Raw genomic sequence first — 111,266 nt, forward strand, 5'->3', positions numbered from 1 at the left:
GCCCAGGCGCATCAGCTCGTTCACGTGCATGAAGCGGTTCTCGAAGATCGTCTCGTCGATCGTCGCCACGCCTTCGGCGATGCAGTCCATGGCCATGAACTGGGCCTGCATGTCCGTGGGGAAACCGGGGTGCGGCGCAGTGGTGATGTCGACCGCGCGCGGGCGGCGGCCACGCATGTCGGCGGTGATGCGATCGCCGTCGATGGCGATGTCGGCGCCGGCGGCCGCGAGGCGCTCCAGCACAGCGTCCATGGTGTCCGGGCGCGCATGGGTGACCGTGACCCGGCCACCGGTGATGGCCGCGGCCACCAGGAACGTGCCCGCCTCGATGCGGTCGGCGACCACGTCATGGCGCGCGCCGTGCAGCCGGTCGACGCCGCGCACGACGATGCGCGAATCGCCCGCGCCCTCGATGTCGGCGCCCATCGCCGTCAGGCAGTCGGCAAGGTCGACGATTTCCGGCTCGCGCGCGGCGTTGTCGATCACCGTGGTGCCCTGCGCGAGGGTGGCGGCCATCAGCAGGTTCTCGGTCGCGCCCACGCTCACCGTGTCGAAAACCACGTGCCCGCCCTGCAGGCGGCCGGCACGGGCGTTGATGAAGCCGTGCTCGACCGTGATCCGCGCCCCCAGCGCTTCCAGCGCGCGGATGTGCAGGTCGACCGGGCGCGAGCCGATGGCGCAGCCGCCCGGCAGCGCGACCTCTGCGGCGCCGTGGCGGGCGACCAGCGGTCCCAGCACCAGCACCGAGGCGCGCATGGTGCGCACCAGTTCGTAGGGCGCGACGTGGCTGTCGACGCTGCGCGGGTCGACCACCATGTGGCTGCCGTCGGCGTCGTGGCTGACGCCGGCGCCAAGGCCATCGAGCACGCGCGCGGTGGTAACCACGTCGTGCAGGTGCGGGACGTTGCCGATCTCCACCGGCTCGTCGGCCAGCAGCGTGGCGCACAGGATGGGCAGCACGGCGTTCTTGGCACCGGACACGCGGACCTCGCCCTCCAGGGGCACCCCGCCTTCGACAACGATCTTCTGCATCAGGCCGGCCGCTGCTCGTCCGGCGTCACGGTGCGCAGCGCCAGGGCATGGATTTCGTTGCCCATCAGCGCGCCCAGGGTGGCGTAGACCATGCGGTGGCGCGCCAGCGGGAGGCGGCCGGCGAAGTCCGGATGCACCACCAGCGCCTCGAAGTGCACGCCGTCATCGCCGCGCACCTCGACCTCCGCGCCGGGCAGGCCCTGTTCGATGAGATTGCGGATGGTGTCTGCGTTCAAGGCGTCGTTCCGGTCATGAAGGGCATGTAAGCGGGCTGCCGCCACCGCCGCGGCGGGCCGCAGGCCGGGGGACAAATCCGCGTAAGATGAACGGCTTAGCATAGCGAATAAGGGCCCGGCCCGGAATGTCCGCCAACAGCACACAGCCCGGGAACGCCGCGGCCGCGACCGATTTCGCCGCCAGCGGCCGGCGCGTGTTCGACATCGAGGCCCGCGGCCTCGCGGCCGTCGCTGCGCGCATCGACGGCGACTTCTCGCGCGCCTGCGGCCTGCTCCTGGCTTGCCGCGGCCGCGTGGTCTGCACCGGCATGGGCAAGTCCGGCCACGTGGCGCGCAAGATCGCCGCCACCCTCGCCTCCACCGGCACCCCGGCGTTCTACGTGCATCCCGGCGAGGCCGGGCACGGCGACCTTGGCATGGTGACCGACGCCGACGTCGTGCTGGCGCTGTCGTATTCGGGCGAATCCGACGAGCTCCTGCAGCTCCTGCCGGTGCTCAAGCGCCAGGGCAACGCCCTGCTGGCGATGACCGGCCGCACAGGCTCCACGCTCGCCCGCGCGGCGGCCGTGCACCTCGACGTCAGCGTGCCCGAGGAGGCCTGCCCGCTGCACCTGGCGCCGACCTCCAGCACCACCGCCTCACTGGCGATGGGCGATGCGCTCGCGGTGGCCCTGCTCGAGGCGCGCGGCTTCACCGCCGACGACTTCGCCCGCTCGCACCCCGCCGGCGCGCTGGGGCGCCGCCTGCTGCTGCACATCGCCGACGTCATGCACAGCGGCGACGCCGTGCCCCGCGTGTCCGCCGAAGCGACCGTGAGCGAAGCGCTGGCCGAGATCAGCCGCAAGATGCTGGGCATGACCGCCGTCGTCGATGGCGACGGCCACCTGCTAGGCCTGTACACCGACGGCGACCTGCGCCGCAGCCTGGATGCAGGCATCGACGTGCGCACCACGCCAATCGCGGACGTGATGACCCGCGACCCGCGAACCATCGGCGCCGACGCGCTTGCCGTTGAAGCCGCGCAGCTGATGGAGGCCCACAAGATCGGCGGGCTGGTGGTGGTGGACGGCGATGGCCGCGCGGTCGGCGCGCTGAACATTCACGACCTGTTGCGCGCACGCGTGGTGTGATCGCGCGTCCATGTCGACCTCGCCTCCCGCCTCCCCCTCCCCCGGGCTGCTCGCGCGCGCCGCGCGCATCCGGCTGGTCTGTTTCGACGTCGACGGCACCCTGACCGACGGCCGCCTGTACATCGCCAGCGATGGCACCGAGACCAAGGCTTTCCATGTCCATGACGGCCTGGGCATCTCGCTGCTGCGCCGCGCCGGCATCGCGGTCGCGTTCGTCACCGCGCGCACCAGCCCGGCCGCGGAAATCCGCGCCCGCGACCTCGGCGTCGAGGCCCACACCGGCATCAAGGACAAGCAGGCCTGCGTGGACGGCCTGCGCGCGCGCCTGAGGCTGGCGGCCGACGAGGTCGCGTTCATGGGCGACGACCTGACCGACCTCGCCGTGCTTTCCGGCGCCGGCCTGGCCGCGGCGCCGGCCGACGCCCATCCCGCGATCCTCGGCAGCGTGCATTGGCAGGCCTCGGCCCGCGGTGGCCGCGGCGCGGCGCGCGAGTTCTGCGACCTGCTGCTGTCGGCGCGCGGCGAACGCAGCGGTGCCGACGCCGGGACGGCGCGGCAGTGAGCTGGCGCGCCGCGATGATCGCCGTGCTGCTGGCGGCCGCGATCGCCAGTGGCTGGTCGGCCTGGAAGCAGCGCGCAGAGGTCGCAGGCGCCACCGCCACCAGCGACCGCTCGGATTACGTACTCGAGGATTTCCAGCTGGTCTCGCTCGACAGCGGCGGCCAGGAAGCCTTCACCCTGCGCGCTCCGCACCTGCACCGCGACCCCGTCGACGGGACCATGTCGCTGCGCGAACCCCTGTTCCTGCTCCCCGAAGAGGAAGACGGGCTGTACTGGGACCTGCGCGCGGCCACCGGCTGGATCAGCGCCGACAGCGAGGAAATGCGCCTGCGCGGCGACGTGGTCGTGGTCTCCGACCCGGCCGGCGCGCGCGGCATGCGCATGGAAACCGGTGCCCTGGACGTGTTCCCCGAGCAGCGCGTGGCCCGCAGCGACGACGCCGTGACCATCACCCAGCCCGGCACTACAATGCGCGGCACCGGCATGGAAGCCGATCTGGCCGAAAAGCGCTTCCGACTCACCTCCAAGGTCCAGACCCGCTATGTCCCCACGCGCCGCTAGCCTCACCATGCTCCTCGCCCTGGCCGCGGCCCTGGCCGCCGCGCCGGCGTGGGCGAAATCCAGCGACCGCAACCAGCCGATGGACCTGGCCTCCAACAGCCAGGACTGCTCGCTGGCCGACGACGGCAGCCCCTGCGTTTTCACCGGCAACGTACGCATCGTGCAGGGCACGCTCGACGTGCAGGCCGCCAAGGCCGACGTCCGCCGCGGCGACGGCGACATCCAGCGCGTCGTCCTGACCGGCTCGCCCGTGCGCCTGCGGCAGGACCTGGACGACGGCGGCTCGATCGACGCCACCGCGAGCAACGTCGACTACAACCTGCAGACCGAGACCGTGGTCTTCACCGGCAACGTCGAGATCAACCAGCCCGGCCGCGGCACCATGGCCGGCGGCCGCATTGTCTACAACATGAGCACCGGGCGGGTGCAGGGCGGCGGCCAGGACGGGCAGCAGATCCGCACCCGCATCCTGCCCAAGGGTGCCAAGGCCAGCCAGGGCGGCGGCTGATGCTGGTCGCCGAAGGGCTTCGCAAGAGCTACCGCCAGCGCGAGGTGGTGCGCGAGTTCGGGCTCACGCTCGACGCCGGCGAAGTCGTCGGCCTGCTCGGTCCCAACGGCGCCGGCAAGACCACCTGCTTCTACATGATCGTCGGCCTGGTGCCGGCCGACGCCGGGCGCATCGTGCTCGACGGCCGCGACATCACCGGCGAGCCGATGCACCGCCGCGCGCGCCTGGGCGTGGGCTACCTGCCGCAGGAACCCTCGGTGTTCCGCAAGCTCAGCGTGGCCGACAACATCATGCTGGTACTCGAGCTGCGCGAGGACCTGGACCGCAAGGGCCGCGAGGCCGAGCTCGCCTCGCTGATGGACGAACTGCAGGTCACCCACGTGGCCGGCCAGCACGGCGCCAGCCTGTCCGGCGGCGAGCGCCGCCGCGTCGAGATCGCCCGCGCGCTGGCCGCGCGCCCGCGCCTGATCCTGCTTGACGAACCCTTCGCCGGCGTCGACCCGATTTCGGTCGGCGAGATCCAGCGCATCGTCCGCCACCTCAAGAACCGTGGCATCGGCGTGCTGATCACCGACCACAACGTGCGCGAGACCTTGGGCATTTGCGACCGCGCGTATATCCTCAACGATGGCGGCGTGCTCGCGCAGGGGGCTCCGGACGCGCTGCTGGCCGATCCGGACGTGCGCCGGGTCTACCTCGGGGAGTCCTTCCGCCTGTGAGCGGGGGGCGCGTCCCCGCCTGATCGGGAACGCCGTGAAGCCTCGCCTGCAGACATCGCTGGGACAACACCTGGTACTGACGCCGCAGCTGCGTCAGGCGCTGCACCTGTTGCAACTCCCGATCCCCGAACTCGAAGCCGAGATCACCGCGGCGGTCGAGAGCAACCCGCTGCTGGAGTGGGACGAATCCTCGCAGTTGTCCGCATCCGGCGAAGACGGCTCCGGCGGCGACGATCAGCGAACCGAGGCCGACGCCGACGGCATCGCGTCCGACCACGACTGGGACGACCAGCGCGACGTTGCATGGGCCGACGGCGGCGGCGGGCGTGGCGGTGGCGACGGAGACCCCGACGGCGACGCCTCCGAGCGCATCGCCCAGTCCGAAACCCTGCGCGACCACCTGTCCTGGCAGCTCAACCTGAGCCACGTGTCGCCCCGCGAACTCGCCATCGGCGAGGTCCTGGTCGACGCCATCGACGACGATGGCTACCTGCGCGAACCACTGTCGGCGATCGCCGCTGCGTTGCCGCCGGGCCTGCAGTGCAGCGAAGCCGAGATCGCAGCCGTGCTGCGCAGCGTGCAGCGGCTGGACCCGACCGGCGTGGGCGCGCGCGACCTTGGCGAGTGCCTGCTGCTGCAGCTGGACGCACTGCCGGCCGACACCCCCGGGCACGCCGTGGCGCGGCGCGCCGTATCCACGCTGATCGAACGGATCGCCCGGCTTGGCGCATCCGGGCTTGCCGACGCCCTGGGCTGCAGCGAGGGCGAGGCCACCACGGCGCTGCAGCTGATCCGCAGCCTGGATCCCCGGCCCGGCTCCAGCATCGGCGGCATGCCGCACGACACCTACGTGGTGCCGGACTGCAGCATCACCCGCGACAACGGACTCTGGAAGGTGTCGCTGGCCGGTGGCCGCCACGCCAGCCTGACCATCCACCGCGGCTACGAACTGATGCTGCAGCACGCCGCGGGCGCCGATGCCGGCTACCTGCGCGGACGGCTGCAGGAAGCGCGCTGGCTGCTCAAGAACCTCGCCGCCCGCGGCGAGACCCTGCTCAAGGTGGTGCACTGCCTGGTGCGCGAACAGTCCGGCTTCCTCGAGTTCGGCGCCCAGGCACTGCGTCCGCTGACCCTGCGCGAAGTCGCTGCGCAGATCGGCATGCACGAGTCCACGGTGTCGCGCGCGGTCGCGCGCAAGCACGTGCACACGCCGCGCGGCACCATCCCGCTGCGCGCGTTCTTCGCTTCCGGCATCGACACCGGCGGCGGTGGCGAAGCGTCCAGCACCGCGATCCAGGACATGATCCGGCGGCTGGTGGACGCGGAGGACCCGCGCAAGCCGCTGTCCGATGCGCGCCTGGCCGAACGCCTCAAGGACAGCGGCGTACCCGTCGCAAGACGCACCGTGGCCAAGTACCGCGAAGCGCTGAACATTCCTTCCTCGCACGAGCGCGTGCGGATCGCCTGAACGCCCCGTGGATGCTTCACGCCTCCGGGGGGCTGGGTTAACCTGTCCGTGACACCCACTGCGCCGCGATGCGCGATGCTGTGGCTCCCACCGAGAAGGAGGTTGCGATGCTCATCGAGACCCACGGCCAGCAGATGGACGTCACCCCCGCGCTGCGCGACTACGTCGAAACCAAGCTTGGCCGGCTGTCGCGGCTGTACGACCCGCCGCTCCAGGTCCGCACCCAGCTCAGCATCGACAAGCCGGACCACCGTGCCGAAGCCACCGTCAGCGTGGCCGGCAAGACGCTCCACGCCGACGCCCGCGCAGCCGACATGTACGCGGCCATCGACCTGCTCGCCGACAAGCTCGACCGCATGCTGGTCAAGGAAAAGAAGAAGATGATCGACCACCATCGTCGCGGCGGGAATCCGGTGCGCGACGGCGAGTTCGGCTGAGCCGGCACAAGGCCCGGGGGATGCCATACACCGACATGCTCTCCGCCAGCCGCATCGTGCAGGTGGTGGCGCCCGGCAACCGTGACCAGGTCCTGGATGTCGCCGCCCGCCTGCTGGGCGGCGGTTCCCTGGAATGGACGCAGGCCATCGCCACCGGCCTGCGCGGGCGCGAAGCCGTGGGCAGCACCGGGATCGGCCACGGCGTGGCCATCCCGCACTGCAGGAACGAAGCCTGCAGCGAACCGCTTGCGGCCTTCCTGCGGCTGGCCACGCCGGTGGACTTCAGCGCCCGCGATGGCGAACCGGTGGACCTGGTCTTCGCCATGGCCGTGCCAGGCGACCGCACCCAGCAGCACCTCGACACGCTGTCGGAACTGGCCGGCAGGTTCGCCGATCCCGGCTTCCGCCAGGCCGTGCGCCATGCGCGCGACATCACCGCGCTGCGCGCGCTGCTGCTGCGGTCGGACGGCCCGGTGGCGGCACGCTCGGCATGAAGGCCGCGATCACCGCGCAGGCGCTGTTCGACCAGCTGCGCGACCGGCTTGAACTCAAATGGCTCGCGGGCCGCTCCGGCGCCTCGCGCCAGCTTGAATCGGTCGACACGGTGTCGCGCCGGCCGTCGCTGGCCGGTTACCTCAACATCATCTATCCGAACAAGGTGCAGATCCTCGGCAGCGAGGAGCTTTCCTGGCTCGACGGGCTGGAACCCCGCCAGCGCTGGGAGACGCTCGAGAAGATCCTCCAGTTCGGACCGCTGGCGCTGGTGGTCAACAAGGGCCAGCCCTGCCCCGAAGACCTGGTGGAGATGGCCGGGGAATCGGGCATCGCGCTGTGGTCGTCGCAGCGCCGCGGCCACGAGCTGTACAACGTGCTGCAGTACCACCTTGCCGGCGCCCTGGCCCCCAGGGTCACGCTGCACGGGGTGTTCATGGAGATCTATTCCATCGGCGTCCTGGTCACCGGCGAGTCGGGGACCGGGAAAAGCGAGCTTGCGCTGGAGCTTGTGACCCGCGGCCACCGCCTGGTCGCCGACGATGCGCCGGAGTTCGCGCAGATCGCCCCCGACGTCCTCGACGGCACCTGTCCCGAGCTGCTGCAGGACCTGCTGGAACTGCGCGGCCTGGGCGTGCTCAACATCCGCGAGATGTTCGGCGATACCGCGGTGAAGCGGAACAAATACCTGCGCCTGATCGTCCACCTCGCGCGTCCCGAGGACACCCGGGAAGCGCGCGACCCCAGCGGCATGGTGCGCCTGACCGGCGACCTGGGCGCGCGCCGCGTGCTGGACCTGGACGTGCCCATGATCACCTTGCCGGTGATGCCGGGCCGCAACCTCGCGGTACTGACCGAAGCCGCCACCCGCGTGCACGTGCTGCGCGCCAAGGGCGTGGACCCGGCCACGGCCTTCCTGGCCCGCCATTCCCACTTCCTCGAACGGGGCCATCCATGAGCACCGCCAGCACTTCGCTGATCATCGTCAGCGGCATGTCGGGCAGCGGCAAGACCGTTGCCCTCAACACGCTGGAGGACCTCGACTTCTACTGCGTCGACAACCTGCCGGCCGAACTGCTGCCCGACTTCGTGCGCAGCGCCACCCACCCCGAGCGCGCCTCGCAGAAGCTCGCGGTGGGGGTCGACGTGCGCAGCCGCGGCGACCTGGCCAACATCCCCGAGTGGCTCTCCGCGGTCGGCGCGATGGGCTTCGACCCCAAGCTGGTGTTCTTCGACACCGTCAACGACGTCCTGCTGAAACGCTACGCCGACACCCGTCGCCGGCACCCGCTGACCCGCCTCGGCCTGGCCCTGTCCGACGCCATCGCGCTGGAGCGCCAGGTACTGCGGCCACTGGTCTCGCTGGCCGACGTCACCATCGACACCAGCGAACTGAACGTGCACCAGCTGCGCCGCCGCGTCCTGACCGAGCTCGGGCTGAGCATGGATTCCTCGCTGTCGCTGCTGTTCGAATCCTTCGCCTACCGCCGCGGCGTGCCGCCGGACGCGGACTTCGTGTTCGACGCGCGCGCCCTGCCCAACCCGCACTGGGATGCCCGCCTGCGGCCGCTGTCGGGGCGCGACGGCCCGGTGCGCGAGTTCTTCGCATCGCAGCCGGAGGTGGTCGAATACCTGCAGCACGTGAACGGCTTCCTCGACACCTGGTTGCCGCGCATGCATTCGTCCACGCGCAGCTACGTCACCGTGGCCTTCGGCTGCACCGGCGGCAGGCACCGCTCGGTCTTCCTGGCAGAAGCCGCGGCGGAACACGCACGCGAGCAGGGCTGGAAGGAAGTCGCCACGCACCACCGCGGCCTGGATTGATCGCCGGAGGGCGCTTGCGCGCACCCGGTCCGGCACGCGCAAGCGCCGCGTCCCGAACGCGGCGCTTCCGGATGGTGATGCGGCTCTGCTAGCGTGTGCGGATGGCCGCCGGCATCCTCCTCGTCACCCACCTCGGCATCGGCACCGCACTCAGGTCGGTGGCGGGCCGGCTGCTGGGCACCCTGCCGCTGGCGGTAGAAGTCTTCGAGATGTCCTACGACGCCGACCCGGACGCGATGCTGGCCGCCGCCAGCGCGGCCCTGCGGCGCGCCGACAGCGGCGACGGCGTGCTGCTGCTGACCGACCTGTACGGCGCCACGCCCGCCAACATGGCCGCGCGCCTGGCACACCTGGGCACCCCCGTGCGCCGCGTGTCGGCGCTGAGCCTGCCGATGCTGCTGCGGGTGCTGAACTATCCCGAACTCGGGCTCGACCAGCTGCCCGCCGTGGCGGCGGCGGGTGCGCGCAATGGAGTGGTACACGATGACGCCTGAGGCGAGGCAGCCATGATCGAACGAGAACTCACGGTGTCCAACCGGCTGGGGTTGCACGCACGCGCCACCGCGCGGCTGGTCCAGCTGCTGTCCAGCTACGATGTCAACGCGACGCTCAACGCCAAGGGCCGCGAGGTCAACGCGAAGAGCATCATGGGGGTGATGCTGCTCGCCGCCGGCACCGGCACCGCGGTCACGCTGCGCGTGGAAGGCCCGGACGAAGCGGAGGCGGCCGAGGCGGTGTGCGGGCTGTTCGAGCGGCGATTCGACGAGGACAGCTGATGCGCCAGCTGCTGCCCGGCCACGGCGCATCGCGGGGCAACGCCCTGGGCCGCGCCCGGGTGCGGCAGCCGCACGCGCTGGAAGTCGCCGAGGAGCGCATCACCCGCGCCGCCGCAGCGGGCGAGGTGGCGCGCCTGCATGAAGCCATCGACATGGTGCGGAACGAGCTCCGCGACCTGCGTTCGCGCCTGCACGGCGCGCTCGCCAAGGAAGTGGGCGAGTTCCTCGACCTGCACGCCCTGCTGCTCGACGACCCCGAGCTGCTGCAGGGCCTGGACGACCTCATCACCCGTGACCTGTACGGCGCCGACTACGCGCTGCGCATGCAGCGCAACCGACTGGCCGCGGTGTTCGAGGGCATGGACGATCCGTACTTCCGCAGCCGCATCGAGGACATCGACCACGTCATCGGCCGCATCCACGCGGCACTGCACCGCCACGACGTGCAGCCGACCGGCGTGGCCGGCGAGATCCTGGTGTCGGATGCCCTGGCGCCGTCCGAAGTCGCGCGGCTGCACGCGCGCGGCGTGATCGGCATCGTGACCGCGGGCGGCAGCATGCTGTCGCACAGCGCCATCCTGGCGCGCAGCCTGCACATCCCGCTGGTGGTCGGCGCGCCGCAGGCGCTGGCCCAGGTCAACGACGGCGACGTGCTGATGATCGACGGCGCGACGGGGCTCGTGATCGTCGACCCCGGCGCCGACGACCTGCTCGCCCACCGCGAGCGCCTGCGGGAAGGCAAGAGAGAACGCCGCCAGCTGCACCGCCTGCGCCGCGAGCCCTCACGCACCCTGGACGGCGTCGACATCCGCCTGTACGCGAACGCCGAGACCCGCGAGGACGTGGCCGAGGCGCACGCCCTGGGCGCGGCGGGGATCGGCCTCTACCGCACCGAGTACCTGTTCCTGCAGCGCAGCGAGCTGCCATCCGAGGACGAGCAGTTCGTCGCTTACCGCGACCTGGTCCTCGGCATGACCGGGCGCATCGCGACCATCCGCACGCTCGACGTCGGCGCCGACAAGGCCGACGACAGCGGCCTGGTCCTGCCCGGCGAACCCAACCCCGCGCTCGGCGTGCGCGGCGTGCGGCTGGCGCTGCGCCGGCGCGAGGTGTTCACCAGCCAGCTGCGCGCGATCCTGCGCGCGTCAGGCTACGGCCCGCTGCGGATCCTGCTGCCGATGGTGGCGCGGCGCGAAGAGCTGGTCGCCGCGCGCCGCCTGGTGCGCCAGGTCGGGGCGCGCCTGCGTCGCGAGGGGCACGCGGTGGCCGACAACATCCCGCTGGGCGCGATGATCGAGGTGCCGGCGGCCGCAATCGCCCTGCCGGCGCTGATCGACATGATCGATTTCATTTCGATCGGGACCAACGACCTGGTGCAGTACCTGCTCGCCGCCGACCGCGGCAACGACGCACTGCACGAACTGCACAGTCCGCTGCATCCGGCGGTGGTGCAGCTGCTGCAGCAGGTGCTGGCCACCGCGCGCGCGCACGGCCGGCCGGCGGCGATCTGCGGCGAGATGGCCGGCGACCCGCTGTTCACTCCGCTGCTGCTGGCACTGGGACTGGAGGAGTTCAGCCTGCATCCGTCGACGCTCCTGGAAGTGCGCCGCGAAATCCGCGGGCTCGACCTTGCCACGCTGCGCCAGCGCGCGCCCGCGCTGCTGCGCGCACGCGACCAGGCCGGCATCGCGCGCTGGCTGGCGGCGACGGTGGCCACGCCGTGACGCCCGGCAACGCCTTCACGGAGATCGTCGCGCCCGGCGTCGGCGCACAGGCAGTGGCGATCCGGGAACGCTTCCTCACGGCCGCACCCTTCCGCCACTGCGTGATCGAAGGCTTCTTCGCGCCTGAGTTCGTCGATGCGCTGCTCGCGCAGTTCCCGGCCTTCGAGCGCGGCAACGCGGTCAACGAGGACGGGGTCGTCAGCGGCAAGTCGACCGTCGAGCGGATCCGCGGACTGGGCGAGGCCTACGCCCGGCTGGACGCCTGCATCCAGTCGCCCGCGTTCCTCGACCTGGTCGGGCGCCTGACCGGCATCGACGACCTGCTCTATGACCCCGGCTATTTCGGCGGCGGCACCCATGAGAACCGCGACGGCCAGAGCCTCGACAACCACATCGACTTCAACCACCACCCCGCCACCGGCTGGCACCGGCGCCTCAACCTGATCGTGTACCTCAACCCGGACTGGCACGACGACTGGGGCGGTGCGCTCGAGCTCCATCGCGATCCGCACGACCCGGCGGCCGACGAGGTGGTGTCGCTCGCGCCGGCGTACAACCGCTGCGTGATCTTCGAAACCACCGAGCACAGCTGGCACGGTTTCCCGCCGATCCGCCTGCCGCCGGAACGCGCCGGACTGACGCGGCGCTCGATCGCGCTGTACTTCTATACGCGCGAACGCCCCGCGGACGAGGTCGCGTCGTCGCACTCCACCGTGTATGTCGATCGCCCGCTGCCTGCCCATGTCACAGCGGGGCGCGTTCTGACCGGGCGCGACGTCGAAGAGCTGCGCGAGCTGCTCGCCCGTCGCGACGCGCACAACCGTCGCCTGTACGCCGACATGCGTGCCCTGCAGGCGGAGCTCGACCGCAGCTTTGCGGGCCGGCTGTTTGCCGCCGCCCGGCGGGTGCGCGCGCGCTTCCGGCGCTGAGCGTGACGCGGGTGGCAACGGGGTGGGCAGCGCGATCGGCGCGGGCGATAATGCAGGCATGAACGCCTGACCCTGTCGCGCATCACCGTCGCGCGACGCGCCCCCTCGGAAGCATTCCATGGCCGAAGCCGTCCGCCACGACAAGACCGCGCGCCAGCTGCGCCTGCTGTCCGATGCACTCGACAGCGGCCGGCTGGGCCCGGTGCGGCGGCTGGTCAACACGCTGGCCCCGGCCGAGATCGGCAACCTGCTCGAGTCCCTCCCGCCCGACCGCCGCATGGTGGTCTGGGGCCTGGTCGATGCAGAGGACGACGGCGAGGTCCTGGTCCACGTCGGCGACGAGGTGCGCGAAAGCCTGCTCGCGGACATGGATCCCGACGAGATCGTGGCCGCCGTCGAGGACCTCGACATCGACGACCTCGCCGACCTGGTCGAGGATCTTCCGGACACGGTGATCGACGAAGTCCTGAAGTCGATGGACCGCGAAAACCGCGAGCGCCTGGAGCAGGCCCTGTCCTACGCCGAGGACACCGCCGGCCGCCTGATGAACCCGGACGTGGTCACGGTACGCGCCGACACCACGGTCGACGTGGTGCTGCGCTTCCTGCGCCTGCGCGGCGAACTGCCCGAGCACACCGACCACCTGTACGTGGTCAACCGCCGCCACCAGCTGCTGGGCTGGGTGGCCCTGCAGGACCTGGTGACCCGTGACCCGGGCAGTCCGATCAACAAGCTGATCGACGACGCGCTGACCGCGATCCACGTCGGCGAGTCCGCGGAGTCGGTCGCGCGCCAGTTCTCCGACCACGACTGGGTGTCCGCGCCCGTGGTCGACGAGGGCAACGTGCTGCTCGGCCGCATCACCATCGACGACGTGGTCGATATCATCCGCGAGCAGGCCGAACACCAGGCGCTGGGCGCCGCCGGCCTCGACGAGGACGAGGACCTGTTCTCGCCGGTGAAGCGCGCGGTGCGCGGACGCATCGTCTGGCTGGGCGTGAACCTGGCCACGGCCTTCCTTGCGGCGGGGGTGATCGGGCGCTTCGAGGCGACCATCGAGCAGATCGTGGCGCTGGCGGTGCTGATGCCGATCGTCGCCGGCATCGGCGGCAACGCCGGCATGCAGGTACTGACGCTGATGGTGCGCGGCCTCGCGCTGGGCCAGGTGGGCGCGAGCAACGCCAGCGTGCTGCTGTGGAAGGAGCTGCGGGTTGCGCTGATCAACGGCCTGCTGATCGGCGGCTTCGTCGGACTGGTGGCCTTTGCCTGGTTCCAGGACTGGATGCTGGGCCTGGTGATCACCGCGGCACTGGTGATCAACTTCGCCTCGGCCGCGTTGGCCGGGGTCCTGGTGCCGCTGGCGATGAAGCGCGCCGACGTCGACCCCGCGGTGGCCGGCGGCGTGGTGGTCACCGCGGTGACCGACGTGGTGGGCTTCTTCAGCTTCCTGGGACTCGCGACGGTCATCCTCCTCCGCTGATTGCAGCAGGAAGCCCACCCATGGGAGCGGACATGGCCGCTCCCACAGGCTTCCAGAGCCGCTCGGGCTTGCCGCCGGCTCAGGCGAGCAACGCTTCCAGGACCGCCATGCGTACGGCCACGCCGTTCGCCACCTGGCGCAGCACCATCGACTGCGGGCCGTCGGCCACGTCGTCGCTGATCTCGACGCCGCGGTTCATCGGGCCGGGGTGCAGCACCACGGCATCCGGCGCAGCGCGGCGCAGACGCGCGGCCGTCAGGCCGTAGTCGCGGTGGTAGGCCTCGAGCGAGGGCACCAGGCCCTCCTCCATGCGCTCGCGCTGCAGGCGCAGCATGAACACCGCATCCACGCCCTCGAGCGCGGCGTCGAGGTCGCTGCCGACGCTGCAGCCGGCCAGGGTCGCGTCGTCGGGCAGCAGGTTCGCCGGCCCGCAGGCGCGGATCTCGCCGATGCCAAGCGCGCGCAGCGCGTGCAGTTCGGAACGCGCGACGCGCGAATGCCGGATGTCGCCCACCACCGCGACCTTCAGCCGCGCGAAGTCCGCGCCCTTCGCCTGGCGCAGGCTCAACACGTCGAGCAGGCCCTGCGTGGGATGCGCGCTGCGGCCGTCGCCGGCGTTGACCAGGGCCGTGCCCGGCTGCGCCGAGGCCGCGAGCATCGCCACCGCGCCGTCCTCGCGATGCCGGACGATGAAGCCGCGCACGCCCATGGCCTCGATGTTGCGCAGGGTGTCCAGGGCCGTCTCGCCCTTGCTGGTCGACGAGGTGGAGGCGTCGAAGGCCAGGGTGTCCGCGCCCAGGCGCTGCGCAGCGCGCTGGAACGATAGCCGCGTGCGGGTGGAGGGTTCGAAGAACAGCGTGCACACCGCGGTGCCGGCCAGGGCCGTGCGCGGATCGGCGCCACCCCCGTGCTCGACGAAGGCCTGGGCGCGGTCGAGCAGCGCCACCAGCGTCGCGCGCGGCATGCCCTCGAGAGTCAGCAGGTGTCGCAGGCGGCCGTCGCCGGTGGCTTGCAGGGTCATGCGGATGCGTCCGGTCCGGCGGCGTCGGGATCGACCACGACCGCATCGCCGGGCGCGGCCAGCCAGCGCTCGACGATGACCGCGGCGGCCACCGCGTCCAGCGCGGCGGCGTCGCGGCGGCGGCGGCGACCCTCGGCGCGGTCCACGGCGAAGCGCTGCGCGGCCTCGATCGAACTCGATCGCTCGTCGACCATCACCACCGGGATCGAATAGCGGCGCGCCAGTTCGTGCGCGAACGCGCGCGCGCGCAGCCGGATCGGCTGGTCGCCGCCGTCAAGGGTCATCGGATCGCCGACCACGCAGCCGTCGGGGCGCCATTCCTTCTGCAGCTTGTCGATCGCGGCCCAGTCGACCTTGTCCGCATGCACGTCGACCACTTCCAGCGCACGCGCGCCGTGCCCGAAGGCGCTGCCCACGGCCACGCCGATGCGGCGCGCGCCGACGTCGAAGCCAAGCACCGTGCCGTCGTGGCGGATGCTGGCCATCAGGCGTGCCCGGCGTAATCGGGCATGTGCGCCAGGTCGACGCCGATGCGGCCCGCCGCGGCCTGCCAGCGCGCTTCCAGCGGCAGCGCAAACAGAAGTTCATCATCCGACGGCACGGTCAGCCAGCTGTTATCGGCCAGCTCCGCATCGAGCTGCCCCGGGCTCCAGCCGGCGCAGCCAAGCGCCACCACGACCTTGCGCGGACCATCGCCCCGCGCCATCGCCTCGAGCACGTCGCGCGAGGTAGTAACGCGCAGCCCTTCGGCCACGGTGAGGCTGGAATCCCAGCCGCGATCGCCATCGTGGATCACGAAGCCACGCTCCGGGTGCACCGGGCCGCCGGCCAGCACCGGGGTCGCGCACAGCGCCTCGTCGGCGCAGGCGATGCCCATCTGCGAGAAGATCTCGCCGAGCGTGTAATCCGAGCGTCGGTTGACCACCACGCCCATGGCCCCGCCGGCATCGTGTTGGCACAGCAGCGACACCGTGCGCGCGAAGTTGCCGTCGGCCAGCGAGGGCAGCGCGACCAGGAGCTGGTTGGCGAGTGGAGTGGGCGTCACGGACATGGCGCCATTCTATCCAGTGCCGGCGCGGCGCGCCCGGTGCCCGCTACCATGGCGCCATCGCCACCGCCGCCGGAACCGCCATGTCCGTAGACGCTCCCCTGCCGCGCAACGAGCGCGCCTTCATCGTATTGCTGGCGGTGCTCCAGGGCGGCCTGATGTACTTGGCGCAGACGGGGCACGACGCGGGCTGGTGGCCGTTTGCGGAGCTGGGCGGACGGGTCTGCTGGTACACCCTGGTGCTGGCCGTGCCGACGATGATGGCGCTGAGCGTGGTGCGCCTGCGCGACGCCCGCTTCTGGCAGCACGCGGTCGCGGTGGCCGTGGTGGTCGCCGGGCTGGCCGCCTGGGCGTCGTGGAATGCCACCGGCGGGCCCGGGATCAGCGCCGGCAGCGTGCTGGGGCCATTCGGTGCTTCGGTGGCGATCGGCCTGTTCGTCGCCCTGCCCTGGCTGCAGTGCCGGCTGGCCCACGGCCATTGGCGCGCACCCTACCCCTGCCTGTTCGAGCATGCCTGGCAGAACGCGCTGACGCTGGCGCTGGCTGCCCTGTTCACCGGCATCTGCTGGCTGGTGCTGTGGCTCTGGGGCGCGCTGTTCGCGCTGGTGAAGATCGACTTCTTCCGCGAACTGTTCCGCGAGGACGCCTTCATCTACCTTGCGACCGGCGCCATGGCCGGCCTGGGCGTGCTGATAGGCCGCACCCAGCACCGCGCGGTGCAGGTGGCGCGGCAGATCCTGTTCGCGATCTTCACCGGCCTGCTGCCGCTGCTGGCCTTCATCGCCGTGCTGTTCGTGGCCAGCCTGCCGTTCACCGGACTTGCCCCGCTGTGGGAGATGCGTTCGGCGGCGTCCACGCTGGTCGCCGTGGTCGCCCTGCTGGTGGCGTTCACCAACTCGGTGCTGCAGGACGGCCAGGGCGAACGGCCCTATCCCGGCTGGCTGCGACGCCTGGTCGATACCGGCCTGGCAGTGCTGCCGGTATACGCGCTGCTGGCGCTGTATGCGCTGTGGCTGCGCATCCACCAGCACGGCTGGACTGCGGACCGCGTGTGGGCGGTGCTGCTGGCGCTGATCGTGGCCGGCTACGCGTCAGGTTACGCTTGGGCCGTGCTGCGCCGTGGCGACGGCTGGCTGGCCAGGATCCGGCCGGTGAACCGGGCGATGTCGCTGGTGGTGGTGGCACTGGCCGTGCTTGCCAACACGCCGCTCCTGGATGCGCAGCGGATCGCCGTGGGCAGCCAGATGCAGCGCCTCGCCGACGGCCGGACCGGTGCCGATGACTTCGACCTGGACTGGCTGCGCCACGACAGCGGGCGTCGCGGCTACGAGGCCACCCTCTCCCTGCGCCACCACCACGCATGGGCGGGCGATTCCGAGCGGCTCGCCGAACTCGAACGCGTGCTCGCGCGGACCAGCCGCTGGGGCACGCCGCGCGGTGAAGAGGCCGGGCGTCCCGCGCGCGACGCCGCGCGGCTGCGCGCGCAGGTGCGGTTGGCCGAGGGCGCCGACGCGCCCGATGCCGACTGGTGGGACGCGCTGGCCAACGGGCGACCGGGCGGTGGCGAGTGCGTGGGCCCGGCCGACGATTGCATCCTGCTGACGCCGGACCTGGATGGCGACGGCATCGCCGATCCGCTGCTGTGCACGCTCGGGGATGGCTATGGCGCGCGCTGCGCGCTGTTCGCGCGCGATGACGCGGGTGGCTGGACCGTCGCCGCCAATCTGCAGATGTGGCCGCAAGGGGCATCGGAACAGGCCTGGCGCCGCGCCCTGCGCCGCGACCTCCTGGCCGGTCGCGTGCAGGCGGCACCGCGACGCTGGCCGGACCTGCGCATCGGCAACGACCCGCCGCGGCAGCTCGACGCGGTCGAGGCGTCCACCGACCGCTGACGAGGCGTTTCAGCCGAGGCCGAACTGCACCTCGTCGGGCGTCGGCACGCGGACCGCGAGCACCTCGACCTCGGCGCGGACGCGGCGCCCGGCCAGCGGATGGTTGCCATCGACGGTCAGGGTCTCGGCGTCCACCGCCGTCACCACCACGTCCAGCGGACCCTTCGCGGTGGTGGTCTCCAGCCGGTCGCCGACCTTGGGCTCCGAAGGCGCGCGCCACATCGCGCGCGGCAGCGTCTGCACCAGCGCCTCGTGGCGCGGGCCGAAGCCGTCTTCCGGAGCCACCACCAGGTCGAAGCGATCACCGGCCTTGCGGCCTTCCAGCGCTTGCTCCAGGCCCCGGGCGATGCCGCCGGCCCCATGCATGTAGGTCAGCGGCTCGTGGCCACGCGTGCTGGTGATCCGTTCGCCGCTGTCGGCGTCGGTAAGCGTGAAGTGCACGGTGGCGATGCGGCGGTCGGCAATATCCATCGTCGGTGCTGTCCTCATGGGGTATCGCCGCATCGTCGCCAGCGCGGCGCCGCCGCGCAAGCCCGGGCATGCAGCGGCGTGACGGGCGGCGCCGACATGATGCGAGGCGGTGCAGGTTCGAGGCGCAAAAAACCCCGCATCGCGGCGGGGTCTTCCTGTCCGGAGCGACCCGCCCCGCAGGGCGGGGCAGGTTCGCCTGCATCAGCCCGCGATGGCTTCCTGGTAGCGGCGCTCGACCTCGTTCCAGTCGACCACGTTATAGAACGCGCCGATGTAGTCCGGGCGGCGGTTCTGGTACTTCAGGTAGTACGCATGCTCCCAGACGTCCAGGCCCAGGATCGGGGTGTTGCCCGAACCGATGCCCTTCATGAGCGGGTTGTCCTGGTTGGCGCTGCTCTCGACCGTCAGCTTGCCGGCCTTGTCGGTCGACAGCCACGCCCAGCCGCTGCCGAAGCGGGTCAGCGCGGCCTTGGTGAAGGCTTCCTTGAACGCGTCGAAGCCGCCGAGGTCGCTGTCGATGCGCTTGGCCACGTCACCGGTCGGATTGCCGCCGCCCTTGGGCGACATCACCGTCCAGAACAGCGAATGGTTGGCATGGCCACCGGCGTTGTTGCGCAGCGGGCCGCGCTTGTCCTCGGGCAGCGCGTCGAGGTTGGCGATGATCTCCTCGGCGCTCTTGTCGGCCCACTCCGTGCCCTCGAGCGCGGCGTTGGCGTTGTTGATGTAGGTCTGGTGGTGCTTGGTGTGATGGATTTCCATCGTCTGCGCATCGATGTGGGGCTCGAGCGCGTCATAGGCGTAGGGAAGCTTGGGCAGGGTGAAAGCCATCGGAATCTCCAAGGATGAATGGGAGGCCGGCCATTGTGGCGGCTGCAAGGTAAAAAGTACGCAAAGAAAAGGGCGCCGTCGCCGGCGCCCTTCCTGTAAGCGACGAAATGCTGCGTATCAGTTGGCTTCGGCCACCTCGACGCCGTCCAGCCCCTGCGACAGCGTGCGCGCATCGCCGCCCTGGGCGAGCTTGATGCGCAGGCGCACTTCGTTGGCGGAGTCGGCGTAGCGCAGTGCGTCCTCGTAGGAAATCTCGCCGGCCTGGTAGAGCTCGAACAGGCTCTGGTCGAAGGTCTTCATGCCGAGGTTGGTCGACTCCTTCATGACCTCCTTCAGCTTGTGGATCTCGCCATCGCGGATGTAGTCCTGCACCAGCGGCGTGCCGAGCAGGATCTCCATCGCCACGCGGCGCCCCTTGCCGTCCGGCGTCGGCAGCAGCTGCTGCGCGACCACGCCCTTGAGGTTCAGCGACAGGTCCATCAACAGCTGGCCGCGACGATCCTCGGGGAAGAAGTTGATGATGCGGTCCATCGCCTGGTTGGCGTTGTTGGCATGCAGGGTGCACAGCACCAGGTGGCCGGTCTCGGCGAAGGCGATGGCGTGGTCCATGCCCTCGCGGGTACGCACCTCGCCGATCATGATCACGTCCGGCGCCTGGCGCAGGGTGTTCTTGAGCGCGTTCTCCCAGTTGTCGGTGTCGATGCCGACCTCGCGCTGGGTGATGATGCAGCCCTGGTGCTTGTGCACGAACTCGATCGGGTCCTCGATGGTGATGATGTGCCCGGTGGAGTTCTGGTTGCGGTAGCCGATCATCGACGCGAGCGAGGTCGATTTACCGGTGCCCGTGGCGCCGACGAAGATGATCAGGCCGCGCTTGGTCATCGCCAGGGTCTTGATGATCGGCGGGAGGTTCAGCTCCTCGATCGACGGGATCCGGGTTTCGATCCGGCGCAGCACCATGCCCACCTGGTTGCGCTGGTAGAAGCACGACACGCGGAAGCGGCCGACGCCGGACACGCCGATGGCGAAGTTGCACTCGTGGGTGCGTTCGAACTCCTCGCGCTGCGGCGGCGTCATCACGTTCAGCACCAGGTCGCGCGCCTGCTGCGGCGTCAGCGCGTTCTGGGTGATCGGCGAGATCTTGCCATGGACCTTCATCGACGGCGGCATGCCGGCGGTGATGAACAGGTCCGAGGCCTTCTGGTGGGCCATCAGCTTGAGGTAGGAGGTGAAGTCGATGGCGCTCATGTGATGCTCCGGTTACTCGAACAGCCGCTTGTCCTTGGCATAGTCCCGCGCCTGCTGGCGGGTGACCATGGCGCGCTTGACCAGGTCCTGCAGGTGCTGGTCGAGCGTCATCATGCCGTGCTGCTGGCCGGTCTGGATCGACGAATACATCTGCGCGACCTTGTCCTCGCGGATCAGGTTCCTGATCGCCGGGATGCCGACCATGATTTCCCAGGCCGCGGTGCGCCCGCCGCCGACCTTCTTCAGGAGCGCCTGCGAGATCACCGCGCGCAGGGACTCCGACAGCATCGAGCGCACCATCGGCTTCTCGCCGGCGGGGAACACGTCGATGATGCGGTCGATGGTCTTGGCGGCCGACGAGGTATGCAGGGTGCCGAACACCAGGTGGCCGGTCTCCGCGGCGGTCAGCGCCAGGCGGATGGTTTCCAGGTCGCGCAGCTCGCCCACCAGGATGTAGTCGGGGTCCTCGCGCAGCGCCGAGCGCAGCGCCTCGTTGAAACCGTGAGTGTCGCGATGCACTTCGCGCTGGTTGATGAGGCACTTCTGCGCGGTGTGCACGAACTCGATCGGATCCTCGATGGTGAGGATGTGCCCGTATTCGGTCTTGTTGACATGGTCGACCATCGCCGCGAGCGTGGTCGACTTGCCGGAACCGGTCGGGCCGGTGACCAGGATCAGGCCCTGTGGCTGGTCGATCAGCTCCTTGAAGATCCGCGGCGTGCCGAGGTCCTCGAGCGTCAGCACCTCGGACGGAATGGTGCGGAACACCGCGCCGGCGCCGCGATTCTGGTTGAAGGCGTTGACGCGGAAGCGCGCCAGGCCGGCGATCTCGAACGAGAAGTCGACCTCGAGGAATTCCTCGTAGTCGCGGCGCTGCTTGTCCGACATGATGTCGTAGACCAGCGCGTGGACCTGCTTGTGGTCGAGCGCCGGGATGTTGATCCGGCGGACGTCGCCGTCGACGCGGATCATCGGCGGCAGGCCTGCCGACAGGTGCAGGTCCGAGGCCTTGTTCTTGACCGAGAACGCCAGAAGTTCGGCGATATCCATGCATGCTCCCCAGCGGCAGTGCACAAGTTGATTGCGGGACGCCCCACCGCGTCGCGGCTGGCGCCAGAGTACTCCCCGGGGGCAGTATAGCCCCGTATCCGCGTCACAGAACCAGCGGTGCTGGAGGAGCAGGCAGATGCCGGACGGACCCCTTGCGCGCGTCCTTGAAGCAATGGATGGCGCCTCGAAACAGAACGCCATCCGCGGCGCCACGCGGCCGCGCCTGGTCGCGGTGGGCAAAACCCGCGAGGCCGGCGAGATCGCGGCCTTGGCCGCGGAGTGGGCGGCCCTGCGCCCCGGTGCGGCGCTCGCGTTCGGCGAGAACTACGTCCAGGAGGCGTCGGCCAAGGTCGCGGCCCTCGACGGCGCCGGGATCGAATGGCACCTGATCGGGCACCTGCAGTCGAACAAGGCGGAACAGGCGGCGGAACTGTTCGACTGGGTGCAGTCGGTCGACCGCCCGAAACTGGTGGCGGCGCTGGCCGCGGCCCGCGATCCACGGCGGCCTCCGTTGAAGGTGCTCATCCAGGTCAACATCGATGGCGAAGCCGGCAAGCACGGTTGCACCCCTGCCGACGTGCCGGAGCTCGCCCGCGCCATTGCCGCGCAGTCCGCGCTCGCACTGCGCGGACTGATGGCGATCCCCGAGCCGCATCCCGACCCGGGGCACCGCCGCGCCGGCTTCGCGGCCATGCGCGCGCTGCACGATGAACTGCTGGCCGCGCATCCCGGCGCCGACACCCTGTCGATGGGCATGAGCGGGGACTTCGAACTCGCGATCGCCGAAGGCGCGACCATGGTCCGCATCGGTACCGCGCTGTTCGGACCGCGCGCGCCGGCCTGAGCCGCGCCACGCCCGTCCGGGTGCGGCGGTCGCGACAGCGACGGCGCTCGGCGACAATGGCCGGCCCCGTTGCTGAAGGAGCCACGCCATGACCGATCCACGGACCGACGTTCGATCCACCACGCCGCGGGCCACCGCGTTCATCGGCGGCGGCAACATGGCGCGCAGCCTGATCGGCGGCATGGTGTCCCGCGGCGCGGATCCGCTTGGCATCCACGTGGCCGAACCGGTCGACGCGCTGCGCGATGCGCTGGCCCGCGACTACGGCGTGCAGGTCCACGCCGACGCGGCCGATGCCGTGGCCGCCGCCGACGCCTGGGTGTTCGCGGTCAAGCCGCAGGTGATGCGCGAGGTGTGTAAAAGCCTGGCGGGCCAGGCCCGCGCCTCGCACCCGCTCGCGATCTCGATCGCCGCCGGCATTACCGCGGGCCAGCTCGCGTCCTGGCTCGGTGGCGATGCCGCCGTGGTCCGCGCCATGCCCAACACCCCTGCCCTGCTCGGCGCGGGCGTCACCGGCCTGCACGCCAATGCCGCGGTGGATGCCGCCGGCCGCGACCGCGCCCAGGCACTGTTGGCGACCACCGGCAAGACGGTGTGGATCGAGGACGAGGCGCTGATGGACGCCGTCACCGCGGTTTCCGGCAGCGGTCCGGCCTATGTGTTCCTGCTGGCCGAAGCGATGGAGGACGCGGCGCGCGCACAGGGCCTGCCGGCGGAGGCCGCGCGCATCCTGGTGCAGGAGACCCTGCTCGGCGCCGCCCGCATGCTGACCGGTTCGGACGACGCGCCGGCGGAGCTGCGCCGCCGCGTCACCTCGCCCGGCGGCACCACACAGGCTGCGATCGAGACCTTCGAGGCCGGCGGCCTGCGCACGCTGGTCGCCGCGGCGATCGGGGCCGCCGCCACCCGCGGCCGCGAACTCTCGGCCGCCAACGGCTGAAGCCTCGGCTCAGCGCTGGTTGATGCCGTAGCGGCCCGGCCCAAGCAGCGCGATGGCGATGGCCGTGCCCAGGAACATGCCCTGGAGTTCCAGCGCCCAGCCGCCGCTGGAATTCAGCCGGCCAAGTTCGCCCATGTGCGCCAGCGCGATCGCGAACAGCATGTTGATCGCGACCAGCACGGCGCCGATGCGGGCATGGAAGCCGGCCAGCAGCATCAACGGCGCCAGCACCTCGCCCACCAGCACGCCATAGGCAAGGAAGCCGGGCAGGCCCTGCGCCACCACCATGCCCTCGATGCCGGACATGCCCCCGCGCAGCTTGGTGATGCCGTGCAGCAGTATCAACACGCCGAGGGTGACGCGCAGCAGCAGCCGCGCGATGTCGTGCATAGCAGCCTGGTTCATGGGCGGGTCCGGTTGTCTGGGATCGCGGATCATGGCAGAGACGCGCAGGGCGTGCCCCTGTCAAGGGTGCTCCTGTCAAGCGTGCTCTTGGCGGGCACGCTCCTGCTGTCGCTCCGCCCAGCCGTGCACGATGCCGGCCAGCGCCGCCAGGCCATCGGTCAGCGCCGCAGGGCCGGGCTGCAGGATGAGCGGCGATTTCACTTCGTGCAGTTCGCCATCGCGGACCGCCGGGATCGCGTCCCAGCCCGGCCGCGCCGCGACCCTGTCGGGGCGGAACTTCTTGCCGCACCAGGAGCCGACGATGATGTCCGGCGCGCGGCGCACCACCTCGCCGGCATCGGCCAGGATGCGCTGCTTCGCCAGCGGCTCCGCGGCCAGCTCGGGGAACACATCGTCGCCACCCGCGATGCGCATCAGCTCGGCCACCCAGCGGATGCCGGTGATCGGCGGGTCGTCCCACTCTTCGAAATACATGCGCGGGCGCTGCGACAGCGTTGCCGCCCGGGCCTCGACGGCCTCGACGCCGCGCTGCAGGGCATCGGCATAGTCGTTGGCGCGCCCGGGCACCCCGACCAGCGCCCCCAGCCGGCGGACGTAGTCGACGATGCCGTCCACGCTGCGGTGGTTGCTGATCCAGACCTCGACGCCGCGGCGCACGAGTTCGGCGGCGATGTCGGCCTGGATGTCGGAAAAGCCGATCGCGAGGTCGGGCGCGAGCGCCATGATCGCGTCGATCTTCGCGCTGGTGAAGGCGCTGACCTTCGGCTTCTCCCTGCGCGCCCGCGGCGGGCGCACCGTGAAGCCGCTGATGCCGACGATCCGGTCCTGTTCGCCCAGCGCATAGAGCGTTTCGGTGGGCTCCTCGGTGAGGCAGACGATGCGCCGGGGGCCACGCATGGCCGTGGCGGCGGGCCTCACGGATACAGCATCCGCTTGCTGCAGTCGCCGGCCAGGTCGCGCTCGTACAGCCAGCGCTCGTGCCACCGGTACTCGGCGGCGTACCAGAATTCGATGCGTTCGGGGTCCACGCGCAGGCCCGTCCAGCGCGGCGGCCGCGGAACGTCGCGGTCTTCGAACTCCCGCTCGCAGTCCGCCAGGCGGCGATCGAACTCCTCGCGCGACTCCAGGGGCTCCGACTGCAGCGATGCCCAGGCGCCAAGCTGGCTGCCCCGCGGCCGACTGGCGAAATAGGCGTCGGCCTCGGACTCGTCGACGATCGCCACGCCACCCTCGATGCGCACCTGCACCCCCAGGCGCACGCGCGGCCAATGGAACAGCAGCGCCGCGCGCGGATTGGATTTCAGCTCGCGGCCCTTGCGGCCATCGAGGTGCGTGTAGAACACGAAGCCGCGCGCGTCGTGCGCCTTCAGCAGCACGGTGCGCAGGGATGGGCGGCCGTCGGCGGTCGCGGTCGCGAGCTGCATGGCGGTGCGATCGGGTTCGCCGGCGGCCAGCGCTTCGTCAAAGAGCGCGTCGAATGTGTGCAGGGCTTCGGCGTAAAGGTCGGTCATCAGCTGGGGGCTCCGCGGTTCTGCTGGCGTCGGGCGTGCGCGGGACGCGTGCGCACCTGCGCTATCGTGCCCGGATGGCGACGCCGATGCACAAGCCCGCTGCGGGATTCGGCCCCGGCGTCGTTTCCGCGGCGCTCGACGACGCGCTGCGGTCGGGCGCCCGCGTCTACGGCATCAGCGGGCTGCAGGGCAGCGGCAAATCGACCTTCGCGGCGCAGGTGGCCGCCGAAGCCCGGGGCCGCGGGCTGCGCTGCGCGGTGCTGTCCATCGACGATGTCTACCTCGGCCACGCGGACCGGCAGCGCATGGCGCGCGAAGTGCATCCGCTGCTGGCCACGCGCGGCCCCCCGGGCACGCACGAGGTCGGCCTGGCGATCGAGCTGCTGGACGCACTGCGCGCGGGACGCGACGTGGCGCTCCCCCGCTTCGACAAGCGCTCCGACAACCGCCTCGCGCGCGACCGGTGGCCGACGGCGCGGGCGGTGGACCTGGTCGTGTTCGAGGGCTGGTTCCTGGGCACGCCTGCCGAAGCGGACGCGGCCCTGGCCGCGCCGCTCAACGCCCTGGAGCGCGAGGAAGACGCCGACGGCCGCTGGCGGCGCTGGTGCAACGACGCGTTGGCGCGCGACTACCCTGCACTCTGGCGGCGCATCGATCGCCTGCTCCTGCTGCAGGCGCCGTCGTTCGAGGTGGTACCGGAATGGCGGTGGCAGGCGGAGAAGGCGCTGCACGCCGCGCATCCCGCCGGCGGCGGAATGGACCGCGCAGGCGTCGAGCGCTTCGTCCAGCATTACGAACGGACCAGCCGCCAGGCCCTGCGCACCCTGCCCGGCATCGCCGGACGCGTCATCGCGCTGGACGCACGGCGGCAGCCGGCCGCGGCGGCCTCCGGGCTCAGTCGACCACGAAGCTGATGCGCAGGTTCACCCGCCACTCGGTGATGTTGCCACCGCCATCGGTGACGACCTTGGTTTCGCTGATCCAGGCGCCCTTGATGCCTTTCACCGACTCCGCGCACTTTGCCAGCCCCTTGCGCACGGCGTCCTCGACGCTGGTGGGCGAGGACGAATTGATCTCGATGACCTTGGCGACCGACATGGTGTTCTCCTTTCGCAGTGGCCACCGGACTGGTGGCGGACACCATCCTCGGGGCGCGGCCGTTAAGGCCATGCCTTCGCCTGCGGCCGGCTGCTAGCATCGTCACACCCCGGACGCCTCCACGCCAACGCCCATGAATCCCGCCCGCCACCTCGTGCTCGTCGGCCCCATGGGCGCCGGCAAGACCTCGGTCGGGCGCTGCCTGGCGCGGCATTTCGAGCTCGCCTTCGTCGACAGCGACCAGGAAATCGAACGGCGCACCGGCGCCAGCGTCGCGACGATCTTCGAATGCGAAGGCGAAGCCGGCTTCCGCGCGCGCGAGCGCGACGTACTTGCCGTCCTGCTGGCCGGGCCGGATGCGGTGATCTCCACCGGCGGCGGCGCGGTGCTCGATGCAGGGAACCGGCGCAACCTGGCGGGGGGCGGCTTCGTGGTGCACCTGCATGCGGACGTGCCCGCGCAGCTGCAGCGCCTCGTCCGCGACCGCAGCCGGCCGCTGCTGGCGCGCGGCGATCGCGCGTCGATCCTGGCGCGCCTGGCCGCCGGGCGCGATCCGCTGTATGCGGAGGTGGCGGATCTCGTCTTCGAGCCCGCCCCGGCCCCGGCCGCCGACGCCGCGCAGCGGCTGGCGGCCCTGCTGGAGTCCACCTGGCGACGCGGCACGATGGCCGCGTCGTCGCAGGCCACGCCGGAGCCGGCCGCGTGAGTGCCAGCCAACGCATCGCCGTGGGCGGGCCGGCGCCCTACGCCATCACCATCGGTCCCGGCCTGCTGGAGGACGGCGCGGCCCTGGCGGCGCCGCTGCGCGGACGCCAGGTGCTGGTGGCCAGCGACAGCCACGTCGGCCCGCTATACGCGCGCCAGGTCTGCGACGCCCTGCGGGCGGCACGCCCGGATGCGCGCGTGGACGTCTTCCTGCTTCCCGCCGGCGAGGCCAGCAAGACGCTGGACGGTTTCAGCGCAGCCATCGATGCCCTGGCGGCCCTTGGCGCCACCCGCGACGCCTGCGTCTATGCCCTCGGCGGCGGCGTGGTCGGCGACCTGGCCGGGTTTGCCGCGGCCTGCTGGATGCGCGGCATCGACTGCGTGCAGCTGCCGACCAGCCTGCTGGCGATGGTGGATTCGTCGGTGGGCGGCAAGACCGCGGTCGACCTTGCCGCGGGCAAGAACCTCGTCGGCGCCTTCCATCCGCCGCGCGCCGTGTTCGCCGACACCGGCGTGCTGCGCACCCTGCCCGACCGCGAGCTGCGCGCCGGACTGGCGGAAGTGGTCAAGTACGGCGCCATCGTCGATGAGGGCTTCCTGCACTGGCTGTGCGCCCACGCCGGCGCGCTGCTGGAGCGCGAAGACGCCGCGCTGGCGACGGCCATCGCGCGCAGCTGCGCGCACAAGGCGGCGATCGTCGAACGCGACCCGTTCGAGCACGGCGAGCGCGCGCTGCTGAATTTCGGACACACCTTCGCCCATGCGATCGAGGCCGAACAGGCTTACGACGGCCTCAACCACGGCGAGGCCGTGGCCGTGGGCATGGTGCTGGCGGCGCGGCTGTCGGCCGGGCTGGGACTCGCGGCCGCGGCCGATGCCGATGCGCTGTGCGGCGTGCTCGAGCGCTTCGGGCTGCCGGTGGCGCTTCCCCGCGGCCTGGACCCGGCCGCGCTGGTGGCGCGCATGCGCCTGGACAAGAAGGCCCAGTCCGACGGCCTGCGCTTCGTGCTCTGGGACGGGCCGGGCCGGGCCCGGCTGGTGGCCGGCGTTCCCGAGGCGCGGGTGCTGGACGTGCTCCGGGCGGGCTGAACAGTCGCCCCGGGCACGCGATTGCCAGGGCCCGGCCAGCGTCCGCAACCCCGCGCCCCGGCTACAATCTCCGGATGCGCCTGCTCCTCCAACAGCGACCCGGCGGCCCCGAGGCCCCGCGTTTCGTGCAGCTCATGCTCCAGCCCGACCTCCTGGGTGGCTGGATGCTGGTGCGCGAAAGCGGGCAGATCGGTGGCCGCAGCACGGTGCGCCGCGAGCAGTTCCTCGACCAGGCCAGCGCGACACACGCGCTGGAACAGGCGCGCGACCAGCAGCTCAAGCGTGGGTTCCAGGTCACGTTCGCGCAGGGCGCGGACGTTCCCCGCCCCTAGAGCAGCCCCGCGCGCCGGCACTACAGGATCCCGACGTGACCCAAGCATTGAAGAACGACCGCTTCCTCCGCGCACTGCGCCGCGAGCCCGTGGACCACACGCCCGTCTGGCTGATGCGCCAGGCCGGCCGCTACCTGCCCGAATACCGTGCCAGCCGCGCCAAGGCCGGCAGCTTCCTGGCCATGGCCAAGAACCCCGAGCTCGCCTGCGAAGTCACGCTGCAGCCGCTGGAGCGTTTCGAACTCGACGCCGCGATCCTGTTCTCCGACATCCTCACCATCCCCGATGCGATGGGCCTGGGCCTGTACTTCGTCGACGGCGAAGGCCCGAAGTTCGAGCGGCCGGTGCGCGACGCGGCTTCCATCGCCAAGCTCGGCGTGCCGGACATGGAAAGCGAGCTCGGCTACGTCATGGACGCGGTGCGCGTGATCCGCCGCGAGCTCGACGGCCGCGTGCCGCTGATCGGCTTCTCGGGCAGCCCGTGGACCCTGGCCTGCTACATGGTCGAAGGCGGCGGCAGCAAGGATTTCGCGCGCATCAAGGCCATGGCACACACCGACCCTAAGGCGCTGCATGCCCTGCTCGAGGTCAACACCCGGGCGGTGATCGCCTACCTCGCCGCGCAGCGCGCCGCCGGCGCCCAGGCGCTGCAGGTGTTCGACACCTGGGGTGGCGTGCTGTCGCCGGCGATGTACCGCGAATTCTCGCTGCCCTACCTCAACCGCATCGCGCGCGAGCTGGAGCGTGGCGAAGGCGCGGACCGCACGCCGCTGATCATGTTCGGCAAGGGCAACGCCGCCTATCTCGGCGAGCTGGCCGACTCGGGCGCGGAAGGCCTCGGCGTCGACTGGCTGATCGAGCTTGGCGACGCCGCGCGCGCCACCGGCGGCAAGGTCGCGCTACAGGGCAACCTCGACCCGACCACGCTGTACGGGACGCCGGACGCCATCCGCCGCGAAGTGCGCCGCGCACTCGACAGCTACCGCGACGGCAACGGCGGCTCGCGCGAGGGCCACGTGTTCAACCTCGGCCATGGCATGTCGCCGGGCATGGACCCGGAGCACGTGCGCGTGCTCGTGGACGAGGTGCACGCGCACAGCCGGCGCTGATCAGTTTTCGTTGTTGACCAGCACCGTGCTGGTGATCCCGATTCCCGGCAGCAGGTTGCACGAGACGCTGACCGCATCACCCGGCAGCACGAATGCGCCCGCGACGAAGTCGCCGGGCTCGAAGTCCAGGGCGGTGCTGCCGTCCTGGTCGCGTGGCACCCGGATCGACTTCGTAGCGTAGAGGGCATCACTGCCGTTCGCCCCGGCGTCGGAGTTGACGCCGGTGCAGGAGACGGTGCGCGCGGACGACGTGTTCTGCAGGTACACGGTGAATCCAGTGACGCGGCTGCCGCCGCTGTTGTTGCCGGGGTTGTTGAAGGAACAGGTCACGAAGGCGTTGGTGCCGCCCTCGTTCTGCAACGCCAGCGGGCGCTTGCGGATCCGGGTCTCGAAGGCGGGCAGCGCGCCCTGGCAGATAGCGGTGGCCTGGGCAACGACCCGGGTGGCCTCGGCCGGCAGGGGAGCGAACGCTGCCGCGGCGGCGAGCGCCGCTGCGATCACGCAGTGGACGCCGGGCGTGGCTCGATCAGACATGGGAACTCCTGCGGCTGCTTGGATGGAACGCCGACGATAGCGCGCCACGGCCCCCGCGTCCGTGGCGCAAGTCACCCCGGCGCGGAAGGCCCGGACTCCGGAACCGCCGCATGGCCGGCCGCGTGCGGGCGACGCAGCGCATCCACGGCGCCGGCCAGCATCGCGCCGGTCACCGGCTTGCGCAGGAAGCCGTCGAAGCCGGCCTCGCGCGCCAGCGGCTCGGCCTCGGCATCGGCGCGCGCGGTGACCGCCAGCAGCGGCGCGACGAACCCGCGCGCCCGCAGCTGGCCGGCCAGCGCCAGCCCGGTGATCCCGGGCAGGTCGAGGTCCAGCAGCGCCATGTCGAACGACGTGCGCGCCACTTCGCCGAGTGCCGCCAGTCCGTGCGGCACCTGCACGACCTCGTGCCCCTGGGCTCGCAGGAGCCCGGCGATCACGCGCGCCACCGTCGGATCGTCCTCCACCAGCAGCAGCGACAGCGGTACCTGCGCGTTCCGCGGGCCGGGAGATGCGGCATCGGCGGTCGGCCCGGCCGGCGGCGCCGCACCCGGAAGCGGCAGGTCCACGGTGAAGTCCGTGCCCTGCCCCGGCGTGCTGTCGAGTTCGATGCGCCCCTTCATGGCCACCGCCAGTTCCTGGCAGATCGCCAGGCCCAGGCCGCTGCCGCCATAGCGCGCGGCGGTACGCGCGCCCTCGGCCTGTTCGAAGCGGCGGAACAGGTGCACCTGCTGTTCTTCGTTGAGCCCGGGGCCGGTGTCCGACACCACCAGGCGCACGCCACCGGTGGCGATGGGCGCGGCCTGCAGCGAGACGCTGCCGGCTTCGGTGAACTTCACCGCGTTGCCCAGCAGGTTGAGCAGGATCTGGCGCACGCGCCCGGCGTCGCCGAGCAGCCAGCGCGGCGTGTCCGCATCGACGTGGCAGCGGAATCGGAGCCCGCGCTGCCGGGCCATCGGCTCGACCAGGCCGCCGACCTCCTCCAGCAGGGTCACGAGATCGAACGGCTGGACGATGAGCTCCAGCTTCCCGGATTCGATCCGCGCAAGGTCCAGGGCATCGTTGACCAGTCGCATGAGGTGCTCGCCGGCGCGGCGGATGGCGTCGGCATAGCTGCGCTGGCGCGTGTCCAGTGACGTTCCCAGCAGCAGTTCGCTCATGCCCAGCACGCCGGTCATCGGCGTGCGCACCTCGTGGCCCAGGGTGGCCAGGAAGCGCGTCTTGGCCTGTGACGCGTGCTCGGCGAGTTCGCGCTTCTGCTCGTTGAGCTGCCAGGCGTGCCGCCGCTTCAGGCGATGCCGGTAGCCATGCACGACCCACAGCAGCAGCAGCGCGCCCAGGGTCGCGAACGCCACCACCGCCCAGGGGGCCTGCCACCATGGCGGTTCCACGCGCAGCTGCAGGTCCTGCACGGGCGTCCACTGCTGGTCCGCGGTGCGCGCCTGGACGCTGAGCCGGTAGCTGCCCGGCGCCAGCCGCGCGAAAATGCGCTCGCCGCTGGCGCCGGTTTCGACCCAGCCGGGGTCGTAGCCGTCGAGGCGGAAGCGGTAGCGGTGGGCATGGGCATCGGTGAACGACAGCAGGCGCGCGACCACCCGCAGGTCGCGGTCGTCGTGGCGCAGCGACATCGCGGCCTGCGGCGGCATGACGATGCGCTCGTCGCCGCGCCTCAGGTCCACCGATTCGATCGCAAGCGTCGGCGTGCGCTGGCTCCACTGCACCAGGCCCGGCTGGAACAGCAGCAGGCCGTCGGCGGTGCCGGCGGCGACATAGCCCCGGGTCGATGCCACCACCGGGTATTCGCTGAATTCGTGGCTGGGCAATCCGTCGTGCACACCATAGACGCGCAGGCGGCCACTCTCCGGATCGATGCGCACCAGGCCACGCACGGTGGTCAGCCAGACCACGCCCGCCTCGTCCACCACCGCGCCGCCGGGGGCGACCATCGGCAGGCCCTCGGCGGCACCGAAGCCGCGCAGCCGGGCCAGTGCGCCACCGTCCCAGGCATAGGCGCCGAGCTCGCCGTAGCCGGCCAGCCAGGCCACGCCGTCGCCATCAAAGGCGATGCTGTAGAGCGCCGCCTCCGGCGCGCCCGGCACGCGCTCGAACCGCGCCGCGCCGTCGTTCCAGGCCAGCAGGCCGTCGGTGGTGGCCAGCCAAACCCCGCCGTCCGGCGCGCGCACCATGTGCTCGACCAGGGTCGATGCGGCCAGGCCGCGGCCCTCGCCGCGATGGATGGTGTCCAGCACCGTCCCGTCCGCGTCGCGCACCTGGATGCTCTGGTGGCTCGCCAGCCACAGGCTGCCGTCGCGCTGTTCGACGAACTGCGCGATGCGCCCCGGGGGCGCCGCATCCGGGCTGCCGTCGGCATGCCAGCGGCGCACGTTCCCGGTGTCCGGGTCGAAGTGCACCAGCTGGTCCTGGCAGCCGAGCCAGACCCCGCCATCTGCGGCCTCCATCACTCCGGTGATGAACAGCGCGCCGCAGGCCTCGACCAGCCGGTGTTCGATCACGCCGGTTTCGGGCGAGAGGTGGTCGAGCGCGCCGCCGCTGCCGGCCAGCCACAGTCCGTTGCCCGCACCCGGTGACGCGGGCGCGGCGCTGTAGACGAAGGCGTTGGCCGGCGAGGACGGATCGCCCATGCGCCGCTGCAGCACGCTGAAGTTCCGCCAGTTGGCCGGCAGGTGCCACAGGCCCGAGTCGGAGCTGGCGAACCACAGGCCGCCTTCACGATCCTCGTACGCGCTCGACCAGGCCGGGCGCACCATGCCACGGCTGGTGGTGCTGTACAGCGGCACGTTCCGGACCTGCCCCTCGTGGACCCAGGCCAGGCCGCTGCGGGTGTCGAGCCAACGTGCGCCCTGTGCATCCTGGATGAGCATGTTGAGCGCCGGCTCGCCGAGCATCGGGTCGATCCACGGCAGCTGCTGCAGGCGGCCGTCGGCGTGGCGCACCATGCCACCGCCATGGATGCCCATCCACAGGCTGCCGGCATCGTCCATGGTCATGCCGTCGACCATCCGCGTGCCGAGCAGTTCCGACGGCAGACGGTCGAAGCCACTCCCGTTCCAGCGCGCGACGCCGCCCTTGGTGCCGACCCACAGGCTGCCGTCGCCGCGGTCCACGACCAGGTGCGAGACCCCGTCGGACGGCAGGCTCGAAGCGTCGCCGGGATCGTGGTGGTAGCGCCGCAGCACGCCGTCCGCCGACAGCCGGTGCAGGCCGCCGGCCGAGGTGCCGAACCAGATGTCGCCATCGGGCGTGCCGTTGATCGACCAGATGTCGTTGCTGGCCATCTCCGGCTGCGTGTCGCGGTCGTACCAGGTGAACCGTTCGCGCTCGACATCGAGCATGGCCAGGCCCGACGATGCCGTGCCGATCCACACCCTGTCCCGGGCATCGACGTGCACCGACCACACGAAGTTGTCGCGCAGCCCGTCGCCGACTCGCCAGATGCGGAAACCGACGCCGTCGTAGCGCGCCAGGCCATCGCGGGTCGCGATCCAGAGGTAGCCCTGCCGGTCCTCGGCGAGCGCATTGACGCGGTTGGACGGCAGCCCGTCGATCACGCTGACCTGCCGCGGCAGCGGCAGCTGCGGCACGCTGGCGCCCGCCGCGCCGGCCAGCAGCCAAAGCAGGCACAGCCACCAGCCCGTTCCCCAAGCCCGCATCGAACTCCCCATGTCCACGGCGCCCATGGCACCGATCGACCCCGGGGGCATCCTCGCAATGCCCGCGCGCCGGCGCAAGTTTCACCACGCGGCCGAGCTGCCTAGAATCGGGCCACCGGCCATGCGGCCAACTCCCCGGTGATCCCATGCGTGCCAGCCGACAGCGACCCGGCCTGCGATCGGCTGCACTGGCCGCGCTCTGCGCGCTCGCAGCCGCGTGCGCCCAGGCCCCGCCTCGCGATGTGCCGCCGGCCGCCACGCAGGCGCCCGCCGGCCAGCCTCACGGCGCCGGCCAGGCTGGGCGGCCCGCGGCGCCGCCACCCCATCCCGAAGCCATTTCCTACGCGCTGGACCCGGTGCATACGCGGATCGCGATCGCGATCGACCACGCCGGGTTTTCCAGGGCCATCGCCACGGTGTCGGGGACCACCGGCACCCTGCAGCTGGCGCCGGGCTCCTGGGAGGGCGCGCGGGTGGATGTGGAAATCCCGCTCGACCGGCTGGATTTCGGCGACGCCGCGTGGAACCGCGCGGTAGCCGCGCGTGGACTGCTCGATACCGGACAGCACCCGGTCGCGACCTTCCACTCCACCCGCGTCGAACCGGTGGACGCCGGGCGCGCCCGAATCCACGGCCTGCTCACGCTGCGCGGGAACACCCGCGAGGTGGTGCTGGACGCCGTCCGCAACGCGGAGCGCCGCTACCCGCTGCCGCCCTTCCGCCGCGCCGTCGGGTTCTCGGCCACGGCCACGCTCAGCCGCGCGGACTTCGGCAGCACCGCCTGGGATTCGATGGTCGGCGACGCGGTCGAGGTGCGGATCGAGCTCGAAGCCAGCCGCTGAGCCGCGTGCCTCAGCGGCGCAGGAATTCCCCGAGCGTCGCCGGATCGAACGGCCAGTCCAGTTCGCGGCCGTCGGCGTCGTCGCGGAATACCGGCACCCGGTCGCCATAGGCGGCTTCCAGGCCGTCGTCGCCGTCGATGAACACGCTTTCGAACGCCGGCGCCCGCGCCGCGGCCAGCACCTCCAGGGCCAGGTCGCAGAGGTGGCAATCGTCGCGCTGGAACAGGATCAGGGGCATCTCGCAGGCCTCGCTCGCGGGTACGCCGGCGCACGGGCCCGCGCGCGGCGACGGCTATCATAGGCAATACATCCAGCCCCTTCGGGACGCCATGGCCGTCAGCACGTTCGACCTCTACAAGATCGGCATCGGGCCGAGCTCCTCGCACACCGTCGGCCCCATGCGTGCCGCGGCACGCTTCGTCGAGCACTGGCTCGACGAGCCCGGCCGCCTGCAGGACGTCGCCCGCATCCGCGCGGAGGTGTTCGGTTCGCTCGCCCTGACCGGCCGTGGCCACGGCACCGACAAGGCCGTGCTGATGGGCCTGGAGGGCCAGCACCCGAACACCATCGATCCCGACATCATCCCCGCCGCGCTCGACCGCATCCGCGGTGAAAAGCGTGTCCTGCTGCTGGGCCGCCACGCGGTGGACTTCAACGAGAAGCGCGACCTGGTGATGAACAAGCGCCAGAAGCTGCCGCACCACACCAACGGCATGCGCTTCACCGCCTACGACGCCAACGACGAGGTGATCGCCACCCGCGACTACTACTCCGTCGGCGGCGGCTTCGTGGTCAACCAGGACGAGGCCGCCGAAGATCGCATCGTCGCCGACACCACGCCGGTGCCGTACCCGTTCAACAGCGGCCGCGAGCTGCTGGCGCAGTGCGCGGAACACGGGCTCTCCATCGCCCGGCTGATGATGGCCAACGAGCGCTCCTGGCGCAGCGAGGACGAGGTCCGCGCCGGCCTGCGCGAGATCCACGACGCCATGCAGGCCTGCATCCAGCGCGGCATCGCCAACGGCGGCACCCTGCCCGGTGGCCTGCGCGTGTCGCGCCGCGCGCCGGCACTGTACGCCGAACTGTCCGAGCGACCGGAGGCCGGCATGCGCGACCCGCTGACCACGCTCGACTGGGTGAACCTGTATGCGCTGGCGGTCAACGAGGAGAACGCCGCCGGCGGCCGGGTGGTCACCGCGCCCACCAACGGTGCGGCCGGCATCCTTCCCGCGGTGATGCGCTATTACGAGCGCTTTTGCCAGGGCGCCAGCGAGCAGGGCGTGTTCGACTACCTGCTCACCGCCGCCGCGGTCGGCATCCTCTACAAGGAAAACGCATCGATCTCCGGCGCGGAGGTCGGCTGCCAGGGCGAAGTGGGCGTGGCCTGCTCGATGGCGGCTGCAGGCCTGACCGCCGCGCTCGGCGGCACGCCCAGCCAGATCGAGAACGCCGCGGAGATCGGCATGGAGCACAACCTGGGGCTCACCTGCGATCCGATCGGCGGCCTGGTGCAGATCCCCTGCATCGAGCGCAACGCGATGGGCGCGGTGAAGGCGATCAACGCTTCACGCATGGCGCTGCGCGGCGACGGCAAGCACAAGGTGACGCTGGACGAGGTCATCAAGACCATGCGCGACACCGGCCGCGACATGCAGGACAAATACAAGGAAACCTCGCGCGGCGGCCTCGCGGTCAACGTCATCGAGTGCTGAGCGCGCGCGCCGCGCCCGAGCGCCCGGACGCCCGGCTCTCGCTGCGCACGATGCCCAGCACGTCATCCAGCAGCGCCGCGGCCGTCACGCCGGCACCGGCTCCCGGGCCGCGGATCAGCAGCGGCTGTGTGGCATAGCGGCAGCTGCTGATCGCCACCAGGTTGTCGGTTCCGTTGCCCGTGCACAGCGGGTGCGATGCCGGCAGCGACCGCAGGCCCACTTCCGCACCGCCCGCATCGAAGCGCCCTGTGAAGCACAGCTTCCGGCCGCTGCGCTGCGCGTCCAGCAGGTGACGGCGCAGCGGCGCGTCGAGCCTGGCGAAAAGGCGTTCGGCGTCGCCAGCACCGGCCGCGGCCAGCGTGTCGTCGAGCAGGGACTCCACCCGCACATGATGCGCCTCCAGCGGCAGCCCGGCGGCACGCGCGAGGATCAGCAGCTTGCGGCGCACGTCCTGTCCGGAGAGGTCCACGCGGGGATCGGGTTCGCACAGGCCCCGTCCGCGCGCGTCACGCAGCAGCGCCGAGAACGGGCGCGTTCCGTCGTAGCCGCCGAACAGCCAGGCCAGCGTGCCCGACAGCACGCCTTCCACCGCGTGGATGCGGTCGCCGCCGGCCCGCAGGCCCGTGATCGCATGCAACAGCGGCAGGCCCGCCCCGACAGTGGCGCTGTTGCCATAGCGCGCGCCGCCGCCGGCCTGCGCAGCCGCGATGGCCTCCGCGCGCGCCAGGTCCGCGCCCCTGCCAAGCTTGTTGGCGGTGACCACGTTGATCCCCCGCGCCAGCCACTCGCCGTGCCTTGCCGCCACGCGGTCACTCGCCGTGGCGTCCACCAGCACGTCGCCGCGTCGCAGGCCGTCGCACCCGGCCACGGGTGAGCGCTCCGCCGGGGTCCCTGGCGCGGCGCGGAGGCCGGCCAGTGCGTCCAGCGGCCGCCCACCGCCTCCGCGCATGGCACGCGAGTTCGCCAGCCAGGCGAACGCGGGGACGTCCACGCCCTCGCCACGCAACCGCTCGCAGCGCGCGACAAAGGCGCCACCCACCGTGCCCGTGCCGAGCAGCGCCAGCCTGGGCGCCGGCGGCGCGGTGGCCGCGGCCCGCACGCCCCTGCCCGCGGAGGCATTTGCGGCCACGGCGTTCATGCGTCCACCCGCTGGCGCGCAATCGCGTCCAACAGCGCGCCGACGCGCCCCAGCGCGGCCTCGAGGTCGGCAAGCAGGTCGGCCTCCGACTCTATGCCCACCGAAAGCCGCAGCAGTCCGTCGCCGATGCCGGCCCGCGCGCGGGCCGCAGGTGCCATGGCGGCATGGGTCATCGTGGCCGCGTGCGCGACCAGGCTTTCGACCCCACCCAGCGACTCCGCGAGCGTGAAGCATCGCAACCCGTCCACGAACGCGCGCACCGACTCCCCACCGCCCTGCAGTTCGACGCTCAGCATCGCGCCGAACCCCTTCTGCTGCCGGGCCGCGACCGCGTGTCCGGGATGCGAGGCAAGGCCCGGCCAGTACACCTGCTCCACCAGCGGGTGCGTCGCAAGACGGTGCACGATCGCCCTGGCATTCTCCTGGTGCACGCGCATTCGCGCGTCCAGCGTGCGCAGCCCGCGCAGGGTGAGGAAACTGTCGAATGGCGCACCGGTGATGCCCAGCGCGTTCGCCCACCAGGCGAAGCGTTCGTGCAGCTCCGGCGTGGCCGCCACCAGCGCGCCGCCGACAACATCGCTGTGGCCGTTGATGAACTTGGTCGTCGAATGCAGCACGGCGTCCGCGCCGAAGGCGATCGGCTGCTGCAGCGCCGGAGACAGGAAGGTGTTGTCGACCGCGACCAGGGCGCCCGCGCGGTGCGCGGCCTCGGCCACGAAGCGCAGGTCGGTGACGCGCAGCAGCGGATTGGACGGCGTTTCGACCAGCACCAGCTTCGGCTTCGCCGCCAGCGCATCGGCCAACGCGCGCGGGTCCGTCAGGTCCGCGGTGACCAGCTCGAAGTGGCCCTTGCGCGCGAGCGCATCGAACAGCCGCCAGCTGCCGCCATAGGCGTCATGGGGCACGACCAGCCGGTCGCCCGGCTCGAGCAGCGCGTGCAGCAGCAGCGTGATCGCGGCCATGCCGCTGGAGGTCACCACGCCGCCGGCGCCGCCCTCGAGATCCGCCAGCGCCGCGCCCAGCAGGTCGCGGGTGGGGTTGCCGCTCCGGGTGTAGTCGTACTCGCGCTTGCCGCCGATGCCTTCGAAGCTGAAGTTCGACGACAACACCAGGGGCGGCACCACGGCGCCGAAGGCCGGGTCGCGGTCGATGCCCGCGCGCACCGCGCGGGTGGCATCGCCCTGGCACGGGCGGGGGCCATGCCCGCTCATGCCGGCACCTCCGCGGACAGCGCGCGGCGCAGGATCGCATCGATGCGGCCGTCGTCCTTGAGGAAGGCGTCGTGGCCGTGCGGCGAACGCAGTACGCGCAGGCTGGCCGGCCCGCCCAGGCCCTCCACCAGCGCCACCGCGTCGGAGAGTGGCACCAGCGGATCACCCTCGACCGCGACCACGGTCGCCGGGGCGCGAACGTCACCGGGCCACACCCGATGCAGGTCGAGTGACTCCGACAGCCGCTGCCACGCCAGTACGGGTGTCCGGGCCACGAAGCGCACCCCGGCGGCATCCAGGTACTCCTCCGAGGCCACCCGGACGCGTCCATTCACCACCTCCGCCGGCGCGTCGAAGCGCTCCGCGAAACCGTCGCCGCTGCGGTAGCCGAGCATCGCGAACTGCCGGGCCAGGGCCAGCCCCTGTCCCTCCGCGCACTGCAGTCCGCCCAGCGCCACCGCCTTGCGCTGCAGCGCACGCCAGGCAGCGGCCCATGGGTGCGCCCGGTGCGCGCCGCTGATCGCCACCACGCGCTCCAGCCGTGCGCGATGGCGCGCCGCGAACTGCAGCCCGACCGCAGCGCCGTAGGAGTAGCCCACGAAGGCATGCAGCCGACGGATGCCGAGAGCATCCAGCAGCACCGCCGCCGCGTCGGCCTGGTCGCCGGTGTCGATCACCGCATCAAGCCCGCCGTCTGCGCCGACGTGGTCGAAGGCGAGCAGGCGCAGCCGTGACGGGTCCAGCGCGCGGTCGCGGCCAACCGCCGCCTCGGCCCAGCCCCGCTGCGGGAATGTAACGCTGGCAGCGAGGTGGCGATCAGCCGAAATGCCGCCGGACACCAGCACGACCGGCGCGCCCTCCGGACCAAGCAGCTCCCAGGCGAGGCGCAGGCGGCGGGCACCGGCGTGGCGCATCGGCAGCACCACGTCGACCGCGCCGCGCAGGGCGGGCTGTCGCGTGGTGGTGGTGCCCTCTGTGGACGCCGGCGCCTGGTGGCGGCGGACGGGGAACGCTTCGGCAAGCGTGGGGGCGGGGGCGGCGCGGTCTTCGAGGCTCATGGCGATATCCGTGTGTGGACAAGGCCATCGATGCCGCGGGGCATGCCGGACGATAGGTATCGCCGCAGCCGCGGCGATATGCGACGGCCACCCCTTTACGGGCGGTCCGCAGCCATCTTCCGGTGGACGCACAGGTCCCCGCAGGACTTGGCACAGCGGACGGGGCTTGCGCCCCATCCAGTTGCCCCGGCGTCGTCGGGCCTGTCCCTCGGCCGGTCTCGATGGATGGCCCGCAGCCTGCCAGCGCCCGGGCGCCATGTCAATCGCTTCATGCGGATGAAGCGATACGTTACCCGGGAATCGCCGCATGCATGTTTCGCACCGCATAATCACGCCATGTCGAGAACTATCGTTGCGAGCGCACTCGCCCTCCTCCTTGCCGCCTGCGCCAGCACGCCCCACCCGTCGACCCACGCGGCACCTCCCCCGCCACCCGCCTCCACCCTGGTCACGGAAGCGTGGATCTCGCCCGATGTCCCTGGGGAAGAACTGGACTCCGTAGTCGTTTGGGTTTCTGCGGAGGACGACACCTGGCTGTTGGCCACGGGCAAGTCCACGCATCGCCTGACGGTGTTCAACGGCGATTCCGGCGAGCCGCTGCGGACCGTCGGGGCGCCCGGCAAGACGCCCGGCGCGTTCAACCGTCCCAATGGCCTCGCGGTGTTCGGCGACATCCTGTTCGTGGTCGAGCGCGACAACCATCGCGTGCAGCTGCTGTCGCTGCCGGACTTCGCGCCGGTCGCCAGCTTCGGCCACGACGAACTGCGCAGCCCTTATGGCATCTGGCTGCACGAGAGCGCGCCGCGGGAGCTCGAGGCCTTCGTCACCGACAGTTTCATGTACGGCGAGCGCCATGACGTGGTGCCGCCGGCCGAGGAACTGTCGCAGCGCGTACGCCGCTACCGCCTGCGCTTCGACGACCAGGGCCATCTGGATGCCGCCCATCTCGGATCCTTCGGCGAGACCGCGGGCCCGGCGCGCCTGAACATGGTCGAGTCAATCGCCGGCGACCCGGCGCATGACCGCCTGCTGGTCGCCGAAGAAGACCAGACCAGCCCGTCAAACATCCACGTCTACGACTTTGCCGGCCGCTGGAGCGGGCGCAGCCTGCCGGAAGGCACGTTCACCGGCGAAGCCGAGGGCGTGGTGCTCTGGGCCTGCAGCGCCACGGGCGGCTACTGGCTGGCGGTGGACCAGCAGGCGCCGCTGACGCGCTTCCACCTCTTCGATCGCGAGAGCCTGGAACCGGTGGGCAGCTTCCACGGCGGGGCCACCGCGCGCACCGACGGCATCGCCCTGCACGCCGCGGCCACGTCGCGGTTCGCGGGAGGCGCGCTGTATGCGGTGCACGACGATCGCGCGGTGACCGCGTTCGACCTGGCCGACATCGTCGAAGCGCTGGACCTGGACCGCGCCTGCCTGCACTGACCCGATGCGCAAGCCCTTCATCGTTGCGCTGCTGCTGGCGGGATGCATCGCACTGCCCGCCGGCCGGGGCGTGACCGCCGCGGCGCAGGCCACCGGGCCCGTGGACACCGGGCAGCCCGCTCCCGCGCCGCTCGCTCGACTGGACGTGGTGGACCGCGGCCACGGCCCCGAGGCCTGGGCGGAGAACCTGCTTTCCGGCCCCGTCGAGGTCAGGCTGCGCGCGCGCGGCCAGGTGCCCGCGGCGCGCCCCGCGCTGCCCGCGCGCGCCACCGTGCCGGCGCGCGGGCGCGTGCTGGTGTCGCGCATGGACCGGGCCGACGCCCTGCTCCTGCTGGACGTGGTGCCCGGCCACCCGGGCGCCCGCCCGGGCGACGTCGAATACGCATGGCCACTGGCCACGCACGTGCTCGACATCGGCCAGGGCTGGGGCGGCGCCTTCAGCCACCGCGACGACGAGAACCGCCATGCGGTCGACTTCGCCGTCCCCGAGGGCACGCCGGTGCTGGCCGCGCGCGACGGCCTGGTGATGCAGGTCGACGTGCGCTTCCGCAACGGTGGCCTGGACTCGGCCGCCGACGTCGACCGCGCGAACTTCATCCGCATCCTGCACGCGGACGGCACCATGGCCGTCTACGCCCACCTCGCCCCGGGTGGTGCGCAGGTCCGCGAAGGCGAACGCGTGCGCCGCGGCCAGCGCATCGGGAGCTCCGGCAGCACCGGCTATAGCGGCGGCCCCCACCTGCACTTCGCCATCCAGGCAAACCGCGGCATGCGCCTGGTCTCCCTGCCCTTCAGGATGTTCGGCCCGGCCGGGATCCTCCGCTTCAGTGAGGCTGCGGCGGGGGTGGAGTGAGAGCGGAGCGCTTTTTTGCCACGGATTGGGGCGGATGGACGCAGACAGGACAGATGCTTTTCAGCCACGGACCTACGCCGCCCCCGTATAATTACGCGCTTCCCGCCCACTCCCGGCGCCAGCACGGCGCGTACCGCCATGCCTGACGTTTCCGCCGAAGCCGCCCGCCGCCGCACGTTCGCGATCATCTCGCACCCCGACGCCGGCAAGACCACGCTGACCGAGAAGCTGCTGCTGTTCGGTGGCGCGATCCAGATGGCGGGCAGCGTGAAGGGCCGCAAGGCCGCGCGCCATGCCACGTCCGACTGGATGAAGCTCGAGCAGGAGCGCGGCATCTCGGTGACCAGCTCGGTGATGCAGTTTCCCTATGAGGGCCGCATCGTCAACCTGCTGGACACCCCCGGCCACGCCGACTTCGGCGAGGACACCTACCGCGTGCTGACCGCGGTGGATTCGGCGCTGATGGTGATCGACGTCGCCAAGGGCGTGGAGGAGCGCACCATCAAGCTGATGGAGGTGTGCCGAATGCGCGACACGCCGATCATGACCTTCATCAACAAGCTCGACCGCGAAGGCCGCGAGCCGATCGAGCTGCTGGACGAGGTCGAGAGCGTGCTCGGCATCCAGTGCGCGCCGGTGACCTGGCCGATCGGCATGGGCAAGCGGCTGAAGGGCGTGGTCCATCTGCTGACCGGCGAGGTCCATCTGTACGAGCAGGGCCGCAACTTCACCCGCCAGGACTCGACGATCTTCCCGTCGCTGGACGACCCGCGCGTGGAGGCGCGCATCGGCGCGGACATGCTGCGCGACGTACGCGACGAACTGGAACTGGTGCAGGGCGCAAGCCACGGCTTCGATTCCGCGGAATACCTGGCGGGGCGCCAGACGCCGGTGTTCTTCGGCTCGGCGGTGAACAATTTCGGCGTGCAGCCGCTGCTCGACTTCTTCGTGCGCCAAGCGCCCTCGCCGCAGCCGCGCGCGACCACCGGGCGCGACGTCGCGCCGGGTGAACCGAAGCTCAGCGGCTTCGTGTTCAAGATCCAGGCCAACATGGATCCGCAACACCGCGACCGCGTTGCCTTCATGCGCGTGTGCTCGGGCCGCTTCGAGGCAGGGATGAAGGCCTTCCACGTGCGCACGGGCAAGGACATGAAGCTGGCCAACGCGCTGACCTTCATGGCCAGCGACCGCGAGATCGCGGTCGAGGCGTATCCGGGCGACGTGATCGGCATCCACAACCACGGCACGATCTCGATCGGCGACACCTTCACCGAGGGCGAGCAGTTCTCGTTCACCGGCATCCCCAACTTCGCGCCCGAGCTGTTCCGCCGCGCGCGCCTGCGCGATCCGCTCAAGCTCAAGCAGCTGCAGAAGGGCCTGGCACAGCTGTCGGAGGAAGGCGCCACCCAGTTCTTCCGGCCGCTGATGTCCAACGACCTGATCCTGGGCGCGATCGGCGTGCTGCAGTTCGAGGTCGCCGCCTACCGGCTCAAAGCCGAGTACGGCGTGGACGCGATCTTCGAACCGGTCGGCGTCACGACCACCCGCTGGGTGCGCTGCGCCAGCGAGCGCAAGCTGGAGGAATTCCGCGAGAAGAACGCGACCAACCTCGGCATCGACGCCGCCGACCAGCTGGTCTACCTCGCCCCCACCCGCGTCAACCTCCAGCTCGCCGTCGAACGCTGGCCCGACGTCGAATTCCTGGCCACGCGCGAGCAGGCCCACACGTAGGCCGCTGGCTGGCGCAGGGGCGTGACTTGAAGCGCGTTTTCGCTTCTACCGCATCCTTACCACCGCAACGCATGGCATGATCGGTCCCGCTCCTCCCCCCGGGATTCCATCGTGTCCACCATGAGCATGCGCGAAAGGCGCGAGGAACTTGCCAGTGCGCTGACCCACGGCCTGGGCGCGACCGCCGCGCTGGCAGGGGGCGCGGTGTTGATCACCCTGGCCGCGCTGTACGGCAACGGCTGGCAGCTTGGCGCGGCGATCGTGTTCGGGGTTTCGCTGCTCCTGCTGTACATCGCATCCACCCTGTACCACTCCTTCCAGAATCCGGTGCTCAAGGGGCGGCTCAAGGTGTTCGATCACTGCGCGATCTACGTGCTGATCGCCGGCACGTATACGCCGTTCACGCTGATCGGCCTGCGCGGGCCCTGGGGCTGGGGCCTGTTCGCCGCGATCTGGACGCTGGCGCTTGCCGGCGTGGTGTTCAAGCTGTTCTACACAGGTCGCTTCAAGCGCCTCTCCACCCTGGTGTACGTCGCCATGGGCTGGCTGGTGCTGGTGGCGATCAAGCCGGTGCTCGCGGCGCTGGACGCGTGGACCTTCGGCTGGCTGGTCGCCGGCGGCGTGTTCTACACGCTGGGCACCGTCTTCTACCACCGTGAATCGCTGCCCTTTTCGCACGCGATCTGGCACCTGTTCTGCATCGCCGGCAGCGTCTGCCATTACGTCGCGGTGATGGCCCAGGTCACGCTGCCCGGCTGAACATCCCCGCGTCCGTTCACCGTCGTTTTACCGGCTGCGGTGGAAGGTGGCCCGGCATCCACACCGGAACGCCGCATGCCGACGGCACATCCCCAGCACCGCGGGCCCCAGCAGCACACGCCGCATGGCAAGGCGCTGGCCAACGCCCGCGCGCACCCCTGGCGCATCGCGGCCGCAGTGGTCGCCATCGCACTGCTGGTGCTGGTCCTCCTGTGGGACTGGAACTGGTTCAAGGGCCCGGTGGAGCGCATGGTATACGCACAGACCGGGCGCAGCTTCGACATCGGCGGCGACCTCGACGTCGACCTGGGCCTCACCACGATCGTCCGCGCCGACCGGCTGGTCCTGGGGAACGCCGACTGGTCCGACACGCCCGAGATGGCGACCGCCGACTCGCTCGAACTGCACGTGCGCCCGCTCTCGCTGCTGACCGGCAGCGCGCACATTCCCGAGCTGCGCCTGGCCCGGCCCGACCTGTTGCTGGAGACGGGCGCCAAGGGCGGCAACTGGATCTTCAAGGACACCCCGGGCGATGGCGACGGCCCCCGGATCGACCGACTGCTGGTGGATCAGGGCCGCCTGCGCTTCATCGACGCCGGCGACGACACCGACATCGACCTCGCCGTGGCCAGCCACGAGGGCGAAGCGGCCGGCGAACGCCCACTGACCCTGCACGGCGATGGCCACTGGCGCGGCGAGGCCTTCGAGCTCAGCGGCGCCGTCGCGTCACCGCTCGAACTGCGCTCGAGCGATACGCCGTTCGCGCTTGACCTCCGCGCGACCGCGGGCGCTACGCGCGCGCATGCACGCGGCGCCATCACCCGGCTGCTGGGGCTGGGCGCCTTCAACGTGCAGATGGCGCTTTCCGGCAAGGACCTCGAGGACCTCTACCCCCTGCTCGGGATCGCGCTGCCGCACACGCCGCGCTATGCGCTTGACGGGCGCCTGGTGCGCGACGGGGCGGTCTGGCGCTATGAAGGTTTCAGCGGCACGGTCGGCGACAGTGATCTCGGCGGCACCGCCAAGGTCACGACCGGCGGCGAGCGCCTGCTGTTCGAAGGCGACCTGCACTCCGACCTGCTGGACTTCGACGACCTGGGCGGCTTCGTCGGCGCCCCCCCGGACAGCGATGGCGACGAAAGCGGCAATGCCGAGCTCGAGGCCCAGGCCTCGGCGCGCGCCGCACGGGGCCGCCTGCTGCCCGACACGCCCTACGACCTGCACAAGCTGCGCACGATGGATGCGGACGTCCGCTGGAAGGCGGCGCGCATCGAGGCGCCGGGCTGGCCGCTGGACGACATGGACGCGCATCTGGTGCTCGAGGCCGGGCTGCTGCGCCTGGCGCCGCTGGATTTCGGCGTGGCCAGCGGCCGCGTGCGCTCGACCGTGCGCATGGACGCACGCGAGGAAGCGATCCGCACCGACGCCGCGATCAGTGCCCGCGGACTCGAGCTGGGCCGGCTGTTCCCCGACTCCGAACTCGCCGCCGACGCAGTGGGCAGCATCAGCGGCGATATCGACATCGCCGGCAGCGGCAATTCCGTGGCCCGCATGCTCGCCACCGCCGACGGCGACATCGCGCTTGGCATGGGCCGCGGCGAGATCAGCAACCTCCTGCTCGAACTCGCCGGCCTCGACATCTATGAAGCCCTCAAGTTCCTCATCGGCAAGGACCGCAGGGTGGCGATCCGCTGCGCCTTCGGCGACTTCGCGGTCGAGGACGGAGTGATGACGGCGCGCGCGCTGGCGTTCGACACCAGCGACACGATCATCATTGGCAAGGGCACGGTCGACCTGGGCGAGGAGCAGCTGGACCTGGAGTTGAGGCCCAGGCCCAAGGACCGCAGCATCCTCGCGCTGCGCTCGCCGCTGGTGGTGGACGGCACGTTCCGCGACCCCGGCTTCCGCCCCGACATGGCCAGGCTCGGCCTGCGCGGCGCGATCGCACTCACGCTCGCGAGCATCGCACCACCGGCGGCGCTGCTGGCCACGCTGGAGCTCGGCGGCGGCGAAGACAGCGACTGCGGCGGCGAGTACGCGCGGTAGCGCGCACTCGCAGGAGCGGCATTCGTGGCAGCTGCATTTTTGGGAGCGGCCATAGCCGCTCCCGCAGGTGTGGCGATGACGGTCAGGACGTGATGTAGCGCTGCAGGTGGTCCAGCTCGAGCTGCTGCTCCTCGATCACCGCCTTGACCAGGTCCCCGATCGAGACCAGTCCCACCACCCTGCCCTCCGCCACCACCGGCAGGTGGCGGATGCGGCGATCGGTCACCAGCTGCATGCACGCCGGCGCGACGTCGTCGAGGCCGACCGTCACCGCGTCGGCGGTCATGATGTCCCGCACCGCCGTGTCCCTGGACGAGCGCCCGGCGAGCACGATCTTCCGCGCGTAGTCGCGTTCGGAAACGATCCCGGCAAGCCCGCCTCCCGCATCCAGCACCACCAGTGCGCCGATACCCTTCTCGGCCATCAGCCGGATGGCGTCGATCACCGCCGCGTCCGGGCCTATCGCATGGACCTCAGGTCCCTTGGATTCCAGCAGCTGCCGTACCGTGCGCATCGCGACCTCGCTCGTCGATCGTGGGGGGCACGCCCGAGCATACCCCTTCGGCCGGCGACCAGGCGTCGACCAGGTAGAGCGGCCGCTGCTTCGATTCCTCGTAAAGGCGGCCGAGGTATTCGCCGATCAGGCCCAGGGCCATCAGCTGCACGCCGCCGAGGAACAGGATCACCGCCATCATTGTCGGCCAGCCCGCCACCGCGTCGCCCCAGACCAGGGCCTTGGCGATGATCCACAGGCCATAGCCGAACGCCAGCAGCGCCGTGGCGATGCCCAGGTAGGTGGCCAGCCGCAGCGGCGCGGTGGAAAAGCTGGTGATGCCCTCCAGCGCGAAGTTCCACAGTCGCCACGCGTTGAACTTGCTGCGGCCGGCCAGCCGCGGCTCGCGCCGGTAGGGCACGCTGACGCGCTTGAAGCCGATCCAGCCGAACAGGCCCTTCATGAACCGGTGGCGCTCGCGCAGTTCGCGCAGCGCGGCCAGCGCACGCGGAGAAAGCAGGCGGAAATCGCCGGTGTCGGCCGGCACCGGGGTTTTCGACAGGCGCTGCATCACGCGATAGAACAGGTGTGCCGAGGCGCGCTTGAACCAGCCGTCGCCTTCGCGCGCCAGCCGCGTGCCATGCACGTCGTCGAAGCCTTCGCGCCAGCGCGCGACCATTTCCGGGATCAGTTCCGGCGGGTCCTGGCCATCCGCGTCGAGGATCACCGCGGCGCCGGAGAGCACGCGGTCCAGGCCGGCGGTCAGCGCCGCCTCCTTGCCGAAGTTGCGCGACAGCCGCAGCAGCGACACCGAAGGGTCCGCGGCGGCGAGGCCCCGCATCACCGCCCAGGTCCCGTCGCTGCTGCCGTCATCCACGTACAGCACGCCACCCTCGACGCCGCCATCGGCCGCAAGCCGCGCCAGCACGGCGGCCACGCGCCGGTGCAGCTCGGGCAGCGCCGCGGCCTCGTTGAAGGCCGCCACCACCACGGTCAGTCGCTCAGGGCTCATGCCGCCATCCTAGCCTGCGCCGTCCTCACTCCAGCGCCTCCAGCCAGGCCTCGCCGCCCAGGTTGCGCATGTTGCGCTGGATCCACTGTGCGCGGCGCTGCACGTATGGCCCGGGGCGATGCGCGCTGTAGCGGCGCGGACTGGGCAGCACCGCCGCCAGGCGCGCGCTCTCTCCTTCGCTCAGCGCGTCGGCGTCCTTGCCCCAGTAGCTGCGCGCCGCCGCCTGCGCGCCGTAGATGCCGTCGCCGAACTCGGCCACGTTCACGTACACCTCGAGGATCCGCTGCTTCGGCCAGAGCGCTTCGACCAGCAGCGTGTACCAGGCCTCGGCGCCCTTGCGGACCCAGCTGCGCCCGCCCCACAGGAACAGGTTCTTGGCCAGCTGCTGGCTTATCGTGCTGGCGCCGCGCGTGCGCCCGCCGCGGGCGTTGTGCGCGCGCGCGCGTTCGATCGCCTCGAGGTCGAAGCCCCGGTGGCGGGCGAAGTTCTGGTCCTCGGCGGCGACCGCCGCCAGCGGCAGCGAGGGGGCGATCCGGTCGAGGTCACGCCAGTCGTAGGCGACCCGGAAGCCGGCATCACCCGCACGCAGGGCTTCGACCTGGCGGAGGGCCATGAACATCGAGAACGGCGGGTCGATGAAGCGCAACGCAAGCACCTGCAGCGCGCTCAGCAGCGCCAGCAGCAGCGGCAGCTTCCACAGCCAGTGCCAGCGGCTGCGCCGGCGACGGCCGCGCCCCGGCGCGGACGACGGCCCGTCATCCTTGTTCCTTCCCGGCACCATCCCCATCTCCACGATTCGCCCGCACGGGTCGATGCGACGATTATCCAGCCGCAAGGCCCCACCACAACGCGCAACGGATCCCCCGCATGACTGATGCCGCCAACGCCCCCGAGTCCCACGACCACCTGACCCGCTTCCTGCTGCCGCGTGCCGGCGTGCGCGGGGTGCACGTGCACCTGGGCGACACCTGGCGCCAGATCGCATCCAGCGACGACTATCCGCCGGTGGCGCGTGCGCTGCTCGGCGAGGCCGCGGTGGCATCGGCGCTGTTCACCGGCCACGTCAAGGTCGACGGCCGCCTGTCGGTGCAGCTGCGCGGCGAGGGCGCGCTGCGCACCCTGTTCGCCGAATGCACGGCCGCCGGCACCCTGCGCGGCATCGCGCGCCTGGCCGGGGATGCCGGCGACGCCAGCGGCGTCGGCGGCCTGGGCGGGGACGCCCTGCTTGCGATCACCATCGAGAACCCCGGCATCGGCAGCCGCGACGCGGCGCGCTACCAGGGCCTGGTGCCGCTGGACGCCCCAGACCTGTCGCGGGCCTTCGAGGACTATTTCGTCCAGTCCGAGCAGCTGCCGACCAGGATCCTGCTTGCGGCCGGGGAGGACGCGGCCACCGGCCTGATGCTGCAGAAGCTCCCCGCCGACGAAGGCGACGATGACGGCTGGGACCGGGCCAGTGCGCTGTTCTCCACTCTCGGCACGCACGAGCTCCTGGCCACGCCGGGGCCGGAGCTGCTGCACCGCCTGTTCCACGAGGAATCGCCGGAGGTGGTCGGCGGCCGGCCGCTGTCGTTTGCATGCTCGTGCTCGCGCGAGCGCGTGGAGGCGATGATGGTGTCCCTTGGCCGGGAGGAGGCGGAAGCCGCGTTGATCGACGGCACGGCACGGATCCACTGCGAGTTCTGCGGGCAGGCCTACACATTCGACGCCGGGGCCCTGCACGCCCTCTTCACGACCCGCCTGAGCCCAATGGAGGCCCCGCCGGGACTGCAGTGACGCGGAGGGATTGTTAAGAAAACATGAATCGACTAGAGTCGGCACCATCATCGGGGCGGAACTTCCGCCACCTGTCAGGGGTCTATACGGCACGCCATGAAGACGCGCCTTGCACAGCTGTCGCTCTCCCTGATCCTCGCCCTTGGCGTGGCAGCGGGCGCGCATGGACAGACGCTGCAGGGCAAGCGGGGCCAGGCCGTGCTGCCGGTATGGAACCAGTCCAGCGGCAAGATCGAGGCCCTGCTCCTGCTTGAACCCGCCCGGGCCGACCAGGCCTCGGTGTTCGGGGACAGCGCGCTCGATGCCGCGTTCGGCCTGGATGCCGGCAATTCGCTGGGCGTGTTCTGCGACCGCAAGACCGGCATCGCCAGCGCCCTCGGCAACCTCGCCAACAACTGCATGCTCGCCAGCTTCGAAGACGGCGCCGGCGGGCATGCCAGCGGCACCGCGGCCTTCCGGGCCGGCGACAACACCCGCCTGGGGCTCAGCGCCGGCAGCGGCAGCGGCACCCTTCCGCCCTGGCTTGCCACCGGCAACCGCGGCACCGCCGCCACGGTCGACCTCAACGACCTGACCGTGTTCGCGCAGCACAACATCGGCCGCGAGGGCGTGGTCGCCATCGCCGGCACGATGGCGAAAGCCACGCTGATGACCCCGGCCGAAGCCACCCACCTGGGCATCGGCGACGCCTGGACCTCGCACAGCCTGACCATCGGCGGCGGCTATGGCCGCTTCGGCGCCAGCATCGTGGGCCACGTCGTGGAGACGCCCGGCCAGCCCAAGTGGGAAGGCGTCGGACTGGGCCTGACCTGGCGTACGCCGTGGAGCGGTCAGCTCACCGTGGGCGCCGACAATCTCGTGACAAAGGGCCGCAATCCCTTCGCTCCGGGCCTCAACGGCCGCGACGATGAAGGCACCGTGCCCTATATCAGGTACGAGCAGGACCTCTAAGTCCTTGATTTTTGCGGGCTTCCTTGGCGAAGCGCGCGATTATTAACAACACTTTAATTTTTCCTCCGGCGGGGCTACTATCGGCATCGGCCTTGCCGGGCTTGGCGTCTTTCTTGATTCCACCGGTGGGGTTCCCATGGGATTTACCCAAGACTCACTGGAGAGAGAGATGACCCTTAAGACCACCAAGCTCCGCGACGCGATCACTTTCGCGCTCGTCGCGGGCACCGCCTCGATCGCGGGCACTGGTGCGGCGTTTGCACAGGAATCCAGTTCCACGCAGGCGACGACCCTGGACCGCATCGAAGTTACCGGTTCGCGCATCCGCCAGGTTGACGTTGAAACCGCCCAGCCGGTCATGACGATCAGCCGCGAAGACATCCAGGCCGGTGGTTTCAACACCGTTGCCGACATCCTGTCGAACATCCCGTCGGCGGGCGCTCCGACGTTCAGCCGCACCTCGCCGCTGACCGCCAACCAGGAAGCCGGCGGCCAGTACATCGACCTGCGCAACCTCGGTGCACAGCGCACCCTGGTCCTGCTCAACGGCAAGCGCCTGGGCATCAGCCCGGACGGCTTCCAGGACGTGTCGACCATCCCGACCGTCATGGTCGAGCGCATTGACGTCCTGAAGGACGGCGCCTCGTCCATCTACGGCTCCGACGCCATGGCCGGCGTGATCAACATCATCACCCGCAAGAACTTCGAAGGCGCGGAAGCCAACGCCTACTTCGGCCAGTACGGCGAAGGCGACGGCACCAAGCAGACCTACGACTTCGTGGTCGGCATGGCCGGCGATCGCGGCTCGGTCACCATCGGTGCCGAGTCCCACGACGAAGAAGGCGTCTGGGCGCGCAACCGCTGGTTCTCGAAGGACAGCTACCCCGGCTATCCGCAGTACAGCACCACCGCAGTCGGCCAGTGGGGCAATTGGCGCCTCCCGGGCTCAGCCCCCTCCGACCCGTGGTTCGTAGCGGATCGCGGGAGTGACGCCCTGGGTACCGACGGCTGGCACACGCAGACAGGTGCCGACACCAGCATCCCGTCCGACCAGATGCATGTGATGACGCCGCTCAAGCGTCGTTCGCTGTTCGTCAACGCCAACTACGACCTGACCGACAATATCCGCTTTGTCACCGACCTCGGTTACACCAAGCGCGAGTCGTTCCGCCAGATCGCAGGTTATCCGACCCAGTCCGGGGCGGCGGCTGTCAGGGCCCCGATGGCCGCGGACAGCTACTTCAATCCGACTGGAGGGGTATCTGCGGTCGACTGGCGTCGTCGCGGCTGGGAAGTGCCACGCACCACCGACACCGACCAGACCACGTGGCGCTTGACCGCCGCTCTGGAAGGCTCGTTCGAAGTCGGTGAGCGTTACTTCGATTGGGATGTCGGCTACATGTTCAACGAGAACGACACCCTCATCACCAACAACGGCAACTTCTTCATCCCCAACGTCCGCAGGTCGGTGGGCTCCTCGTTCATGAACGACCAGGGCCAGCTTGTCTGCGGTACCCAGGGCACTGGCCCCAACGGCAGCGACCAGGTGATTGCCGGCTGCGTGCCGTGGAACCCCTTCGCGGGCTTCGGCACCGGCGCGGTGGCAAATTCGCTGGCCGATCCGGCGGTGCAGGCCTACCTGTTCAAGGAAGAGCATGCCACTGGCAAGACCGAGACCAACAACTACTTTGCCAACCTGGCGGGTTCGCTGTTCGCGCTGCCGGCCGGCGACCTGGGCTTCGCTGTGGGCTACGAGTACCGCAAGGAAGAAGGCGGTTTCAGCCCGGATGCCATCGCGCAGTCGGGTGACTCCACCAACCTCGCGTCCGGTCCGACCTACGGCTCGTACTCGGTGGACGAGGTCTATGCCGAGCTGAACATCCCGATCCTCGCCGATGCCGCCTTCGCCAAGGAGCTGAGCCTCAGCGTTGCCACGCGTTACTCGGACTTCGACACCTTCGGCGACACGACGAACAACAAGTTCGGCGTGAAGTGGCGTCCGATGGACGACCTGCTGGTGCGCGGCACCTGGGCCGAGGGCTTCCGTGCCCCGACCATTGGTGACCTGTACGGCGGTACCTCGGAGACCTTCACCACCGGCTTCCGCGACCCCTGTGACAGCGTCTATGGTGTCGCCGCGGGTTCGGCCCGCTGCCTGCAGGACGTCCCCGCGGACTACCGCCAGCTGAAGCAGGGCTTCGAACCCACGGACGCAGCTGGCGCCCAGAGCCCGGTGCCGTTCACCGCAGGCTCCAACCCGCTCCTCGAGCCGGAGTACTCCACCTCGAAGACCATCGGCCTCGTCTACAGCCCCAGCCAGATGCAGGGCCTGAGCGTGGCGCTGGATTGGTGGAACATCAAGATCGAGAACACGGTGGTGTCGGACAGCCCGAACGACATCATGAGCGACTGCTACGTCGGCCTGATCGAAAGCCGCTGCGGGCTGTTCTCGCGTGACGCGAGCCTCGGCAACATCGTGAGCCAGCTGCGATATGGCATGCGCAACGCGGGCTGGGCCGAAACCGAGGGCTTCGACCTTGACGTGAACTACAGCCTGGATACGGACATGGGCCGCTTCGGCGCCCGCTGGGCCACGACCTATGTCAGCAGCTACGACGTCAAGTCCACCGACGATCCGGAAGCCGTCCCGGGTCCGGCCAACGGCTTCAGCGGCAACTTCCGCGTACGTTCCAATCTCAACCTGAGCTGGGCCCTCAACGACTTTGCAGTCACCTGGGGCATGCGCTACACCTCGGGTGCCAAGGAAGGCTGCATGGGCTTTGAGGACGCGGACGGGAATCTGGAGCACTGCTCGCTGCCGAACTACCAGGCACCGGACACGCTTGGCAAGATCGTGCCGCAGAACGAAGTCGGTTCGACTACGTTCAATGACCTGCAGGTGAGCTGGAATGCGCCGTGGAACGCCCGCATCGCGTTGGGTGCCAACAACGTGCTCGACAAGGATCCGCCGCTGTACTACAACTCCAACGGCCGGGCCTCGGGCTTTTCGTTCTACGGTGGCCACGACATCGGTCGCTTCATCTACATGCGCTACCAGCAGAAGTTCTGATCCTCTGAACATCCGCTACGCTTGACGCTACAGCCCCGAAAGGGGCTGTAGTTTTTTCCGCCTTCGCAAAACCACGAGGTTCACGACCATCCATGGACACCGGCGTCCCCAAGCAACAGATGATTGCCGCGCTGAACCGCCGGCAATGGGGCGAAGCGCATTCGCATGCCACGCGCCTGATCGACCTTGGCGCAACCGACCCCGAAATCCACTTCATCGCCGGCGTGGCCCTGCTGGAACAGCATGGCGCACTCGGCGCGCAGGATCATTTCAGGCGGGCCATCGCCCTTGAACCGCGGCGTCCCGACTTCCACCTGTACCTGGCAAGGGCCTGCGCGTCGTCCCAGGACTACGATGCGGCCCTGGTTGCCGCCGACCACGCCGAGCAGCTCCTCCATCCCGGGCACGCCGTCGGCTTCGACACACTCGGCGTCGTGCTCGCCCAGTGCAACGCCCATGAGCGCGCGGCGGCCGCGTTCCGGCACGCGGTCGGCCTGGATCCGGACGACCCCGGGCTCCGCTTCAACCTGGGCACCGCCCTTACTTTCCTCGGCGACCTCGATGGTGCCGAGCGCGAGCTGGAGGCCAGCGTGCGCCTGGACCCGCATCACTGGCGGGCGCACCACTCGCTCTCCCAGCTGCGCCGGCAGACGCCGGAATCCAACCACATCGAGCGGCTGAAGACGCTGGCCCGGGCGGCCACGGGCAAGGTCACCGCCACCACGTTCCTGAACATGGCGCTCGCCAAGGAGCTCGAGGACATCGGCGACCACGACGGCGCATTCCACCACTGGGTCGCCGGCAAGGGCGCGCCCGGGCACCTGCTGCAATACTCGAGGAAGAAGGACGAGGCGCTCTTCCAGGCGCTGGCTTCGGGCTTCCCCATTCCCTGCGCCGAACCTGCAGAACCTGCCGAACCCGCCGCCCGCGGCAGCGCGGCAGCCGACCCGATCTTCATCGTCGGCATGCCGCGCACCGGCACCACCCTGGTGGACCGCATCGTCTCCAGCCACCCGCAGGTGCAGTCCGCGGGCGAGCTGCACAACTTCGCCTCCGCCTGGAAGCGCGCCATGGGCGGCCCCGGGTTCGAGATGTTCAACCCCGCGCACATCGCGCGCGCGAACGCCGGGGAGCTGGACTGGCGCAAGCTCGGTGACGACTACACCGCCGGCACCCGCGCCTTCAGGAACCAGGCGCCCCGCTTCACGGACAAGCTGCCGCACAATTTCCTGTATCTCGGATACATCGCGCGCGCGCTGCCGGAAGCCACCCTCGTCTGCGTCCGCAGGCATCCGCTGGACACCTGCCTCAGCAACTTCAGGCAGCTGTTCGCGCCGGAATCGCCCTACTTCGACTATTCCTACGACCTCCTCGACACCGGTCACTACTACATCCTGTTCGACAGGCTGATGGCGCACTGGAAGGCGGCCTTCCCCGGTCGGATCCTCGAGGTCCGGTACGAGGACCTGGTGACGGAGCAGGAGCGGCGCAGCCGCGAGCTCATCGCCCATTGCGGGCTCGAGTGGGACGATGCCTGCCTGGCGTTCGAAAAGAACGCCACGCCGGTCTCGACGGCGAGCGCGGTGCAGGTCCGGGCACCGATGTACACCACCGCGCTGGGGCGGTGGAAGCGTTACGAGCGCCGGCTTGCGCCGCTCAGGGCGATGCTGGAGGACGCAGGCATCGACTGCGACTGAAGTGGTGTGTGCCTGCCGGCAACGGTCGCGCCGCCGGCAGGCACCGGCCCGGTCCGATCAGGCCGCGGGCACCGCGCTTTCGAGGTCGCGCAGGCTCCTGCGTAGCGGTGAGTCACCGGGCACGCCGAGCCCGTCGAGATAGGACGCGACCTCGGCGGCCTCCGCCTTCCAGCCTTCCAGGTCGACGCGCAGCAGTTCGGCCATGTCCGCGTCGGACACGTCCGCGCCGTCCAGCTTGAGCGCGCCCTCCGCGGGCACGTGGCCGATCGCCGCGGCCTCCGCCCTGGCGCTGCCGTCCACGCGGCCGATGATCCACTCCAGCACGCGCAGGTTGTCGCCGAAGCCCGGCCACAGGAAGCGGCCGCCGGCATCCTTGCGGAACCAGTTGACGTGGAAGATCCCCGGAAGCTTCGCGCCCGGCCGGTCGAAGGACAGCCAGTGCGCGAAGTAGTCGGCGAAGCTGTAGCCGCAGAAGGGCTTCATCGCCATCGGGTCGCGGCGCATGACGCCGACCGCGCCGGTTGCCGCGGCCGTGGTCTCCGAGCCCATCGCCGCGCCCACCAGGACGCCGTGCGCCCAGTCGCGCGCCTCGAACACCAGCGGCACCAGGCTGGAGCGCCGGCCGCCGAAGACGATGGCGCTGATCGGCACGCCCTGCGGCGCCTCGGCCTGTGGCGTCCAGGTCGGGCACTGGCGGGCGCTGACGGTGAAGCGCGAGTTCGGATGCGCGGCCGGGCCGTTGGCGGGGTCGAAGTCGCGCCCCTGCCAGTCCTTCGCGGGCACGCGCTTGTCCAGCCCTTCCCACCACGGCTGGCCGTCGTCGGTGACCGCGACGTTGGTGAAGATGGCATCCCGCTCGATGGTGTGCAGTGCGTTCGGATTGGACTTCTCCGATGTGCCCGGGGCGACGCCGAAGAAGCCGGCCTCCGGGTTGATCGCCCACAGGCGGCCGTCTTCGCCGGGATGCATCCAGCAGATGTCGTCGCCCACGGTCCACACCTTCCAGCCCTTCTCGCGATAGGACTCCGGCGGGATCAGCATCGCCAGGTTGGTCTTGCCGCAGGCGCTCGGGAAGGCGGCTGCGATGTAGTGCACTTCGCCCCGCGGGTTCTCGATGCCCACGATCAGCATGTGCTCGGCCAGCCAGCCCTCGCTGCGGGCCTGGTGCGAGGCGATGCGGAGCGCGTGGCACTTCTTGCCCAGCAGGGCGTTGCCGCCGTAGCCGGAGCCGTAGGACTTGATCGCCAGCTCGTCCGGGAAATGCATGATGAAGCGGCGGTCCGGGTCGAGCTCGCCGGTGGAGTGCAGGCCGCGGACGAAGGTGTCCGGCTCGCCGCGGGCGGCGTGTTCGAGGCCTTCGCGCTCGATGCGCGCCAGGGCGTCGGCGCCCATGCGCGTCATCAGCCGCATGTTGGCGACGACGTATGCGGAATCGGTGATCTCGACCCCACAGCGCGCGAGCGGGGAGTCGAACGGTCCCATGCAATAGGGCACCACGTACAGGGTGCGGCCTTGCATGCAGCCGTCGAACAGGGCGTCGACCTTGGCGTGCGCCTCGGCCGGGGCCATCCAGTGGTTGTTGGGGCCGGCATCCTCGCGCCTCTCGTGGCAGACGAAGGTCAGGTGCTCGACGCGGGCCACGTCATCGGGACTCGAACGGTGCAGCACGCAGCCGGGATGGGTGGCCTGGTTGAGCGGCAGCAGGGTGCCGTCGGCCATCATGGCCTCCTGCAACGCAGCCGCTTCGGCATCGCTGCCATCGCACCAGACCACGCGCGCGGGCCGGGTCAGCGCCGCGACTTCGTCGACCCACTGCTGCAGCGACGGAAGGCGCGTGCCGGGCGTCGCGTTCGCGCCCTGCTGGGGAACTGCATTCATGTCTCGCGCCTCCGAAGTGCGCTTTTTTCAGTCTGGACACGCAATTCTATCCAGCGCGGCCGGCGCCACTGTGCTGCACTGCATCAAACACGGGCCTGTCGCGCACCCGCCGGGCGTGCCGCATCGCTCAGCGCGGGACGAGCGTATCCATCAGGTGCTCGACGTATTCGTCGAACTCCTCCTGCGGCATCCGCGCCTGGTGCAGCTGAAGGTTTAGCTGCAGGAAGCCGACGTAGGCGGCGTAGGTCAGACGGGCGCGATGCCGGGCATCGGTGCGGCCCAGCCCGGCCTGGCGGAAGGACGCGGTGAGATAGTCGAGGCGACGCTGCGAAACCCGGTCGATCACCGGCTGCACGGCCGGGTGGTCCGGCGCCTTGAGCAGGGCGCTGTAGACCACGTGCGACTTGAACTCGCGCGCGACCATCTGGAACAGCGCGCGCAGGCGTTCGCGCGGGTCGGACACCGCCTCCAGCTTGCCGAAGACGTCCTGCTCCTCATGGGCCTCCCAGCGTTCGAGCGCCGCCTGCAGCAGCGCGTCGCGCGAGGGGAAATGCCAGTAGAAGCTGCCCTTGGTGACACCCAGCCGGCGGGCCAGCGGCTCCACCGCCACGGCGGCCACGCCCTGTTCGGCGATCAGGTCGAGCGCGGCCTCGGCCCAGTCGTCGGCACTGAGCCGGTTGCGTTCGCTTTTCGCGGCGGTTTTCTTCATTCCCCGAGTGTATCCATACGCCGGGGTGCGGGACAGCGTCGGCCGGCGATGGCGTTGACAGGCCCCGGCGCAAAATCCATACTGACCCGTATGGCCAGTGGGGAGGCCCGGCGCCGCGCGCCGGGCACACACTGGTTCCCAACCAGCCGAAGGCGAGCGCAACGCTCGCGGAGACCGTGCCATGAGTATCGTCGTCCCCTTCCTCGTCCTGCTGCTGGTCGGCGCGTTCGCCGCCTACCACCGGATGCGCCTGGCCAGCTGGGCGGCCATCACCGCCGCCGCGCTCGCCGCCTGCTGGCTGCTGGGCGCCGACCGCACGGCCACGCTGGTCGCGATCGTGATCGCCGCGCTGGTCGCCGTGCCGCTGCTGCTGCCCTTCATCCGCAAGCCGCTGCTCACCGCGCCGCTGCTGAAGTTCTACCGCAAGATCCTGCCGCCGCTGTCGCAGACCGAGCGCATCGCGCTGGAAGCCGGCTCGGTCGGCTTCGAGGGCGAGCTGTTCTCGGGCGCGCCGGACTGGAACCAGCTGATGTCCCAGCCGAAGCCGGAGCTCACCGCCGAGGAGCAGGCGTTCCTCGACGGTCCGGTGGAGCAGCTCTGCCGCATGACCGACGACTGGGACATCACCCACGTCCGCGCCGACCTGCCGCCGGAGATGTGGCAGTACATGAAGGACCAGCGCTTCTTCGGAATGATCATCCCGAAGGAATACGGCGGGCTGGGCTTCAGCGCGCTCGCGCACCACAAGGTGATCCAGAAGCTGGCCACGATCTCCAGCGTGGTCAGCTCCACCGTGGGCGTGCCCAACTCGCTGGGCCCGGGTGAGTTGCTGATGCACTACGGCACCCCGGCGCAGAAGGATCACTACCTGCCGCGCCTGGCCGACGGCCGCGATGTGCCCTGCTTCGCCCTCACCGGTCCATTCGCGGGTTCCGACGCCACGTCCATCCCCGACTTCGGCATCGTCTGCAAGGGCGAGTGGGACGGCGCCCAGGTGCTGGGCGTGAAGCTGACCTTCGACAAGCGTTACATCACGCTGGCGCCGGTGGCGTCGCTGATCGGCCTGGCGTTCCGCATGTACGACCCGGACGGCCTGCTCGGCGACGTGCGCGACATCGGCATCACCCTGGCCCTGGTGCCGCGCGAGGTCGAGGGCATGGACGTCGGCCGCCGCCACTTCCCGCTCAACTCGCCGTTCCAGAACGGGCCGGTGCGCGGGCACGAGGTGTTCGTGCCGCTGAGCCGGATCATCGGCGAGGAGAACGGCTTCGGCGAAGGCTGGCGGATGCTCAGCGAGTGCCTGTCGATCGGGCGTTCGATCACCCTGCCCTCCACCGCCAGCGGCGGCGCCAAGTCCGGCGCCATCACCACCGGTGCGTACGCGCGGATGCGCAAGCAGTTCGGCCTGTCGATCGGCCGCTTCGAGGGTGTCGAGGAAGCGTTGGCGCGAATCGGCGGCAAGGCTTATGCGATCAGTGCGCTGTCGCAGGCCACCGCGGCCGCGGTCGACCGCGGCGACGTGCCGGCGGTGCCGTCGGCGATCGCGAAGTACCACTGCACCGAGATGGGCCGTGAAGTCGCCAAGGACGTCATGGACGTCATCGGCGGCAAGGGCATCATCCTCGGCCCGCGCAACTTCGCAGGCCGCGCCTGGCAGGCGTCCCCGATCGCGATCACCGTCGAGGGCGCGAACATCATGACTCGCAGCCTGCTGATCTTCGGGCAGGGCGCGATCCTCTGCCACCCCTGGGTGATGAAGGAAATGAAGGCGGCGCAGGATCCGGACGAACGCGCCGGCCTGGAGGCCTTCGACCGCGCGCTGTTCGGCCACATCGGCTATGCGATTTCCAACGCGGTGCGCTCGGTGTGGTTTGCCGTGACCGGCTCGCGCTTCGGCCGCGCGCCGGGCGACGACTACACCCGCCGCTTCTTCCGCCGCCTCAACCGCCACTCCGCCAACCTGGCACTGATGGCCGACGTATCGATGCTGATGCTGGGCGGCAAGCTCAAGTTCAAGGAGTCGCTGTCGGGCCGCCTGGGCGACGTGCTCAGCCACCTGTACATGACCAGCGCCATCCTCAAGCGCTACCACGACGAAGGCGCTCCGGTGGCCGACCGTCCGCTGCTCGCCTGGGCGTACCACGACAGCGTGCACAAGATCGAAACCGCGCTGTCGGCGGCGCTGCGCAACTTCCCGATCCGGCCGGTGGGCTGGCTGATGTGGCTGCTGATCTTCCCGCTCGGCCGTCGTGCCGAGGCCCCCGGCGATCGCCTTGGACATCGCGTCGCGGCCCTGCTGATGACGCCGAACGAAGCGCGCGACCGGCTCGCGTCCGGCGTGTTCACCACGCCCGGCGAGAACAATCCTGCTGGCCGCATCAACAGCTACCTGGCCGCGGCCGTTGCCGCCGAGCCGGTGGAACGCAAGTTCCTCAAGGCGCTGAAGAACAAGGGCATCGAGGCCCTGGACTTCGCCAGCCAGCTTGACGAGGGCGTTCGCGAAGGCTGGATCACCGCCGAAGAGCGCACGCAGCTGGAAGAGCTGCGCGTGATGACCCTCGACGCGATCACGGTCGACGACTTCCATACCGAAGAGCTGCGCTCTGCGGGCTACCGCGACCTGCATCGCCCGGACGGGACGCGCGAAGCGGCCTGAGCCGGAGCCATCACCGAAGGCGCCCGAGGGCGCCTTCGCCTTTTCCGGAGATTCCGCATGGGCGCGACCATCCTCGACATCCACGGGCGCATGGCCCGTTGGCCCGGCGGACGCTGGCTGTTCTCGAAGCTTGTCTGCCTCAAGGCGCCCTACTTCGCCAGCATCTCCCCGCGCATCGAGCGCCTGGAGCCGGGATGCTGCGAGGCCAGCCTGCGCCACCGCCGCCGCGTCAGCAACCACATCGGCAGCGTGCATGCGATCGCACTGTGCAACCTGGCCGAGCTTGCCGGGGGGCTGGCGATCGACGCCAGCCTGCCGCCGTCCATGCGCTGGATCCCGAAGGGCATGGACGTCGAATACCTGAAGAAGGCCAGCGGTACGATGCGCGCCGTGGCGATGCCGGCGGCACCGGTTGTCGAGGCGACCGCGGGTTACGCGCTGCCGGTGGGGGTCACGGTCAGCGATGCCAGTGGCGAAGCGGTGTTCCGCGCACGCATCGCGATGTGGGTCTCGCCGAAGCCCGCGCGGTCGTGATCCTGTTCAAGTAGCCGCGGGCGCGGGCTGGCACCACGCTGCCCGACCGCGCGATTTCGCGGATCGGCAAACCACGTCACGTGGGTTTGCGGGCTGCGGGCAATGGCCCCGCAACCGGATCCTGCGGCAGCGTGCGCTCGGCGCGCACCACGCGCCAGGCACCGAAGGCCATGCCCAGGGCGATGCCGAGCCCGGCCAGGAACACCATGCTCGAGCCCAGGGTGGCCAGGGCCTTGTGCACCCAGACGAAGGTAAGGTCGCCGCCGCGGTAGACCGCGGTGTCGATCACGGCCTTGGCCTTGTAGCGCTCCTCGCGGTCGACGCGGGTGTAGAGCGTCTCGCGCGCCGGCTTGGCCAGCGAGAACTCGCTGGCGCGGGTCACGATCTGCACGATCGCCACCAGCATCGGCAGCGGCGATGCCGACAGCGCCGCGAAGCCCAGCACGATCGCCAGCGCCGGCAGCAGCAGCAGCGGCGCGATGCCATAACGCTGCAGCAGGAAGCGCGTCAGCAGCAGCTGGATGGCGATGGTCAGGCCGTTGATCGCCCAGTCGAGCATGGAGTAGAACGCCGCGCGCTCTTCGGCGGTCTCGAAGGCCGCGCGCACGATCGCCGCCTGTTCGTTGTAGAGCAGCGTGCCGACGCCGACGCCGAAGAACATCAGCACCGCCAGGGCACGCAGCAGTGGCCGCTGCCAGACCAGCTTCAGGCCGGCCAGGATCGAACCACCCATCGCACGGCCGTCGATACCGCCGCCGTGGCTGCGCTCGCGCGCCAGGGCCCACGGACGCAGCTTGATGATGCACAGCAGGCACACGGCCAGGAAGCCGGCAGAGACCAGCAACAGGTTGGCCACGCCCACCGGACCGACCAGGAAGCGGGTGATCGCCGGCCCGACCAGCGCGCCGATGGTGCCGCCGGCACCGATGTAGCCGTAGAACTGCTTGGCGTTGGCGTTGTCGAACACGTCCGCCATGAAGCTCCAGAACACGGTCACCGCGAACAGGTTGAACACCGCCACCCAGACGAAGAACACCGCGCCGCGCCCCGGGATGCCGCTGTCGAACGCCCACCAGAAACCCAGCAGGCAGGCGATGAACACCAGGTACACCGCCGGCAGGAAAACCCTGCGCGGGAAACGTGACACCAGCGCGCCATAGAGCGGCTGCAACAGCACCATCGCGATGAAAGTGGCGGTGAACAGCAGCTGGAGGGTGAACTCGCCGACTTCGATACCGAAGCGCTCCCCCAGGGCGATCAGTCCACGCGGGAAGACGGCTGCGGCATCCGACGATGCCCCCATCGCATCGCGCACCGGACGCAGCACGTAGTAGCCGCACAGCAGGCTGAAGAAGTACAGCATCGCCCACCACAGCGGCGGCGAGGCGGCGAGCGCGGCGCGGAAGCGTCCCGGATGCCTGTCAGCGCCTGCCTGATCCCTGGTCATCAAACCGCCGCCCTGCACTTACCGTCCATCGTGGCGGCACGTTATCCGATCAGTGGCCGCCGCCGCCACCCCGGCGCCTGCAGGCCCCGCGCCCTGCCTCAGGCGGCTGCTTCGAGACCGGGCGGAAGCGGACAGTGCAGCACGCCGCAGATCGTGCGCAGCAACTCGGATTCGGCGACCGAAATGCGCCCGTCGTGACTGGCCGCCGCGGTCACCGCTTCGACCATCATCTGCTTGGCCAGCGGTTCCAGCCCATCGAGCGCGGGCCACACCTCGTCAAGCGCGAGCACGCCGGCCGCCGGCGGCGCGTAGGCCACATGGTCGCGCGGCAACACGCGCTGCAGGCCTGCGAGATAGGCGCGCTGCGCGGCCGCGGGGTCGGCGGGGTTGCCGGCCTGCGCCACCACCGCGAGCAGGGTCGCGAACTCCTGGCGCACGCTGCCCGGCTTGCGGCGGCCGAATCGCGCATGGCGCCGCGGATCCAGCGACTCCCGCAGCTGCACCTCGAGCAGGCGCGCCATGCAGTACTCGAACAGCGACACCTTTCCGTCGCAGTGGACGACCGCGTGCACGGTATCGAGGAAGGCCTCGAGTTCGGGGCGCGGCCGCCGCCGCAGCACCGGGAACGCGATCGCGGCAAGCGGCAGGCGCTGCATCGGGTGCAGGGCGACCAGGTCGCCGCCGTGCAGCGCCAGTGCACCCTGGGCCACCGCATCGCCAAGGCGCGCGGCGATCTCGGCGCGCTGGTGCCCGCGGATGGTGGCGTCGCCATCAAGCAGCAGGCCGAGCACCAGCGGCAGAACCGCTTCGCGCGAATGCGCAAGCGTGCGCAGGGCTTCGGGCATGCCGTGGACGATGGCGTCGGCGCGGTGGTAGTCGTCGGCTTCGGGGCTGCCGACCTGGGCGGACACCATGGACGGCGTGACGTCGAGCTGGCCGTCGCGTGCCGGCAGCCCGCCGGCATGCCCGTCCAGACCCATCATGCGGTCTTCCTGCAGGCCCGACGGCGGCGCCAGCGCCCACTGGCTGCGCATGCGCTCCAGCTGCTCGCCGCGGAAGCCGGGCTCCAGCGCCTGGATGCGTTCGAGGATCGGCGGGTGGGTGGCGAACAGGCCGCTGAAACCGACCCCGTCGCCGAACAGCATGTGGCTCGCCTCCTCGGCATCGGCCTTGTCGCTCAGGCGTGCGCCGTCGGGCAGGCCGGCAATCTTTTTCAGCGCGCCGGCGAGGCCCGCGGTCTGGCGCGTGAACTGCACCGCCGAGGCATCGGCCAGGCGCTCGCGCGAGCGGCTGACGCTGGCCTTGATCATCCGTGCGAAGAACATGCCGATGCTGCCGACCGCCAACGCCACCAGCGCCGCGACCATCACCGCCGCGGCATTGCGGCTGCGACCACCGCCCAGGTAGAGCACCTTGCGCCCGATCAGGCTGATCATGAGGATGCCGAACAGCACCCCCATCAGGCGGATGTTCAGGCGCATGTCACCGTTGAGGACGTGGCTGAACTCGTGCGCGATGACGCCTTGCAGTTCGTCGCGGTTGAGGCGGTCCAAGGCGCCGCGCGTCACCGCGACCGCCGCGTCGCTGGTCGAGTAGCCGGCGGCGAAGGCGTTGATCGCGGCTTCGTTCTCCAGCACGTAGAGGCCGGGCACCGGCACGCCGGACGCGATCGAGATCTCCTCCACCACGTTGCGCAGCCGCCGCAACGACGGATCGGTCGAGTCCTGCGGAACCGGCGTACCGCCCAGCTGCAGTGCCACGACATCGCCACCGCCGCGCAGCGAGGCCAGCCGGTACATCGAGCCCAGCCCGATCACCGCCAGCGTGGCCAGGGTGGTGAACGCGAGCACGCCCCAGTCGGGACCGACCACGAACGCGACCGCAACGTCGATCGCCAGCACGATGCCGAGCACCGCCATCGCGAACAGGACGAACAGGCGCGTGCTGCTGCGGCGGGCCTGCGCCTGCTGCTCGAAGAAGTTCATCGAGCGCTAGAACTGGACCTTCGGCGCCTCGCGGACCTCGGCCTTGTCGGCCGGGATCTCCAGCAGCGCCGCGGCATCGAAATTGAACATGCCGGCGAGGATGTTGGACGGGAACACTTCGCGCTTGATGTTGTAGGCCATCACCGAGTCGTTGTAGGCCTGGCGCGCGAACGCGACGCGGTTCTCGGTGGAGGTGAGCTCTTCGGTGAGCTGCATCATGTTCTGGTTGGCCTTGAGGTCCGGATAGGCCTCGGCCACCATCATCAGGCGCCCCAAGGCGCCGTTGAGCAGGCCCTGCGCCTGGCCCAGCTCGGCCATCGCAGCGGCGTCGCCGGGGTTGGCCTTGGCCGCCGACAGGCCCGACATCGCGGCGCTGCGCGCGGCGATCACCGCCTCCAGCGTCTCGCGTTCGTGCGAGAGGTAGCCCTTGGCGGTCTCGACCAGGTTCGGGATCAGGTCGAAGCGGCGCTGCAGCTGCACGTCGATCTGCGCGAAGGCGTTCTTGAACGCGTTGCGTGCGGCGACAAGGCCGTTGTAGATGCCGACGCCCCACATCAGGACGACCACCACCACGGCAAACACGAGCAGGATCAGCAGGCTGGACATCAAAGCTCCCCTTGTTCATGCAAATGCGGAACCGGGGGCATATGATCACCCCGCAGTCGCAGCATACGCAGGGAAAACGCCCGATGAAAGACGCATCGCGCATGTCTCGCCGCCTTCTCCTGGGTGCCGGCCTGTTTGCATGCCTGACGCCCATGGCGGTCGGGACCGCGGCCCAGTCCGAACTCCGATGGGAGCCGGCCGCCACGGCGGCGGCGACACCGGCCACGCAGCCAACGCCGGTCACTGGCGGCAGCTCGCCGCTGCTGCCGCCCGGCACGTCCTCCATGCCGCTGGCCAGCGGCTTCGACACCGCGCGCTTCGAAGCGATGGCGCAGGCGGTCGTCGCCAACCAGCGCGTGCCCGGCCTCGCGATGGCCATCGTCCACAAGGGCGAAGTGATCAGTGCGCGCGGCTACGGCATCACCGACGTCAGCGCCGCCGAGCCGGTCGATGCGCACACGGTGTTCCGCCTGGCATCCCTGTCCAAGCCCTTCGCGGGCACGGTGACCGGCCTGCTGGTCGCCGAAGGTTCGCTGCGCTGGGACAGCAACGTCGCCGACTTCATGCCGGCGCTGCGCTTCTCGCAGCCGGAAGCCGCCGGCAAGCTGACCGTCGCCGACGTGCTCAGCCACCGCGTGGGCTTGGGCCGCAACACCTATGACCGGGAGATCGAGCGCAACGCGGACTATCGCAACCTGGTGCAGAAGCTCGCGCAGGCACCAATGACCTGCGATGTCGGCGAGTGCTACAGCTACCAGAACGTCGCCTTCAGCCTGGTGGGCGACGTGGTGTTCGCGGCCACCGGCCAGTTCTTCAGCGAAGCGGTGACCGGACGCATCTTCAAACCACTGGGCATGGACGACGCCAGCTACGGGCTCGAGGGCATCCAGGCCAGTCCGCGCTGGGCGAAGCCGCACGTGCGGGCCGGCGGCGGCTGGCGCTCGCTCATGCCCAAGCCCACCTACTACCGGATCGCGCCGGCGGCGGGCGTCAACGCCAGCATCAGCGACATGGCGCAATGGCTGATCGCGCAGTCGGGGCGGCGCCCGGACGTGTTGCCACCGCCGCTGCTGGCGACCCTGCAGCAGCCGCTGGTGTCGACGCCGCGCGAGATGCGCAGTTCTTCATGGCGGCGCGAACGGCTCAACGATGCCGGCTATGCGCTCGGCTGGCGCGTTTATGACTATGCCGGCCACCGGGTGGTGTTCCACGCCGGCGCGGTCCAGGGCTATCGCGGCCTGATGGCGATGATGCCCGACCGCGACCTCGGCATCGTGGTGCTGTGGAACGGCGAGAGCAGCCTGCCCACGGGCCTGCTGCCGACGATCCTCGACAGCGCCATCGGCCTGAGCCCCCAGCGCTGGCTCGACGTCGACCTCGAGGAGGTGGACGAACTGCAGATGGCCGATGCTGCCGCGCACGAACCCGCCGCGTTCCCGGCCCGCGCATCCACGCCGGGCCCGCGCGGCAGCGGTGGTGCGACCGTCTCGTCCGCCCGGCCGGACTGATCCTCCACGCATGAAAAACCCCTCCCGCGCCTGGGCTGCGGGGGAAGGGTCGAGTCCACGGCGATCGGGATCGGCTACATCAGCGGTGCGGGTGCCGCGGGGATGGACACGGCCGGCGCCTTGGCCTTGCGCGGGGCGCGCTTCTTCGCCACCTTCTTGGCAGTCTTCTTGGTCGCCGCCGCCTTGCGGACGGTCTTCTTGGCGGCCGCCTTCCTGGCCGGAGCCTTCTTCGCGGCGGCCTTCCTGGCGGTCTTCTTCACCGCCTTCTTGGCGGTCTTCCTGGTCGCCTTCTTGGCGGTCTTCTTGGTGGCCTTCTTGGCGGCCTTCCGGACAGGACTCTTCCGGGCGACCTTCTTCGCAGACTTCTTGGCCGTCTTCTTCGTGGCCTTCTTGGCGGCCTTCTTGGTGGCCTTCTTCGCGACCTTGGTGGCCGTCTTCTTCGTGGCCTTCTTCGCGGTCTTGCGGGTGGCCTTCTTCGCCGCCTTCTTCACCGCCTTCTTCGCGACCTTCTTCACGGCCTTCTTGGCGACCTTCTTCTTCGCGACCTTCTTGGCGACCTTGCGCGGTGCAGCCTTGCGCACGGCCTTCTTGGCGGTCTTCTTGGCCGCCTTCTTGGCGACCTTCTTCTTTGCGACTTTTTTAGTGGCCATGTGATGGCTCTCCTCGTCAGTGGAACTTGCAGGTACTACTGCCCAGTACGAAACGCACCGCGGGTATCGGACCCACGGTCAACCGACGACGCGCATGGCGCGTCGTGCCGGATCGGGTGCTGCCTGGCACGAAAAAACCCGCTGCGCATCGCGCCGCGGGTTGCATGCATGTAACGGCCTGGAGTTTTCGCGAAGAAGACAACGCCTGAGTCCACCATTGCGACCATCCGGGCGGAGGACTGAGTTGTGTCACGCGTTGTTGTCCGGGTCGCACTCACTCTCTTCTGTGACCATCGTGTTGTTGTGCCGAAACCTAATCACGCTTTTTTTTCCTGTCAACACCCGTCGACGCCCCTGGCTTGGTGGACCGGCGTTTCGTTCATCGTGCCTGCCGTCGCACGCGCAGCGTGCAACAACGGGAAGTCCTGGCCTGGCGATCGCCACGCATTACGACGCACGCACGAAAGCACTTGTTTTAAGCACTATCGGCAATGCGAGGGGGGACAGGCGCGCACGCGTTGCGGAACGCCCGCCATGCAGCGACGCCACGCATACGACGTTCGCGAGGATGTGCACGCGGCGTGCACGCACATGGCACGAACGCGACGGCGGTGGTGCGCCAATGACCGAATTGCGCGGAACTGCGCGCGCCTCCGGCAACGTTTCCTGCTCGCACAAACACGAACGCCGGGCAGTGCCCGGCGTTCGTTGGGACCGTGTCGCGCGTCGCGCGACGCGTACACCAGGTCAGTCGTCGCCCTCGATCAGCGCGGCGTAGTCGTCGGGCGAAAGCAGGTCGTCGACCTGGTCGGGCTCGCTTGCCTCGATGACGAACAGCCAGCCTTCGCCGAAGGCGTCTTCGTTGATCGTCTCTGGTGCATCGGCCAGCGCCGCGTTGACCTCGGTGATCGTGCCCGACACCGGTGCGTAGATGTCCGAGGCCGCCTTGACCGACTCGAGCACGGCGCAGCCGGTGCCAGCCTGGACGCTGTCGCCAACGCCGGGCAGGTCTACGTAGACCAGGTCGCCAAGGAGGCCCTGGGCATGGTCGGAGATGCCGACAGTGACCTTGCCGTCACCTTCGACGCGGGCCCATTCGTGGGACTTCATGAACTTCAGATCGCCGGGGATATCACTCATTGCTGGTACTCCGGAAACAGCGTGGCTGGGGTGGCGGCTAGTGTAGCGAAGCGCCGGGGGTGGGAATCAAATGCCCTCGCGGGCCTTGCCGTCACGGACGAAGGGGTAGTCGACCACGCGCACGGGGATCTCGCGACCGCGGATGTCGACGCGCACGTCACCCGCCTCGCCCGCCGGGATCCTGGCCAGGGCGATCGACTTGCCCAGCGTCGGGGCGAAGGTGCCGGACAGGATCTCGCCCTCGCCGCTCGCGGCAAGCACCTTCTGTCCGTGGCGCAGCACGCCCTTCTCGTCCATCACCAGGCCGATGACCTGGCGCGCGTCGCCACGGTCGCGCTGGGCCTCGAGTACGGCACGACCGTTGAAGTCGCGACCCTCGTCCAGCGCCACGGTCCAGCCCAGGCCGGCTTCGTACGGCGTGGCCGACTCGTCCATGTCCTGGCCGTACAGCGGCAGTCCGGCCTCCAGGCGCAGAGTGTCGCGCGAACCCAGGCCCGCGGGCCGCACGCCCGCGGCGACCAGCGCATCCCAGAACGCCACGGCATGCTCCTGCGGCAGCACGACCTCGAAGCCGTCCTCACCCGTGTACCCGGTGCGCGCGATGAACAGCGGTGCGCCATCGACCGAACGGACATCGCGACTGGCGAACTTGCCGAGCTTGCCAGCGGCAGCGCGGTCATCCCCGTGCACCAGGCCCAGCACCCTGTCCCGCGCCTGCGGACCCTGCACGGCGATGATGGCCAGGTCGTCGCGCACCCGGACTTCGACGCCGAAGGCTTCGGCCTGGGCGTTGATCCACGCCAAGTCCTTGTCGCGGGTGGCGGCGTTGACCACCAGGCGATGGAAGTCGTCGCCGAGGTGGTAGATGATCAGGTCGTCGATCACGCCGCCCTGCTCGTCGAGCATGCAGGTGTAGAGCGCCTTGCCCTGGACCTTGAGCTTGTCGACCGAGTTCGCGACCAGCTTGCGCAGGAAGTCGCGCACGCGCGCGCCGTGCAGGTCGACCACGGTCATGTGCGAGACGTCGAACATGCCCGCGTCGCGGCGCACCGCGTGGTGCTCCTCGATCTGCGAACCGTAGTTGAGCGGCATGTCCCAGCCGCCGAAGTCCACCATCTTCGCGCCGAGCGAACGATGGGAATCGTTGAGGATCGTCTTGCGGGTCATGGGCGGCTGGCTCCTGGGGGACGGTCCGCCATTATCGCCGACCCGGACCACCGGCGATCACGGGCCAGCGCGCGGAGCGGGCGGGTCGCGGATCCAGCGCGGGCCGGGGGCGCGGCTCAGTCGACGCTGCGAACCTCGAGCACCATGCCGTTGGCGGCGATGACCCGCACGCGCACCCCGGCTTCAAGCTCCGGACCGCTGACGTCCCAATACGAATCGTCCAGCTTCACCCGCCCGCGCCCGCCCTCGATCGCGCGGTCAAGCGCGACCACGCGCCCGACCAGCTGCTCGGCGCGCCGGTTGAGCAACGGCCGGTCGCTCGGCCGCTCGCGACCCCGGCCCCACTTCAGGTAGGCGAGCACGGCGACCACGCTCAGCGCCGCGAACAGCACGACCTGCGCCAGCAGCCCCAGGCCGGGCGACACCAGCACGACCAGCCATACGATCGCGGCGGCGATGCCCATCCACAGCAGGAAGGCGCCGGGAATGAAGGTTTCAGCGGCGATCAGGACCAGTGCGATCGCGGCCCATGCGGTGGTGTTCATGCTCCACGCCATGGCTCAGCCTTCCGGGCGCTGTGCAGCGTCGACGCGCCGGCGGGTCTCCACCTGCTGCTTGCCGAGCGCCTCCTTGCCAAGCTCGGCGATGCCGGCGATCGAGCCGATGATGCCGCTGGTTTCCATCGGCATCATCACGAACTTGGCGTTGGACGCCGTCGCCAGCTCCTTGAACGCTTCGACGTACTTCTGCGCGATGAAGTAGTTGATCGCCTGCACGTCGCCGGCGGCGATGGCCTGCGACACCAGTTCGGTCGCCTTCGCCTCCGCTTCCGCCAGGCGCTCGCGCGCTTCGGCCTCGCGGTACGCGGCTTCGCGCTCGCCCTCCGCTTCGAGGATCGCCGCCTGCTTCTCGCCCTCCGCGCGCAGGATCGCCGAGCTGCGATGACCCTCGGCCTCGAGGATCACCGCGCGGCGGTCGCGCTCGGCTTTCATCTGCCGGCCCATCGAATCGATCAGGTCGCGCGGCGGCTGGATGTCGCGGATCTCGATGCGCGTGACCTTGATGCCCCAGGGGCCGGTGGCCTGGTCGACGACGTTGAGCAGCTGCGCGTTGATGGTCTCGCGGTTGGACAGCGATTCGTCCAGGTCCATCGAGCCGATCACGGTGCGGATGTTGGTCTGCACCAGCGCGATCGTCGCGATCTCGAGGTTGGACACCTCGTAGGCGGCCTTGGCGGCGTCGAGCACCTGGAAGAACACCACGCCGTCCACCTTCACCACGGCGTTGTCCTTGGTGATCACGTCCTGCGAAGGCACGTCCAGCACCTGCTCCATGACGTTGACCTTGCGGCCCACCGCCTGCATCACCGGGATCAGCAGGTGCAGCCCTGGCGCCAGCGTGTGCGTGTATTTGCCGAAGCGCTCGACGGTCCACTCGAAGCCCTGCGGCACGATGCGCACCATCTTGAAGAAAAAGACGATGAATGCGACCACCAGCACGGCCGCGATGAAGGTTCCTCCGGACATTCCACGCACTCCCCAATCATTGGTCTGGAGTATAGACGCGGGGTGGGCGGCGACTGTGACCCGCGCTCGCGCCTGGAGGACGTCCGGAACGCGCGTCGGAATGTGCGCGCTGCGGGATCTACTTGGTCAGGATCAGCTTGTCGTTGCGCGTATGGCGCAGGCGATACAGCTCGCTGCCGTGGCGGATGAGCACCTCGCGCCGGCCATGCAGCAGCGCGATGCTGTCCACCTCGTCGTGATGGGCGCCCGGAACTTGCGGCGTCTCGCAGGAGGACGCATCGGTGTCGCTGTCGAAGCTGGACGGATGGGTACGGGAGGCGAGCATCGACTGCTCCTCAGCGAGGGAGCAGCCAATGCTAATGATTCTCATTTGCCTGTCAACAGGCGACTTCACCCGGCCGTGGCCGCTTCCGCACGGCGCCAGGCGCCCTCGTCCAGGCGCGACGCGAGATCCAGCGCTTCAAGGTTTTCCAGCAACTGCGCCACGCGGCTCGCGCCCAGGATCACCGTGGACACGTGCGGGTTGCGCAGGCACCAGGCGATGGCCAGCGCCGAAGGCCGCACGCCCAGCTCGGCGGCGAGCGCGGTGAAGCGCCGCGCACGCGCCAGGCGCTCCTCGCCGGCCTCGCCGACCACCAGGTCATGCAGCCAGGCGTCCTGCGCCAGCCGCGAGCCTTCGGGCACCCCGTGGTCGTACTTGCCGGTCAGCAGCCCCGAGGCCAGCGGCGACCACACCGTGGTGCCCATTCCGAGCTCGGCGTACAGCGGCGCGTACTCCAGCTCCACGCGCCGGCGGTGCAGCAGGTTGTACTGCGGCTGCTCCATGGTGGGCGGCTGCAGGTGGTTGGCGCGCGCTACCGCGTGCGCTTCGCGGACCAGCGCCGCCGGCCATTCCGACGTGCCCCAGTACATGACCTTGCCCTGGCGGACCAGCGCGTCCATCGCCGCCACCGTTTCCAGCACCGGCACGTCGGGATCGGGGCGATGGCAGAAGTACAGGTCGAGGTAGTCGACGCGCAGGCGCTTCAGCGCGCCGTGGCAGGCGTCGTGCACGTGCTTGCGCGACAGGCCCTTCTGCAACGGCCGCGGATCGGCGACCGAGCCGAACATCACCTTGCTCGACACCGCGAAGCCATCGCGCGGCAGGCGCAGGTCGACGATCACGTCGCCCATCACCCGCTCGGCCTCGCCGTGGGCATAGCCCTCGGCGTTGTCGAAGAAATTGATGCCGTGGTCCCAGGCGGCCGCCACCAGGTTGCGCGCTTCGCCGCGCGCGACACCCTTGCCGAACGTCGTCCAGGCGCCGAAAGACAGCGCCGACAGCGCCAGTCCGGAGGCGCCGAGCCTGCGGTATTCCATCGTCAACCACTCCTTCTGCGTGCCCGGGACGGCAGTCTACGCGCGCGCGCCGCGCTATCCTCGCCCTGCAGGCAAGGGGACACGGCACGATGCACGCCAACGAAGGCAGGTTCGGCGACATGCTGCGGCAGCTGATGGCGCCGCCCGACGAAGTCATGCGCGACCTGGCCGCGAGCGGCGAACGCCTGGTCGCGCGCATCCGGCTGCTGCTGACCGTGCTCGCACTGCCGCTGCCGCTGCTGGCCGCGGCGTCGGGAGCGGGCATGGGTCGGATCCTCTTCTACCTGGGCGCCGTGGTGCTGGCCAGCGCGGTATCGCTGCTGTGGCTGGTACTGGCGCGCCGGCCCCGTCCGTGGCTGCCGTTCGCGACCGGTGCATGGGACGTGACCCTGGTCACCGCGGTGCTCGTGGTGTTGGCAATCGGGGCGCCTGCGGCCGGACTCGACACCGTCGCCGCGTGGTCGTTCTACCTGATCGCGATCGGGCTCACCGCGCTGCGCGCCGACGGCCGCGTGTCCCTGTTCGCCGGCGCGCTTGCACTGGTCCAGTACGCGGCATTGGCAGCCGCCCTGTCCTCGCGCGCAACCACCGCCGGGGGTCTCGTGCCATCGGACCTGGACGGCGCCGGGGTGGGCACGCACCTGCTGCGCCTGCTGCTTGTGGTGGTCGCCACGGGCACCGCGGTCGCGATCGTGCGCCGCATGCAGTCGCTCGTGGAGCGGTCCGGCCATGACGGCCTCACCGGACTGCCGAACCGTTCGTGGCTGCTGCAGCGGATGCCGCACGTGTTCGCGACCGCGCGCAATTCGGGCGCCTCGCTGACCCTGGTGCTGCTCGACATCGACCGCTTCAAGCGCGTCAACGACGAGGCCGGCCCGCAGGCCGGCGACCGCGCCCTGCGCCACATCGCCTCGACCATGAGCGAGATGCTTGCCGACAACGAATCCCTGGCGCGGATCGGCGGACAGGAGTTCGTGATGGTGCTGCACTGCCCCGCGGGCAGCGCCTGGGAGCGCCTGGACCGCCTGCGCCGGACACTCGCCGAGCGCCCGTTCCTGCCCGAGCGCGGCCAGGACGCCTTCGCATTCACCTTCAGCGCGGGCCTTGCCGCGTGGCCGCAGGATGGCGCCAGCACGTCCGGCCTGCTCGGCTGCGCCGACCGCCGGCTCAAGTCCGCCAAGGCCCCCGGCGGCAACCGGATCGTCGCCCGCGATCCCTGAGTTCCTGTTGCCCGCCCCCCCGGCCTGCACTACGCTGCCCCGTCGCCGCGCGCCCGCGGCCGTAGCATGGGGATCGGGATCACGATGGAAGTGTTGACGCGGATTGGCTTCGGCCTGTTTGGCCTGGCCGTGCTCATCGGGATCACCTGGCTGTTCTCCAACAACAAGGGCCGCGTCGACTGGAAGCTGGTCGGCACCGGCGTGACCCTGCAGATCGCGTTCGCGGCCCTGGTGCTGCTGGTGCCCGGCGGGCGCGAGGTCTTCGACTGGCTGGGCCAGCTGTTCGTGCAGGTGCTGGCCTTCGTCAACGCGGGCTCCGAGTTCATCTTCGGCAGCCTGATGGACGTGCAGACCTACGGCTTCATCTTCGCCTTCCAGGTGCTGCCGACCATCATCTTCTTCGCCTCGCTGATGGCGGTGCTCTACCACCTGGGCGCGATGCAGTTCGTCGTCCGCGTGATGGCGCTGGCGATCACCAAGGTGATGCGCGTATCGGGCGCCGAAACCACCAGCGTCTGCGCCAGCGTGTTCATCGGCCAGACGGAAGCGCCGCTGACGGTGCGCCCCTACATCTCGCGCATGACCGAGTCCGAGCTGATCACGATGATGATCGGCGGCATGGCGCATATCGCCGGCGGCGTGCTCGCGGCCTACGTCGGCATGCTCGGCGCGGGCGATCCCGCGCAGCAGGCCTACTACGCCAAGCACCTGCTGGCGGCCTCGATCATGGCCGCGCCGGCGACGCTTGTGATCGCCAAGATCCTGATCCCCGAGACCGGCGAGCCGCTGACCCGCGGCACGGTGAAGATGGAGGTCGAGAAGACCACCAGCAACCTGATCGACGCCGCCGCGGCGGGCGCCGGCGACGGCCTGAAGCTCGCGCTCAACATCGGCGCGATGCTGCTGGCCTTCATCGCCCTGATCGCGATGATCAACGCGCCGCTGACCTGGCTGGGCGACGTGACCGGCCTGGCGGCCGCGATCGGCAAGCCGACCGACCTGTCCACCATCTTCGGTTACGTGCTGGCACCGGTGGCCTGGCTGATCGGCGTGCCCTGGACCGACGCCGGCACGGTCGGCTCGCTGATCGGACAGAAGGTGGTGATCAACGAATTCGTCGCCTACCTGCAGCTGGCGGACATCGTGAACGGCCGCGTGGAAGGCGTGAGCCTGGGCGACGAAGGCCGGCTGATCGCCACCTACGCGCTGTGCGGCTTCGCCAACTTCAGCTCGATCGCAATCCAGATCGGCGGCATCGGCGGGCTCGCGCCCGACCGCCGCCAGGACCTGGCGCGCTTCGGCCTGCGCGCGGTGCTTGGCGGCACCGTCGCCACGCTGATGACCGCGACCATCGCCGGCGTGCTGACCCACATCGGCGCCTGAGGCCAGCGATGTCCCGCGTCGTCGTCGCCGGGTCGTTCAACGTCGACCATGTCTGGCACTGCGCGGCCCTGCCGCGGCCGGGGGAGACGCTTGCCGGGGACTATTCCACCGGCCCCGGCGGCAAGGGTTTCAACCAGGCCGTCGCCGCGGCGCGGGCCGGGGCTGCCACCACCTTCATCTGCGCGCTGGGCGATGACGATGGCGGGCGCCTGGCCCGAAGCCTCGCGGCAACGCATGGCATCGACCTGCGCGCCGCGCACAGCGGGGCCGCGACCGGCACCGCTGGCATCTACGTCGGCGACGACGGCAGCAACAGCATCGTGATCGGCGCGGGCGCGAACGCAGCGCTGACGGCGGACTTCGTGGCCGTGCAGGGCACGGCCATCGCCGCCGCCGACGTGGTGCTCGCCCAGCTCGAGTCGCCGCCCGTTGCCGTCGTCGAAGCCCTGCGCCTGGCGCGCGCCAGCGGTGCACGCACGATGCTCAACCCGGCGCCGGCCAACGCCGGCTGCAGCCGCGAGCTGCTGGCGGTGGCCGAAGTGCTGACGCCCAATGAAACCGAATTCGCCGGCCTGCTCGCGCGTCACTGCGGCGGCGGCGTCGAGCCTGCCTCGCTCCCCACCATGGATGGCGGGCAGCTGCACCGGCTCTGCCGGACCCTGCTGCCACGCGGCAGCGTGGTGCTGACGCTGGGCGCCGCCGGCTGCTTCGTCTCGCATCGCGAGGACAGCACGCACGGCGACGGCGACACGCACTACCGCTGCCCTGCGGCGGCGGTGAAGGTGGTCGACACCACCGGTGCCGGCGACGCCTTCAACGGCGCGCTCGCGGCGTCCCTGGCGCTGGCCCCGGCGCGACCGTTCGCGGCGAACGTGCGCTTTGCGACGCGCTACGCGGCGCTGTCGACCGAGCGCCCCGGCGCGGCGGCCTCGATGCCGTCTGCGGACGAGGTGTCCGCGCGCTTCCCCGGCGGCTGAGCCACCACATCCGGGCTGCAGTCCCCGGCCATTGCCGCCACGCCGCCCGCGGCCATCCGGGTACGGGATCGGCGACAATGGGCACATGCGCATCGGCCTCCACGCGATCGTCCCGCACGTCGTCCTCGCGCCCATGGCCGGCGTGACGGACAAGCCGTTCCGGCTGCTTTGCAAGCGGCTGGGCGCGGGCCTGGCCATGTCGGAGATGACGACATCCGACCCCCGCTTCTGGAATACAGAGAAATCGCTCCGCCGCATGGACCACGCCGGCGAGCCCGATCCCGTGGGCGTGCAGATCGCCGGCACCGAACCTGCGCAGCTGGCCGACGCCGCCCGCCACAACGTCGACCATGGCGCCCAGCTCATCGACATCAACATGGGCTGCCCGGCGAAGAAGGTCTGCAACGCCTGGGCGGGATCCGCGCTGATGCGCGACGAGGCCCTGGTGGCGCGCATCCTGGCTGCGGTGGTCGGCGCCGTGGACGTGCCGGTGACGCTGAAGATCCGCACCGGCTGGGCGACCGGGCAGCGCAACGCGCTGGCGATCGCGCGCATCGCCGAGGACTGCGGCATCCAGGCGCTCGCCGTGCACGGCCGTACCCGCGACCAGCATTACACCGGCCGGGCGGAGTACGACACCATTGCCGAGGTCAAGTCGCGATTGCGGATTCCCGTGATCGCCAACGGCGACGTCGACTCGCCGGCGAAGGCGGCAGAGGTCCTGCGCCGCACCGGCGCCGACGCGGTGATGATCGGACGCGCCGCGCAGGGCCGGCCCTGGATCTTCCGCGAGGTCGCCCATTTCCTGGCCACCGGCGAACGGCTCCCGCCGCCGTCGCTCGCCGAGGTGCGCGACATCCTGCTCGGCCACCTCGAGGCGCTGCACGCGTTCTACGGCGAGCAGTCGGGCGTGCGCATCGCACGCAAGCACCTGGGCTGGTACGCGAAGGACCGCCCCGAGAACGCCGCCTTCCGCGCCGTGGTCAACCGCGCCGAAAGCGCGCGCGCGCAGCTCGACCTGACGCGCGCCTACTTCGACGCGCTGTCCGCGGGCGTCGCCCCGCCCTTGCTTTCGGCGGCCTGAGCCGGCCGACCGACAGCACCCCGGGCCAGGCCCGGGGTTCGTGACCGCCGTGCCACGGTCAGGCGACGACCCGGAACCGCTCCGCGTCGTCCATGTAGGCCTTGTCCGCGAACGGTGCCTCGTTGGACCCGAACGGCATCTGCGCGCGCAGCTTCCAGCTGGCGGGGATGTCCCACTCGCTGCGCACGGCGTCATCCACCACCGGGTTGTAGTGCTGCAGGCTGGCGCCGATGCCGGCCTCGGCCAGCGCCGTCCAGGTCGCGACCTGGGCGATGCCCGAGGACTGCTCCGACCAGACCGGGAAGTTGTCCGCGTACAGCGCGAACTGCTCCTGCAGGCCCTTCACCACGTCCTGGTCCTCGAAGAACAGGACGGTGCCGACCCCGGCCGCGAACGAGGCCAGCTTGGCCGCGGTGGCCTCGAACGCCTCGGCCGGCACCAGGGGGCGCAGCGCCTCGCCGGCCAGCGCCCAGAACTTTTCGCTCTGCGCGCCGAACAGGATCACCGCGCGCGAAGACTGGGAGTTGAACGAGGACGGGCTCAGCCGGATGGCTTCCTTGATCAGCGCTTCGATCTCGGCCTGCGACTGGCCGACCTTCCGGCCGAGGCTGTACTGGCTGCGGCGCTTGCGCAGGGACTGGATGACGGGGTTGTTCATGTGGCTCTCCGGGAGGGGTCAGAAGCGGATAGCCCATGGTAATTGGAAACAAATAGGCCTTATATCCACCTTAAAACCACTGATTGTTCTATACAAAGAACAACAGTCGGGACCAGGTACGGGATCGCAGTCCTCAGCAGGTCGTGGCGGGGCAGTCGCCCACCGGGCCCAGCTCCACGCCCGGGTCGAAGATCCGCGCCCAGACCATCGGCAGGCGGCCGCGCACGTCGCCCCAGTCGAAGGACAACTGCGTGGGCGGGACGGCCCGCCACTGCCCGTCCGCGAACTCGGCGACCACGAAGCTGAAGCTGTAGTCCGGCTCGCTGCCCATCCGCAGGTCGGACAGCACCAGTCCGCCGTCAACCTCGGCGGCGCGCATGAAACCGTGGTTGAACCAGGCCAGGCGCGCGACGGCGGGAACGCCGGCCGCCGCCTCCAGCGCCGCGACATCGGAGGCATGGTGCCGGAACCGCATCGTCCCCGGGTCGTCCGCGAGCGAGCGCAGGCCTTCGACGTAGCCGTCCGGCGTCATCGCCACGACCCGCCACAGCAGGGTGTTGAATGGCATCGGCACGGAGAAGCGCGGTGCCTCGTCCAGGCCCATGGCGGCCAGCGCCCGCCCGGCCTCGCGCTCGACCATGCCCTTCGCCAGCAGCGACCAGCCCAGATAGGCGCTGCTCAGCGCCAGCCCCGCGGCGAGCGCATGCCGGGCGGCCGCGCGGTCGCGCAGCAGGAACGCCGCGATGCAGGCCAGCAGGAGCCACGCCGTGTACAGCGGGTCGATGATGAAGATGCTGGACCACATCACCGGTGGCAGCGGCAGCGGCCAGAGCAGCTGGGTGCCGTAGACGGTAAAGGCGTCGAGCAGCGGATGCGTCAACAGCGCCAGCTGGATCGCCCAGAACCACGGCCGCGGCGCCTCCGCCACGCGCCCGCCGCGACCGCGGAAGAACGCCCAGACCAGCCAGCCCAGCAGCGGCAGGACCAACAGCGAATGGCTGGCGCCGCGGTGCAGGGTCATCAGCGCCACCGGATCGTCGGTGAACAGTTTGATCGGCAGCGAGTCGAGGTCCGGCAGGGTGCCGAGCACCGCACCGGCAAGCAGGGCGGCACGGCGGTGCGCGGCCGGCGCGATGGCGGCGGCGACGGCGCCGCCGAGCACGATCTGGGTCAGTGAATCCATCCGCGAATGGTAGCCCGCCGCTTTTGCGCCGGAATCATGTGCGCGCCGGCACAATGCACGCGGGCCAGCGCCCGTGTATCATGCGCGCCCATCCTTTCATCCGCATCAAGGGATATAAGCCGCGATGACCAGCCCGTCCTTCCTGTTCACCTCCGAATCGGTCTCCGAAGGCCATCCCGACAAGATCGCCGACCAGATCTCGGACGCCGTCCTCGACGCCATCCTGAGCCAGGACAAGGGCGCGCGCGTCGCGTGCGAGACCATGGTCAAGACCGGCGTGGCGATCGTCGCCGGCGAGATCACCACCAGCGCGTGGATCGACCTCGAGGCGCTGACCCGCAAGGTGATCCTCGACATCGGCTATGACTCCTCGGACGTCGGCTTCGACGGCGCCACCTGCGGCGTGCTGAACCTGATCGGCAAGCAGAGCCCGCACATCGCCCAGGGCGTGGACCGCAAGAAGCCCGAGGAGATGGGCGCCGGCGACCAGGGCCTGATGTTCGGCTACGCCACCAACGAGACCTCCAGCTTCATGCCGGCCGCGATCCACCTGTCGCATCGCCTGGTCGAGCAGCAGGCCAAGGTGCGCAAGAAGAAGAAGTCGCCGCTGCCGTGGCTGCGTCCGGACGCCAAGAGCCAGGTCACGCTGCGCTACGAAGACGGCCAGGCGGTGGCGATCGACGCGGTGGTCCTGTCCACGCAGCATGCCCCCGGCGTGAGGCAGAAGGACCTGGTCGAAGCCGTGCGCGAAGAGATCCTTGGGCCGGTGCTGCCGGCCAAGTGGCTGCACAAGGGCACCAAGTACCACATCAACCCGACCGGCAAGTTCGAGATCGGCGGCCCGGTGGGCGACTGCGGCCTCACCGGCCGCAAGATCATCGTCGATACCTACGGCGGCTGGGCGCGCCACGGCGGCGGCGCGTTCTCGGGCAAGGATCCGTCGAAGGTCGACCGTTCGGCTGCCTACGCGGCGCGCTACGTGGCGAAGAACGTCGTTGCCGCCGGCCTCGCCGACCGCTGCGAGGTGCAGCTGAGCTACGCGATCGGCGTCGCCGAGCCGACCTCGATCTCGGTGACCACCTTCGGCACCGGCAAGGTCGGCGACGACCTGATCGAGAAGCTGATCCGCCGCCACTTCGACCTGCGCCCCTACGGCATCATCAGGATGCTGGACCTGGTGCATCCGATCTACCAGCGCACCGCGAGCTACGGCCACTTCGGCCGCAAGCCGCAGGACGTGAGCTACGTGGATGCCGCCGGCAAGACGCATACGGCCACGGCGTTCTCCTGGGAAAAGACAGACAAGGCCGACGAGCTGCGCAAGGCCGCGAAGCTCTGAGGACCGGGGGCTGCGGACCGCAGCCCCTGCCAACCCGCTGCTGCAGCATTTGCGGCAGCATATGCAGGAGCAGCTACAGCTGCGACCGGCCACAGGTCGCAGCTGTAGCTGCTCCTACAGGTTTACTTGCGCTCAGGCCGGCACGGACTCCGGTGAGTGCGCCTGCGCGCTGGCGACTTCGCGTTCGGCCTGGGTGAAGCCGTATTCGGGCACGACCTGGCCTGCAGGATCGGACACCGCCTCCCATTCGGCGATCAGGCGTTCCCCGGCATCGTCCCCGGCACCCATGTACCGGCCTTCGGTGAGCGTGACGTACGCACGCGCGAAATGCCCGCCGCCGGCGCAGACGATCGCGCGCGTCGGCGCGCCCTCCACCACCAGCGGCAGCAGCGCCGGACTCACCAGCGTCGGGTCCAGTGCCGCCAACTGCTCCTCCGGCAGGATCCCTTCCATCATCCGCGTGGCCGCCGTTGGCGCCAGGCAGTTGACCCGGATGTCGTATTTGGCGCCTTCGATGGCAAGCGTCTGCATCAGGCCGACCAGCGCCATCTTCGCCGCGCCATAGTTGGCCTGGCCGAAGTTGCCCCAGAGTCCCGACGACGAGGTGGTAATCACGATGCGGCCGTGACCCTGCGCGCGCATCGTTTCCCACACCGCCTTCGTGCAGATCGCCGCGCCCATCAGGTGCACGTCCACGACCTGGCGGAAGGCATCCAGCTCCATCTTGCCGAAGCTCTTGTCACGGAGGATGCCGGCGTTGTTGACCAGGATGTCGATGCGTCCCCACGTCCCGAGCGCGCGCGCGACCATCGCCGCGACCGCGGCTTCGTCGGTGACCGAACCGGCCGCGACAATGGCTTCGCCGCCGGCAGCGCGGATCTCCTCGGCCACGGCCTCGGCCTGTTCGACCCCGATATCGTTCACCACCACGCGCGCGCCCTTGCGCGCCAGGTAAAGGGCGTGCTGGCGGCCAAGTCCACCGCCCGCACCCGTGACAATTGCTACACGCCCGTTCAACGGCATGGCCGTCCTCCCGTCAGTTGGAAATGGATGCACGGAAACGCGCGACGGCTCAACCGGCCTCGTCGTCTTCCCGTCGTTTCGTTTACCTCGGCTCCGCGTCCTTGACGTGCTTTTCCAGCCACGCGTCCGTCTCGGCCAGCATGTGCAGGATCGATTCCCGCGCGCGGTAACCGTGCGACTCGTTGGGCAGCATCACCAGGCGCGCTGTGCCGCCGAGGCCCTTGATCGCCGCGTACATGCGTTCGCTCTGCATCGGGAAGGTGCCGGAGTTGTTGTCCTGTTCGCCGTGGATGATCAGCATTGGCTCGTTGATCCTGTCGGCATGGTCGAAGGGCGACATGGCGTCATAGACGTCGGTGGCCTGCCAGTAGTTGCGCTCTTCGGCCTGGAAGCCGAACGGCGTCAGCGAGCGGTTGTAAGCGCCGCTGCGCGCGATGCCGGTGCGGAACAGGTCCGAGTGCGCCAGCAGGTTGGCGGTCATGAACGCACCGTAGGAATGCCCGCCGATCGCGATGCGCTCCCGGTCGGCCACGCCACGCTCCACTACCGCGTCCACTGCGGCCTGCGCGCTCGCGACAAGCTGCTTCACGTAGCTGTCGTTGGGCTCGGCGTCGCCCTCGCCGATGATCGGCATGGTCGGGCCGTCGAGCACGGCGTAGCCGCGCGCCAGGTACGCCAGCGGCCCCCAGTAGCTGATGCGGTTGAAGCGATGCGGCGAGCCGCGCACCTGGCTCGCGGCATCGGCGGATTTGAACTCGCGCGGGTAGGCCCACATCAGCATCGGCAGCGGGCCGTCGCGCCCGGGCTCGTAGCCGGCGGGCAGGTACAGGTCGGCGGTCATCTCGACGCCGTCAGCGCGCGAATAGCGGATCTGCTCCTTGCTCACGCCGTGCAGCGCCGGCGTGGGATGCGGGAAGTCGGTCAGCGCGACCGGTTCGGCATCCGCGGCGGCGCCGAGCGTGCGCAGCAGGATGTTCGCGGGCTCGGTGGGAGACTCTCGGGTGGTGAGGATGCGCGACGCCTCCGCATCCAGCAGCGCGAACGGTGCCTCGTACCAGGGCGCCTCCGACTGGAACAGCCGCTCGGTCCCGCCACCGCCCAGGTCCTGCCGGTCGACGAAGGGCCGGTCGCCCTCGGGCGACGCGCCGTCGCCGATGCGGTAGATGGTTTCGCCACCGCCGGTCGTCAGCAGGCGCGCGAAGCCGCGATCATCCAGCTGCATCACCGGGGTGCCGGGATCCGCATAGCGGTCCTCGTAGGAGCCTTCGCGCAGCAGGACGGGCGCGGCGCCGGTGTCGGGCGCAAGCCGCCATTCGCGCGTCCGCCGCGTCTTCCGCCAGGATTCGGTCAGCAGCGCCAGCCCGCCATGGCCCCAGCGCACGCCGCCGTAGCGCATCGACAGGTCGGCGATCACATCGGGCTCGCCCTTGAAGGGCGCGGCGTGCGCGAGCACGCGGTCGCGCACCTCCACTTCGCGCGCGGGATCGCCGCCGTCCTGCGCTTCGGCCCAGACCAGGGTCGCCGGCGCGTCGGCGCGCCAGGCGATGCGGCGCACGCCGGTGGCCACGGCGTCATTGCCCGTGGGCAGGCCTTCCACCAGCGGCAGCGTGGCGACGGTGTGCAGCAGTTCGCCACCCATGTCGATCACGTCGATGCGCCGCGGGAACCGCGAATACGGCACCAGGTAGGAGAACGGGCGCTCCAGGCGCTGGCGCAGCAGGTGGCGGCCATCCGGTGACATCGATGCGCCCACGTAAAGCTCCGGGCCGCCGATCGGCTCGACCCGCCCGTCCAGCCCCAGCCGCACCAGCTGGCGCGTCATGTAATAGGCGAACAGCGCCTCGTCGTGCGGGTTGCCCAGCAGGTCCTGGTAGGTGCGCAGGCTCTGCACCTGGCCGCCGCCGTCGGTCTGCTGGATGTTCGGGCCGCGCGGAATGCCGTCGCTTTCCGGCGCCGCACCCTGCCCTTCGGGCCGCAGCAGCGCGATCAGCCCCGTGCTGTCGGGCAGCCAGTCGAAGCCGCTTCCGACCGCTGTGCCCAGCGGCTGCTCGATCAGCCGCCGCGCGCGTCCCGCGCCCACGTCGACCAGCCACAGCTCGACGCGCCCGGCGCGCTGGTCGACGTGGCTGAAGGCGATGTGGCGCTGGTCCGGCGACCACTGCATCGACGCCAGTGCCAGCGGCTGCGGCAGGCCCGCGATGCGGCGCTCGGCGCCGTCGTCCACGGACTGCAGCCAGAGGTCGTCGATGAAGCTGAAGGCGCTGGCCGACTGCGTGCGCGGGTGGATGCGCAGGCCGGCAAGCTTGAGTTCGGGCTGGGCAACGACATCGATGCCCGGAAGCGACGGCACCTGCATATAGGCGATCAGGTCGCGTTTGGGCGACAGCGCCAGGCGCGGGGCCTGCGGCGCATCGACGATCGCGCGCAGCGCGGGCGCCGGCAGGCGGTAGCCATTGGTGTCGCTGCTGGCGTCGCCGGCGCTTGCGGCGCCTGGAGCCGTGTCACGGGCCTGCGATGGCGCCGGCGCCATCGCCAGGCAGGCGAGCAGCAACGGAGCGGCGAGGGACTTCAGTGCGGGCGTATGCAAGGCGTGGATCCTGCTCGAGGCAAACCCCGAGCCTAGCCGGTGCACCGCCCCCGCGTACCGTGGCGACGGTCATGTCCGCCACGGCACGGCCCTCGCAGACGGTCAGCCGTCCTGCACTGTCAACGTGCCCGGCAACTGCACATAGTTGCCATCGGCGTAGTGGCCATCGGCCGAACTCGAGATGTTGAACAGTCTCTCGGCGCTGCCGTACTCCGTCCCACCCAGGTTGCGGGCCAGGCCCATCGCGAAATCGAAGGTCGCCACCGGGTTTCCATCGTAGTCCTGGGTGAGGACGCGCAGTTCGTGATCCATGCCGTCGGTCGCCTCCAGCGCGCCTTCGGCATAGCCCTGCAGCTCGGCCATTTCGGCTTCGGTGTAGGTGATGGTGACCGTGTCGCCGGGCTCCACCGGGCCGTCATGCGCCTTGTCCACGTCACCGGTCTGCGCGGCGTTGATCATCTGCGCGGTGTTCTCGTCGACCTTCATCGTGAACGCGTACTGCCGCTCGCCGATGATTTCCTCGCCGTCGGCATCGTATTTCTGGGTCAGCGTCATCGGCACGTTGTCGCCGTACTGCACGTCGAGCGTGCGCTCCTTCGTGCCGTCGGGATACGTGGTGACCACCGAATTGCCGGTGTTCGCCGCGCCGTCCAGGCCGAGCTCCACCGGGCCAAGCTTCACGTCGACCTTGGCCTGCGAGGAAAAGTCGATCTTCTCGATGGTCTTCACTTCCGACACGCCGGTGCCGTTGTCGGCAGGCATGTTGCCGTTGGCCACGAAGTCGCTGTACGCGGCCTGTCCTTCAGCCGTGGACAGGTCGAACTCCGCGGTCTTGAGCGTGGCGCCGCTCAGGCTGGTGTCATTGCCCAGCATGAGCTTGACCTGCTCGAAGTCCAGGCCCACGCCGTTGTACGCCCGGATGGCCTCGGTCGGCCCGGCGGTCACGCGCACGGTGTCGGCCCCGGTCTTCTCCACCAGAAGGCTGGTGCCCTCCTCATTGGTCACCTTGGTCTCGGCGGCGATGTTCCTGAAGGTGGCCTTGAATTCGTTGCTGGAATAGCTGGAGCCGTCGATCTTGATGATCGTGCCGGTCGGCATCGACGAGGGATCGAACGGATTGACGCTGGCCAGGTCCGTGTTCTTCGCCGCCTGTTCCGGCATCGAGACTTCGTAGGACGCCTTGATGCCGTCTGTCCGGCCGTATTCCAGGCCTGCCTGCTTCACGTCCACACCGGCATTGAGCGTCACCGACACGTCGCTCGACGCTGTGTAGGTGGTGACGCCATTTTCGGTTTTCTGGCCGGTCACGACCGTGGTGCTGCCGTCGATGCCGAAGCTCAGCCCGACGCCCTTCGAGTTCTTGACACTCTCGCTGAACCCGCCGTTGGCCGTCAGTGACACGGTGCCCTTGTCGGGATCGACCGCGACGCTGCCGCCCACGCTGGTGCCGCTGGTGGACTTGTTGCCCTCGGCATCGGTGGTGGTGGTCTTGTCGGTCTGCTTCCCGCCCACGGTGACGCCGTCGTCGGACACGCCGACGCTGGCCTCGCTCTTCGAACTCGTGCCGTTGGCTTCAGTTCCCGTCTTCGCGGTTTCGTCGCCGGTGACCTTGGCGGAGCCGCCTGCGTCGGCCTTCTCGGCGGCCGTGGCCGGCAGGTTGAGCATGTCGCCCGGGTACAGCGTGTCGGGATTGGACAACTGCGGGTTGGCGCCGATCAGCGACTGCGGGGTGGTGCCATGTGCCTTGGCGATACTGTCGATGCTGTCACCGCGCGCGATTTCGTACTGCTTCGGCGGCTCGGGTGGCGGCGGCGGCGTGGCGGGCTGGGTGTATCCGACTGCAGTGATGGCCATGGTCAGGCGTCCGATCATTCCGGGGGATGGGGCCAGACTAGTCAAAGCCCCGTGCGCCCTGAACCCGGTGCGACCCTAGGTTGCCGCCCCGAGGGCCCTCAAGGCAGCCGTCGTTTCGCGAAGGGACAGCCTCGGCGGCTCGCCGGGGCGCCGCAGGCGATATAATCCGAGCCTCCGCCGAGGGGCGCTGCGACCGTGGAAACAGCACGGCCAGGCTCGGCGGATCGCACCCGAACGGCGCCCGGTTCCCCACCCCACCCCCTCCCGAGCGGGAGCGGGCACAAGAAACCGGAGCTGGACCATGAATGCCGTTGCCAAGACCTTCTCGATGGAAGGTGATTACAAGATCGCCGACATCTCCCTGGCCGACTGGGGCCGCAAGGAGATCGACATCGCCGAGCACGAGATGCCGGGCCTGATGTCCATCCGCCGCAAGCACGCCGCCAGCGCTCCGCTCAAGGGCGTGCGCGTGACCGGCTCGCTGCACATGACCATCCAGACCGCGGTGCTGATCGAGACGCTGAAGGACATTGGCGCCGACGTGCGCTGGGCCTCCTGCAACATCTTTTCGACCCAGGACCATGCCGCGGCCGCGATCGCGGCCACCGGCACCCCCGTGTTCGCCTGGAAGGGCGAGACGCTGGAGGAATACTGGGACTGCACGCTCGAGGCGCTGAGCTTCCCCGACGGCAAGGGCGGCTTCCTCGGTCCGCAGATGGTGGTCGACGACGGCGGCGACGTGACCCTGCTGATCCACAAGGGCTTCGAGCTCGAGCAGGGCGACCAGAGCTGGGTCAACGCCCCCGCCTCCAGCCACGAGGAGCAGGTGATCAAGAACCTGCTCAAGCGCGTCGCCAAGGAGCGTGCCGGCTTCTGGACCACCGTGGTCCGCGACTGGAAGGGCGTCTCCGAAGAGACCACCACCGGCGTGCACCGCCTTTACCAGCTGGCGCAGGACGGCCAGCTGCTGGTGCCGGCGATCAATGTCAACGACTCGGTCACCAAGTCGAAGTTCGACAACCTGTACGGCTGCCGCGAGTCGCTTGCCGACGGCCTCAAGCGCGCGCTGGACGTGATGCTGGCCGGCAAGGTCGCCGTGGTCTGCGGCTATGGCGACGTCGGCAAGGGCTGCGCGGCCTCGCTGCGCGCCTATGGTTCGCGCGTGATCGTCACCGAGATCGACCCGATCTGCGCGCTGCAGGCGGCGATGGAGGGTTTCGAAGTCGCGACCATCGAGGACACCCTCGGCGAAGCGGACATCTACGTCACCACCACCGGCAACAAGGACATCATCCGCGTCGAACACATGACGGCGATGAAGGACCAGGCCATCGTCTGCAACATCGGGCACTTCGACAACGAGATCCAGGTCGATGCGCTGAAGGCGGTGGACGGCGTGGAAATCATCAACATCAAGCCGCAGGTGGACAAGTACGTGTTCGCGAACGGCAACGCGATGTTCCTGCTGGCCGAGGGCCGCCTGGTGAACCTGGGCTGCGCCACCGGGCATCCGAGCTTCGTGATGTCGAACTCCTTCGCCAACCAGACGCTGGCGCAGATCGACCTGTGGGCCAACAAGGACACCTACCAGAACAAGGTCTACATCCTGCCCAAGCTGCTGGACGAGGAAGTCGCGCGCCTGCACCTGGAGAAGATCGGCGTGAAGCTGACGAAGCTCACCCAGGAACAGGCCGACTACCTGGGCGTACCGGTGGAAGGTCCGTTCAAGCCGGAGCACTACCGCTACTGAGCCTTCTGCGGACATGTCCGCGGGTACATGAAAAAGGGCGCCCCCGAGGCGCCCTTTTTCTGGGTTCTTCCCCCAACCGGGGCTCGCACCCCGCCCTGGAGCCAATCCCGTGGGAACGGCGTCTCCCAACCCTGTGGGAGCGGCTACAGCCGCGATCAACGACAGCGCGGGACCAGTCGTTACGTCTTGTGCTGCTCCGTCCTGATTCTCGCTGCCCATCCCGCGCACACCGCGGCCGCGGCCGATCAGTACTCAGCCGGGATGCGCCAGCGCGTAGTCGATCGCCGCCCGCACCGCCGCCACCTGGGCCGCGTTGCACTGCGCGGGCGTGGCGGAGGGGCTGTCCGGATAGACCTCGGTGGTGGTGACGTAGCGCGCATCGGTCAGACTGGCGCACAGGCCAAGCGCCTTGACCGGGTAGTTGATCACGCCGTGGGCAACGACCGGCGAACCGATCATTTCGCCGGCGGCGTCGGCCGGCGCGATGTGCGTCACCTGCTCGACCGCGGCGATCACCGCCTGCTGGAAGTCCGGCTGCGGATCGTGGCTGTCGCCGACCAGGTAGAAGCCGTCCGGGATCGAGCCAGGCTCGAAGGGCTTGCCGTCCCGCGCGGCCAGCGCGGGGCGGAACTCGGACTCGTCGGTGTCGGTGGTTTCGTGCAGGTCGATGTGCATCAGCACGCGTCCCCCAAGCCCTTCCGCGAAGCGCATGAGCGCTGCGGATTCGGGCGCCGGGCTGTCGGCCAGGAAAGAGCGGTTTGGATCCACCGCCTCCGGGTTCCAGCGCTGGACATGCTCGTAGCCCCAGGGACTCACGCAGGGGACGACGACCAGGTTGGCGCGCCCGGCGTGGTCCTGCGCATGCTCCGCCGCGAACTGAAGCGCACCATGCACGCCGCTGGTCTCGTAGCCGTGCACGCCGCCGGTGACCAGCATCACCGGCAGTGCGTCATCCCAGCCGCGGCTGCGGAGGGCCAGCAGCGGGTAGCGTCCGGCGTCGTATGCGAGTCCACCGTATTCGACCAGCTCCCAGTCCGTGCCGAGATCCTGGACCGCGGACTGCACCTCGTCGCGGTAGCTGCGCTGGCGTCGCTGCGCCTCGCGCCACGCCACGCGTTCGGCGTCGCCCCAGGGCTGGCCAGGCACGCCGATGGGATAGAAGTGTTGCGTGTCCGCCATCTCACCGCCCCGAGTCGAATAGGCCGGCGACTGTAACAGCCGCCCCAACTCTTAACATCCATCGCGATAAAGCGATATGATTCGCCGACACCTGATGGACGCCCGCCCATGACCGCGATCAGCTTCGAGTTCTATCCGCCCAAGGACGAGGTCCAGCGCGCCCAGCTCGACCGCACCGCGGCCCGGCTCAAGGCCTGGGCGCCGGACTACGTCTCCTGCACCTTCGGCGCCGGCGGCTCCACGCTCAGCTACACCGGCGACACCGTGCGCGGCCTGATCGACAATCACGGGCTGGACGCCGCGCCGCACCTGTCCTGCGTGGGCGGCACCCGGGCCGAGATCGCCGCGCTGCTGGCGCACTACCGCGAGGCCGGCTGCCACCGCATCGTCGCGCTGCGCGGCGACCTGCCGTCGGGCATGGGCCACCCCGGCGAGTTCCGCTACGCCGCCGACCTGGTGGCCTTCATCCGCGCCGAGCACGGCGGGCATTTCCACATCGAGGTCGCCTGCTATCCGGAAACCCATCCGCAGGCCGAGGACGCCCTCGTCGACCTGCGCCATTTCAAGGCCAAGGTCGATGCCGGTGCCGACGGGGCGATCACCCAGTATTTCTACAACGCCGATGCCTATTTCCGCTTCGTGCAGGAGGTCCGGGCGGCGGGCGTCGAGGTGCCGGTCGTGCCCGGCGTGATGCCGATCGTGAACTTCAGCCAGCTGCGTCGCTTCTCCGATGCCTGCGGCGCCGAGATCCCGCGCTGGCTGGCCAAGCGCATGGCGGCCTACGGCGACGATGTCGACAGCATCCGCCAGCTGGGCGCGGACTTCGTCGCCGACCTGTGCCGCCGCCTTGTCGACGGCGGCGCGCCCGGGCTGCACTTCTACACGCTCAACCTCGCGCGCCCGACCGCGGCCGTCCTCGACAGGCTGGCCTGACCCCCACACCGCGCGCTTCTGCGCGGCAGCCCGGCGGGGTACCCTTGCCCGATGCCGTACCTGCGACACCCCGCCCGGGCCGCTGCACTGCTGTCGGCCGCGGCGCTGCTCGCGGTGGCTGCAGCCCTGCCCACGCCCGCCCACGCGCAGATCCGGCGCTGCACCACGTCCGATGGCGGGACCGTGTACACCGACCGCAGCTGCGATTCGCTGGGCGCCGTCGAAAGCCGGCCGCCGGCGGACGGCGGCAGCGGTGCCCCGGCGGCGCTGCGCTACCGGGGCGGCTGTGCGCGCCGCCTTCCCGAGCTCGTGTCCGAGGTCACCGCGGCCATCGATGCCCGCGACACCAACCGGCTGGCCCGCAGCTACCACTGGCCCGGCACGTCCACGCGCAGCGGCTATGCGCTGATCGAACGGCTCGATGCGATCGTCCGCCGCCCGCTGCTCAACATCACCGCGCTGCGCCCGGCCCGGACCGTGGTCGCGCCCGTCGAGTCGTCCTCGTGGAGCACCGGGGGGAGCCTGGCCGCCCCGCCTCCACCGAGGGCCGAGCCTGAGCCTCCGCGCCGCCCGGTCGCGCTGCGCATCGACCAGGCGCTTGCCGACGGCATCACGCCGTCCAGCACCACCTTCGGCCTGCGCCGGCACATGGACTGCTGGTGGATCACGCTCTGAGCGCGCAGCGGCACGGTGGCCTGCGTCACAATGCGCGCACCACACGGCGGAGCGACGCGATGCAGTACCCGGAATGGATCTGGCACAACGGCGGCATCAAGCCCTGGGCCGAGGCGAACACCCATGTGATGTCGCACGGGCTGCACTACGGCTCGTCGGTGTTCGAAGGCATCCGCGCCTACAGGACGCCCGGCGGCAGCGCGATCTTCCGGCTCCACGACCACATCCGCCGCCTGTTCGCCTCGGCGCGCATCTACGACATGGTGATCCCCTACTCGCCCGAAGAACTCGAGGCCGCCTGCCACGAGGTGGTCGGCCGCAACGGGCTTGAACAGGCCTACCTGCGCCCGGTCGCCTGGCGCGGGCTGGGCGGCTTCGGGCTCAGCGCGGAGACGCCGATCGACGTGGCGGTGGCGAGCTGGCACATGGGCCCCTACCTCGGCGAGGGAGCGCTGGCCGAGGGCATCGATGCCTGCGTGTCCAGCTGGCAGCGCTTCGCGCCCAACACCATCCCCGCGGGGGCCAAGGCGGGAGGCAACTACCTCTCGGGCCAGCTGGTGGCGCGCGAGGCGCGGCGCCTGGGCTTTGGCGAGGGCATCGCGCTGGCGTCCACCGGGCTGCTGAGCGAAGGCGCGGGCGAGAACCTGTTCCTGGTCTTCGACGGCGCGCTGCACACGCCCCCGGTGAGCGCAGCGCTCCTCAACGGCATCACCCGCGATTCGATCATCCAGCTGGCCAAGGACGCCGGCATCGCCGTGGTCGAACGCGACCTGCCGCGCGAATACCTCTACCTGTGCGACGAGCTGTTCATGTGCGGCACCGCCGCCGAGATCACGCCGATCCGTTCGGTCGACGGCCGCCAGGTGGGCGCCGGCAAGGCCGGGCCGGTCACGCTGCGCCTGCAGGAGCTGTTCTTCGGCCTGTTCGAGGGCAGCACGCCCGACACCCGCGGCTGGCTGGACCCGCTGGCCCGATAGCGCCATCGCGCAGGCGGGCCACGGACCGCCGCGCGCGACGCGACGCAGGCCGGGTCAGCCGTCCGCGTCCCCGGCGTCGAAGTACAGCGTGGCGACCACGCCGCGCTCTGCGCCCGGTACCACGCGCACCTGCCAGTCATAGAGCCTGCACAGGCGGCGCACGATGGACAGGCCGATGCCGCCGCCGTGGGTGTGTTCGGCGTGGCTGCCGCGGTAGCCGCGCTCGAACAGGTGCGCCGCGTCCTCCGCGCTGAGGCCGGGACCGGAATCGATCACGTCGACCGCACCCTCGTGCAGGCGGACCACGATCGTGCCGGCCACGGTGTACTTCACCGCGTTGCCGATCAGGTTGCCCAGCGCGACCGACACCGCGGCCTCGGGCGCGTCCACCATCAGGCGCCCGGCCTCGCCCTCCAGCTTCAGCTCCAGCGCCTTGCCGCCGAGCTGCGAGCGGTGCGCCTCCAGGAGCTGCTCGGCAACACGGCAGACGTCGGTGTTGCCGTGGCCGCGCTCCGCGCGCGAGAGCAGGAGCAGCGCGCTGATCAGGTCGGTGCACTGCAGTTCGGCGCGCTGGATGCGCTGCAGGCGCGCCAGGGTCTTGTCGTCGAGGTCGGGGCGCGACAGCAGCAGCTCCACCGCGCCCTTGATCACCGCCAGCGGCGTGCGCAGCTCGTGGCTGACGTCGGCGTTGAACTCGCGATCGCGCTGCACCACCTCGGTCAGGCGCGCGGCATAGTCGTCCAGCGCGGTGGCCAGCTCGCCCACCTCGTCGTCGGGGAAGTGCGGGGCCAGCGCACCGGGTCGCGCACTGTCGCCAGACGCACCCAGCAGGTTGGCCAGTTCGGACACCGGCCGCATCACCCGCGATGCCGACCACCAGCCGATCACGCCGGCCAGCACGGTGAACAGAACCACCGCGGCGATCAGGATCAGCTTGATCCGGGCGCGCACCTCGGCGGTGCTGGTCATGTCCTGGGCGAGGAAGAACCAGTATTCGGCGTCCTTCTTCACCACCAGACGGTAGACGAAGGGCTCGCCGTCCTCCTCGCCGGTGATGTTGTAGACGCCGGTCTCGAGCTCGGCCCAGTCCGGCGGCACGTTGTGCAACCGCCCGGGACCATAGACGATCGCGCGCACGCTGCTCAGCGGCGCCCACTCGGCGCTGCGATCCTTGTAGAAGCGCTCGGCGTATTCGTCGACGTTGTGCTTGAGCACGCTGCCGACGGTCTGGTCCTCCACCACCGCGCCGACGAAGACGGCGGCGATCGCGAACATCGCGGTCAGGCCGAGCCCGAGCAGGACGAACGAGAGGATGATGCGGCTGCGCAGCCGCCGGCGGTAACGCCTGCGGCCGAGTCTCTTCGGCGCAGGCGCGTCGCCTTCAGCTTGGGACATCGGGCACGGCGATCCGGTAGCCGATGCCGTGGCGGGTCTGCACCAGCTGCGTGGGGAAAGGCTTGTCGATCACCGCGCGCAGGCCGTGGATGTGCACGCGCAGGCTGTCGGAATCCGGCAGTTCCTCGCCCCAGACCCGGGTTTCCAGCTCCTGGCGGGTGACCACCGCCGGCGAGGCCTCCATCAGCGACTGCAGGATCTTGAGCGCGGTGGGATTGAGCTGCACCAGTTTGCCGCCGCGGCGCACCTCGAGGGTGTCGAGGTTGTACTCGAGGTCACCGACCTCGAGTACGCGCGTCTGCACGCCCTTGCCGCGACGCGCCAGGGCATTGAGGCGGACCTCGACCTCCTGCAGCGCGAAGGGCTTGATCAGGTAGTCGTCGGCGCCGGAGTCGAAGCCGGCCAGCTTGCTGTCCAGGCTGTCGCGCGCGGTCAGCATCAGCACCGGCGTCTGCTTGCGGGCCTCGTTGCGCAGCTTGCGGCAGACCTCCAACCCGTCCATGCCGGGCAGGTTGAGGTCGAGCACCACGGCGTCGAAATCATGGACCACGGCCAGGTGCAGGCCGGTGACGCCGTCGGCGGCGAAATCGACCGCGTGACCGCGGTCTTCGAGGTAATCGCCGATGTTGGCGGCGATGTCCTGGTTGTCTTCGATGACGAGGATGCGCACTGGAGCCCCTTACATGCCGTTGGGATTGTTGCCCATGGCCCTTGGGTTGTACCTCAGGAAGTCCTTGGCTGAATCCGTGGCGCGACGACGGTCGCCCACGGTCATGCAGACGTTGGTGGACATGTTCGAACCGGTCGCCTTCTCGCGCCTGCAGACCATGCGGCTGTCGGCGTGGGCGCGGCCCAGCAGGGTGTTGATCCGCTCCTGCTCGTTGAACACCCGGACCCTGGTGGCGTCGGGGAGTTGCTTCACGGTCTGCGCGTCGCCCAGCAGGCTGGCGATGTGCAGCAGCGACTCCTGGACAACCCGCGCGTCCTCATCGCTGATGTCGCTGTAGGTCTCGCCGTCGCGCAGGGCGGCGATGATGGCGTCGCGCTGGGCGTGGAAGCCGCTGTTCAGGTCCAGGCCCTTGTCGGGCGCGAAGTTCGTGGCGTCCGCACTGGTGTTGGCCAGAGCCGTGGCCGACAGCGGCAATGCCAGGAGGAACAGCAGGATCGTCTTGTGCATTCTGGAACCTCGTCGATTTGTGGAAACGCGCGGGCGCACGGCCGACGCCATGGCCGTGCCCGCCTGATTCTGCCCGTGTGCCCAGCGTCGCACAATCGCAATTCATCCGGATGCGACGGACACAAAATGGCCCGGGCGAACCTTTCGCCCGGGCCCAAGGACGTTACTGACCCGATGACCACAATCCACTACTGACGACTGGAGAGTTCCGGAACCTGCGAACACTTCCCGCGTCGACCACGCTACCGGCGCACTGATTAAAGCGGCGTTAAATATCCGTCAATTTTAACGGCGCGCCGTTCGCTTCACGCGCGTCCGCGACGGCATTCCCACGCCTTTGGCCGAAGCGGCGGCGTATTCGATGATCCGGCCGGCCACGTCGACGCCGGTGGAACGCTCGATTCCCTCCAGGCCGGGCGACGCATTCACCTCGAGCACCAGCGGCCCGCGCGCGGACGGCACCAGGTCGACCCCGGCCACGCCCAGCCCCAGGGCCTGCGCCGCGCTCACCGCGACCGCCGCCATCTCCGGATCCGGCTGCAGCCCTTCCGCGGTGCCGCCGCGATGCAGGTTGGCGCGGAAGTCTCCTTCCGGCGCCTGCCGGCGCATTGCCGCCACCACTTCGCCGCCCACCACCAGGCAGCGGATATCCGCGCCTCCGGCCTCGGCGATGAACTCCTGCAGCAGGAAGGTCGCGTACAGCCCGCGCAGCGCATCCACCACGCCGCGCGAGGCCGAAGGCTTTTCGGTCAGCATCACCCCGCGGCCCTGGGTGCCTTCGGTGAGCTTGATCACGTGCGGCGGCTCGCCCAGCATCGCCAGGAGGTCGTCGGTGTCGTCGGGGTTGTCGCCGAACACCGTCACCGGCATGTCGATGCCGCGGGCCGCCAGCAACTGGTGGCAGCGGAGCTTGTCGCGCGCGGCCGCGATCGCCGCCGACGGATTGGGCGTGTGGCAGCCCATCAGTTCGAACTGGTGCAGCACGGCGTTGCCGTAGCGGTTGATCGAGGCGCCGATGCGCGGGATCACCACGCCGTACCCCGCCAGCGACTGGCCCTTGTAGCGCAGCGCGAAGCCGTCCTTGCCGATGCGCATGTAGCAGCGCAACGGATCCAGCACCCGCGCGCTGTGCCCGCGCTGGCGCGCGGCCTCCACCAGGCGCCGGGTCGAATAGAGCTTGCCGTTGCGCGACAGGATGGCGAGCTTCATCGACGTGGCGCCTGGACGTGGCCGTGGAGTGGCTTACGGCGCGATCTTGGCCGCGGTATCGAGGTACTTCCGGCCCTGCGCCCGCACCGTGTCGACCTCGTAGCGCTCCGACGACACGTGCACGGCTTCGAGCGTTTCGGCCAGGCCGTCGAGCTCCGACGCGATCTTCTCCAGCGCGTTCTCGAGGGTATAGGTCAGCTCGTGGATCTTCGCCGTGTGTTCCGGCCGCAGATCGTCCTCGGCAAGGACCGCGGCCAGCTGCGCGTTGTAGTTGGCGAAGTTGGCCAGCGCCTGGTCAAGCGTGGCCGAGGCCTCGCCTTCGAAATGGTCGGGGCGGTCATCCGCATACGCGATGCCGCAAAGACCCAGCGCAAGCAAGGGGGCGGCAACCAGCAGCGACAGGTTCTTCATGGTGACTCCGGGCGTGGGGACAGCAGATGATAATGAATCCCATTACCAGATGCATGCACGTCAGCGACCGCTGTCGCGCGCGCGGTCCATGGGCCGGGAGTTGGAGCGGGTGAAGGGAATCGAACCCTCGTCGTAAGCTTGGGAAGCTTCTGCTCTGCCATTGAGCTACACCCGCATCTGGCGCAAGTCTAGGGCCCGGCCACGCGGATTGGCAACGCCGCGAGTGCAGGCCGATCGGGCCCGCCGCGCGTGCAGGCCAACCGCGAGCCCGCCGCGCGGCGTGCCGGTCCTCAGAAGCCGGCGCCGACGCTGGCGAAGACCATCGCGTGCTTGCCACGCTTCTCGCCGCTGTTGACGCTGGCGCCGATGTTGGCGTCCAGCCCGAACAGCTGCGTGCGCGCACCGAAGGTCAGGGTCACCCAGGACTGGTCGTACTCGACGCCGGGGACGGCATAAGGCAGTGAGCCTGCGATCGACTGCGAGCGTGCGAAGGCCTGCACGGCCTCGTCCTCGAATTCCCGGTCGACAGTCAGCCGCGCGTACGGCTGCAGATGGTCGTGGATCGCGTAGGCCAGCTGCCAGCCCGCGCTGCCGACGGTGGAATCGAACTCCTGGTCGAGGTAACCCAGCGAGGTCGACAGCGTCGGGTCGCTCTCGTTGAAACCGTCGACCTCGATCTGCTGCATGACCACGCCCAGTACCGGGCCGTGGCGCAGCGCGCCTTCGCCGAACTCCCAACCGCCCTGCACCGCCAGGCCCAGGTTGCTGCCATCGGCCGAGCCGGTGTGCGTACGCAGCGCCGGGCCCATGGTCACCTGGCGCTCGATGTCGAAGTCCAGGCTGGTGTAGCTGAGCTGGCCGTTGATCCAGCCGCCGGCATCGCTCTTCCACCCCAGGTAGCCGCCGACCGAGATCTCGGACTGGTCCCATTCGCCGCGGCGCTTGCCCCAGTCATTGGCCTGCGCGCCGTAACCGATGAAGCCGCCATAGACCAGGCTGTCGCTGCCCCAGTCCATGCCGACGGTCAGCGCCGGGCCGGTGCCATCGTAGTGGTCGCCGTGGGCATAGCGCTGGAAGTCGCCGCGCAGGTCGGCCCACCAGCGCGAACCGGAGGCTTCGCCACGACCGGCGATCTGCGCGTCCACGCGCGCGGCGCGGTTGCGGCCGGTGCCTGCGGCCGAGTGCGGCAGCACCGCCATCTGGCGCGGACCCTCGATCGCGGCCATGGCCAGGTCGGCCAGCGCGCGGTGCGCGCCGCTTGCGGGATGCACGCCATCGGCGAACAGGTAGGTCTGCGGCGCGTCCGGGCTGACCAGGCTGGTCGGGTTGCAGGTCAGCGACTGCGCGACCACCTGCGGCATGCAGGCGGTCCCGGTGACGTTGCTGATGCCGAACATCGCCGGATTGGCCGCCACTTCGCGCAGGAAGCTGAAGGTGTCGACCGGGATCACGCTCAGGCCGTTGGCGGCCAGCGCGGCGAACAGGGCGTCGTTGTACATGGTCGCAAGCGCGGTGGCCTGGGCCTGCGCGCCCGGGCCCTGGGCGACCTGCGCCGGGGTCAGGCCCAGGTCGGGGATGTTGGGCACCAGCACGTAGCGCGCGCCCGCCGCCTGCAGGCTGCCGATGATCCCGACCTGCGCGGCCACCGCGCCACCGATGATGGCCTGCGCGTTGGCCGGGTCGGCCGCCACCGCGAACAGGTCGTTGGCGCCGCCCCAGACCGTGTACAGGGCGTCCGGGTCGGCCCGGCCGCCGTTGGCGGCGAGGTAGGCCCCGGCCTGCGTCGCCAGCGACGGGGTGAAGCCGAGCGCGCCGTTGCCGTCGACCCCGTTGCGGGCACCGCCGGCGGCGTAGTTGTCGCCTGACTGGCCGTTGCCGTTGGGCGAGGCGTCGGTGCCGTAGTACTGCGCCAGCCACTGCGCCCAGACCAGGCCCGGGTTGGTGGTGAACTGGCCGGTGACCGCCTGCACTTCCGGCGGCAGCAGCGGCCGGAAATAGCCCGCGTCGGTGAGGCTGTCGCCGAAGAACACCGTCTCCGAGAAGGGCTGGTCGTTGGCGGCGGCGGCCAGCGGCAACGCGGAGAGCGCGAGCGCGGCGGCGAGCAGGGTACGGCGGAAGGTGCGGGGCATCGACATCTGGGATTCCTTGCGGCGGATGGCAGGCGACCGCGCCTGGCGCGGCCGGCCATCTTCCACGGCGGCGACGGTGCGCTCAATGTGCACTGCGGCATGCCGCGCGGCGACGGCATGCAATCGCGCCGCGCACGGGCGACAATGGCGCCATGGACATCATCCTCAACGGCGAACCGCAGGCCCTGCCCGGCCCCTGCACCGTCCTCGCCCTGCTTGAATCCCGGGAGCTGGCCGGGCGCAAGGTGGCGGTGGAAGTGAACGGCACCATCGTTCCGCGCAGCCTGCACGCCGAACACGCGCTGAAGGACGGGGACCGGATCGAGGTCGTGCACGCCTTGGGGGGCGGTTGACGGGCAACGCTTGCGCAATAATGGCGCAATGACCAGTCCAGACAACCATCGCGGCGACGCACTCGTCATCGCCGGCACGCCCTTCCGCTCCCGCCTGCTCACCGGCACCGGCAAGTTCAGGGACCTGGAAGAAACCCGCCTGGCCACCGAGGCCGCGGCTGCCGAGATCGTCACCGTCGCGATCCGCCGCACCAACATCGGCCAGGACCCGGGCGAGCCCAACCTGCTCGACGTGCTGCCGCCGGACCGCTACACGATCCTGCCCAACACCGCCGGCTGCTACACCGCCGAGGAGGCCGTGCGCACCCTGCGCCTGGCCCGCGAGCTGCTGGACGGCCGTCAGCTGGTGAAGCTCGAGGTGCTGGGCGACCGGAAGACGCTGTACCCGGACGTGGTGCAGACGCTGAAGGCCGCCGAGCTGCTGGTCGCCGACGGCTTCGACGTCATGGTCTACACCTCCGACGATCCGATCCTGGCCAAGCAGCTGGAGGAGATCGGCTGCGTGGCGGTGATGCCGCTGGCCGCGCCGATCGGCTCGGGGCTCGGCATCCAGAACAAATGGAGCCTGCTGGAGATCGTCGACAACGCCAAGGTGCCGATCATCGTCGACGCCGGCGTCGGCACCGCGTCCGACGCCGCGATCGCGATGGAGCTCGGCTGCGACGGCGTGTTGATGAATACCGCCATCGCCGGCGCGCGCGAGCCGGTGCTGATGGCGCACGCGATGAAGCTTGCCGTCGAAGCCGGCCGCGCCGCCTTCCGCGCCGGCCGCATCCCGCGCAAGCGCTACGCCAGCGCCTCGTCCCCGGTCGACGGCCTCGTCGGCTGATGACCGACCCGTTCTCCAGTCCGGGTTCGAAGGCACCGCCCAAGCCGTTCACGATCGAAGATGGCAATCGCCGCGTGCGCAGCTTCGTGCTGCGCCAGGGCCGGTTCACGCCTGCGCAGCAGCGCGCCTTCGATGCCCAGTGGCCGCGCTTCGGGTTGGATTACGCCGGCACGCCGCGCGACTTCGAGGCCGCCTTCGGGCGCGCCGCGCCGCTGATCCTGGAAATCGGATTCGGCAACGGCGAGGCGCTGCGCCATTCGGCCACGCATGACCCGGCGCGCGACCACATCGGCATCGAGGTCCATGCGCCCGGCGTCGGCCGCCTGCTCAACGCACTCGCCGAAGACGGCAGTGGGAACGTGCGCCTCTATCACCACGACGCGGTGGAAGTGCTGGAGAACGAGGTCGCCGATGCAGGCCTCGACGAAGTCCGCATCTACTTCCCCGATCCCTGGCACAAGAAGCGCCACAACAAGCGTCGGCTGGTGAATCCTGCGTTCGCCGCGCTGCTGGTGCGCAAGCTCGCGCCCGATGGCCGCTTGCACCTCGCCACCGATTGGCACGACTATGCCGAGCAGATGTGGGACGTGCTCGATGCCACGGACGGCTTGCGCAACCGCGCCGGCGCCCGCGGCCACGTGCCGCGGCCGACCTGGCGCCCACAGACGCATTTCGAAAGCCGTGGCCAGCGCCTCGGCCACGGCGTGTGGGACCTGCTCTATGACAGGGTGCCCCACGACCGGGTGCCCGACGACAGAATGCTGCACGAACGCAGGCCGCACGGCAGGACCGGGGACTAGACGCAGGACATGGAGACGCTGGCCCTCACCACCGACATGAAGCTCGTCCTCGGGCTGGTGGCGATGGTGATGGGACTGTTCCTGTTCGAACGCGTGCGCGCCGACCTGGTGGCACTGGTCGTGCTGGTGGTGCTGGGCCTGACCGGCCTGGTCGCGCCCGAGGACATCTTCAACGGCTTCTCGTCCAACGCGGTGATCAGCATCATCGCGACCATGATCCTGGGCATGGGCCTGGACCGCACCGGCGCGCTGAACCGCCTGGCGGCCTGGCTGCTGCGGAGATCGAAGGGCGCGGAGAAGCGGCTGCTGCTCTACACCTCGGCCATCGCCGGCCTCAACTCGTCATTCATGCAGAACCCGGCGGTAATGGCGCTGTACCTGCCGGTGGCCTCGCGCCTGGCCTCGCGCACCGGCCTCAGGCTGTCACGCTTCCTTCTGCCGATCTGCGCCGCGATCATCATGGGCGGCTCGCTGACCATGGTCGGCAACTCGCCGCTGATCCTGTTGAACGACCTGCTGGTCGCGGCCAACGCCAACCTGCCCTCGGGCGTGGCCACGCTCGAACCGCTGCCGATGTTCGCGCCACTGCCGATCGGCCTGACCCTGCTGGTGCTGGCGCTGGCCTATTTCCACTTCTTCGGCGACAGGCTGCTGGGCGGCGGCGGCGAGAGCGACGGCGGCGTGACCCCGGCGCGCACGCAGAGCTACTTCGCGCGCGCCTATGGCATCGAGGGCGACGTGTTCGAACTCACCGTCAGCGCCGACAGCCCGCTGGTCGGCATGGCCCTGGGCGAAGCCGAAAGCCTGCACGGCGCACCGCTGCTGCTGGCGCTGAAGACCGGCAACGACTCGCGCCTGGCCCCGCCCGCCGATGCCCGCATCTGGGTCGGCAGCGTGATCGGGGCAATGGGCCCGCGGCAGCAGATCGCGGATTTCGCGCAGAACAACATGCTGCGGATGTCGACGCGGCTGCGCGAGTTCGGCGACCTGTTCAACCCCAGCCGCGCCGGCATCTCCGAAGCCGTGGTGCCGCCAACCTCGAAGTTCATCGGCAAGACCCAGGCCGAGCTGGCCATGCGCAAGAACTATGGCATCAGCCTGCTTGCGGTGAACCGCGACAAGGACGTGCTGCGCGAGGGGATCCGCAACCTGCCGCTTCGCGCCGGCGACATGCTGGTGCTGCACAGCATCTGGCAGGACCTGGCCAAGACCGCGGCCAACCGCGATTTCGTGGTGGTCACCGACTACCCCAAGGGCGAGCAGCGGCCCCACAAATTCAAGGTCGCGATGGCGATCTTCGCGGTCACCATCCTGGTCGCCCTGGGCTCGGACCTGCCGACCTCGATCGCGCTGATGACCGGCGTCGCCGGCATGCTGGTCTGCGGCGTGCTGAAGATGGACGAGGCCTATTCGGCGATCAGCTGGAAGACGGTGTTCCTGATGGCCTGCCTGATCCCGCTGGGCTGGGCGATGGACACCAGCGGCGCGGCGGCCTGGATCGCGGGCCACACTATCGAAGAGCTGCCCAGCGGGCTGCCGGTATGGGTGATCCAGCTCACCGTGGCCGCGCTGACTTCGGTGTTCTCGCTGGTCATCAGCCACGTCGGCGCGACCATCGTGATGGTGCCGCTGGCGATCAACCTGGCCCTGGCGGCGGGCGGCGATCCGACCGCGTTCGCGCTGATCGTCGCACTGTCCGCCTCGAACAACCTGGTGACCGCATCCAACCCGGTGGTGTCGATGGTGACCGGCCCCGGTGACTACTCCGCCCGCGACCTGTGGCGCGTGGGCGCGGCGCTTTCGGCGGTCTACCTGGCGGTGGTGGTGACGCTGGTGAACCTGATCTTCTGAGTGGCCTGCAGGGCGGTGTCGGCCCAAGCCTGATTTACGCGGCGTCGGGCGCGTTTGCCAGCCAGACGGCACCATCGCGCACTTCGACGGCCACCGCGCGCAGCGCTTCGCCCCGGCAGGGCCCGGCCTCGCAGACGCCACCCACGGTCTCGAAGCTGGCACCGTGCACCGCGCACACCAGCAGCCCCTCCTTCGACGCCAGGAAGCGTCCGGGCGCCCAGTCCAGGCGCCTGCCTGCGTGCGGGCAGATGTTGAGCCAGGCGCGCACCCCGCCTGCGGCATCGCGATGCAGGATCAGGGATTCCTCCGCGCCGTCGACCAGGGCTTCGGCCTCGGCGAAGCCGCCCGCGGGCAGGGCGTCGAACGCCAGCAGGGGCGAATTCCCGCGATCGGTTAACACTTCACTTACATCTTCCGGCGCCATGGCCCTGATACTCACGTCATCACCAAGTACTCACATTCTGGCATTACCGCATGATTAACAGCAGCTTCCGCACCTTCCACGCCCGTTTCGACGCGAGCCAGCTCGGCGCCATGTTCGCGCCGCGCAAGCCGCGGCACCCGCTGCTGCGCGTGGCCGTGGGCCTGCTGGGCGTGGCCCTGCTGGCCGTGTTGCTGGTACTCGGCGTGGTGGTCGGCACGGCGATGCTCGCGGTCGGACTGGCCCGGCGCCTGCTCACCCGGGGCGCCAAGCCGCAGGCCAGTGCCGGGGCGGTGGTCGACGCCGAGTACCGCGTGGTCGACAAGCCGGCGCACACCCTGCCCTACTGAGCGCCCCGCGCGCCCGTCCCTGGAGCCTTCCATGACCGACGTGATCCCCGCGCCGGCGCCGGTGCGCGTGCCCGTGCGCGGCGGCGGCAGTTTCCCCGTGCGCCGCGTGTACTGCGTGGGCCGCAACTTCGCCGACCACGCCCGCGAAATGGGCGCGCAGGCGCCGGCCTCGAAGGCCGAGCGCGGCAGCCCGGTGTTCTTCTCCAAGCCGGCGGACGCCATCGCGACCGGCGGCGTGGTCCACTATCCGCCCGCGACCGCCGACCTGCACCACGAGGTCGAGCTCGTGGTCGCCCTTGGCCGCGATGCGCCGGCTGGCGTGCTTGATCCCGCGGACGCGGGCGCGCTGGTGTTCGGCTACGGCGTCGGCCTGGACCTGACCCGGCGCGACCTGCAGGCCGCGGCCAAGAAGGCCGGCCTGCCCTGGGACACCGGCAAGGGCTTCGACGAATCGGCGCCACTGAGCGAACTCGTGCCCGTGGCCGACATCGGCGAACTGGCACCGCGACGCCTGTCGCTGGCCGTGAACGGCGACGAACGCCAGGCCGCGCCGCTGTCGGACCTGATCTGGGACGTGCCCGACATCCTGCACGAGCTGTCGAAGCTCTACGCCCTGCGCGCCGGGGACCTGGTGTTCATGGGTACGCCGGCGGGCGTGGCCGCGCTGGCGCCGGGGGACGAATGCGAGGCCCGGCTGGACGATGCCATCGTGATGCGCTGCCGGATCGCCGCGGCGCGTGTAGGGTGACAGGGCCACCAACGGCAGGACACGGAGAGCGCCATGGGCATGATGAGTGAGTTCAAGGAATTCGCGATGCGCGGCAACGTCATCGACCTCGCCGTCGGCGTGGTCATCGGCGCCGCGTTCGGCAAGATCGTGACCGCGCTGGTGGACAACGTGATCATGCCGCCGATCGGCCTGCTCATCGGCGGCGTCGATTTTTCCGATCTTGCCATCACGCTCAGGGCCGAAACCGTGGATGCGGCCGGCGAAGCGGTGCCGGCGGTGGTGATCGGCTACGGCGAGTTCATCAACGCGCTGATCCAGTTCCTGATCGTCGCGTTCGCGATCTTCATGGTGGTCAGGGCGATCAACCGCCTGAACCGCAAGTCCGAGGAGCCGGCCACGCCCGAGGCACCCGCGGAGGAAGTGGTGCTGCTGCGCGAGATCCGCGATTCTCTGAAGCGGTAGCGCGTCCGCCCACCGGGCGGGACTTCACGCACATCGGCACGGAGCCGCGGCTTGCTAAGCTCGCGGCTTCGTCCTTTCAGTGCAGCGGAGCGTCATGCGCCTGGTCCCGATGTTGCTCACCGCGGCGATCGCCGCGGCCATGATCCCGTCCACCGCCGCCGCCGATGGCGCGGCCGCTGGCGCCACGTCGCCGACGGTCGAAACCCGCATTCCGGACGCGTCCGTGGCGACGGCCGCCCGGCTGCGCGAGGCCGCGCTGGCCAGCCCGCTCGCCTGGGACATCACCGAGTCCCTGACCACCGAGATCGGCCCGCGGCTGGCCGGCAGCGAAGCCGACGCGCGCGCGGTGGAGTGGGCGAAGGCGAAGTTCGCCGAACTCGGCTTCGACCGCGTCTGGACGGAACCGGTGACGTTCCCCAAGTGGGTTCGCCGCAGCGAGCACGCCGCGGTGCTGGGCGCCAGCGCGCAGCCGCTGGCCCTGACCGCACTCGGCGGCAGCCCCGGCGGCACGGTCGAGGGCCAGATCGTGCGCTTCGCCAGCCTGGCCGAGCTGGAAGCCGCCCCGGCGGGTTCGCTCGCCGGCAAGATCGCCTTCGTCGACTATGCGATGGAGCGCGCCCGCGACGGCAGCGGCTACGGCCCGGGATCGCGCGTGCGCAGCCGCGGCCCTTCGGAAGCGATCCGCGCCGGCGCCATCGGATTCCTGATGCGCTCGGCCGGGACGGATTCGCACCGCAACCCGCACACTGGCATCACCCGCTTTGACGAGGGCCTGACGCCGGTGCCATCCGCGGCGCTGGCGGTGCCCGACGCCGACCAGCTCGCGCGACTGCTCAAGCGCGGTCCGGTGCGCGTCAACCTGGCGCTGGACTGCGGCTGGGACGGCGAATACACCTCGCAGAACGTGATCGGCGAAATGACCGGCGCCAGTCGCCCGGACGAGGTGGTGCTGATCGGCGCGCACCTCGATTCCTGGGATCTCGGCACCGGCGCGGTCGACGATGCCGCGGGCGTCGGCATCACCATGGCGGCCGCGGTGCACATCGCGGCCCTGGAGCGGCGCCCGGCGCGCAGCATCCGCGTGGTCGCCTTCGCCAACGAGGAGCAGGGCCTGCACGGCGGCTTCGCCTACGCGGAGAAGCACGGCGCCGACGTCGCGCGCCACCAGCTCGTCGCCGAAAGCGACTTCGGCGCCGGCCGCATCTACGGCTTCAACACCGGCGCCCCGGCGCACGCCCAGGCCGCCGAAGCACGCATCGCCGAGGCACTCGCGCCGCTGGGCATCGAACCCTCCGACGAGGGCGGCCCCGGCCCGGATGTGATCGGCATCTCCCGCGCCGGCGCCACCTGGGCCTGGCTCGGCCAGGACGGCACCGATTACTTCGACCTGCACCACACGCCGGACGACACCCTGGACAAGATCGACCCGGCCGCCCTGGCCCAGAACGCGGCCGCCTACGCCGTGTTCGCATACCTGGCCGCGGATGCGGAAGGCGACTTCGGCAGTGCGCCGGTCGCGGGGCCGTGACGGCGCAGAGCTTTTTTTTGCCACGGATTTACACGGATGGGCCGCGGGTTTACACGGATAAAGCAAACGCTGACTTTTGCAGGAGCAGGTACAGCTGCGGCCACAGGCGTGTGTGCGATGGGAGCATCTTTTGCCACGGATGACGCGGATCACGCGGATCACGCGGATTTACGCGGATCTGCCCGAAGCAACGGTGTTGCCGGAAACCACTCCCGAAAAAACGTCGGCCAGCGCCTGATGCGGGTGCCTTGCCTCAGCTTGATCCGCGTAAATCCGCGTGATCCGCGTCATCCGTGGTCAAAGCCTTTGCCCTATCCGTGTAAATCCGCGGCCCATCCGTGTAAATCCGTGGCAAACGCTTTTCCCGGCAGCAACTGCTTCGGCGGAATTCAGCCCCGCACCTGCCACCAGCGCGCCAGCAGCACCGCGGTCGCGGCCGAGACGTTGAGGCTTTCGACGGCGCCGGTGCCGGGGATGGAGACGCGCAGGTCGCAGGCGTCGGCCAGCGCCTCGGACATGCCCTCGCCCTCGGCGCCCAGCACATAGACCAGCCGTGGCGGCAGGTCGGTCGCGAACACGTCGCCGCCGCCGCGGACCACGGTCGCCGCCAGCGTGAAGCCGGCGCCGCGCAGCTGGGCGATGGCGTTGTCCTCGCGCCCCAGGCGCACCAGCGGCACGGCTTCCGCACCGCCCTCGGCCACGCGCGCGGCGGCGCCTGAAAGCTGCAGCGGCGAGTGCTTGGGCAGCATCACGGTCGCGCCGAAGTTCGCCGCCGAACGCAGGATCGCGCCCAGGTTGTGCGGGTTGCCGACGCCGTCCAGCCACAGCGCGCAGACCGCGCCTTCGCCGAGGTCCTGCAGCCACGTGGTCAGCGCGACCGGCGCTTCGCGCAGCACGTCGGCGACCACGCCCTCGTGGTGGCTGCTGGCAGCGAGCTTGCGCAGGTCGTCCTCTTCCACCACCCGGTAGCCAACGCGGTTGGCCACGCACCACTTCAGCAGCGGCTGCAGGCGCGGAATCAGCGCCTCGGCCAGGTACAGCTTGCGGATCGCCACCGGGCGGCGCGCAAATACCGCCTGCACGGCGTTCAGGCCATGCAGGCGGACCTCGTCATTGCCACCGGCCTTCGCCATCTCAGTCCTTCTTCCTGCCTGCCCAGAAGGCGGCGTTGCGGATGCCCAGCGACTCCGGATCGAAGGTCGGGTCCAGGCCTTCCTTCTTCTGTCGTTCGTAATCGCGCAGCGCCACCAGCGCCGGCTTCTGCAGGATCAGGATGGCGACGATGTTGAGCCAGGCCATCAGTCCCACGCCGATGTCGCCCAGCGTCCAGGCCGCGCCCGCCGAGCGCACCGCGCCCACGATCACCGCCAGCAGGATGAACACGCGCAGCACCAGGGTCATCCAGGGCCGGTGCACCTTGCGGTTGATGTAGGCGATGTTGGTTTCCGCCATGTAGTAGTAGGCGACGATGGTGGTGAAGGCGAAGAACAGCAGCGCCAGCGCCACGAAACCCGCACCATACCCGGGCAGCACCGACTCCACCGCCGCCTGCGCGAAGCCCGGGCCGGCCTCGATGCCGGGCAGTGCCTCGACCAGCATCGCGCCGTCGGGCATGCCGACGTTGTACATGCCGGTGGACAGGATCATGAAGGCCGTGGCCGAACACACCAGCAGCGTATCGACGTAGACCGAGAACGCCTGCACGTAACCCTGCTTGGCCGGGTGCGAGACCTCGGCCGCGGCGGCGGCGTGTGGCCCGGTGCCCTGCCCCGCTTCGTTGGAGTAGATGCCGCGCTTCACGCCCCATTCCACCGCAAGACCAAGCATGGCGCCGAAGCCAGCCTCCATGCCGAAGGCGCTGCGGAAGATCAGCATCAGCATCTCCGGCACCTGCTCGACGTTGAGCACCAGGATCACGAACGCGACCAGCATGTAGGCCAGCGCCATGAACGGCACCGCCAGCTCGGCGAAGCGCGCGATGCGCTTGACGCCGCCGAAGATGATGAAGCCCAGCGCGATCACAACGCCGGTGGCGGTGACGGCAGGCGCCATGCCAAAGGCATTCTCCATGCCCGATGCGATGCCATTGGCCTGCACGCCGGGCAGGAAGAACCCGGTGGCGACGATGGTGACGACCGCGAACAGCCACGCGTACCACTTCTGGCCCATCGCCTTTTCGATGTAATAGGCCGGGCCGCCGCGATAGCGGCCTTCGTCGTCCTTTTCCTTGTAGATCTGCGCCAGCGTGGATTCGACGTACGCGGTCGAAGCGCCCAGCAAGGCCATCACCCACATCCAGAACACCGCGCCCGGGCCGCCGAAGGCGATGGCGGTGGCGACGCCGGCGATGTTGCCGATGCCCACGCGCCCCGACAGCGAAATCGCCAGCGCCTGGAACGAGGACACGCCGGCGTCCGACGACTTGCCCGACAGCAGCAGCCGGATCATCTCGGGCACGCTGCGCAGCTGCATGAAGCGGGTGCGGATGGAGAAGTACAGGCCCGCGCCCAGGCACAGCGCGATCAGCGCCTTGCTCCAGATCAGGCCGTTCAAAGTGTTGAGAAGGTCGTCCAAGTGCTGGCTCCGGTGGTGGATCGCAGTGCACCGGCGCCATGTTCACCCTGGCCGGAACCGGCCCGATTCTCCACGATCGGCGGGCAAATGCGAACCGGCCGCGCGAAGGCGGCCGGTGGCTCAGGCGTGTCCGCCGACGCTGGGCACTTCGCGCTGCTGCTTCGCGAGTTCCTGCGCCACGGCTTCAGGCGAGCGCGTGAACGGCGCGAGCAGGCTGTAGACGGCAGGCACCACGAACAGTGAAAGCAGGGTCGAGAACGCCACGCCGGCGATGATCACCACGCCGATCGTGGCGCGGCTGGCCGAGCCCGGGCCGCCGGCCAGCACCAGCGGCAGCGCGCCGGCGGCGGTCGCGATCGCGGTCATCAGGATCGGGCGCAGGCGTACGGTCGACGACTCGACAATGGCCTGCGACACGCTGCGACCCTCGTCGCGCAGCTGGTTGGCGAACTCGACGATCAGGATGCCGTTCTTCGCCGCCAGCCCGACCAGCATCACCACGCCGATCTGGCTGAAGAGATTCAGCGTGCCCCCCGTCGCCGCCAGCCCGATCAGCGCACCAAGCACGCCAAGCGGCACCGTCAGCATGATCACGAAGGGATGCACGAAGCTCTCGAACTGCGCCGCCATCACCAGGTACACCACCAGCAGTGCAAGGGTGAAGGTCAGGAGCACGGCGCCGCCGGCCTTCTGGAACTCGCGCGACTCGCCCTTCCAGCCCACCTGCGCATAGTCGGGCAGCTCGGTGCGCACGACCTCGTCGAGGAACGCCAGCGCATCGCCCATCGGATAGCCCGGCGCGAGGCCGGCGCTGACGGTGATGGCGCGCATGCGGTTGAAGCGGTTGAGGCTGCCGGCCTCGGCAAGCTCGGACAGCGTGACCAGGTTCGACAGCGGCACCAGCTCGCCGCTGCGCGCGCGCACCTCGATCGCCGCGAGGTCGGCGGGATCGGCGCGCCCGGCGCGACCGGCCTGCACCAGCACGTCGTATTCCTCGCCCTCCTGGACGAAGGTGGTGACGCGGCGGCCACCCATCATGGTTTCCAGCGCGCGGCCAATGTCGGTGACGCTGACGCCCAGGTCGGCGGCGCGCACGCGGTCGATCTCGACCCGCATCTGCGGTCGCGTCTCCTTGTAGTCGGAGTCAACGGAGAAGAAGCCGGGGTGCGCCTCCATCCGCTGCATGACCACGTCGCGCCAGGCTGCGATCTCTTCGTACTCCGGACCACCCAGCACCATCTGAATCGGTTGCCCTCGGCTGCCCACGAGTCCCCCGCCCACGCGCGGCTGTGCCTGCACGCCGCTGAGCGTCCCCAGCTCGGAGCGCAGCGAGTCGGCGACCTCGGCCGTGCTCTGCTCGCGCTTGTCCCAGTCCTCCAGGAAGACGATCACGTTGCCGGTGTGCATTTCCTCGCTCGCGCCCCAGCCGCCCGGGGCACGGGTGTTGTAGCGGCGGATCGCGCCGTCCTCCTCGGCCACGCGCCGGGCGAAGACCTTCTCGACCTCGCGCACCTGCTGGACGGTGTAGTCGTAGCCCGCGCCCTCCGGCCCGACGATCGAGACGAAGAACGAACCGCGGTCCTCGGCCGGTGCAAGCTCCGACGGCACCACGCGCGAAAGGCCCCAGGTCGCCGCCAGGCAGGCCAGCATCACCAGCCCCACGCCGGCCAGCACCCGGCGCGGCCGCTGCCCGGACATCCACGTGAGCGCGCGCCCATAGGCGCCGGTGGTCGCCGCCAGGCGCGCGTTGAACCAGCGGTTGACCGGGTTGGACTTCTCCTCGGTGTGCGGGCGCACCATCTTCGAGGCCATCATCGGCGTCAGCGTCAGCGCCACGAAGGCCGACAACGCCACCGCGCCGGCCAGCGCTACCGACAGCTCGCGGAACAGGCGCCCGGTGTTGCCTTCCATGAAGCCCACCGGCAGGAACACCGCCACCAGCACCGTGGTGGTCGCGATCACCGCGAAGGCCACCTGTTTGGTGCCGCGCTGCGAGGCCACCAGCCGCGGTTCGCCCAGGTCCACGCGGCGCTGGATGTTCTCCAGCACCACGATCGCGTCGTCCACCACCAGGCCGATCGCCAGCACCAGCGCCAGCAGGGTCAGGAGGTTGATCGAGTAGCCGAACAGCACCAGCGGGATGAAGGCCGCCAGCAGGCAGACCGGCACGGTGACCGCCGGGATCAGCGCGGCGCGGAAGCTGCCCAGGAACAGCCAGATCACCACCAGTACCAGCGCCATCGCTTCGATCAGCGTCCAGTACACGCGCTTGATCGATTCCTCGATGAACACCGTATCGTCGTAGGCGACGAAGATGTTCGTGCCCTCGGGAAGCGACTTCTGGATTTCCACCGCGGCCGCGCGCGCCGAGCGGGTCACGTCCAGCGCGTTCGCGGTCGAGGTCTTGACGATGCCCAGGCCGATGTTGGGCTGGCCGTTGCTGTGGTAGTACGCGCGCCGCTCGGCAGACGACAGCTCGATCTCGGCCACGTCGCCCAGGCGCACCACGTAGCCGTCGGCGCCCTTGCGCAGCGGCATCGCGGCGAAGTCCTGGGGTTCGACATAGCTGCGCTCGACCCGGAGGGTGAAGTCGCGGCTGCCGGACTCGATGCGGCCGGCGGGCAACTCGACGTTCTCGGCGCGCAGTGCGGACTCGATGTCGTTGGGGGTGATGCCGCGCGCGGCCATCGCCGCGCTGTCCAGCCACACGCGCATGGCATAGCGCTGGCGGCCGCCGATGCGCACCTGGGCCACGCCGTCCAGGCTCGACAGGCGGTCGACGATATAGCGGTCGGCGTAATCCGACAGCTCCAGCGTGTCCATCGTCGCCGAGCTCATGTTGAGCCAGATGATGGTGTCGGAATCGCTGTCGGCCTTCTCGACCTCGGGCGGGTCGGCCTCGTCGGGCATGCGGTCGGCGACGCCGCTGATGGCGTCACGGACGTCGTTGGCCGCGGCCTCGATGTCGCGGTTGAGGGTGAACTCCAGGGTCACCGAGGAGCGCCCGTTGCGGCTCCGCGACTGGATGATGTCGATGCCCTCGATGCCGGAGAGCGCGTCCTCGAGCACCTGGGTGATGCGGGTTTCCACCACGGCCGCGGACGCGCCGGGATAGTTCACGTCCACCGAGACGATCGGCGGGTCGATCGCCGGCAGTTCGCGCAGCGTCAGGCGCGAGAACGCCATCACGCCGATCACCATCAGCAGCAGGCTCATCACCGTGGCGAACACGGGGCGGCGGATGGAGAGGTCGGACAGCATCATGGCTCAGCCCTCGCCCGGTCCGGCGGCCTCGCTCGCGCCGGCCGCGCCCGGTTCGCCTTCGCTGGTGCCGGCCTCCCCGGGCCCGGCTTCGACGATCGCGCTGCCGTCGCGCAGTTTGCCGGTGCCGTCGATGACGATGCGGTCGCCGGGCTCGAGGCCCGAGACGATCTCGGCCATGCCGCCGGCGCGCGAACCGATCGTGACCACCACCTGTTCGGCGGTGGCGTCGGGGCGCACCCGGTAGACGAAGGATTCGCGGCCGACCTGGACCACGGCGATTTCCGGGACCAGCAGCGCGTCGCGCTCGGTGCGCTCCAGTTCGATCTGCATCAGCATGCCCGGGCGGAGC

105 protein-coding genes, 1 tRNA gene and 2 riboswitches (2 of these 108 cut by a window edge) are annotated in these 111,266 nt (G+C 70.1%); of the genes, 54 read left to right on the plus strand and 52 right to left on the minus strand.

Going from position 1 to position 111,266, the window contains the following annotated elements:
- Positions 1–1,032, minus strand: partial view of a UDP-N-acetylglucosamine 1-carboxyvinyltransferase gene (murA, locus tag WCE39_RS02435; RefSeq protein WP_343275122.1) — the 5' portion only. It extends 228 nt beyond the left edge of the window; only the first 1,032 of its 1,260 coding nucleotides appear in the window; its start codon is at positions 1,030–1,032; its stop codon lies beyond the left edge, outside the window.
- Positions 1,032–1,268 carry a BolA family protein gene (locus WCE39_RS02440; protein WP_343275123.1) on the minus strand — a complete coding sequence of 79 codons (237 nt, stop codon included), beginning with the start codon at positions 1,266–1,268 and terminating at the stop codon, positions 1,032–1,034. The genes murA and WCE39_RS02440 overlap by 1 nt, the downstream gene beginning before the upstream one ends.
- A gap of 125 nt (positions 1,269–1,393) precedes the next feature.
- Between WCE39_RS02440 and WCE39_RS02445 the strand changes: the two genes are divergently transcribed.
- From WCE39_RS02445 to mgtE, 15 genes are all read left to right on the plus strand, one after another.
- Entirely contained in the window at positions 1,394–2,398 is a 1,005-nt protein-coding gene (locus WCE39_RS02445) for a KpsF/GutQ family sugar-phosphate isomerase (protein WP_343275124.1), read from the plus strand.
- 10 nt (positions 2,399–2,408) lie between these two features.
- Positions 2,409–2,960, plus strand: coding sequence for a KdsC family phosphatase (locus WCE39_RS02450; RefSeq protein ID WP_343275125.1), 552 nt, complete (start codon positions 2,409–2,411; stop codon positions 2,958–2,960).
- A complete protein-coding gene (gene lptC, locus WCE39_RS02455; RefSeq protein ID WP_343275126.1) occupies positions 2,957–3,520 on the plus strand; it encodes an LPS export ABC transporter periplasmic protein LptC in 564 nt (187 codons plus the stop codon). Before WCE39_RS02450 ends, lptC begins: the two co-directional genes overlap by 4 nt.
- 7 nt (positions 3,521–3,527) lie before the next feature.
- Positions 3,528–4,028, plus strand: coding sequence for a lipopolysaccharide transport periplasmic protein LptA (gene lptA / locus WCE39_RS02460; RefSeq protein WP_343275127.1), 501 nt, complete (start codon positions 3,528–3,530; stop codon positions 4,026–4,028).
- Positions 4,028–4,747, plus strand: a complete 720-nt coding sequence (gene lptB, locus WCE39_RS02465) for an LPS export ABC transporter ATP-binding protein (protein ID WP_343275128.1) — start codon at positions 4,028–4,030, stop codon at positions 4,745–4,747. The genes lptA and lptB overlap by 1 nt, the downstream gene beginning before the upstream one ends.
- 34 nt (positions 4,748–4,781) lie before the next feature.
- Positions 4,782–6,215: an RNA polymerase factor sigma-54 gene (locus WCE39_RS02470; protein ID WP_343275129.1), complete on the plus strand. Its 1,434-nt coding sequence runs from the start codon at positions 4,782–4,784 to the stop codon at positions 6,213–6,215.
- Positions 6,216–6,322: 107 nt separating this feature from the next.
- Positions 6,323–6,652 (plus strand): ribosome hibernation-promoting factor, HPF/YfiA family, encoded by a 330-nt coding sequence (gene hpf / locus WCE39_RS02475; RefSeq protein WP_343255674.1) that lies wholly within the window; start codon positions 6,323–6,325, stop codon positions 6,650–6,652.
- A 20-nt stretch (positions 6,653–6,672) separates the two neighbouring features.
- Entirely contained in the window at positions 6,673–7,146 is a 474-nt protein-coding gene (locus tag WCE39_RS02480; RefSeq protein WP_343275130.1) for a PTS sugar transporter subunit IIA, read from the plus strand.
- On the plus strand, positions 7,143–8,102 hold the full coding sequence (gene hprK / locus WCE39_RS02485; protein ID WP_343275131.1) for an HPr(Ser) kinase/phosphatase: 960 nt from the start codon (positions 7,143–7,145) through the stop codon (positions 8,100–8,102). Before WCE39_RS02480 ends, hprK begins: the two co-directional genes overlap by 4 nt.
- A complete protein-coding gene (rapZ, locus tag WCE39_RS02490) occupies positions 8,099–8,968 on the plus strand; it encodes an RNase adapter RapZ (RefSeq protein WP_343275132.1) in 870 nt (289 codons plus the stop codon). The genes hprK and rapZ overlap by 4 nt, the downstream gene beginning before the upstream one ends.
- 101 nt (positions 8,969–9,069) lie before the next feature.
- Positions 9,070–9,462, plus strand: coding sequence for a PTS sugar transporter subunit IIA (locus WCE39_RS02495; protein WP_343275133.1), 393 nt, complete (start codon positions 9,070–9,072; stop codon positions 9,460–9,462).
- Between the two features lie 12 nt (positions 9,463–9,474).
- Positions 9,475–9,744: an HPr family phosphocarrier protein gene (locus WCE39_RS02500; RefSeq protein ID WP_343275134.1), complete on the plus strand. Its 270-nt coding sequence runs from the start codon at positions 9,475–9,477 to the stop codon at positions 9,742–9,744.
- Positions 9,744–11,468 carry a phosphoenolpyruvate--protein phosphotransferase gene (ptsP, locus tag WCE39_RS02505; protein ID WP_343275135.1) on the plus strand — a complete coding sequence of 575 codons (1,725 nt, stop codon included), beginning with the start codon at positions 9,744–9,746 and terminating at the stop codon, positions 11,466–11,468. Before WCE39_RS02500 ends, ptsP begins: the two co-directional genes overlap by 1 nt.
- Positions 11,465–12,397 carry a 2OG-Fe(II) oxygenase gene (locus WCE39_RS02510; protein ID WP_343275136.1) on the plus strand — a complete coding sequence of 311 codons (933 nt, stop codon included), beginning with the start codon at positions 11,465–11,467 and terminating at the stop codon, positions 12,395–12,397. Before ptsP ends, WCE39_RS02510 begins: the two co-directional genes overlap by 4 nt.
- Positions 12,398–12,515: 118 nt before the next feature.
- Positions 12,516–13,877: a magnesium transporter gene (gene mgtE, locus WCE39_RS02515; protein ID WP_343275137.1), complete on the plus strand. Its 1,362-nt coding sequence runs from the start codon at positions 12,516–12,518 to the stop codon at positions 13,875–13,877.
- Positions 13,878–13,956: 79 nt separating this feature from the next.
- On the opposite strand, the gene WCE39_RS02520 is transcribed toward mgtE, so the two are convergent.
- Genes WCE39_RS02520 through WCE39_RS02530 form a run of 3 tightly spaced genes read right to left on the minus strand, consistent with a single transcriptional unit; the run spans position 13,957 to position 15,949 of the window.
- The gene (locus tag WCE39_RS02520) at positions 13,957–14,898 is read right to left on the minus strand and encodes an aspartate carbamoyltransferase catalytic subunit (protein ID WP_343275138.1); all 942 of its coding nucleotides are present in this window, start codon (positions 14,896–14,898) and stop codon (positions 13,957–13,959) included.
- Positions 14,895–15,383, minus strand: coding sequence for a Holliday junction resolvase RuvX (ruvX, locus tag WCE39_RS02525; protein WP_343275139.1), 489 nt, complete (start codon positions 15,381–15,383; stop codon positions 14,895–14,897). The genes WCE39_RS02520 and ruvX overlap by 4 nt, the downstream gene beginning before the upstream one ends.
- Positions 15,383–15,949, minus strand: coding sequence for a YqgE/AlgH family protein (locus WCE39_RS02530; RefSeq protein ID WP_343275140.1), 567 nt, complete (start codon positions 15,947–15,949; stop codon positions 15,383–15,385). Before WCE39_RS02530 ends, ruvX begins: the two co-directional genes overlap by 1 nt.
- Positions 15,950–16,005: 56 nt before the next feature.
- Between WCE39_RS02530 and WCE39_RS02535 the strand changes: the two genes are divergently transcribed.
- Positions 16,006–17,838 carry a DUF4153 domain-containing protein gene (locus WCE39_RS02535; protein ID WP_452299550.1) on the plus strand — a complete coding sequence of 611 codons (1,833 nt, stop codon included), beginning with the start codon at positions 16,006–16,008 and terminating at the stop codon, positions 17,836–17,838.
- 9 nt (positions 17,839–17,847) lie between these two features.
- On the opposite strand, the gene WCE39_RS02540 is transcribed toward WCE39_RS02535, so the two are convergent.
- From WCE39_RS02540 to WCE39_RS02555, 4 genes are all read right to left on the minus strand, one after another.
- The gene (locus WCE39_RS02540; RefSeq protein WP_343275142.1) at positions 17,848–18,309 is read right to left on the minus strand and encodes an FKBP-type peptidyl-prolyl cis-trans isomerase; all 462 of its coding nucleotides are present in this window, start codon (positions 18,307–18,309) and stop codon (positions 17,848–17,850) included.
- Between the two features lie 201 nt (positions 18,310–18,510).
- A complete protein-coding gene (locus WCE39_RS02545) occupies positions 18,511–19,137 on the minus strand; it encodes a superoxide dismutase (protein ID WP_343275143.1) in 627 nt (208 codons plus the stop codon).
- A 117-nt stretch (positions 19,138–19,254) separates the two neighbouring features.
- The gene (locus WCE39_RS02550; RefSeq protein ID WP_343255690.1) at positions 19,255–20,385 is read right to left on the minus strand and encodes a PilT/PilU family type 4a pilus ATPase; all 1,131 of its coding nucleotides are present in this window, start codon (positions 20,383–20,385) and stop codon (positions 19,255–19,257) included.
- A 12-nt stretch (positions 20,386–20,397) separates the two neighbouring features.
- Positions 20,398–21,435: a type IV pilus twitching motility protein PilT gene (locus WCE39_RS02555; RefSeq protein ID WP_343275144.1), complete on the minus strand. Its 1,038-nt coding sequence runs from the start codon at positions 21,433–21,435 to the stop codon at positions 20,398–20,400.
- A 136-nt stretch (positions 21,436–21,571) separates the two neighbouring features.
- Between WCE39_RS02555 and WCE39_RS02560 the strand changes: the two genes are divergently transcribed.
- Positions 21,572–22,279 (plus strand): YggS family pyridoxal phosphate-dependent enzyme, encoded by a 708-nt coding sequence (locus WCE39_RS02560; protein WP_452299549.1) that lies wholly within the window; start codon positions 21,572–21,574, stop codon positions 22,277–22,279.
- A gap of 88 nt (positions 22,280–22,367) precedes the next feature.
- Positions 22,368–23,219, plus strand: a complete 852-nt coding sequence (proC, locus tag WCE39_RS02565) for a pyrroline-5-carboxylate reductase (protein ID WP_343275145.1) — start codon at positions 22,368–22,370, stop codon at positions 23,217–23,219.
- Between the two features lie 9 nt (positions 23,220–23,228).
- Here proC and WCE39_RS02570 read toward each other — a convergent pair whose 3' ends face one another.
- From WCE39_RS02570 to pdxH, 3 genes are all read right to left on the minus strand, one after another.
- Complete coding sequence (locus WCE39_RS02570) at positions 23,229–23,624, minus strand: DoxX family protein (protein ID WP_343275146.1); 396 nt, start codon at positions 23,622–23,624, stop codon at positions 23,229–23,231.
- A 75-nt stretch (positions 23,625–23,699) separates the two neighbouring features.
- Complete coding sequence (locus tag WCE39_RS02575) at positions 23,700–24,521, minus strand: cobalamin-binding protein (RefSeq protein WP_343275226.1); 822 nt, start codon at positions 24,519–24,521, stop codon at positions 23,700–23,702.
- A gap of 17 nt (positions 24,522–24,538) precedes the next feature.
- Positions 24,539–25,135, minus strand: coding sequence for a pyridoxamine 5'-phosphate oxidase (gene pdxH, locus WCE39_RS02580; RefSeq protein ID WP_343275147.1), 597 nt, complete (start codon positions 25,133–25,135; stop codon positions 24,539–24,541).
- A 74-nt stretch (positions 25,136–25,209) separates the two neighbouring features.
- On the opposite strand from pdxH, the gene WCE39_RS02585 reads away from it, so the two are divergent.
- Entirely contained in the window at positions 25,210–26,049 is an 840-nt protein-coding gene (locus WCE39_RS02585; protein WP_452299551.1) for a kinase, read from the plus strand.
- Here WCE39_RS02585 and WCE39_RS02590 read toward each other — a convergent pair.
- A complete protein-coding gene (locus tag WCE39_RS02590) occupies positions 26,030–26,233 on the minus strand; it encodes a dodecin family protein (protein WP_343275149.1) in 204 nt (67 codons plus the stop codon). The two genes, WCE39_RS02585 and WCE39_RS02590, sit on opposite strands and share 20 nt — an antisense overlap.
- A gap of 133 nt (positions 26,234–26,366) precedes the next feature.
- Between WCE39_RS02590 and WCE39_RS02595 the strand changes: the two genes are divergently transcribed.
- The 4 genes from WCE39_RS02595 to hemE all read left to right on the plus strand — a co-directional run bounded on the left by WCE39_RS02595 (position 26,367) and on the right by hemE (position 29,468).
- The gene (locus WCE39_RS02595; RefSeq protein WP_343275150.1) at positions 26,367–26,939 is read left to right on the plus strand and encodes a shikimate kinase; all 573 of its coding nucleotides are present in this window, start codon (positions 26,367–26,369) and stop codon (positions 26,937–26,939) included.
- Positions 26,936–28,027 carry a 3-dehydroquinate synthase gene (gene aroB, locus WCE39_RS02600; RefSeq protein WP_343275151.1) on the plus strand — a complete coding sequence of 364 codons (1,092 nt, stop codon included), beginning with the start codon at positions 26,936–26,938 and terminating at the stop codon, positions 28,025–28,027. The genes WCE39_RS02595 and aroB overlap by 4 nt, the downstream gene beginning before the upstream one ends.
- Positions 28,028–28,101: 74 nt before the next feature.
- Positions 28,102–28,359, plus strand: a complete 258-nt coding sequence (locus WCE39_RS02605; RefSeq protein WP_343275152.1) for a WGR domain-containing protein — start codon at positions 28,102–28,104, stop codon at positions 28,357–28,359.
- A 35-nt stretch (positions 28,360–28,394) separates the two neighbouring features.
- Entirely contained in the window at positions 28,395–29,468 is a 1,074-nt protein-coding gene (gene hemE, locus WCE39_RS02610; RefSeq protein WP_343275153.1) for a uroporphyrinogen decarboxylase, read from the plus strand.
- Here the strand turns inward: hemE and WCE39_RS02615 are convergent, their stop codons facing one another.
- Together WCE39_RS02615 and WCE39_RS02620 are read right to left on the minus strand one after the other, a co-directional pair.
- On the minus strand, positions 29,469–30,002 hold the full coding sequence (locus WCE39_RS02615) for a hypothetical protein (RefSeq protein WP_343275154.1): 534 nt from the start codon (positions 30,000–30,002) through the stop codon (positions 29,469–29,471).
- 71 nt (positions 30,003–30,073) lie between these two features.
- On the minus strand, positions 30,074–33,697 hold the full coding sequence (locus WCE39_RS02620; protein ID WP_343275155.1) for a hybrid sensor histidine kinase/response regulator: 3,624 nt from the start codon (positions 33,695–33,697) through the stop codon (positions 30,074–30,076).
- A gap of 119 nt (positions 33,698–33,816) precedes the next feature.
- Here WCE39_RS02620 and WCE39_RS02625 point away from each other — a divergent pair, with 119 nt between their 5' ends.
- Positions 33,817–34,512, plus strand: coding sequence for a YceI family protein (locus WCE39_RS02625; protein WP_343275156.1), 696 nt, complete (start codon positions 33,817–33,819; stop codon positions 34,510–34,512).
- A 10-nt stretch (positions 34,513–34,522) separates the two neighbouring features.
- On the opposite strand, the gene WCE39_RS02630 is transcribed toward WCE39_RS02625, so the two are convergent.
- Positions 34,523–34,750: a glutaredoxin family protein gene (locus tag WCE39_RS02630; RefSeq protein ID WP_343275157.1), complete on the minus strand. Its 228-nt coding sequence runs from the start codon at positions 34,748–34,750 to the stop codon at positions 34,523–34,525.
- 91 nt (positions 34,751–34,841) lie between these two features.
- Here WCE39_RS02630 and WCE39_RS02635 point away from each other — a divergent pair, with 91 nt between their 5' ends.
- On the plus strand, positions 34,842–36,224 hold the full coding sequence (locus WCE39_RS02635; RefSeq protein WP_343275158.1) for an L-serine ammonia-lyase: 1,383 nt from the start codon (positions 34,842–34,844) through the stop codon (positions 36,222–36,224).
- On the opposite strand, the gene WCE39_RS02640 is transcribed toward WCE39_RS02635, so the two are convergent.
- The 3 genes from WCE39_RS02640 to metX are packed head-to-tail and all read right to left on the minus strand — an operon-like array spanning position 36,211 to position 39,631.
- Complete coding sequence (locus tag WCE39_RS02640) at positions 36,211–37,362, minus strand: homoserine dehydrogenase family protein (protein ID WP_343275159.1); 1,152 nt, start codon at positions 37,360–37,362, stop codon at positions 36,211–36,213. The genes WCE39_RS02635 and WCE39_RS02640 overlap by 14 nt on opposite strands.
- Complete coding sequence (locus WCE39_RS02645; protein WP_343275160.1) at positions 37,359–38,573, minus strand: O-succinylhomoserine (thiol)-lyase; 1,215 nt, start codon at positions 38,571–38,573, stop codon at positions 37,359–37,361. Before WCE39_RS02645 ends, WCE39_RS02640 begins: the two co-directional genes overlap by 4 nt.
- Positions 38,570–39,631, minus strand: a complete 1,062-nt coding sequence (gene metX / locus WCE39_RS02650; RefSeq protein ID WP_343275161.1) for a homoserine O-succinyltransferase MetX — start codon at positions 39,629–39,631, stop codon at positions 38,570–38,572. The genes WCE39_RS02645 and metX overlap by 4 nt, the downstream gene beginning before the upstream one ends.
- Before the next feature lie 109 nt (positions 39,632–39,740).
- A riboswitch (SAM riboswitch) is annotated at positions 39,741–39,859 on the minus strand.
- A 309-nt stretch (positions 39,860–40,168) separates the two neighbouring features.
- Between metX and WCE39_RS02655 the strand changes: the two genes are divergently transcribed.
- The 5 genes from WCE39_RS02655 (at position 40,169) to WCE39_RS02675 (ending at position 46,448) form a co-directional block, all read left to right on the plus strand.
- On the plus strand, positions 40,169–41,059 hold the full coding sequence (locus tag WCE39_RS02655; protein ID WP_343275162.1) for a phytase: 891 nt from the start codon (positions 40,169–40,171) through the stop codon (positions 41,057–41,059).
- Positions 41,060–41,063: 4 nt separating this feature from the next.
- A complete protein-coding gene (locus WCE39_RS02660; RefSeq protein WP_343275163.1) occupies positions 41,064–41,912 on the plus strand; it encodes a M23 family metallopeptidase in 849 nt (282 codons plus the stop codon).
- 138 nt (positions 41,913–42,050) lie between these two features.
- Complete coding sequence (locus WCE39_RS02665) at positions 42,051–43,643, plus strand: peptide chain release factor 3 (RefSeq protein ID WP_343275164.1); 1,593 nt, start codon at positions 42,051–42,053, stop codon at positions 43,641–43,643.
- 120 nt (positions 43,644–43,763) lie between these two features.
- Positions 43,764–44,402 carry a PAQR family membrane homeostasis protein TrhA gene (trhA, locus tag WCE39_RS02670; RefSeq protein ID WP_452299552.1) on the plus strand — a complete coding sequence of 213 codons (639 nt, stop codon included), beginning with the start codon at positions 43,764–43,766 and terminating at the stop codon, positions 44,400–44,402.
- Positions 44,403–44,477: 75 nt separating this feature from the next.
- Positions 44,478–46,448, plus strand: a complete 1,971-nt coding sequence (locus tag WCE39_RS02675) for an AsmA family protein (protein ID WP_343275166.1) — start codon at positions 44,478–44,480, stop codon at positions 46,446–46,448.
- 82 nt (positions 46,449–46,530) lie between these two features.
- Here the strand turns inward: WCE39_RS02675 and WCE39_RS02680 are convergent, their stop codons facing one another.
- From WCE39_RS02680 to mtgA, 3 genes are read right to left on the minus strand one after another with little or no spacing between them, the layout of a single operon-like run.
- Entirely contained in the window at positions 46,531–46,962 is a 432-nt protein-coding gene (locus tag WCE39_RS02680; RefSeq protein ID WP_343275167.1) for a CBS domain-containing protein, read from the minus strand.
- The gene (locus tag WCE39_RS02685; RefSeq protein WP_343275168.1) at positions 46,922–47,953 is read right to left on the minus strand and encodes a glycosyltransferase family 2 protein; all 1,032 of its coding nucleotides are present in this window, start codon (positions 47,951–47,953) and stop codon (positions 46,922–46,924) included. Before WCE39_RS02685 ends, WCE39_RS02680 begins: the two co-directional genes overlap by 41 nt.
- A gap of 25 nt (positions 47,954–47,978) precedes the next feature.
- Positions 47,979–48,734: a monofunctional biosynthetic peptidoglycan transglycosylase gene (gene mtgA / locus WCE39_RS02690; protein WP_343275169.1), complete on the minus strand. Its 756-nt coding sequence runs from the start codon at positions 48,732–48,734 to the stop codon at positions 47,979–47,981.
- Between the two features lie 86 nt (positions 48,735–48,820).
- On the opposite strand from mtgA, the gene hslO reads away from it, so the two are divergent.
- The 4 genes from hslO to WCE39_RS02710 all read left to right on the plus strand — a co-directional run bounded on the left by hslO (position 48,821) and on the right by WCE39_RS02710 (position 55,447).
- Positions 48,821–49,729: an Hsp33 family molecular chaperone HslO gene (gene hslO, locus WCE39_RS02695; protein WP_343275170.1), complete on the plus strand. Its 909-nt coding sequence runs from the start codon at positions 48,821–48,823 to the stop codon at positions 49,727–49,729.
- Between the two features lie 132 nt (positions 49,730–49,861).
- Positions 49,862–50,680 carry an XOO1806 family protein gene (locus tag WCE39_RS02700; protein ID WP_343275227.1) on the plus strand — a complete coding sequence of 273 codons (819 nt, stop codon included), beginning with the start codon at positions 49,862–49,864 and terminating at the stop codon, positions 50,678–50,680.
- A gap of 169 nt (positions 50,681–50,849) precedes the next feature.
- Positions 50,850–53,750, plus strand: a complete 2,901-nt coding sequence (locus tag WCE39_RS02705; RefSeq protein ID WP_343275171.1) for a TonB-dependent receptor domain-containing protein — start codon at positions 50,850–50,852, stop codon at positions 53,748–53,750.
- Positions 53,751–53,842: 92 nt separating this feature from the next.
- On the plus strand, positions 53,843–55,447 hold the full coding sequence (locus WCE39_RS02710) for a tetratricopeptide repeat-containing sulfotransferase family protein (protein WP_343275172.1): 1,605 nt from the start codon (positions 53,843–53,845) through the stop codon (positions 55,445–55,447).
- Between the two features lie 57 nt (positions 55,448–55,504).
- On the opposite strand, the gene WCE39_RS02715 is transcribed toward WCE39_RS02710, so the two are convergent.
- Positions 55,505–57,325: a phosphoenolpyruvate carboxykinase (GTP) gene (locus WCE39_RS02715; RefSeq protein WP_343275173.1), complete on the minus strand. Its 1,821-nt coding sequence runs from the start codon at positions 57,323–57,325 to the stop codon at positions 55,505–55,507.
- Positions 57,326–57,452: 127 nt separating this feature from the next.
- A complete protein-coding gene (locus WCE39_RS02720) occupies positions 57,453–58,034 on the minus strand; it encodes a TetR/AcrR family transcriptional regulator (protein WP_343275174.1) in 582 nt (193 codons plus the stop codon).
- A 181-nt stretch (positions 58,035–58,215) separates the two neighbouring features.
- Between WCE39_RS02720 and WCE39_RS02725 the strand changes: the two genes are divergently transcribed.
- Complete coding sequence (locus WCE39_RS02725) at positions 58,216–60,690, plus strand: acyl-CoA dehydrogenase (RefSeq protein WP_343275175.1); 2,475 nt, start codon at positions 58,216–58,218, stop codon at positions 60,688–60,690.
- Between the two features lie 57 nt (positions 60,691–60,747).
- Positions 60,748–61,224: a hotdog fold domain-containing protein gene (locus WCE39_RS02730; RefSeq protein WP_343275176.1), complete on the plus strand. Its 477-nt coding sequence runs from the start codon at positions 60,748–60,750 to the stop codon at positions 61,222–61,224.
- Between the two features lie 76 nt (positions 61,225–61,300).
- Here the strand turns inward: WCE39_RS02730 and WCE39_RS02735 are convergent, their stop codons facing one another.
- The 3 genes from WCE39_RS02735 to WCE39_RS02745 all read right to left on the minus strand — a co-directional run bounded on the left by WCE39_RS02735 (position 61,301) and on the right by WCE39_RS02745 (position 65,262).
- Positions 61,301–62,671, minus strand: a complete 1,371-nt coding sequence (locus WCE39_RS02735) for an NTP/NDP exchange transporter (protein WP_343275177.1) — start codon at positions 62,669–62,671, stop codon at positions 61,301–61,303.
- 98 nt (positions 62,672–62,769) lie between these two features.
- The gene (locus tag WCE39_RS02740) at positions 62,770–64,656 is read right to left on the minus strand and encodes a M48 family metallopeptidase (protein ID WP_343275178.1); all 1,887 of its coding nucleotides are present in this window, start codon (positions 64,654–64,656) and stop codon (positions 62,770–62,772) included.
- Positions 64,657–64,662: 6 nt separating this feature from the next.
- Positions 64,663–65,262: a LemA family protein gene (locus WCE39_RS02745; RefSeq protein WP_343275179.1), complete on the minus strand. Its 600-nt coding sequence runs from the start codon at positions 65,260–65,262 to the stop codon at positions 64,663–64,665.
- Positions 65,263–65,381: 119 nt separating this feature from the next.
- Here WCE39_RS02745 and WCE39_RS02750 point away from each other — a divergent pair, with 119 nt between their 5' ends.
- Entirely contained in the window at positions 65,382–66,770 is a 1,389-nt protein-coding gene (locus WCE39_RS02750; RefSeq protein ID WP_343275228.1) for a serine hydrolase domain-containing protein, read from the plus strand.
- Between the two features lie 74 nt (positions 66,771–66,844).
- Here WCE39_RS02750 and WCE39_RS02755 read toward each other — a convergent pair whose 3' ends face one another.
- From WCE39_RS02755 to WCE39_RS02785, 7 genes are all read right to left on the minus strand, one after another.
- Entirely contained in the window at positions 66,845–67,420 is a 576-nt protein-coding gene (locus tag WCE39_RS02755) for a hypothetical protein (protein ID WP_343275180.1), read from the minus strand.
- A gap of 747 nt (positions 67,421–68,167) precedes the next feature.
- Entirely contained in the window at positions 68,168–68,560 is a 393-nt protein-coding gene (gcvH, locus tag WCE39_RS02760; protein ID WP_343275181.1) for a glycine cleavage system protein GcvH, read from the minus strand.
- A gap of 66 nt (positions 68,561–68,626) precedes the next feature.
- Entirely contained in the window at positions 68,627–69,727 is a 1,101-nt protein-coding gene (gene gcvT, locus WCE39_RS02765) for a glycine cleavage system aminomethyltransferase GcvT (protein ID WP_343275182.1), read from the minus strand.
- Positions 69,728–69,843: 116 nt separating this feature from the next.
- Positions 69,844–70,284 (minus strand): NfeD family protein, encoded by a 441-nt coding sequence (locus WCE39_RS02770; protein ID WP_343275183.1) that lies wholly within the window; start codon positions 70,282–70,284, stop codon positions 69,844–69,846.
- A 3-nt stretch (positions 70,285–70,287) separates the two neighbouring features.
- Entirely contained in the window at positions 70,288–71,253 is a 966-nt protein-coding gene (locus WCE39_RS02775) for an SPFH domain-containing protein (protein ID WP_343275184.1), read from the minus strand.
- A 118-nt stretch (positions 71,254–71,371) separates the two neighbouring features.
- Positions 71,372–71,578, minus strand: a complete 207-nt coding sequence (locus WCE39_RS02780; protein WP_343275185.1) for a hemin uptake protein HemP — start codon at positions 71,576–71,578, stop codon at positions 71,372–71,374.
- Between the two features lie 65 nt (positions 71,579–71,643).
- On the minus strand, positions 71,644–72,612 hold the full coding sequence (locus WCE39_RS02785) for an aldo/keto reductase (protein WP_343275186.1): 969 nt from the start codon (positions 72,610–72,612) through the stop codon (positions 71,644–71,646).
- Between the two features lie 89 nt (positions 72,613–72,701).
- Between WCE39_RS02785 and WCE39_RS02790 the strand changes: the two genes are divergently transcribed.
- From WCE39_RS02790 to dusB, 4 genes are all read left to right on the plus strand, one after another.
- The gene (locus tag WCE39_RS02790) at positions 72,702–73,832 is read left to right on the plus strand and encodes a GGDEF domain-containing protein (protein ID WP_343275187.1); all 1,131 of its coding nucleotides are present in this window, start codon (positions 72,702–72,704) and stop codon (positions 73,830–73,832) included.
- An 84-nt stretch (positions 73,833–73,916) separates the two neighbouring features.
- Positions 73,917–75,215 carry a NupC/NupG family nucleoside CNT transporter gene (locus WCE39_RS02795; protein WP_343275188.1) on the plus strand — a complete coding sequence of 433 codons (1,299 nt, stop codon included), beginning with the start codon at positions 73,917–73,919 and terminating at the stop codon, positions 75,213–75,215.
- A gap of 8 nt (positions 75,216–75,223) precedes the next feature.
- Complete coding sequence (locus WCE39_RS02800; protein ID WP_343275189.1) at positions 75,224–76,192, plus strand: ribokinase; 969 nt, start codon at positions 75,224–75,226, stop codon at positions 76,190–76,192.
- An 85-nt stretch (positions 76,193–76,277) separates the two neighbouring features.
- Positions 76,278–77,276: a tRNA dihydrouridine synthase DusB gene (gene dusB, locus WCE39_RS02805; RefSeq protein ID WP_343275190.1), complete on the plus strand. Its 999-nt coding sequence runs from the start codon at positions 76,278–76,280 to the stop codon at positions 77,274–77,276.
- Between the two features lie 58 nt (positions 77,277–77,334).
- Here the strand turns inward: dusB and WCE39_RS02810 are convergent, their stop codons facing one another.
- Positions 77,335–77,934, minus strand: coding sequence for a nitroreductase family protein (locus WCE39_RS02810; protein WP_343275191.1), 600 nt, complete (start codon positions 77,932–77,934; stop codon positions 77,335–77,337).
- Positions 77,935–78,067: 133 nt separating this feature from the next.
- Positions 78,068–79,117, minus strand: coding sequence for a metal-dependent hydrolase (locus tag WCE39_RS02815; protein WP_343275192.1), 1,050 nt, complete (start codon positions 79,115–79,117; stop codon positions 78,068–78,070).
- Positions 79,118–79,241: 124 nt separating this feature from the next.
- Here WCE39_RS02815 and metK point away from each other — a divergent pair, with 124 nt between their 5' ends.
- Entirely contained in the window at positions 79,242–80,456 is a 1,215-nt protein-coding gene (gene metK, locus WCE39_RS02820) for a methionine adenosyltransferase (protein WP_343275193.1), read from the plus strand.
- A 132-nt stretch (positions 80,457–80,588) separates the two neighbouring features.
- Here metK and WCE39_RS02825 read toward each other — a convergent pair whose 3' ends face one another.
- From WCE39_RS02825 to WCE39_RS02835, 3 genes are all read right to left on the minus strand, one after another.
- Positions 80,589–81,479, minus strand: coding sequence for an SDR family NAD(P)-dependent oxidoreductase (locus WCE39_RS02825; RefSeq protein ID WP_343275194.1), 891 nt, complete (start codon positions 81,477–81,479; stop codon positions 80,589–80,591).
- 82 nt (positions 81,480–81,561) lie between these two features.
- Entirely contained in the window at positions 81,562–84,009 is a 2,448-nt protein-coding gene (locus tag WCE39_RS02830) for a S9 family peptidase (protein WP_452299553.1), read from the minus strand.
- Positions 84,010–84,168: 159 nt separating this feature from the next.
- Positions 84,169–85,920, minus strand: a complete 1,752-nt coding sequence (locus WCE39_RS02835) for a LysM peptidoglycan-binding domain-containing protein (protein ID WP_343275196.1) — start codon at positions 85,918–85,920, stop codon at positions 84,169–84,171.
- A gap of 173 nt (positions 85,921–86,093) precedes the next feature.
- A riboswitch (S-adenosyl-L-homocysteine riboswitch) is annotated at positions 86,094–86,170 on the plus strand.
- A 51-nt stretch (positions 86,171–86,221) separates the two neighbouring features.
- Between WCE39_RS02835 and ahcY the strand changes: the two genes are divergently transcribed.
- Positions 86,222–87,670 carry an adenosylhomocysteinase gene (gene ahcY / locus WCE39_RS02840; protein WP_343275197.1) on the plus strand — a complete coding sequence of 483 codons (1,449 nt, stop codon included), beginning with the start codon at positions 86,222–86,224 and terminating at the stop codon, positions 87,668–87,670.
- Positions 87,671–87,922: 252 nt separating this feature from the next.
- Here the strand turns inward: ahcY and WCE39_RS02845 are convergent, their stop codons facing one another.
- On the minus strand, positions 87,923–88,849 hold the full coding sequence (locus WCE39_RS02845) for a M14 family metallopeptidase (protein WP_343275198.1): 927 nt from the start codon (positions 88,847–88,849) through the stop codon (positions 87,923–87,925).
- A gap of 108 nt (positions 88,850–88,957) precedes the next feature.
- On the opposite strand from WCE39_RS02845, the gene metF reads away from it, so the two are divergent.
- Genes metF through WCE39_RS02860 form a run of 3 tightly spaced genes read left to right on the plus strand, consistent with a single transcriptional unit; the run spans position 88,958 to position 91,434 of the window.
- Positions 88,958–89,782, plus strand: a complete 825-nt coding sequence (gene metF / locus WCE39_RS02850; protein WP_343275199.1) for a methylenetetrahydrofolate reductase [NAD(P)H] — start codon at positions 88,958–88,960, stop codon at positions 89,780–89,782.
- Positions 89,783–89,833: 51 nt separating this feature from the next.
- Positions 89,834–90,457, plus strand: a complete 624-nt coding sequence (locus WCE39_RS02855; RefSeq protein WP_343275200.1) for a hypothetical protein — start codon at positions 89,834–89,836, stop codon at positions 90,455–90,457.
- A gap of 59 nt (positions 90,458–90,516) precedes the next feature.
- Positions 90,517–91,434, plus strand: a complete 918-nt coding sequence (locus WCE39_RS02860; RefSeq protein ID WP_343275201.1) for a branched-chain amino acid transaminase — start codon at positions 90,517–90,519, stop codon at positions 91,432–91,434.
- A gap of 54 nt (positions 91,435–91,488) precedes the next feature.
- Here the strand turns inward: WCE39_RS02860 and WCE39_RS02865 are convergent, their stop codons facing one another.
- The 7 genes from WCE39_RS02865 to WCE39_RS02895 form a co-directional block, all read right to left on the minus strand.
- Positions 91,489–92,829, minus strand: a complete 1,341-nt coding sequence (locus WCE39_RS02865; protein WP_343275202.1) for a sensor histidine kinase — start codon at positions 92,827–92,829, stop codon at positions 91,489–91,491.
- Positions 92,816–93,499, minus strand: coding sequence for a response regulator transcription factor (locus WCE39_RS02870; RefSeq protein WP_343275203.1), 684 nt, complete (start codon positions 93,497–93,499; stop codon positions 92,816–92,818). Before WCE39_RS02870 ends, WCE39_RS02865 begins: the two co-directional genes overlap by 14 nt.
- A 9-nt stretch (positions 93,500–93,508) precedes the next feature.
- Positions 93,509–94,006 (minus strand): hypothetical protein, encoded by a 498-nt coding sequence (locus tag WCE39_RS02875; protein ID WP_343275204.1) that lies wholly within the window; start codon positions 94,004–94,006, stop codon positions 93,509–93,511.
- 285 nt (positions 94,007–94,291) lie between these two features.
- Positions 94,292–95,215 carry a 30S ribosomal protein S6--L-glutamate ligase gene (rimK, locus tag WCE39_RS02880; RefSeq protein ID WP_343275205.1) on the minus strand — a complete coding sequence of 308 codons (924 nt, stop codon included), beginning with the start codon at positions 95,213–95,215 and terminating at the stop codon, positions 94,292–94,294.
- A gap of 33 nt (positions 95,216–95,248) precedes the next feature.
- The gene (locus tag WCE39_RS02885) at positions 95,249–95,626 is read right to left on the minus strand and encodes a DUF6746 family protein (protein ID WP_343275206.1); all 378 of its coding nucleotides are present in this window, start codon (positions 95,624–95,626) and stop codon (positions 95,249–95,251) included.
- Positions 95,627–95,727: 101 nt separating this feature from the next.
- Positions 95,728–95,801 (minus strand) — tRNA-Gly (locus WCE39_RS02890).
- Positions 95,802–95,916: 115 nt separating this feature from the next.
- Entirely contained in the window at positions 95,917–97,761 is a 1,845-nt protein-coding gene (locus WCE39_RS02895; protein ID WP_449283935.1) for an autotransporter domain-containing protein, read from the minus strand.
- Between the two features lie 146 nt (positions 97,762–97,907).
- On the opposite strand from WCE39_RS02895, the gene thiS reads away from it, so the two are divergent.
- Genes thiS through WCE39_RS02915 form a run of 4 tightly spaced genes read left to right on the plus strand, consistent with a single transcriptional unit; the run spans position 97,908 to position 101,588 of the window.
- The gene (thiS, locus tag WCE39_RS02900) at positions 97,908–98,108 is read left to right on the plus strand and encodes a sulfur carrier protein ThiS (protein ID WP_343275207.1); all 201 of its coding nucleotides are present in this window, start codon (positions 97,908–97,910) and stop codon (positions 98,106–98,108) included.
- Positions 98,109–98,136: 28 nt separating this feature from the next.
- Positions 98,137–98,937: a thiazole synthase gene (locus tag WCE39_RS02905; RefSeq protein ID WP_343275208.1), complete on the plus strand. Its 801-nt coding sequence runs from the start codon at positions 98,137–98,139 to the stop codon at positions 98,935–98,937.
- Positions 98,937–99,737: a tRNA (guanosine(46)-N7)-methyltransferase TrmB gene (trmB, locus tag WCE39_RS02910; RefSeq protein WP_343275209.1), complete on the plus strand. Its 801-nt coding sequence runs from the start codon at positions 98,937–98,939 to the stop codon at positions 99,735–99,737. The genes WCE39_RS02905 and trmB overlap by 1 nt, the downstream gene beginning before the upstream one ends.
- A gap of 9 nt (positions 99,738–99,746) precedes the next feature.
- Positions 99,747–101,588: an SLC13 family permease gene (locus WCE39_RS02915; RefSeq protein WP_343275210.1), complete on the plus strand. Its 1,842-nt coding sequence runs from the start codon at positions 99,747–99,749 to the stop codon at positions 101,586–101,588.
- 34 nt (positions 101,589–101,622) lie between these two features.
- On the opposite strand, the gene WCE39_RS02920 is transcribed toward WCE39_RS02915, so the two are convergent.
- On the minus strand, positions 101,623–102,012 hold the full coding sequence (locus WCE39_RS02920) for a Rieske (2Fe-2S) protein (protein WP_343275230.1): 390 nt from the start codon (positions 102,010–102,012) through the stop codon (positions 101,623–101,625).
- A 50-nt stretch (positions 102,013–102,062) separates the two neighbouring features.
- On the opposite strand from WCE39_RS02920, the gene WCE39_RS02925 reads away from it, so the two are divergent.
- The 4 genes from WCE39_RS02925 (at position 102,063) to WCE39_RS02940 (ending at position 105,079) form a co-directional block, all read left to right on the plus strand.
- Positions 102,063–102,359, plus strand: a complete 297-nt coding sequence (locus WCE39_RS02925; RefSeq protein WP_343275211.1) for a hypothetical protein — start codon at positions 102,063–102,065, stop codon at positions 102,357–102,359.
- Positions 102,360–102,390: 31 nt separating this feature from the next.
- The gene (locus WCE39_RS02930) at positions 102,391–103,107 is read left to right on the plus strand and encodes a fumarylacetoacetate hydrolase family protein (protein ID WP_343275212.1); all 717 of its coding nucleotides are present in this window, start codon (positions 102,391–102,393) and stop codon (positions 103,105–103,107) included.
- Between the two features lie 33 nt (positions 103,108–103,140).
- Positions 103,141–103,551 (plus strand): large-conductance mechanosensitive channel protein MscL, encoded by a 411-nt coding sequence (mscL, locus tag WCE39_RS02935; protein WP_343275213.1) that lies wholly within the window; start codon positions 103,141–103,143, stop codon positions 103,549–103,551.
- A gap of 139 nt (positions 103,552–103,690) precedes the next feature.
- Positions 103,691–105,079 (plus strand): M28 family peptidase, encoded by a 1,389-nt coding sequence (locus tag WCE39_RS02940; protein ID WP_343275231.1) that lies wholly within the window; start codon positions 103,691–103,693, stop codon positions 105,077–105,079.
- A 389-nt stretch (positions 105,080–105,468) separates the two neighbouring features.
- On the opposite strand, the gene WCE39_RS02945 is transcribed toward WCE39_RS02940, so the two are convergent.
- The 4 genes from WCE39_RS02945 to WCE39_RS02960 form a co-directional block, all read right to left on the minus strand.
- On the minus strand, positions 105,469–106,314 hold the full coding sequence (locus WCE39_RS02945; RefSeq protein ID WP_452299554.1) for a TrmH family RNA methyltransferase: 846 nt from the start codon (positions 106,312–106,314) through the stop codon (positions 105,469–105,471).
- Entirely contained in the window at positions 106,214–107,653 is a 1,440-nt protein-coding gene (locus tag WCE39_RS02950) for an alanine/glycine:cation symporter family protein (RefSeq protein WP_343275214.1), read from the minus strand. The genes WCE39_RS02945 and WCE39_RS02950 overlap by 101 nt, the downstream gene beginning before the upstream one ends.
- A 120-nt stretch (positions 107,654–107,773) precedes the next feature.
- Positions 107,774–110,917, minus strand: coding sequence for an efflux RND transporter permease subunit (locus WCE39_RS02955; protein WP_343275215.1), 3,144 nt, complete (start codon positions 110,915–110,917; stop codon positions 107,774–107,776).
- Positions 110,918–110,920: 3 nt separating this feature from the next.
- Positions 110,921–111,266: the 3' end of an efflux RND transporter periplasmic adaptor subunit gene (locus tag WCE39_RS02960; RefSeq protein WP_343275216.1), read on the minus strand. The gene runs 782 nt beyond the window's last position; the window shows 346 of its 1,128 coding nt (coding positions 783–1,128); its start codon lies beyond the right edge, outside the window; the stop codon is at positions 110,921–110,923.

This window comes from Luteimonas yanweni (assembly GCF_039548475.1).
Taxonomy (GTDB): domain Bacteria; phylum Pseudomonadota; class Gammaproteobacteria; order Xanthomonadales; family Xanthomonadaceae; genus Luteimonas.

What these genes read in the sequence shown, in the direction of transcription:
- WCE39_RS02780 (WP_343275185.1), bottom strand. Translation starts at nt 71,578, where the DNA reads ATGCTCGCCTCCCGTACCCATCCGTCCAGCTTCGACAGCGACACCGAT.
- WCE39_RS02680 (WP_343275167.1), bottom strand. Translation starts at nt 46,962, where the DNA reads ATGCGCACGGTACGGCAGCTGCTGGAATCCAAGGGACCTGAGGTCCAT.
- WCE39_RS02745 (WP_343275179.1), bottom strand. Translation starts at nt 65,262, where the DNA reads ATGTCCAGCCTGCTGATCCTGCTCGTGTTTGCCGTGGTGGTGGTCGTC.
- WCE39_RS02905 (WP_343275208.1), top strand. Translation starts at nt 98,137, where the DNA reads ATGACCAGTCCAGACAACCATCGCGGCGACGCACTCGTCATCGCCGGC.
- WCE39_RS02625 (WP_343275156.1), top strand. Translation starts at nt 33,817, where the DNA reads ATGCGTGCCAGCCGACAGCGACCCGGCCTGCGATCGGCTGCACTGGCC.
- WCE39_RS02735 (WP_343275177.1), bottom strand. Translation starts at nt 62,671, where the DNA reads ATGACCAGGGATCAGGCAGGCGCTGACAGGCATCCGGGACGCTTCCGC.
- WCE39_RS02855 (WP_343275200.1), top strand. Translation starts at nt 89,834, where the DNA reads ATGCCGTACCTGCGACACCCCGCCCGGGCCGCTGCACTGCTGTCGGCC.
- WCE39_RS02785 (WP_343275186.1), bottom strand. Translation starts at nt 72,612, where the DNA reads ATGGAATACCGCAGGCTCGGCGCCTCCGGACTGGCGCTGTCGGCGCTG.
- WCE39_RS02595 (WP_343275150.1), top strand. Translation starts at nt 26,367, where the DNA reads ATGAATCCCGCCCGCCACCTCGTGCTCGTCGGCCCCATGGGCGCCGGC.
- hprK (WP_343275131.1), top strand. Translation starts at nt 7,143, where the DNA reads ATGAAGGCCGCGATCACCGCGCAGGCGCTGTTCGACCAGCTGCGCGAC.
- hslO (WP_343275170.1), top strand. Translation starts at nt 48,821, where the DNA reads ATGACTGATGCCGCCAACGCCCCCGAGTCCCACGACCACCTGACCCGC.
- WCE39_RS02710 (WP_343275172.1), top strand. Translation starts at nt 53,843, where the DNA reads ATGGACACCGGCGTCCCCAAGCAACAGATGATTGCCGCGCTGAACCGC.
- WCE39_RS02450 (WP_343275125.1), top strand. Translation starts at nt 2,409, where the DNA reads ATGTCGACCTCGCCTCCCGCCTCCCCCTCCCCCGGGCTGCTCGCGCGC.
- WCE39_RS02830 (WP_452299553.1), bottom strand. Translation starts at nt 84,009, where the DNA reads ATGGCGCCGGCGCCATCGCAGGCCCGTGACACGGCTCCAGGCGCCGCA.
- WCE39_RS02630 (WP_343275157.1), bottom strand. Translation starts at nt 34,750, where the DNA reads ATGCCCCTGATCCTGTTCCAGCGCGACGATTGCCACCTCTGCGACCTG.
- ruvX (WP_343275139.1), bottom strand. Translation starts at nt 15,383, where the DNA reads ATGGCCAGCATCCGCCACGACGGCACGGTGCTTGGCTTCGACGTCGGC.
- proC (WP_343275145.1), top strand. Translation starts at nt 22,368, where the DNA reads ATGACCGATCCACGGACCGACGTTCGATCCACCACGCCGCGGGCCACC.
- WCE39_RS02550 (WP_343255690.1), bottom strand. Translation starts at nt 20,385, where the DNA reads ATGAGCGCCATCGACTTCACCTCCTACCTCAAGCTGATGGCCCACCAG.
- WCE39_RS02800 (WP_343275189.1), top strand. Translation starts at nt 75,224, where the DNA reads ATGTCCCGCGTCGTCGTCGCCGGGTCGTTCAACGTCGACCATGTCTGG.
- WCE39_RS02645 (WP_343275160.1), bottom strand. Translation starts at nt 38,573, where the DNA reads ATGAGCGGGCATGGCCCCCGCCCGTGCCAGGGCGATGCCACCCGCGCG.
- WCE39_RS02915 (WP_343275210.1), top strand. Translation starts at nt 99,747, where the DNA reads ATGGAGACGCTGGCCCTCACCACCGACATGAAGCTCGTCCTCGGGCTG.
- WCE39_RS02615 (WP_343275154.1), bottom strand. Translation starts at nt 30,002, where the DNA reads ATGTCTGATCGAGCCACGCCCGGCGTCCACTGCGTGATCGCAGCGGCG.
- gcvT (WP_343275182.1), bottom strand. Translation starts at nt 69,727, where the DNA reads ATGACCCGCAAGACGATCCTCAACGATTCCCATCGTTCGCTCGGCGCG.
- WCE39_RS02685 (WP_343275168.1), bottom strand. Translation starts at nt 47,953, where the DNA reads ATGAGCCCTGAGCGACTGACCGTGGTGGTGGCGGCCTTCAACGAGGCC.
- rimK (WP_343275205.1), bottom strand. Translation starts at nt 95,215, where the DNA reads ATGAAGCTCGCCATCCTGTCGCGCAACGGCAAGCTCTATTCGACCCGG.
- pdxH (WP_343275147.1), bottom strand. Translation starts at nt 25,135, where the DNA reads ATGACCGACCTTTACGCCGAAGCCCTGCACACATTCGACGCGCTCTTT.
- WCE39_RS02790 (WP_343275187.1), top strand. Translation starts at nt 72,702, where the DNA reads ATGCACGCCAACGAAGGCAGGTTCGGCGACATGCTGCGGCAGCTGATG.
- WCE39_RS02585 (WP_452299551.1), top strand. Translation starts at nt 25,210, where the DNA reads ATGGCGACGCCGATGCACAAGCCCGCTGCGGGATTCGGCCCCGGCGTC.
- mgtE (WP_343275137.1), top strand. Translation starts at nt 12,516, where the DNA reads ATGGCCGAAGCCGTCCGCCACGACAAGACCGCGCGCCAGCTGCGCCTG.
- WCE39_RS02775 (WP_343275184.1), bottom strand. Translation starts at nt 71,253, where the DNA reads ATGTCCGGAGGAACCTTCATCGCGGCCGTGCTGGTGGTCGCATTCATC.
- WCE39_RS02815 (WP_343275192.1), bottom strand. Translation starts at nt 79,117, where the DNA reads ATGGATTCACTGACCCAGATCGTGCTCGGCGGCGCCGTCGCCGCCGCC.
- metX (WP_343275161.1), bottom strand. Translation starts at nt 39,631, where the DNA reads ATGAGCCTCGAAGACCGCGCCGCCCCCGCCCCCACGCTTGCCGAAGCG.
- WCE39_RS02675 (WP_343275166.1), top strand. Translation starts at nt 44,478, where the DNA reads ATGCCGACGGCACATCCCCAGCACCGCGGGCCCCAGCAGCACACGCCG.
- WCE39_RS02860 (WP_343275201.1), top strand. Translation starts at nt 90,517, where the DNA reads ATGCAGTACCCGGAATGGATCTGGCACAACGGCGGCATCAAGCCCTGG.
- WCE39_RS02930 (WP_343275212.1), top strand. Translation starts at nt 102,391, where the DNA reads ATGACCGACGTGATCCCCGCGCCGGCGCCGGTGCGCGTGCCCGTGCGC.
- trhA (WP_452299552.1), top strand. Translation starts at nt 43,764, where the DNA reads ATGAGCATGCGCGAAAGGCGCGAGGAACTTGCCAGTGCGCTGACCCAC.
- WCE39_RS02825 (WP_343275194.1), bottom strand. Translation starts at nt 81,479, where the DNA reads ATGCCGTTGAACGGGCGTGTAGCAATTGTCACGGGTGCGGGCGGTGGA.
- WCE39_RS02730 (WP_343275176.1), top strand. Translation starts at nt 60,748, where the DNA reads ATGGGCGCGACCATCCTCGACATCCACGGGCGCATGGCCCGTTGGCCC.
- WCE39_RS02560 (WP_452299549.1), top strand. Translation starts at nt 21,572, where the DNA reads ATGCCGGACGGACCCCTTGCGCGCGTCCTTGAAGCAATGGATGGCGCC.
- WCE39_RS02620 (WP_343275155.1), bottom strand. Translation starts at nt 33,697, where the DNA reads ATGGGCGCCGTGGACATGGGGAGTTCGATGCGGGCTTGGGGAACGGGC.
- WCE39_RS02520 (WP_343275138.1), bottom strand. Translation starts at nt 14,898, where the DNA reads ATGACCCTGCAAGCCACCGGCGACGGCCGCCTGCGACACCTGCTGACT.
- WCE39_RS02715 (WP_343275173.1), bottom strand. Translation starts at nt 57,325, where the DNA reads ATGAATGCAGTTCCCCAGCAGGGCGCGAACGCGACGCCCGGCACGCGC.
- WCE39_RS02495 (WP_343275133.1), top strand. Translation starts at nt 9,070, where the DNA reads ATGGCCGCCGGCATCCTCCTCGTCACCCACCTCGGCATCGGCACCGCA.
- WCE39_RS02755 (WP_343275180.1), bottom strand. Translation starts at nt 67,420, where the DNA reads ATGGCCACTAAAAAAGTCGCAAAGAAGAAGGTCGCCAAGAAGGCGGCC.
- WCE39_RS02445 (WP_343275124.1), top strand. Translation starts at nt 1,394, where the DNA reads ATGTCCGCCAACAGCACACAGCCCGGGAACGCCGCGGCCGCGACCGAT.
- WCE39_RS02720 (WP_343275174.1), bottom strand. Translation starts at nt 58,034, where the DNA reads ATGAAGAAAACCGCCGCGAAAAGCGAACGCAACCGGCTCAGTGCCGAC.
- WCE39_RS02555 (WP_343275144.1), bottom strand. Translation starts at nt 21,435, where the DNA reads ATGGATATCGCCGAACTTCTGGCGTTCTCGGTCAAGAACAAGGCCTCG.
- metF (WP_343275199.1), top strand. Translation starts at nt 88,958, where the DNA reads ATGACCGCGATCAGCTTCGAGTTCTATCCGCCCAAGGACGAGGTCCAG.
- WCE39_RS02875 (WP_343275204.1), bottom strand. Translation starts at nt 94,006, where the DNA reads ATGCACAAGACGATCCTGCTGTTCCTCCTGGCATTGCCGCTGTCGGCC.
- lptA (WP_343275127.1), top strand. Translation starts at nt 3,528, where the DNA reads ATGCTCCTCGCCCTGGCCGCGGCCCTGGCCGCCGCGCCGGCGTGGGCG.
- WCE39_RS02605 (WP_343275152.1), top strand. Translation starts at nt 28,102, where the DNA reads ATGCGCCTGCTCCTCCAACAGCGACCCGGCGGCCCCGAGGCCCCGCGT.
- WCE39_RS02740 (WP_343275178.1), bottom strand. Translation starts at nt 64,656, where the DNA reads ATGAACTTCTTCGAGCAGCAGGCGCAGGCCCGCCGCAGCAGCACGCGC.
- gcvH (WP_343275181.1), bottom strand. Translation starts at nt 68,560, where the DNA reads ATGAGTGATATCCCCGGCGATCTGAAGTTCATGAAGTCCCACGAATGG.
- WCE39_RS02575 (WP_343275226.1), bottom strand. Translation starts at nt 24,521, where the DNA reads ATGCGTGGCCCCCGGCGCATCGTCTGCCTCACCGAGGAGCCCACCGAA.
- WCE39_RS02885 (WP_343275206.1), bottom strand. Translation starts at nt 95,626, where the DNA reads ATGAAGAACCTGTCGCTGCTGGTTGCCGCCCCCTTGCTTGCGCTGGGT.
- rapZ (WP_343275132.1), top strand. Translation starts at nt 8,099, where the DNA reads ATGAGCACCGCCAGCACTTCGCTGATCATCGTCAGCGGCATGTCGGGC.
- thiS (WP_343275207.1), top strand. Translation starts at nt 97,908, where the DNA reads ATGGACATCATCCTCAACGGCGAACCGCAGGCCCTGCCCGGCCCCTGC.
- WCE39_RS02480 (WP_343275130.1), top strand. Translation starts at nt 6,673, where the DNA reads ATGCCATACACCGACATGCTCTCCGCCAGCCGCATCGTGCAGGTGGTG.
- ahcY (WP_343275197.1), top strand. Translation starts at nt 86,222, where the DNA reads ATGAATGCCGTTGCCAAGACCTTCTCGATGGAAGGTGATTACAAGATC.
- WCE39_RS02640 (WP_343275159.1), bottom strand. Translation starts at nt 37,362, where the DNA reads ATGAACGCCGTGGCCGCAAATGCCTCCGCGGGCAGGGGCGTGCGGGCC.
- dusB (WP_343275190.1), top strand. Translation starts at nt 76,278, where the DNA reads ATGCGCATCGGCCTCCACGCGATCGTCCCGCACGTCGTCCTCGCGCCC.
- WCE39_RS02920 (WP_343275230.1), bottom strand. Translation starts at nt 102,012, where the DNA reads ATGGCGCCGGAAGATGTAAGTGAAGTGTTAACCGATCGCGGGAATTCG.
- WCE39_RS02940 (WP_343275231.1), top strand. Translation starts at nt 103,691, where the DNA reads ATGATCCCGTCCACCGCCGCCGCCGATGGCGCGGCCGCTGGCGCCACG.
- WCE39_RS02570 (WP_343275146.1), bottom strand. Translation starts at nt 23,624, where the DNA reads ATGAACCAGGCTGCTATGCACGACATCGCGCGGCTGCTGCTGCGCGTC.
- WCE39_RS02810 (WP_343275191.1), bottom strand. Translation starts at nt 77,934, where the DNA reads ATGAACAACCCCGTCATCCAGTCCCTGCGCAAGCGCCGCAGCCAGTAC.
- lptB (WP_343275128.1), top strand. Translation starts at nt 4,028, where the DNA reads ATGCTGGTCGCCGAAGGGCTTCGCAAGAGCTACCGCCAGCGCGAGGTG.
- WCE39_RS02500 (WP_343275134.1), top strand. Translation starts at nt 9,475, where the DNA reads ATGATCGAACGAGAACTCACGGTGTCCAACCGGCTGGGGTTGCACGCA.
- WCE39_RS02925 (WP_343275211.1), top strand. Translation starts at nt 102,063, where the DNA reads ATGATTAACAGCAGCTTCCGCACCTTCCACGCCCGTTTCGACGCGAGC.
- WCE39_RS02590 (WP_343275149.1), bottom strand. Translation starts at nt 26,233, where the DNA reads ATGTCGGTCGCCAAGGTCATCGAGATCAATTCGTCCTCGCCCACCAGC.
- mscL (WP_343275213.1), top strand. Translation starts at nt 103,141, where the DNA reads ATGGGCATGATGAGTGAGTTCAAGGAATTCGCGATGCGCGGCAACGTC.
- WCE39_RS02705 (WP_343275171.1), top strand. Translation starts at nt 50,850, where the DNA reads ATGACCCTTAAGACCACCAAGCTCCGCGACGCGATCACTTTCGCGCTC.
- WCE39_RS02635 (WP_343275158.1), top strand. Translation starts at nt 34,842, where the DNA reads ATGGCCGTCAGCACGTTCGACCTCTACAAGATCGGCATCGGGCCGAGC.
- trmB (WP_343275209.1), top strand. Translation starts at nt 98,937, where the DNA reads ATGACCGACCCGTTCTCCAGTCCGGGTTCGAAGGCACCGCCCAAGCCG.
- WCE39_RS02770 (WP_343275183.1), bottom strand. Translation starts at nt 70,284, where the DNA reads ATGGCGTGGAGCATGAACACCACCGCATGGGCCGCGATCGCACTGGTC.
- WCE39_RS02865 (WP_343275202.1), bottom strand. Translation starts at nt 92,829, where the DNA reads ATGTCCCAAGCTGAAGGCGACGCGCCTGCGCCGAAGAGACTCGGCCGC.
- WCE39_RS02955 (WP_343275215.1), bottom strand. Translation starts at nt 110,917, where the DNA reads ATGATGCTGTCCGACCTCTCCATCCGCCGCCCCGTGTTCGCCACGGTG.
- WCE39_RS02895 (WP_449283935.1), bottom strand. Translation starts at nt 97,761, where the DNA reads ATGTCGATGCCCCGCACCTTCCGCCGTACCCTGCTCGCCGCCGCGCTC.
- WCE39_RS02545 (WP_343275143.1), bottom strand. Translation starts at nt 19,137, where the DNA reads ATGGCTTTCACCCTGCCCAAGCTTCCCTACGCCTATGACGCGCTCGAG.
- WCE39_RS02530 (WP_343275140.1), bottom strand. Translation starts at nt 15,949, where the DNA reads ATGTCCGTGACGCCCACTCCACTCGCCAACCAGCTCCTGGTCGCGCTG.
- WCE39_RS02665 (WP_343275164.1), top strand. Translation starts at nt 42,051, where the DNA reads ATGCCTGACGTTTCCGCCGAAGCCGCCCGCCGCCGCACGTTCGCGATC.
- metK (WP_343275193.1), top strand. Translation starts at nt 79,242, where the DNA reads ATGACCAGCCCGTCCTTCCTGTTCACCTCCGAATCGGTCTCCGAAGGC.
- ptsP (WP_343275135.1), top strand. Translation starts at nt 9,744, where the DNA reads ATGCGCCAGCTGCTGCCCGGCCACGGCGCATCGCGGGGCAACGCCCTG.
- WCE39_RS02835 (WP_343275196.1), bottom strand. Translation starts at nt 85,920, where the DNA reads ATGGCCATCACTGCAGTCGGATACACCCAGCCCGCCACGCCGCCGCCG.
- WCE39_RS02725 (WP_343275175.1), top strand. Translation starts at nt 58,216, where the DNA reads ATGAGTATCGTCGTCCCCTTCCTCGTCCTGCTGCTGGTCGGCGCGTTC.
- WCE39_RS02795 (WP_343275188.1), top strand. Translation starts at nt 73,917, where the DNA reads ATGGAAGTGTTGACGCGGATTGGCTTCGGCCTGTTTGGCCTGGCCGTG.
- hpf (WP_343255674.1), top strand. Translation starts at nt 6,323, where the DNA reads ATGCTCATCGAGACCCACGGCCAGCAGATGGACGTCACCCCCGCGCTG.
- WCE39_RS02845 (WP_343275198.1), bottom strand. Translation starts at nt 88,849, where the DNA reads ATGGCGGACACGCAACACTTCTATCCCATCGGCGTGCCTGGCCAGCCC.
- WCE39_RS02540 (WP_343275142.1), bottom strand. Translation starts at nt 18,309, where the DNA reads ATGGATATTGCCGACCGCCGCATCGCCACCGTGCACTTCACGCTTACC.
- mtgA (WP_343275169.1), bottom strand. Translation starts at nt 48,734, where the DNA reads ATGGTGCCGGGAAGGAACAAGGATGACGGGCCGTCGTCCGCGCCGGGG.
- WCE39_RS02660 (WP_343275163.1), top strand. Translation starts at nt 41,064, where the DNA reads ATGCGCAAGCCCTTCATCGTTGCGCTGCTGCTGGCGGGATGCATCGCA.